Source organism: Rhizobium sp. A22-96, from assembly GCF_053521805.1.
The window spans coordinates 499,980-612,361 of record NZ_JBNWDQ010000005.1 but is presented as its reverse complement, the minus strand read 5'-3'; the positions used below and the strand labels follow the sequence as shown (position 1 = coordinate 612,361).

Genomic DNA, 112,382 nt, shown 5'->3' with positions numbered 1-112,382 from the left:
GCCATCCTTGACCGTCACGAGATTCTCGCGGGTCATCAATTCGTAGATTTTCTGCGAGGGGTCGGAAGCGAAACGGACATCGCGATTGGTGAGGATGCCGACGAGGCGATGGCTCTTTTCGACGACCGGAATGCCGGAGATGCCGTGCGCCTTCATCAAGGCGAGTGCTTCGGCAAGCGTAGCGTCCGGACCGATGGTCACCGGATTGACCACCATGCCGCTTTCGAACTTCTTGACCTGGCGAACCTCTTCGGCCTGCTGCACCGGCGTCAGATTGCGGTGGATAACGCCGATACCGCCGGCCTGGGCCATGGCGATCGCCAAACGGCTTTCGGTCACCGTATCCATTGCCGCTGAAATGATCGGCAGGTTAAGATCGATATCTTGGGCGATGCGAGTGGCGACATTCGTCTGGCCGGGCATGACCTCGGAGTGTCCCGGCTGCAGGAGCACGTCGTCGAATGTGAGAGCATCCAACCCGGTCGGCGTTTCAATAATGCGTGCCATGGCCAATTCCTTCGTCTGTGAAAAACAGGAAAGCCCGGAACGAATCGTCTACCGGGCGATCTTGCAAGTGTTGCTTGGAAGTTGGCGAGGGCTGGTAACACGTCTATGACAGGAAGTGAATAGCTAAAAGCGAAGGGCAGATATGCTGACCCTCAGCCTCAATGATGAATCTGATCTTCGCGTTGAAATATTTTCATGCACATTGCTCTGAAGCACGATCGCCTGGAAAGGCTTGTTTCGCGATGGTCCAAAAGCAAACACCGAATGCCCAACTTGCCGCGGCAATCGCGGCGCAAGCCCTTGGCTGCACCCCGGTTGCCGTCCGGCGGTTCAAGACCGGGACACAGCACTATGTTTTCGACCTTCAGTTTGCCGACCGTCCACCAGCCGTCGTGCGCATCGGTGATCCGGTCGCCCGGGCGGAGATGGCTGGAGCAATTTATCTTTCCGGACTCCTGCGACCCCAAGGTGTGCCACTTCCCTCCATTCTAGCCGTAGATATTGACGCGGAGTTTCCTTGGCTTCTGCTAGAGCGTTTTCGCGGAACGGACCTGGGTTCAGTCATCTCGGGTCTGACGGAGGAAACGCTGAACGATATAGCTTCGAGAGTGGCGCATGCTCAGGTCACACCGCAAAAACGGTTTCCGCAGGGCGCTACGGCTATGCCGCGCGCCCGGAGCAAGCGCCACACGACAGATGGTCGCAGGTGATATTTGCCAACCTTGCCCGTTCTCGCGCGCGAATTCAGTCTACTGGACTGTTTGACGTTGAGTTGGTTGATGTGGTGCAAAATGAAGTCACTGCCAGACTGGGAGAAATCGACAGGATTAAAGCAACGCCTTTCCTGCATGACACCACGACAAAGAATGTGATTGTGACGCCGGAAGGTGTGTTTAGCGGCATTGTCGATGTAGATGATCTTTGCTTTGGCGATCCACGTTATCCCGCCGCTTTGACGCTGGCCGCTTTGATGGCTTATGGCGGCCCTGTGAGTTATGTCTCTGCATGGCTTCGGCACGCCGGGCATGCCGACGACCAGCTTTTTCGCCTTTACACAAGCGTCCTTCTGTTGGACCTGATGGCCGGACATGGTCACGCCCTCAACGGTAACGAAACTCCGTCCACACTAAGGTTACGGGCAACGATGCAGAGTGCGCTCGAATGCACTCTCAAGCTTGTGCGGTCGTGATCGTTGCGCAATTGAAGAATTTGCGACATCGCGATTCCGGCACGTGATCGCCAACCGTTAGAGACATAGACGAGGTGACATCTATGACGTTCTGGATAGCGAGCATGATTGGATTGGCGGTCGCCTATCTCTTCGGCTCCCTGCCAACAGGCTATCTGGCGGGAAAACTGCTTAAAGGCATCGATCTTCGCGAGCATGGCTCCAAATCCACCGGCGCAACAAATGTGTTGCGAATCCTCGGGAAATGGCCCGCATTGGTGGTGCTCTTGATCGACATATTGAAGGGCGCCGGAGCGATCATCTTTGCCCGTTGGTTCTATCCTTGGCTCGACACGTTTTCATTCGTCTCGTTGCCGACTGCGCTTGATCCTCAAAATTTACAAGCCTGGGTGCCCTGGGCGGTTTGCTTGGCCGGGCTCGCCGTATTGCTGGGGCATAGCCGGCCGATCTGGTTGAATTTTAGAGGCGGCAAGTCCGTCGCGACCGGATTGGGCCTGTTGCTGGCGATCGCTTGGCCGGTCGGCTTGGGCGCCCTCGCGGTTTTTGGGATTATGCTCGCCATATTTCGGATCGTTTCTCTAGGGTCGATCCTGGCTGCATTGACTGCCATCGCCCTCATCAGCAGCTTGGAGCAACCGTTGCCTTACCGGTTGCTGGTCATTGCGGGCGGCCTCTATGTCATAATACGCCATCGCGCCAACATTCAGCGGCTGTTGGCGGGAACAGAACCTCGCCTTGGGCAAAGTGCGGTGGCTCGGAATTAAAACGAGGCCGCACTCTTAGCATGTGCGACCCCTGCTGCCTCGACTAGCTCACAGATCGAACTGATAGCTTTTCGGAATGTAGCGGAAGCCTTCCTGTTGCTTTTCGACGAAGCCCACGGCCGGGAAAGGCATGTGGAAGCCGAGGAAGGGAATGCGGTCGGCGGCAATCATGTCGAAGATCCGCCGGCGGGTTTTGGCGCCCTGTGCCTTGTCCACATCGAAACGAACTTCCCAATCCGGACGACCGATCGACAGGATATAATGATTGGCGGTATCGCCGGTCATGACCAGCTGCTTGCCATCCGATTCGAGGTGGAAGACGAGATGACCAGGCGTATGGCCCGGAGCCAGCATGGCGGTCATGCCGCTGACGATCTGATCACCGTCCTTGAGGAAGGTCATCTTCTCGGCGAAAGGCACGACATTGGCGAGCACGGCCTTGTGGCCACCTTCTGCCGGCGTGCCTTCGCGCGCCTTGTCCGTCCAGAAGCCATATTCGATCTCGCCCGTCACATAGCGGGCATTCGGAAAGGCGGGAGCGCCGTCTTCCAGCATACCGCCGATATGATCTCCATGCAGATGCGTCAAGGCGACGATCGTCACCTGCTCTGGCGCATAGCCAACGGCCTTCAAGCCGTCACGAAGGCGGCCCATGCCGCGCGCACGACCCGCAGCGCCGAAACCGGTATCGACGACGATCAGGTCGGAGCCGGTTTCGATGATGGCCGGTGCATAGCTGTTCACAAACTTTTCTGTCGGCAGGAAATTCTGCTCAAGCAGCTTGCGGACCGTATCGGGCGACTGGTTCGTGCCGAAGGTTTCCCAGGGGTTGTCCATGACATTGGCGCCGTCCTTGACGACGGTGACAGTGCAGGATCCCAATTTGAACTGATGCGTGTCCGGGGGCAGAACAGCGGTCATAGTCTCACTCCTTGTATTGGGGCAGCGTAAGCTGCGCCTATCATCGCAGCCGGCAGCAACGGCAGGGAATATGATCCTGCCCGACCGATAATTTGATCATGACAATGCTATCCAATTCCGCTAATACACCGGCAACGTTTTATGCGTTTAGCATTTCCATGCTCTTAGCATATGTCAAATCCTGCTTTCCACTGCGTGCGTCGACAGGTATCACGAAGACGTGATCTTCAGGCGCGCACGGAGCAGAATCCGGGATTGGCAGCGGCCTCGCATAGGACTACAGAGCGGCTAACCGCCCGAAGGACGGAAGCCTTCCCGAAGATAAAGCCATCAGGGCAAGCGCCTATGAACCGCATCGTTCCTTTGATCCTCGCCGTAGCCCTCTTCATGGAACAGATGGATTCCACGGTCATTGCGACGGCGCTGCCGGCAATTGCCAACGATCTCCATGTCGGCCCGATCACCCTGAAACTGGCTCTCACCTCCTACATGGTGTCGCTGGCGGTGTTCATCCCGATCAGCGGCTGGATGGCAGATCGCTTTGGCGCGAAGAACATTTTCCGCATCGCTATCTGCGTCTTCGTCATCGGTTCCATTATGTGCGCCTTCTCCGGCGGCCTGCTGGAATTCGTCTTTGCCCGCTTCCTGCAGGGCGTCGGCGGCTCGATGATGACGCCGGTCGGACGACTTGTGCTGGTGCGCACCACGCAAAAGAGTGATCTGGTCTCGGCGATGGCACTGCTGTCCATTCCGGCGCTTGTCGGCCCGCTTGCCGGCCCACCGCTTGGCGGCTTCATCACCACCTATGCCTCCTGGCACTGGATCTTCCTGATCAACGTGCCGGTCGGCATTCTTGGCGTCATCCTGTCCTCGATATTTCTGCCGGAAGTCGAGGCAACCAGGCCGCCGAAGCTCGATGTCGTCGGCTTTCTGCTGACTTCCTTCGCGGCGGCGGGCGTCGTCTTCGGCATGTCCGTCATCAGCCTGCCAGCGCTGCCGCCCTATATCGGTATCTCGGCCGTCGTCACCGGCTTCATCTGCGGCTTCCTTTATATCGGCCATGCGCGCCGCCACCCGGCGCCGATCCTCGATCTGTCGCTTCTGAAAAACGCAACCTTCCGCGCCTCGGTGACGGGCGGTACGCTCTTCCGCATCTGCATCGGCGCCATGCCGTTCCTGACGCCGCTGATGCTACAGCTCGGCTTCGGCCTCAACCCGTTCCAGTCGGGGCTGATCACCTTTGCCGGCGCGATCGGCGCGATCAGCACCAAATTCATCGCACGCCGGGTCTTTACCGCCGTCGGCTTCAAGACCGCGCTGCTTTCGGCCGCGGCCGTCACGACAATTACCACGATCTCGACCGGGCTCTTCCAGCCGTGGACGCCGCATCTCATCATCATTGCCGTGCTGTTGGTCGGCGGCTTCTCGCGGTCCTTCTTCTTCACCGGCGTCAATGCGCTCGCCTTTGCCGATATCAGTGACAAGCAGGCCAGCCAGGCGACGTCGATGAGTTCCGTCATGCAGCAGATCAGCCTGGCGCTCGGCGTGGCGGTTGCCGCCATGATCCTGGAAACCTCCACCTTCTTCCGCGGCGCGGAATTGCAGGTCATCGATTTCCACATTGCATTCTTCTGCATCTCGGCGCTGACGGTGATCGCCACCATTCCCTTCATCCGGATGGATCGCAACGCCGGCGCCATGGTCTCGGGTCACAAGGCTGGCCTGAAGCGCGTCGCCACACCGCAGGTGCAGCAACCCGTCGTCAAATGATGATGCCGTAGAGCAACCGGACCTATTCCGGTCTCTCGCAGACGGCGCTCAGCTTGTTGCCATCGGGATCGCGGATGTAAGCCGCATAGAAATTGGCGTGGAACGAGCGCAGGCCGGGCTTGCCCTCATCCGTGCCGCCGTGGGCCAAGGCCGCAGCATGGAAGGCGTCGACATCGGCGCGGCTTTCCGCATGCAAGGCAACCATCGAGCCATTGCCGATCGTTGCCGCCCGGTGATTGTAGGGCACGACCACCCAGAACCGGCAACGGGTATCGCCATCAGCGGCATAGCCGATTTCCTCATCCGATTCGCGCTGGCGTCGGTAGCCGAGCACGGGCAGAACAGCGTCATAAAACGCTTGCGCGCGTGGAATGTCGTTAGAACCGAGCGTTACGTAGAGGAGCATGATTGAGTCTTTTTCGTCTGCGATGCCTTGGGAGCGGGCATCATCCGACGAAAAAGACAGCCAGATCAAGCCTCGGTTACTTCCTCTTCGGCCTTGCGTCCCTTGAAGCCCTTTGCCAGCAGGAACATTTCGACCGATTCGGCTCGGGATGCGCCCGGCTTCATGTGAACGACCTGGCGGAAATTCTGCTTCAGGAATGTCAAAAGATCGCGCTCGGTGCCCCCCTGGAAGGTCTTGGCAAGGAAATGCCCGCCTTCCGCCAGCACTTCGACGGCGAAATGCGCGGCAACTTCGCAGAGATGCATCGTGCGCAGATGGTCCGTGCGGTGATGACCCGTCGTCGGCGCGGCCATATCCGAGAGGACAACATCAGGCGCACCGCCGACGGCATCGATCAGCCGCTGCGGCGCATCCGGCTCCAGGAAGTCGAGCTGGAGAACGGTAACGCCGGGCAGAGGCGTCATTTCCAGAAAGTCGATGGCCGCAACACGAATGTCATCCTCGGTCGATCCGGTCACCTTGGCGGCGATCTGCGACCAGCTGCCGGGTGCAGCGCCAAGATCGATGATGCGGCGGGCGCCCTTCAGAATATCGTGCTTCTCGTCGATCTCCAGCAGCTTGAAGGCGGCGCGGGCGCGATAACCTTCGAGCTGGGCGCGCTGCACATAGGGATCGTTGATGTGCCGATGCAGCCACTGCCGCGAGGAGGCCTTGAGCTTCTTTTTCTTGACGCGCTGGCCGAGCTTGCGGCCTGTGCGGTTGCCCGCGATGGTTGGCTTGGTCATGCCTGCGGTCCCTTTATGTCTCTCGGTCGATGACCGCGACGCGAGCGGCCCCGCCGCCAAACGCCATCATCCGCCATCATGTCAGTCAGCAGCCCCTCACGCAGGCCACGATCGGCAACGCGCATACGCGGGCTCGGCCACCGGCGGCGAATTGCCTCCAGAATGGCACAGCCGGCCAGCACGAGATCGGCACGATCAGGCCCGATGCAGGGATTGGCGGCACGGCCGGCAAAATCCCACGACAGCAGCTTGGCCTGCATTGCGCTCACCTCGTCATCCGACAGCCAGACGCCGTCGACCCGGCGCCGGTCATAGCGCGGCAGGTCGAGATGGACACCGGCGAGCGTCGTCACGGTGCCTGACGTGCCGATCAAATGGAAATCGGCACTGTCGCGCGCAGCGCCCTGTACAGGCGGGCAATCGAAATGCTCGAGCATTCGCTGAACTTCGCAGACCATGGTTTCGAACAGCTCCGGCGTCACGTCACGTCCGCCGTGGCGTTCGGAAAGCGTCACCACACCGACCGGCAGCGAGGTCCAATGCGTGATATGGTTGGCAAGCCGGCTGGAGCGATTTTCGCCGATGCGGATGACGGCAATCTCGGAGGATCCGCCGCCAATATCGAACAGCACGACCGAACGCGCTTCCGGCCCGACAAGCGACGAGCAGCCGGAGACGGCAAGCCGTGCTTCGGTCTCGCGATCGATGATCTCAAGCTGCAATCCCGTTTCGGCAATCACGCGTTCGAGGAAGGCCTCGCCATTGTCAGCCGCGCGGCAGGCTTCAGTCGCGATCAGCCGCATGCGGCGGATCTCGCGTGTCTTCAGCTTGGCGGCGCAGATGCGCAGCGCCTCGACAGCCCGGTCCATGGCATCGCCCGACAGCCGTCCGCTGGCGCCAAGGCCCTCGCCCAGCCGCACGATGCGCGAAAACGCATCGATCACCCGAAACTGGCCCGGACGTGTCGGTTGCGCAATTAACAGACGGCAGTTGTTTGTGCCCAGATCAAGCGCCGCATAGAGGTCGGCAGGCCGGAACTCGGCTTCACCGCGCTGCTGGTGCGCATGTCCCTCACGTTGCGGCGGCATTTGACGATCGTGGCGATGATCGCCGTGGATTTGCGGCTGACCAGCCTCGGCGGCATTGGCGGGAGCGGCAATATGGGGCGTCTTCTCATGCGCCAGCGGCCGGCCCTGCAGACCGCGCTTGCTGCGGTGCTTGCGCCGGTTCTTGCCGCTCTTGTGCGATGAGGCATGACCATGATCTGCCGCAACGCGAAGTTCCGGCGCGGACTGGGTCTGCTGTTGTGTTGTGGAAGGATGCTGCCCACCGCTCTGGGCTCCGCCACGCGCACGGCGTCGGCGCTTACGTTTCTTCGCCGGAGAACCGGCCTCATCCTCTGCTGGGCGCGTCGCCGCCGGGTCGGGCTTGTTTGCCTGACCGGCCTCTGCAGAATGAGCGTTCGGGCGGCCATGGCTGCGCTTACGCTTCGCGCGCCGGGAGGATTTAGCCTTCCTGCGCTCTGCTTCCGACGCCCCGTCTGCCTGCGGCGCTTTGCCGCTGTCGGGGTCACTCACGTATCTTTTCCACCGCACCGCGCGACGCCGATCGGCATGCTGCAGGCGCTCATTTGATTTTCGTTGGGTGGAGAATACCAGCAGGATGGGTTTTCGCCAAATTCTTTTTGAAAAGCGCCATTTTAGGCTATCCGGCTGCGCCGCTGCCGACGCTCTTCTCACTGCAAATGACCATCGTCAGGCCCGAAACAAATTCTCCGCCATGAACTTCACAAAGGCCTGTATTTTGGGAGACAATTGACGGCTTGAGGGCCAAAGTATGCGAAATTCACCGACGTCCTCGACATGATCTCCCAGAATGGAGATCAGATTCCCATCCGCGATTTGGCGATCGATGGTGAAGAGCGGCAGACAGGCAATGCCAAGCCCGGCTTCGGCCATACTGATCAGCGGCTCGAGCGTGCTTGCCATCGACGCTACAGGCAATTCCAATTTTCCCACCCCGCTATCATAGCGCAATGGCCAACGCTCCAGCCTGCCAGTTGACGGGTATTTGTGATGAAGACATCTGTGCGCGGAAAGATCCTCCGGCTTCTGGGGAATCCCGAAGCGGTCGAAATACTCCTTTGACCCGACGACACGGTGGGAAAATCGTCCCAGGGTTCGCACCATCAAGCGACTATCGGCAATGTCGCCCGTTCGCACCACGGCGTCGAATCCCTCTTCGATGACATCGACCAACCGATCCGTAAAATCGAGATCGATCATGATCTCCGGAAAGGCGCACATGAATTTGGTAATCGTCGGCATGAAAAGCATGCCGGCGAGAGGCAGGCTCACGCGGAGCCAGCCACGAGGCGCGGCGATGGTTTGCGATAACTCCTGTTCCGCTGCCTCGATCTCGGAGAAAATGCGCCGGCAACGCTCGAGGAACATGATGCCCTCGGCCGTGATCGCGATGTTGCGGGTATTTCGATGAAACAGACGTACGCCGAGCCTTTTCTCCAAGCGAGCCATGGTCTTGCCGACGGCCGATGAGGAAACCCCGAGCATCTCTCCAGTCCGCACGAAACTACGGGTTTCTGCGGCAATCACGAACACATTCAACGCAGCGATATTGTCCATGGCAGGATCCAATTGCGGACGCCTATGTCCGTTATCTGCGGAGTACTAGCCCATTTTTTCGGCCTTTGTCGCCAGCTATCTCCCGCAGCGGCGGCAAATTCCGCCTGACATTTGAACGGAGATCGCATGACCCAGTCCCATAAAGCCGAATTCCAATTTGCTCCCGAGCCCACCGTGTTCGTCGTGAACGTCATTCACGCACATCCGGGCAAGCAGGAGGAAGCATTCAAAATCATTCAGGATGTCGTGCACTATGTTGCTGAACGGAAAGAAGGATTCCTATGGAGCAACCTGTCGAAGAGCACTGATGGCAAGACCGTCGTAAATATCGAGGCGATCCGCGACGAGAACAATGTCGACGAATTCTTCTCCGATCCGGCCTTTCTCGAAAAATTCAAGAAGCTCGATACCGTCTCGGACAGCGAATTCCACATCTATAAGGTTTCCGACCTCGTGCTTCCGGGTCAGATTACAGGATAGGTATTCTCGCCTTTTCGATTAAGCACTGACGATCGTAAGGGTCGAAGCCATCAGCGCAACGGTGACGATTGCGCCGATGGCAGCTCAGGCCACCAACCTATTCCGCACATCGGCTGCAAGTTGCTGCATACGGTCGATCGGCGCGTGGCCGATCAGCATGAAGGCATGGGTGGCGCTCGACCAGTAGACGACATTCATGCCGCGGCGACTTTCCATGTCCGGCGCGGCCGCGCCCTTTGCGGATTGGACGATGCAAAGCGCCATGGGACCGCTCTCGGGATCGAGATAAGCGATCTGTGCAAGCGGCTTGCTGTCATAGTTCAGGATCTGGGCGCGCTTGAATTCGACACCGGGTATGGCGACCGTTTCCGGCGCCAGCGACAGGCCAAGCTTGGAACCGACCTGGTTCAACTGTGCTACCTGCTGCGTGCGGTCACCGGCCGGCGCGCTCAGGGTATCCGTCGTATAGAGCGAGAGATATTCGGCAACCACGGCACGCCATTCGCTATCCTCATCCGGCTTGGCCAGGCGATGGCCGATGGCCGTGACGGCGCGGTCGATGGCAATGGCGGCCACGAAGCTCGCGGCAACAGCCGCAAGGAAACCGCGACGGCCGATACCGGCGGCGCCAACCTTCTGTTCGCCCGCGGCGGGAATAGCTGCGAGCATGGCATCCAGTTTCGCAGCAGGCGCCTCGGCAAGCATCGGCGCGAATGCCTCGCTGAAGGCCAAGGAACTGCGTGACAGGAAATCAAAACGCTCCGCCACGCGCTCGTCGTCGGCGATCAGTCGTTCGATCCTTTCGCGGTCGACCGCGCTCAACTCGCCATCAATGAAGGCGGTGAGCAGTTCGTCCGCGGGCATCTGTCCTTTGTCCAATTCAGTCATTTCCGTTCCCCAGTCGTCCGCTTCCGGCAGACCGTCCGTCCGCCGCCACCCCCATGCCTTCGGCAAGCTTTGCCCGCGCCGCCGCCAGCCGGCTCATGACTGTGCCAATCGGCACATCCAGGACATCCGCCACCTCGCGATAGGAAAGCCCTTCGACGTAGGCGAGGAACACCGCGGTGCGCTGCGCTTCCGGCAGCGCCTGCACCTGCTGCAACACCTGGCCGGCGAGAATATGCGTCTCGGTCTCGCGCGCACCGTCGAAGACCAGCGTCTCGTCGGCATCGACGAAGCCTTGCCCCATGCGCACCTTGCGCGAGCGGACCTCGTTCAGCCAGATCGAATGCAGGATCGCAAACAGCCAGCGATCCAGACGCGTGCCCGCTGTAAACTGCGCTGCTCGCTCCAGCGCTCTGACACAAGTCGCCTGAACGAGGTCATCAGCCACATCGCGCTGGCGCGACAGCACGACGCCATAGCGCCACAGCCGCGTCAGATGTTGGGACAGGCCTGCCCTGATATCCTCTTCGCTCGCTATGGCATCCTCCGCGACTTCAGCGTTTCGGGAAGCCGCCGACCTTTTCGGCGGCTCCGATGCTATCGGACTATAAGCAGAAATCGCGCCACGAGCGACCGGCATCACTCCCATATCCCTCGCAAAGCTCCCTGCTTGTCGTCAGCGGTGAACCGAACCGGGCCTCAAAGGCTCGACGGGTTCAGGATCGCGGCGTGGAGGTCACGGTATTCCTCGCACGTCGTGTTGCCGCAGAGCGCCTTGATCGTGTTCAGCTGATCCTTGGCAAGGTCCATCTGGCCCTTGATGACATAGGCTTCGCCGAGATATTCGCGCACCAGCGAGTATTTCGGGTCCATGGCGACGGACTTGGTGTAGTAGGAAATACCCTCATCCGTGCGGCCAAGCTTGCGGGTGGCATAACCGCGATAGTTCAGCGCTTCAGCCGTGTTCGGGTTCTTCATGGTATCGAGAACCGCCAACGCTTCCTGGTAGCGATGATCCTTCTTGGCCAGCGAATAGGCATAATCGGCGCGGTTTTCGTCGGTGATATTGGCGCCCTGCTGCTTCACGCATTTCTTGGACTTCTGGTCGTAGATCTCGCCTTTCTTGCAGGTCGGCGTCGTGCTCGAATCGTCGCCGGCTGCAAAGACCGGAACGGCGAACGCGCTGAAGGCAAGGCCTGCGCCGAGGGCGATGGAAGCCAGGCGGAATGCATTGGTGGTCATGGAATGTCTCCTTGGCAAAATGGACGTTGCGAGGAGAGAACACACCGCCTGCCGCTTTTATTCGAATTGCCGGAGAATATTTTCTGCGCGCCGATCCCCGGCGACCGTCACTCTTTCGTGACCGCCCGTGCATCGAATAGATATCGATCGTTGCGTGTTTCACTCCGCATGCCCTCCAAGGGCCGCAGGAGAAACCCGTGATCGATACCGTCAAACTTCTAAGCCTTGCCGTCGCCACCCCCGACCACATCATCCTCCAATCGGACGCCGCGGAGACGGCCGGCCGATTGTTTTCCGAGCGCTTTCGCGACTTCAAATATCTGGCCCGTGTGTTCGACAGCGCCGGCATCCGCAAGCGTCACGCGGCACGGCCGCTTTCCTGGTTCGAACAACCGCATGGCTGGCAGGACCGCATGAGCGCCTATACCGAAGTCGCATCCGATCTCTTCCGGCAGACCGCGACAAGGGCGCTCAAACGCGCCGGCCTGGAAGCCCATCAGGTGGATTGCATCGTCACCGCGTCTTCGACCGGCGTTGCGACACCCAGCCTTGAAGCGAGGCTCGCCGGCGAGATGGGCTTTCGCTGCGATATCGAGCGGGTGCCGATCTTCGGGCTCGGCTGCGCGGCTGGCGTCTCAGGTCTTGCCATTGCCTCGAAGATGGCAAGGAGTCGGCCGGGCGCCGTGGTTCTCTTCGTCGCGATTGAGCTTTGCTCGCTGGCCTTCCGTCTGGATGAGCTGACGAGGCCCAACATCATCGCCACGGCCCTGTTCGGCGATGGGGCGGCGGCATGCATCCTGAGAGCGGGAGACGGCGGCATCGCCGAAATCGAATCGACGGGCGAACATCTCTTCCCCGACAGCCTCGGCATCATGGGCTGGAAGATCGATGATACGGGCTTCGGCATTATCCTCGAACAATCCCTGCCCGTCTTTGCCGAGACGCATCTGAGAGCCGCCATCACGGGCATTCTCGATCGCTCCGGGCTCTCGCTTTCCGACGTCGATCGCTTCATCTGCCATCCCGGCGGCGCCAAGGTGCTTGCGGCGCTGGAGAGTGCGCTTGGTCTTGAGCCCGGCTTGCTCGATATCGAACGCGAGGTGATCGGCGACTACGGCAACATGTCGTCGCCGACGGTGCTGTTCGTGCTGGAGCGGGCGATCGCCGCCGGATTGCCGCCGCGCTCGGCATTGCTTGCCATGGGGCCGGGGTTCACGGCGAGCTGCATTACCCTGAGGAGGGTCGCATGATGCTCTGGCCATCGATCGCGCTTCTAAGTTTCGTCACGCTACAGCGGCTCGCCGAACTGGTCTATGCCAGACGCAACACCGCCGCGCTCCTTGCCCGCGGCGCTCGGGAATATGCGGGCGCGCACTATCCTTTCATGGTGGCGATGCATGCCGCCTGGCTGATCGGCCTGTGGTTGCTCGCCATTGGCAAGCCGGTCGATCCGCTCTGGTTCGTCCTGTTCATGTTGCTGCAGGGATTGCGGCTTTGGGTGCTGGCGACGCTTGGGGAGCGTTGGACGACGCGCATCATCATATTGCCCGGCGCGCCTCTCGTGACGAAAGGACCCTATCGTTTCCTCAGCCATCCCAATTATGCAATCGTCGTCGGCGAGATCGCCGCGCTGCCGCTTGCCTTCGGCATGCCGCTCTACGCTGCGATCTTTTCCGTGCTCAACGGCATCATTCTTATCGTCCGCATCCGCGCCGAAAACGCTTGCCTGAAACAGAGTGTAACCTGACCGCATTTTTCATTTGCGCCGCTGAAATTTGGCAGGCATTTTCGATGCTTAGTTCACGGCCCCGGCAAGAAAAGAGGGCCGTGCGGCAAGGCAATGAGCATGCAGGTAGCAGGGTAAAATGACAAAGGACGCAATCGTTCTCGGCGCCGGCATCGTCGGCGTTTCGACGGCAATCCATCTGCAGCGGCGGGGGCGCCAGGTCTTCCTCGTCGACAAGAAGGAGCCGGGCCGGGAAACGTCCTTCGGCAATGCTGGCCTCATCCAGCGCGAGGGCGTGGTTCCCTATGGCTTTCCACAGCAATTCGGCCTGCTGCTGCGCTATGCCTTCAACAACCGCGTCGACGCGCATTATCACCTGCGCGCCCTGCCTTCGCAGATTGCTTTCCTCGCCCGCTATTGGTGGAATTCCAACACCAAGCGTCATGAGATGATCTCGCGTGCCTATGCGCCCTTGATCGAACATTCGGTCAGCGAGCATCACGACCTCATCGAGGCCTCGCATGCCGAAGAGCTGATCCGCAAGAACGGCTGGGTGGAGGTGTTCCGCACAAACGAAAAGCGCGACGCGGAGTTTGCCGAAGCCGAGCGCCTCAACCACGAATTCGGCATTGGCTACGATGCGCTGACAAGCGCGGAGCTGGCGGCGGCGGAGCCGCATCTCAGGGGTGGCTTTGCCGGTGCGCTGCGCTGGCGCGACCCATGGTCGGTGCTCGATCCCCATGGGCTGACATCAGCCTATCGCCGCTACTTCGAGAGCATCGGCGGCCGTGTGACGACCGGTGACGCCGTCTCGCTCGGACGGGCCGGATCTGCCTGGAGAATGGTGACGGCGGACGGCTCGATCGAAGCGGAAGATGTCGTCGTGGCGCTCGGTCCCTGGGCCGATCTGGTGACGAAGCGCTTCGGCTATGCCTTTCCGCTCGGTGTCAAGCGCGGCTATCACATGCACTATGGCGCCGAGGGCAATGCCGTCCTCAACAACTGGACGCTGGATGCCGAACGCGGCTATCTGCTGGCGCCGATGAGCCGCGGCATACGACTGACGACCGGAGCCGAATTCGCGCGGCGCGACGCGCCGAAGACGCCGGTGCAGCTCGACCGGGCCGAGGCTGTCGCTCGTAGTGTTTTCCCGCTTGGTGAACGGCTCGATCCGGAGCCCTGGATGGGCGCCCGTCCCTGCACGCCCGACATGATGCCGATCATCGGCAAGGCGCCACGTCATGACGGACTATGGTTCGCCTTCGGCCATGCGCATCACGGTCTGACACTCGGTCCCGTGACCGGCCGCGTACTCGCCGAGCTCATAACCGGCGAGAAGCCCTTCATCGATATTTCGGCCTATGCGCCTGGCCGGTTCGCGCCCTGAACGCGAGCCTAGCGAATTGCCGCGAGAGCCTTGATGGAGGCGTCGACAATGCCGTCGATCGTATCGTCGATATCGATGGTGACGACGCCAGGCTCGCCGGTCGGCACTTCCAGCGTCTGCAATTGGCTTTCCAATAGCGAGGCCGGCATGAAATGGCCCTTGCGCTCGCCCATGCGCTTGGTCAGCAGTTCCTTGGAGCCATCGAGATAGACGAAATAGAGATGGCCGCCGGCAGCCGCCCGCAGGCGCTCGCGATAAATGCGCTTTAGCGCCGAACAGGAGACGGCGATCCCCTCACCCTTGGAAAGGCTCGCGGCGATCTCCTGGCCGATCTTTTCGAGCCACGGCCAGCGATCCTCGTCGGTTAGCGGAATGCCCTTGCTCATCTTCTCGACATTGGCAGCAGGATGCAGCGCGTCACCTTCGATGAAGTGCACGCCGAGCCGGGCCGCCACGCCCTCACCGATCGAGGTTTTACCGCTGCCGCTCACGCCCATGACGATGAGGGCAAGTGGAGTGTCTTGATTGTTGCGCATGGAGACCGTCCGGAACGAATGGATTCAATCGGGCGCGGCCGGCCTGGCCAGACACGCCCGATTCGCAACTTGGATCAATCCAGCGGAAAGAAACAGGAAAATTTATGCGTTCCCTCGCCCGTCAATTCCGGCTCGACCTGCCGACATTGCTCCTGAGCGCGCCAGCAGCGCGGGTTGAAGTGGCATCCTTTCGGCGGGTTGAGCGGCGATGGCAGCTCGCCCTGCAGACGGATGCGGTTCTTCTCGCGTTCCGGATCGGCGATGGGCGTCGCAGACAGGAGAGCGGCGGTATAGGGATGGCGCGGGCGGTTGAACACCTCTTCGGCCGTGCCTGTTTCGACCGGGCGCCCGAGATACATCACCATGACATCGTCAGCGATGTGGCGGACCACCGACAGGCCGTGCGAGATGAAGAGATAGGCAAGGCCCATCTCTTTCTGCAGGTCCATCAACAGGTTCAGCACCTGCGCCTGGATCGACAGGTCGAGCGCGGAAACCGGCTCGTCGAGAACGAGCACCTTCGGCCGCAGCATGAGGGCGCGGGCAATGGCGATGCGCTGGCGCTGGCCACCGGAGAACATATGCGGGTAGCGGTCGTAATGTTCCGGACGCAGGCCGACGCGCGCCATCATCGCCTCAGCCTTGCTGCGGCGGGTGGCGGCATCGTCATCAGTGTTGATCTTCAATGGCTCCTCAAGGATGGAGCCTACCTTCTGGCGCGGATTGAGCGAGCCATAGGGGTTCTGGAAGACGATCTGCACGGCGCTGCGCAGGCTGCGGTCGCCGAGCTTTGCCGGCTTGCCATCAATCAGCAGTTCGCCAGCCGTCGGATGTTCGATCATCGTCACCAGGCGGGCAAGCGTCGACTTGCCGCAACCGGACTCGCCAACGACGGCGAGCGTGCGGCCCGACTGAAGGCTGAAGCTGACGCCGTTCAGCGCCTTGACGGTCGCCTCCGGTTTGAAGCTGCCGCGCTTGACGGTGTAGAAACGGGCGAGATCGCGCCCTTCGAGAACAGCGCCGGTCATGCGGCACCTCCTGCTGCTTGCGTGGCGGCAATACCGGGATGGCCGAGCGGCTTGCCGTGTTCCAGCGGATAGTTGCAAAGGGTTCTGCCCAGAGCGACATCCTGGCGCGTAACGCCCTTGTCGCATTCCGGCGTGGCAAAGGAACAACGCGGCGCGAAGAGACAGCCCGTCGGACGATCATGCTGACCGGGGACGACGCCGGCGATGGATGGCAGGCGTTCACCGACCACGGCACGCTCCGGCAATGCCGAAAGAAGCGCCGCCGTATAGGGGTGATGCGGATCGCGGAACAGGGCCTTAACCGGCTGCTCCTCGACCTTCTGGCCGGCATATTGCACCTGCACGCGCTCGGCCGTTTCGGCAACGACGCCCATGTCATGGGTGATGAGCACCAGCGCCATGCCCTGCTCCTGCTGCAGGCGCACGAGCAGATCGAGGATCTGCGCCTGGATCGTGACGTCGAGCGCGGTGGTCGGCTCGTCGGCAATCAAGAGCTTCGGATTGCAGGCAAGCGCCATGGCGATCATGACGCGCTGGCTCATGCCGCCCGACATCTGGTGCGGGAAGTTCGACAGGCGATCTTCCGGCGCAGGGATGCCGACGAGGTTCAAGAGCTCGATCGAGCGTTCGCGCCGTGCCTTGCGGTCGAGGCCCATGTGGATGCGCAGGGTTTCGCCGAGTTGGAAGCCGACCGTGAAGCACGGATTGAGGCTCGACATCGGCTCCTGGAAGATCATCGCCATGTCCTTGCCGATGATCTTGCGGCGCTGACGCGAGGAGATGCCACGCAGATCCGTGCCATCGAAGGTCATCCGGTCAGCGGTGATCTTCGCCGTCCACGGCAGAAGCCCCATCATGGCGAGCATGGAGACCGACTTTCCGGACCCGGATTCGCCGACGATCGACAGGATTTCGCCCTTGTCGCACTGGAGCGAGACACCGTCGACTGCCCGGAACAGACCGGACGAAGTCTGGAATTCAACGGTGAGATTTTCAATATCGAGAAGTGCCATTACGACCTCTTCAGCTTCGGGTCGAAGGCATCGCGCAGGCCATCGCCCATCAGATTGATGGCGAGAACCGTGATGAGGATGCAGAGACCGGGAAAAGTGACAAGCCAAGGGTTGCTTAGGAAGAATTCGCGCGAATCCGCGAGCATCGTGCCCCATTCCGCCGTCGGCGGTTGGGCACCCTGACCGAGGAAGCCGAGCGCTGCCGCATCGAGAATGGCGGACGAGAAGGCGAGCGTCACCTGCACGATCAGCGGCCCAAGACAGTTGGGCAGGATCGTCTTGAACATCAGCCGAAACGACCCAGCTCCGGCGACGCGCGAGGCGATGACATATTCCTTGTCGCGCTCCGCCATGACCGAGGCGCGGGTCAAGCGAACGAAATGCGGCTGGTAGGTAATGGCGATGGCTATCATCGCATTCGTGAGCCCGGCTCCGAGAATCGCCACCAACACGAGGGCGAGCAGCAGCGAGGGGACGGCGAGGATGATGTCCATGACGCGCATGATGATGGTGTCCGTGTAGCCACGGACATAGCCGGCGACAAGGCCAATCAGGACGCCGACGATCGCGGAAACCGAAGCGACGACGAGGCCGATAAACAGCGAATACCGCGTGCCATAGATGAGGCGCGACAGCAAATCGCGGCCAATGGCATCCGTACCGAGCAGGAAGCTGCTGTTGCCGCCTTCCGCCCAGACCGGCGGCAAGCGCTGCAGGTTACTGCCGTAAGCGGCGTCAGGATTATGAGGTGCGACGACGCCGGCGAAGATCGCCAGCAAGAGAACGAAGACGAAGATCGCAAGACCGATGACAGCGCCTTTGTTACGAGAGAAATAGTACCAGAACTCCGCAAGAGCGGAGGGGCGGTCGGATTTGACACTAACCGTGCTCATGGGCCGCTCCTAATGACGAATGCGTGGATTGATGAAGCCGTAGAGCAGGTCGACAGCGAGATTGACGGACATGACAATGCCGGCAATCAGCAACAGACCACCCTGCACCACCGGATAATCGCGCTTGGTGACGGCATCGATCATCCATTTGCCGATGCCCGGCCAGGAGAAGATGCTTTCCGTCAGGATGGCGCCGCCAAGCAGCACACCGGTCTGCAGGCCGATCGTGGTGATGACGGGGATCATGGCGTTGCGCAGCGCATGCACGGAAACGACGCGCAGCGGCGACAGGCCCTTCGAGCGGGCGGTGCGGACATAGTCTTCACCGAGCACTTCCAGCATCGCCGAGCGCGTCTGACGGGCGATGACGGCAAGCGGGATGGTGCCGAGAACGATGGTCGGCAGGATGAGCGAATTGAGAGCGGACCAGAAGGCACCCTTCTGGCCGGAGAGCAGGCTGTCGATCAGCATGAAACCAGTGATCGGCTTGAAGAAATAGATGAGGCCGATGCGGCCGGAAACCGGCGTCCAGTGCAAATAGCCGCTGAAGAAGATGATCAGCAACAAGCCCCACCAGAAGATCGGCATGGAAAAGCCGACAAGAGCCACGCCCATGACGCTCTGGTCAAACCATGTACCTCGCTTGACGGCGGCGAAGACACCGGCCGGAATACCAAGACAGGCTGCCAGGATCATGGCGCAGAGCGATAGCTCCAGCGTTGCCGGGAAGAAGGTGAAGAAGTCGGTCAATACGTCACGCTTGGTGGTGATCGAGGCGCCGAAGTCGCCGTGCACGACGTTCCAGAGATATCTGCCGTACTGGACGATCATCGGCTGGTCGTAGCCGAGATCATGCGAAATCTGCGCATGGCGTTCCGGCGACATGACGCGTTCGCCCGACAGCAGCATGACAGGATCACCCGGAAGCAGGCGAATGAGCGAAAAGGCGACAATTGAGACGCCGAGGAATGTCGGAATCAAGACCGCAAGGCGGCTGAAAAGAAATCGCAACATGACAGTTGTCCAAATTTTTCCGGCGGCCAGACAATGTGCCTGACCGCCGGGTCGCCCGGCCTAGCCGGGCATTCTCACAGATTTTTCGTTATTCGGCGATATCGACGCCGTCGAAGCGGTGAACACCAACCGGATCCTGATGGTAGCCGGAGACATTCTTCGTCATCGGGATGAACTCTTCCGAATGGTCGATGGTCATCCACGGTGCTTCGCGCTTGAAGACAACCTGGGCCTGTTCGTAGAGCTTGGTGCGCTCCTTGATGTCAGCCGTCTGCTTGGCCTTCTTCACCAGATCGTCGAATTCCTTGTTGCACCACTGTGCGCGGTTGTTGCCGCCGACGGCATCGCAGCCGAGCAGCGTATCAAGGAAGTTGTCCGGGTCGCCGTTGTCGCCGGTCCAGCCGAGGATCGCCGCGCCATCGCGGTCCTTCGCGGCGGAAAGCTTCAGGTACTGAGCCCAGTCATAGGTAACGATCTCGACCTTGACGCCGATCTTGGCAAGGTCTGCCTGCATCAGCTCGGCAGCGCGACGAGCGTTCAGCATGTAGGGACGCGACACCGGCATCGCCCAGATCTTCATGCTGAGATCCTTGACGCCAGCCTTTTCAAGCAGCTTCTTGGCTTCTTCCGGCTTGTAGGCGTCGTCCTTCACTTCCTTGTTGTAGGACCACATGGTCGGCGGGATCGGGTTGGTTGCAACCGTGGCCGAACCCTGGAAGACGGCGTCGACGATGGCCTGCTTGTTGACAGCCATGTTGATCGCCTTGCGGACTTCAACCTTGTCGAAAGGAGCAACCATCGTGTTGTAGGCGAGGTAGGACACGTTCAGACCGGCCTGCTCGAGAACCTTGAGGTTCTTGTCGGCCTTGAGGTCCTTGATGTCAGCTGCGTTCGGGTACGGCATGATGTTGCATTCGCCGGACTTCAGCTTCTGCGCGCGGACGGATGCATCCGGCGTGATCGCAAAGACGAGATCGTCGATCTTTTCCTTGCCCTTGAAGTAGGTTTCGTTGGCCTTGTAGCGGATGACGGCATCCGGCTGATAGGCGACGAAAGCGAACGGACCGGTGCCGAGCGGCTGCTGGTTCATCTGCTCCATCTTGCCATCGGCCTGCAGCTTGTCTGCATATTCCTTCGACAGGATCGAGGCGAAGTCCATTGCGAGGTCGGCGAGGAACGGAGCTTCCGGACGGTTCAGGACGAACTTGACCGTGAGGTCGTCAACCTTGTCGATCGACTTGATGAGCTTCGGGAAGCCCATGCCATCGGCATATTCATAGGAGCCGCCGGCGACATACTTCGCCCATGGATTGTCGGTGCCCAGCTGACGGCTGATGGAGAAAATGACGTCATCGGCGTTGAGGTCACGCGTGGGCGTGAAGGAATCGCTCGACTGGAACTTCACGCCCTTGCGGAGCTTGAAGGTGTATTCCTTGCCGTCGGGGGAAACGGTCCAGCTTTCAGCGAGGCCAGGCTCGATCTCGGTGCTGCCGTGCTTGAATTCGACGAGGCGGCTGTAAACGGTACGCGAAGAGGCATCGAAAGTATTGCCTCCGGTGTACAGGCCCGGGTCAAAGCCTTCCGGCGAGCTTTCCGAGCAATAAACAAGTGTTTTCGACCAGGCGGACGTTGCCATGACCGAAGCCAGGGCTGTCACTGCCAGCAGGGCAGAAATCTTTTTCATGATATCGTTTCCCAGATTTGTTATTCTTTTGAAACCGTGGACACCCCATAGGTTCCCATTCGGATCGCGCCGATGGAACTTTATTTTAAGTTTGAAAGCAACAAGCGCCGCCTAAATTTTTTCCAAATTGTAGAGTTTGGAAATTTTCGGACGAAAAAACCTCTGGATTGGTAATATTCTGCCGAAATTTTGCGTGATTTTATCAGATTCAGGATGATTTGACGCTTTCCCATCGCGATCCGTTCATCATCCACTGCCCGGATACGAGGCAATAAAAACAAAAATCCGCGGCTGCCGACAGCAACCACGGATGGAAAGCATCAAACGATTGAACGCGGACGATCAGGCCGCGGGTGCAGTGATCGACGGCTTCTTGGCGATCACCCGGTGATCCACATCCGTCAGGCCGAGCAGGAAGTTGATCTGCGGGCGCGCCTTGACGAGATCATCGATGGAATATTCGGTCAGAACATCGAAGAACGCATTCAAGGCCTTGCGCAGCGCCGAATTGAGACCGCAGCTATCGACCAGCGGGCATTCTACGACGCCGTCCTCGAAGCATTCCGCCATGGCGAAGCTATCTTCCGTTACGCGAACAACGTCGAAGAGGCTGATCGCGGTTGCCGCTCTGCCGAGGCGAACGCCGCCGTTGCGGCCGCGAACGGTTTCAACGAGGCCGGCCTTTGTCAGCGGCTGCAGGATCTTGAACAGGAAGAGCTCGGAGACGCCATATGCCTTCGCGATCTCCGGGATGCGACTCAGATGGCCGTCATTGGCAGCGCAATACATCAACATGCGCACTGCGTAATTGGTCTGTTTCGTCAAGCGCATGCCGATCTCCTGGAATCGAGGCTGCTTAGGGGGTCGGATGGTATATAGTGGCTTTCTTAGTTTTGAACAATTCCAAAATATGAAATTAATATTCACGTATTTCGAGAGCCCGGGTAACGCACTCATTTCGCACAGCAGGCCTATACCGCTCACAATGGAGGCGCAGCGGCGCCTGAGCTGAAGCGCTTAAGGCACGGCAATCCAGACCGCCATTTCACAACCACCCGGTTCGCGGAAATGAAAGCGCCGGCCGCCGGGGAAATCAAATGCGGGGCGGGTTATGACACCGCCGGCAAACTCGACCGCGCGCTGGGCGGCTTCCAGATCGGTGGTGCGGACCACGGGCAAGGGTGCGCCCGCCGCCTCCCCGGCATTCCCGTCAATACCGGCATCTATGCCGGCTGCTTCGATCACGTGGTAGGTCGGCCCATAGCTGATGAAGCTCCAGTCAAAGGCTTCCTCGAAGAAGCGCCGGGTCTTGAGGCCATCTTTCGACGGAAATTCGAGATAGTCGATCTGATAGGTCGCGGACATCAACGGCCCTCCCATTGTTCTCGTTTTGTTCTAATCCAAAACGACGATACAGACAAGATCACTCTATCGAAAACCAATGCAATAAAAACCGCCGCCCGCAAATCTGTCGGGCGACGGTCGATGCCAGTCTAAAATCGCGACGCTTATTTCATCGTCGGCATGACGAATTCAGCACCGTCCTTGATGCCGGACGGCCAGCGGGCGGTAATCGTCTTGGTGCGCGTCCAGAACTTGATCGAATCCGTACCGTGCTGGTTGAGATCACCGAAGCTGGAAGCCTTCCAGCCGCCGAATGAGTGATAGGCGAGCGGAACCGGGATCGGAACGTTGACACCGATCATGCCGATGTTGATGCGCGAGGCGAAGTCGCGGGCGGCATCGCCGTCGCGGGTGTAGATGGCAACGCCGTTGCCATATTCGTGCTTCATCGGCAGCTCGAGCGCGTCTTCATAGTTCTTGGCACGCACGACCGACAGAACCGGTCCGAAGATCTCGGTCTTGTAGATATCCATGCTCGGCGTGACGTGGTCGAACAGCGTGCCACCGACAAAGTAGCCGTCTTCATAGCCCTGCAGCTTGAAGCCACGGCCGTCGACGACGAGCTTGGCGCCTTCCTCGACGCCACGGTCGATCAGGCCGGTAACGCGGTTGTAGGCATCCTTGGTGACGAGCGGGCCGAGATCGGCCTTGTCGTCGGTATAGGGGCCGATGCGCAGGGATTCGATCTTCGGCACCAGCTTCTCGACGAGACGGTTGGCGGTATCCTCGCCAACAGGCACTGCGACGGAGACCGCCATGCAGCGCTCGCCAGCCGAGCCGTAGCCGGCACCCATCAGGGCGTTGACGGCCTGATCCATGTCGGCATCCGGCATGATGATCATGTGGTTCTTGGCGCCGCCGAAGCACTGGGCGCGCTTGCCGTTCATGGCAGCCGTGCCATAGACGTAGCGGGCGATCGGGGTGGAGCCGACGAAGGAAACGGCAGCAATATCCGGATCGGTCAGGATGGCATCGACGGCGGTCTTGTCGCCGTTGACGACGTTGAGGATGCCGGCCGGAAGGCCTGCTTCGATCATCAGCTCGGCAAGGCGGAGCGGCACGGAGGGGTCACGCTCGGACGGCTTCAGGATGAAAGCGTTGCCGCAGGCGATCGCAGGCGCAAACATCCACATCGGGATCATGGCCGGGAAATTGAACGGCGTGATGCCGGCGCCAACGCCGACTGCCTGGCGGATGGAGTACATGTCGATCGCCGGGCCGGCGCCTTCGGTGAACTCACCCTTGGCGAGATGCGGAATGCCGCAGACGAATTCGCAGACTTCCAGGCCGCGAATGAGGTCGCCCTTGGAATCCTCAACCGTCTTGCCATGCTCCTTGGAAAGCAGGGTCGCCAGCTCGTCCATATGCTGGTTCAGGAGCTCGACGAACTTGAAGAAGACGCGAGCGCGGCGCTGCGGATTGGTGGCGGCCCATTTGGGCTGCGCTGCCTTGGCATTTTCGACGGCGGCGCGGAGTTCCTCGACGCTGGCGAGCGAGACGGTCGCCTGCACTTCGCCGGTTGCCGGATTATAGACGTTGCTGGTGCGTCCGCTCGTGCCGGCGACGTGCTTGCCGCCGATGAAATGACCGATCTGTTGCATGGGTGTGCCTCCTCGTTTTCTTGGATGGGTGCAGGATCGCACTTCAATTTGCACAAATCAATGAGCTGTTATAAGCAACCGTTGTGCAAAAATTAAAGCCCTGGATGTGCAAATGGATTGGGACGACGTCCGCATGTTTCTCGCCGTGGCTCGCACGGGGCAGATTCTGGCCGCATCCAAGCGGCTCGGCGTCAACCATGCCACGCTTTCCCGCCGCGTGACGACGCTCGAGGAGCGGCTGAAGACGCGGCTGCTCGTGCGCCGCACCAATGGCTGCGACCTGACAGCGGAGGGCGAAATTTTCCTGCATGCTGCCGAGCGCATGGAAACCGAGATGCTGCGCGCCCAGGCAAGCATTGGCCATCTTGATACCGCCATTACCGGCACGGTGCGCATCGGCGCGCCGGATGGCTTCGGTGTCTCGTTCCTGGCACCCAGGCTCGGGCGGCTGATCGCCCGCTATCCGGAGCTGCGCATCCAGCTCGTGCCCGTTCCCCGGTCCTTCTCGCTGTCGCAGCGCGAAGCGGATATCGCCATCACGCTGGAGCGCCCCGAGCAAGGCCGGCTCGTCTCTTCCAAGCTGACGGACTACACGCTCGGCCTCTATGCCTCGAAAGCCTACCTGGAACAGGCCGGATTGCCGGATAGCATCGAGGCGCTGAAGCTGCATCCCCGCGTCGGCTATGTCGAAGACCTGATCTTTACCGCCTCGCTGAATTTCTCCGGCGAGATCATGCGCAGCTGGGATGCATCCTTCGAAATTTCCACCGCCATCGGCCAGACGGAAGCCGTTCGCTCCGGCGCCGGCATCGGCATCCTGCACGATTATGTCGCCAGGCAATTTGCGGAGCTGACCCGCATCCTGCCGGATGTATCGATCAAGCGCGCCTACTGGACGACCTATCATGAAAGCGCGCGCGATCTGGTGCGGGTGCGTACCGTCGCCGACTTCCTGCAGGAGCTGGTCAGCGAAGAGCGGCGGATGTTTTTGTGAGGGTATAGTGCCTCGCCACCACAAACCTCACGGCATCAAGGCGCACCACCATGAAGGCGGATGCGGCAGCGCCGAAGCGGCTGCATGCTTCGGCGGCTCGTCATTTTCATCCGGATTGGGAACGGGGACCTCGTCCGGCAACCTGTCCGGCTGCGGCTCTTCAATCGGCGGCTTTGGCGTCCAGCCGGGTTCCGGCATCGGAGGCGACTCTGGAATAGGCTCGTTGGGTACAGACATGGCCTGATCCTTTCGTCTCGTTGCTTGATACCGAGAGAACGACGGGGAGCACGCACAGTTCCAATATAAATGCCGTCAGCACCGCCAAGAGCGAAAGGCCACGCACCCTCGCCCGCGACAATCCGCCAACGACGAAGCTGGACAAAGGACAGCCGGAGCCTAGTATTTCAGGCAGGGATCAGGGAGTCAGGATCATGAGCGATAAGAAGCAGCCGAAACTCGACGAAAAGCAGCGCAAGGAACAGGACGACTATCTCGAAGAAGCTCTGGAAGAGACTTTTCCGGCAAGCGATCCGATATCGCCCGGACGCGTGGCCAAGAAGCCGGAAGACAAGAAATAGCCGACGCTCGCCGGTGGGGCGCATGCTGTTTTCAATAGGCTTCGGGAAGAAATGGTACGGTTGGGGGGTCTCGAACCTCCGACCTCAGGTGCCACAAACCTGCGCTCTAACCAACTGAGCTACAACCGCACATGCTCGCGTCGCCGCGAACGGGGGTGACATACGAGGACTTTAAAACTATTTCAAGTCCTATCTCCCCGCAATGTGAAAAAGCTTCAAAGATATCCAGACAATGATGTGCTTCGACATTCATCGGGCAAAGCGCGTCTGGCCTGCCAAAAGAAAAGTCCCGCCTCCGGGTCTTTCACCTGGGAGCGGGACATATAAGCCTTGGGAGGCTGACCGTAAAAATTAGGCCTTGAAGGAGGACATTGCCTTTTCAGCGGCGTCCTTGGCCGGCTTTGCCAGCTTTTCAGCAACCTTCTTGGTGGTTTCCTGAATGGATTTGGCCTGCTCTACGGTGACTTCTGCCTGCTTGCGAATGAAAGCGGTCTGAAGTTCGAAGAGTTCGGCGACGGACTTGACGCGAAGCAGCGCTTCCATGTGCGCCAGCGAGCTTTCGGCATTGGTGCGCAGAACGTCGATGGCCTTGAGGCCGATCTCGACGGAACCAGCCTGGGCGGTCTGCACGGTTGCTTCAACCGTCTTGCCGGCTTCTTCAGTGGCGGTCTTCAGCTTGGCGAAGGCTTCCTTGGACTGGACAGCGCCCTTTTCCGCGAAGTCGCGGAAGGATTCGGAGAGCTTGGACGGATCGAATGCAGCCGTTGAAAAAACGTCGTCTTTCTTTACAGTAGCCATGATTACGCTCCTATATGGGCCCTCTTCGAGGCGCCCTTCGTGAACCTGTGTGAGGCTTATATAATATAAAAGATTGTGCAGTGCAACATAATTTTGCAGCGCACAACGCGTTAACCTTTCCGGCCGAAAGATGGGCCCTTCGCTGGACCCGAAAGCAGGGCACGGTTATTAATAAACCGTTAAAACACGAGAGGCGGTCACGCCCGCAAAACAGGTTGGAATATGCCCGCAGTTCAATATCCGTTCATTGACATTGCCGTGCATCCGCGGGTGCGGGAGCGCTTCGCTCGTGGCGAAGCCATGGTCATGTTCTCGACCGGGATGGATCGCGTGCTGTGGGCCAATGGCGCCGGCGCCAACCTCTTCGGCTTTGATGTCATTTACGATTTCCTCGACCAGGGGCCGAAGCATGGCGACGTCTCGTTCCGCCAGATCGAGGCGACGGCACGCGGACTTGGCGCCGTCAGCGACCAGCGCACCTTCCTCATCCGCATGGCCTCCGGCTTCCAGCGCGCGGTGGTGAATGCGGCGGTCGAGCTCATCCGCATCCAGGCGGGCGAAGAGGCCATCCTGTTCTCATCGCCGGTCTCGGCCAAGCCGATGGCACCGGCCGAATGCGCCCGGCGCATGATCGACGGCTTCGATGATCCCGATACCCACATGGCCGTCATCGGCCGCGACGGCGAAGTCATCTCCGCCTCCACCCGCTTTGCGACACTCGGCATAACGCCACAGACGGCGCGGATGCTGACCACCATGGCCGGCGCGCAGCCGGATCGCCTGATCAAGCGGCCGATCCCGACCGGCCGCGGCTATCTGCCGGCCGCCATCGGCAAGCTGGCGGAAATTCCCGCATTGCATCTGCTGTTCGTGGTCGAGACCGTGCTCGGCCACCTTGATCCGACGGAGAACCCGGCAAGCGCAGCCGCAGTTGAACCACAGGCTGAAGAGGCCCGCGCCGAACTCGAGGCAGCGGCAGTCGACGAAACGGCAAAACCCGTACTGGCAGCGCCCTTCGGCGACGTCATCGACGCGGTTGCCGGCATCGAGGAATTGGACGAGACACCGGAATATCAGCCAGACGAGCAGCCCGAAGCCATTCCGGCCACCGAGGAGACTGCCGAAGATACCCACGCGCTTGCCCTGCTGGATGGAGCAAGCCAAGCCGATATCGAGGCTGCGGCTCAAGCCGACGAACAGCACCTGGAAGCGCCTGACCATCGCGAAGATCACGTCGCAGACAGCCAGACCGCCGACAACCCCGAGCCGGCTCTGCCCGAGGCAACCAGCACCGAAGACCATTCTGCGGAGGGCTTTGCCTTCAAGCGCAATGGCCGTGCTACCCGTTTCGTCTGGAAGATCGATGCTGCCGGTCGTTTCAGCGAGGTTTCGCGCGAATTCGCCGATGCCGTGGGGCCGCATGCGGCAAAAATAGCCGGCAGCGCCTTTGCCGATATCGCCGCGCGCTTCAATCTCGATCCGGATGGCAAGATCGCCGAACTTCTGGCAAGGCGCGACACCTGGTCGGGTCGCACGATCTATTGGCCGGTTGAAGGCACCAGCCTGATGGTGCCGGTCGATCTGGCGGCTCTGCCGACCTATACACGCAGTCGCGAATTCGACGGTTTCAGGGGCTTCGGCGTCGTTCGCTTGGCGGATGTCATCGAAGATCCGGCGAAGCGCGGCATGTCGCTGGATCTCGAAGGCAACCAGCAGGCCGCTGCGCCAGAAGCTGCCGATCAACCCGCAGAGACGGAAGCAACCTCAAACGAACCGCCAGCCGCCGAGCTGGAAGGCCCCACCGCGATCGAAGAGGCCGAAAACACAGCGCGCGAAGCAGCGGAAGATGTTGGCACACCCCATTACGAACCGCCCGCCCTTCATATTGCCGAGACGCCAAACCGCCGGGAAACGGACAAGATTATCCGCCTGCACGAACACCGGACGTTGACGCAGGCAGGCCTTTCGCTGAGCGAGCAAGCCGCCTTCCGCGAAATTGCCCGGCAGCTGGAACCCTTCGGCAAGCGTACCGAACCGCCTGTCGAACAGGCCCCGATCGAGCCCGCTGCAGAGAATGTCGATATCGCCCCGCAGGCAAATGCAGCCGATGAGCTCCTTTCCGAGACGCCTGAAACGGCGATCGGAAACGACAACGACAATGTCGAGTCCAGCCATGAAAGCACGGCGCCGCGGGCCGAGGCTTCCTTAACGGAAGATACGGTCGAGCCTATCGAGACGGCAGTGACGGTCGACCACACTCCTCAGCCTGAGACATCGGTCACATCCAGCGAGCCGGAAGAGGATTTCGATCCGCTCGATGCCCTGAGCACAGCCATCCCGCCGCGCGTCAAGATGCGCACCGGTCTGTCAGTCGATATCGTCGACCAGCTGCCGCTCGCCGTCCTCGTTCATGCCGGCGACCGGTTGATCCACGGCAACCCGGAATTCCTGCGGCTGACCGGCTATGAGAATCTGGAGGGTCTCGAACAGGTCGGTGGGCTGGATGCCCTCCTGCAGCGCAACGATCTTGAAGGCAAGACCGAACAGCCGGGCACGATGATGGTCGTGCGCGCCGATGATGCGCTGGTGCCGGTGACCGCGCGGCTGCAATCGATCCGCTGGGAAGACGGCACCGCCTTGATGCTGGCATTGATGCCCGTGGAAAAGACGGCAACCCCGCCGCCGGAACCCGTACCGGAGGAAGCCCGCCCCGAACGTATTCTCGAGAAGGTCGCCAAGCTGCAGGTGGAGATCGAGGAACTGCGCTCGACGCTTGAGACCGCGACCGATGGCGTCATCATCGTTGGCCAGGACGGCGAGATCCGCTCCATGAACCGCTCGGCAAGCGCACTCTTCAACTACGATGACCAGGAAATCCGCGGCAAGCCCTTCGTCATGCTGTTTGCCCATGAGAGCCAGAAGGCTGTACTCGACTATCTCGGCGGCCTTTCCGGCCATGGCGTTGCCAGTGTGCTCAACGACGGTCGCGAAGTAATCGGGCGTGAGGCATCCGGCGGCTTCCTGCCGCTGTTCATGACCATGGGCCAGCTCAACTCCTCCAACGGTTATTGCGCCGTCATCCGCGACATCACGCAGTGGAAGCGCACCGAGGAAGAGCTGCGCAACGCCAAGCGCGCCGCCGAAACCGCCAATGCCCACAAGACCGATTTCCTTGCCCGCGTCAGCCACGAGATCCGCACGCCGCTCAACGCCATCATCGGCTTTTCCGACATGATGGCCGGAGAGCGTTTCGGCCCCATCGGCCATTCGCGCTACATCGAATATGCGACCGATATCGGCCGCTCGGGCCGGCATGTGCTCGATATCGTCAACGACCTGCTGGACATCTCCAAGATCGAAGCCGGCGAGATGGATCTGGAATTCGCGTCGGTCGGCCTCAACGAGGCGATCACCGAGGCCGTGTCGCTGGTGCAGCCGCAGGCCAACAGCCAGCGCGTGATCATCCGCACCGCGCTTTCGCAGGCTGTGCCGAATGTCGTGGCCGATCTGCGTTCGATCAAGCAGATCGCCCTGAACATCCTCTCGAATGCCATCCGCTTCACGCCGTCTGGCGGCCAGATCGTCGTGTCGACGTCCTATGAAGGCAATGGCAGCGTAGTCTTACGCATCCGAGACACCGGCGTCGGCATGACCCGCTCGGAACTCGAACAGGCGATGAAGCCCTTCCGGCAGGTGGCGACCAATGCGCGCAAACGCGGCGACGGCACCGGCCTTGGTCTGCCGCTGACCAAAGCCATGGTTGACGCCAACCGCGCCACCTTCTCGATCAACTCCTCGCCCAACGAGGGGACGCTGGTGGAAGTCACCTTCCCGTCACCGAGAGTGCTGGCGAACTGAGTGAGATCGCCGGCCCGCCATCAAAACCAGAGATCGCGCACGCACCGTCCCTTGGACGGGAGGTCTTCGAATGTGTCCAGCCCGTCGAAATGATCGATCGGCAGGTCATCAACGAGATCCGGGGGTGCCAGCCGAAGATTGACCGCCATACGGCGGCGGCCATCTTTCTGGAGCCGCAAGCCGCGCCAGCTCAATACATTGGCGCACGACGGGCAAAACAATATTTCGAGCGACGGCTGCTTTTCCTCGGCCCGAGTATAGGACGCCGTCTGCCCGGTGACGGAGATCCGTTCTCCTTCGTAATCATAGGCCCACAGCGCGCCATAGCGCCGGCAGAGCGTACAGTTGCAGGCCGTGATCGAGCCAGGATCGCCTTCAAGCGTCCAGCCTGTCTTGCCGCAATGACATGAGCCGATCAGCATGAGTTATGCGCTCCCCTCACCGCATGGTAGCAGGTGGCATTCTGCCTCAATCGGATAGTGGCTGCAAATAGCGATCTCTTGCAAGAGATCGAGCCCTTTCCGGCCTGACATCCATCGGCTCAGCTCGCCAGAGCCAGACCGCCGTAACGGCTGATTTCGCTCTCTATCTCGGCAATGAGCGTATCCAGCGCGGGGTTTCTCACCTTGCGGCCGCGGCGCACCACATAGGCCAAGGCGGGCGGCGTTGGCAGCCCATGGCTGATGACCTCCATGTCGGGCAGCAGGTGACGACCGTTCAAAAGAGCCACGCCCAGGCCAGCGCTGACCGCCGCGATGATTCCGGCCGAGCTGGTGCATTCGAACACGGTTTCGAGGACAACGCCGCCATCCTGCCCGATATCGAGCGCCCAGCGGCGATAGAAGCATTCATCGTCGAAGGACAGGAACGGTATCGGGCCGTCCGGAGCTAAGGTCAGCTCAGGGTGCTTGACCCAGTGAAGCTGCTCCCGAAAGAGAACGGCATCCGTCGGACGGACCTCATGGACGAAAACCTGGATGATGGCGGCGTCGAGTTCTCCTCGGTCGAGCATGCCCCGCAGAACCAGGCTCATGCGAACCTTGGTGCGCACGGACACATTCGGATGCAGGCGGCGGAAACGCCCCAATATGCGGGCAAGATCAGTGCAGGTCGTATCCTCGGTCAGGCCGAGGGCAACGCGGCCGGCAAGCGAGGTCTTGGACAGGCTCAGCAGCGCCTCGTCATGCAGGCCGAGAATGCGCCCGGCATAATCGAGCAGATCCTCGCCCGCAGCGGTGAACATCGACGCGCCAGGCTTGCGGCTCAAGAGATCGCAATCGAGGCTCGTCTCAAGCCGCTTGATCTTGTGGCTGACGGCCGATTGCGACAGGCCCAGGGCTTCAGCGGCGCGGGTGATACCGCCATGATGACGGATCGCCCAGAGGGCACGCAAAGCGTCGATTTCCAAACGGCGGCTCGTCAATTCGGTCATGGCACACTCAACCTCGATGATGGCTTGCCAAGCAGAATGCCATGTTGCGGCTGTATCTGGCAAATGTTCATGAGCTATAGGACTAAGATGTCATGTCATGATCGATATTTGTCATATGCCATCGAGCCAGCGCTCCCCTATTGCTTAATGGTGCAGCATATTCGATCGGGAGCACAATGACAGACCAATACCTATCCCGGCCAGCGCCAGGTGAACGCCGTTTCCTTTGGCCCTTGCTGGCCGGGCTTCTGATTATCAGCTGGAGCTCCGGCTTCATTGGCATTCGCTATGCCAGCCAAGAGGCAAGCGTCATGCTGGTCCTGTTCTGGCGCACGCTTCTATCGGGTTTGATCCTGCTGCCTTTCGCCTTGGCGATAGGGCCACGGATGCGAATGCGGGCGATAGGGCAGCAGATGCTGTTCGGCGTGATGTCGGTCTTCCTCTATCTCGGCGGCTTCGCACTGGCGATCGAGCAGCGCGTGCCGACAGGACTGGTGGCGCTGATCTCCGATCTGCTTCCGCTCGCGATCGCTGCCCTTTCCCAACCTGTTCTCGGAGAACGGTTGAGCCGACGCCAATGGCTGGGAACGGCAATTGCTGTGGCGGGCGTGCTGATCGTCTCGGTGGATAGTCTCAGTTTTGGCGCGGCTCCCGTCTGGGCCTATGGCGTGACGGTCGGCTCCATGCTCGTCTTTGCTTTTGCCTCGGTCCTGCACAAGCGACAGCGCACCGGGCACATGCCCGTTCATCAGAGCCTGTGCATCCATACCCTTACGGCTTCGGTGCTGTTCGGCGCCTGCGCCATGATGCAGGGCAGTCTTGCCCCGCCGCTAACGCCCGGCTTCGCCATCGGCATTGTCTGGCTGGTTCTGATCGCAACCTTTGTCGCCTATTCGGTCTATTATGCCAGCCTTCGTCTTTTCCCGGTGGCACAGGTGAGCGCCGCCATCTATCTGAGCCCACCGGTGACCATGCTCTGGGCCTGGGCCCTGTTTTCAGAACCGCTGACGATGGCGATGTTCGCGGGGCTGGCGGTGACGCTGGTCGGGGTATGGCTGACTTCGCGCAGCTAGAGCATTTCCAGGAAAAGTGCGCAGCGGTTTTCCGTCCGGAATGCGTAACAACAAAGAGATAGAGCGTTTTCGCGATTCGAAGAAAAGCGAAAATGCTCTAAGGCGAAGTTCCCTGCGGCTTCCTTCGCGAACGGCCTAAAGCGGACGCAATCGTGTGGCATTGGCCGGCCGAAACATCGACGCAGGAGACACACGTGATGAACGAGAGCTGCCCCGTTCTCTCTCCCAACGAGAGACAATATGCCGACATCCAGGAGCGAGCCGAACAGGCGATGTTGGCGACGATCTATGCAGCGATTGAGAAGGCACGCCAACGGGCGGCTGACGAATTGAGCTCTGTTGGATCCGAGTTGACGCCGCCGGCATACGAATATTTTGCCGCCGTCGCCCACCAGAAGCTTTTCCTTCTGTTGTGCGGCGCCGATCCGGAAACGTTCATGGGTGGAAACCCCGATATCGCTGCCCGCATCATCGAAAATGGCCGGAACATATCCGACCATTATTGGGTCGGCAGGGCTGCAAAATCAGACCCTGACGACCCTTCGAACTGATCGCGGAAGCGACCCGGTTATTCGCCGCGCACCTTTGCAGCCTTGCGTGCGGCTCTGGAATTCGGCTTGCCGCTCTTGGGAGGACCGTCACCCCTGGGAACACCTTCGCCCCGGGGAGCGCCGTCGTTCTTGGCGAAATTCGGCTTGCCGGCCTTCTTCACCCAAGGCTTCTTGTCGGAACGCTCGGAAACGCCACCTTCGCCGGCTTGCGCCCGTTCCGGCTTGCGATCGGACTTCCACTTCGGCTTGCCGCCCTCCTGCGGGCGGGGACCTCGGTCGGCGAAAGGCTTCTTTTTCTCGAAAGCCCCTTCCCGCCTGCTCTGCGAAAAATCCGGTACGCCGTCGAGCGGCTTCACGCGGATGCCGCGTTCCAGCGTCTTGTCGGGGCCAATGGCGACCAGGAAGCGCTCGGCGCCTTCCTGCGAGAACTCGACGAAGGTTTCTTCCGGCTGCATCTTGATGGCGCCGATGTCACGCTTGGTCAGGTTGCCGTTGCGGCAGAGCATCGGGATCAGCCAGCGCGGCTCGGCATTCTGCTTGCGCCCCACTGAGAGCGACACCCACACACCGTCGGTGAAATCATTGCGTCCCGCACCCGGGCCGTCGTCGCGGGGAGTAACCGGGAAATCGTCACGGCGAGGCTTCTTGCGCTCGCCTTCGGCCGGCACGTCCTGCAGCTCTTCCGGCGCGGAGTGACGCGCCCGATAGTGACGCAGGAATGCGGCCGCGATCTGCTCGGCGCCGTGGCTTTCCAGCAGCTGCTTTACCAGCGACTGCTCTTCTTCCCGCAGAGGTTCGGCGAAAATTGGATCGGCGAGCAGACGCTCGTCGTCGCGCTCATTGACCTCATCGGCAGACGGCGGCTTTGCCCAGGTGGCGCGCAGGCGAGCGGCCTCCAGCAGGCGTTCGGTGCGGCGGCGTGCGCTGAGCGGCACGATCAGGGCGCTGACGCCCTTGCGGCCGGCACGGCCGGTGCGGCCGCTGCGATGCAGCAGGGTTTCCGGATTGGTCGGTATGTCGGCATGAACCACCAGATCGAGGCCCGGCAGGTCGATGCCGCGGGCGGCGACATCGGTGGCGATGCAGACGCGGGCGCGGCCATCGCGCATGGCCTGCAGCGCATGCGTGCGCTCGCTCTGGCTAAGCTCGCCCGAGAGAGCTACGACGGAGAAGCCGCGATTGTTGAAGCGTGCCGTCAGATGATTGACCGCCGCACGGGTCGAGCAGAAGACGATGGCATTCTGCGCTTCGTAGTAGCGCAGGACGTTGATGATGGCGTTCTCCCTGTCGCTCGGCGTGACGGTCAGGGCGCGATAATCGATATCGACGTGCTGCTTTGTTTCCGAAGCCGTGGCGATACGGACCGCATCGCGCTGGTAATTTTCGGCAAGCTTGGCAATGGTGCGCGGCACGGTCGCTGAGAACATCAGCGTCCGCCGGTCGGCCGGCGAAGTCTCGAGGATGTATTCGAGATCCTCGCGGAAGCCGAGATCGAGCATTTCGTCGGCCTCATCGAGCACGACGGCCTTCAGCTCGGAAATATCCAGCGAGTTGCGGCGAATATGGTCGCAGAGGCGGCCCGGCGTGCCGACGACAATGTGCGCGCCACGCTCCAGCGCCCGCTTCTCGGTGCGCATGTCCATGCCACCGACGCAGGAGACGATTGTCGCGCCCGTCAGTTCATAGAGCCATTCCAGCTCGCGCTGAACCTGTAGCGCCAGTTCGCGGGTGGGGGCGATCGCCAAAGCCAATGGCGTGCCGGCGCGGCCAAAGCGTTCCGCACCTTCAAGCAGGGTCGGCGCCAGCGCCAGACCGAAGGCAACCGTCTTGCCCGAGCCTGTCTGAGCTGAAACGAGAGCATCCTTGCCGGCCAGGCCGGGATCGAGCATGGCCTTTTGCACCGGCGTCAGCGTTTCATAACCACGCTTTGCCAAAGCCTGGGCAATCGCAGGAACGATGCCTTCGAATTCGGTCATAATTTGTCTTTCGGAATTCTTCGTGCCAAACGGCACGGATCATCGTGGCCCGCACGTCGCAGGCCTCTTCTTCAGGCCTGCACATACTTGCTCGGCAAGCTAATGTACAGAGCACATGCGTATTTGTGCGCGACAGAACGAAAAAAAGGCAGCGAACGACGCTGCCTTTGAGAATGATGCTGCCTAAAGAAAGCTCGAGTCGGTGAACTTCATGTCTCCGGAGCCAGAAGCCGGCTCCAATCCGCTCTAGCTCATGCGAACGGTCTCAAGTTGGCTTTTACCTTTGACCAATCTTTCTTAACGCGCCGTTACCAAACGGGGGTCATCGTTTGCCCATCAGTTTTTGGGGAGGCCTCAGCTCCTGAGCTCTTCCAGCCCGACGAAGAGATCGAGCGCCTCGGGGTTGGCGAGCGCTTCCTTGTTCTTGACCTGGCGACCATGCACCACATCGCGCACTGCAAGCTCGACGATCTTGCCGGATTTGGTCCGCGGAATATCGGCAACCGCAATGATCTTGGCCGGCACATGGCGCGGCGAGGCTCCCGTTCGAATGCGGGTCTTCATCTGCTTGACCAGATCTTCCGTCAGCGAGGCGCCAGCCGCCAGGCGGACGAAGAGCACAACGCGGACGTCGTCGTCCCAATCCTGACCGATGCAGAGCGCTTCCAGGACTTCGGGGATCTGCTCGACCTGATTGTAGATTTCGGCGGTACCGATACGCACGCCACCGGGGTTTAGCGTCGCGTCCGAGCGACCGTGGATGATAAGGCCGCCATGCTCGGTCCAAGCGGCGAAGTCACCGTGACACCAGACATTGTCGAAACGCTCGAAATAGGCAGCGTGATATTTGGCGCGCTCCGGATCGTTCCAGAACATGACAGGCATCGAGGGGAAGGCCTTGGTACAGACCAGTTCACCCTTCTCACCGCGCACCGGCTTTCCTTCATCGTTCCAGACATCGACGGCAAGGCCGAGGCCAGGCCCCTGGATTTCACCACGCCAGACAGGCTGCAGCGGATTGCCGAGCACGAAGCAGGAAACGATATCGGTGCCGCCGGAGATGGAGGCCAGCTGGATATCATCCTTGATGCCTTCATAGACGAAAGTGAAGCCTTCCGGCGACAGCGGCGAACCGGTCGAGGTCATCAGCCGCAAGCTTGAAAGGTCATGCGAGGTCTTCGGCGTCAGGCCGCTCTTGTGCACGGCGTCGATATATTTGGCCGAAGTGCCGAACAGCGCGAATTTCTCTTCCTGGGCGTAGTCGAACAGGATGTTGCCGTCGGGAGCGAAGGGCGAGCCATCGTAGAGGCAGAGCGTCGCGCCGGCGGCAAGGCCAGTCACCAGCCAGTTCCACATCATCCAGCCGCAAGTGGTGAAATAGAAGACCTTTTCGCCGGGAACGACGCCGCAATGCAGGCGATGCTCCTTGATGAGCTGCAATAGCGCGCCGCCTGTCGAATGCACGATGCATTTCGGCACCCCGGTCGTGCCGGAAGAAAACAGGATGAACAGCGGATGTGAGAAGGATACGGGGACAAACTCGACCGGTTTTGCCTCAAAGGGTGCGACAAAAGCATCCAGCGTCCGTGCGCCGGGCGTTGCCGCGACCACCGCATCGGCACTGCCTGCATAGGGTACGACCAAGGTCGGTACGTTCAGGCGCTGCGCGATGGCGCTGACCTTGGTCGTGACGTCCTGAAGCTTGCCGCCATACCGATAGCCGCTGCAGGCGATGAAAAGCTTCGGTTCGATCTGGCCAAACCGATCCATGACGCCCTGTTCGCCGAAATCCGGGGAGCAGGAGGACCAGATCGCTCCGATCGACGTGGCTGCCAGCATGCAGGCAATGGTTTCGGGCATGTTCGGCATCATTGCCGCGACCCGATCTCCCTTGCCGATGCCGAGCGCGCGGTAGGCCTGCTGCAGGCGTGATACGGTCTCAGCCAGCCGATCCCAGGTCCAGCGATCGCGCACCTTATCCTCGCCCCAGAACACCAGCGCATCGCCCTTGCCGCTTCTCGACAACAGGTTCTCGGCGAAATTCAGTTCTGCATCGGGAAAGAAACGAGCTTCCAGCATGAGGTCGCCATTAACAAGCGCTCGCTCGCCGCGATGTCCCTTGATGCCACAGAAATCCCAAACGGCGGTCCAGAAATTCTCGCGATCGGCGATGGACCAGGCATGCAGGCCGGTGAAATCGGAGATTGACAGGCCGAAACGCCGGTTGCATTCCTGCATGAAGGAAAACATTGGGCTTTGACGACGAAATTCTTCCGATGGCGTCCAGAGCAGGTCTTGATCGTGCATGTTTCTCTCCCCCACTTTTCGATCTATATAGCAATGCTGCAGCGCATTATAAAGTCACGGAGTCGTGGGCATTTCCAGTGTGCAATGTTTGCATCCGCCAAACATTTCCTATATCCGGCAACACAGGCAGATCGTCCCTATCAGTTTGAGAGTTTCCACGGGATATGAGAGCGTCGAGAAACAACAAGTGGCGGTTGACGATCCGATCGGCCTCGCGCTGGCTACCTGCCGTCGCCCGTACAACCGGCATCATTCTTCTAACAGTCCTCATTCTCTTTGCTGTCTTCAGAGCGACAGCACCTTTCCTGATCTCCAGCGGCCTGGTTCGCTCCGGCATCGAAAAGGCGCTTTCTGAATGGACGGGATACAGGGCGCAGATCGAGGGCGACCCGACACTCGAATTCTGGCCGACACCTCGCGTGACGCTCAATCAGGTCACCATTCGCGAACCGGCAAGAAACGGCAAGGTTCTTGGACATGTCGACAGTCTCTCGGCGGATTTCTCGCTGCTATCGGCCATCCGCGGACACGCGCATTTTCATGAATTTCATTTCCTGCGCCCTACCCTCTACATCCGTCGCGACGAGAACGGCCTGATCGACTGGACGAACGAGGGTCGCCTTTCCAAGGCGATCGAGCAGGTGGACGCCTCCTCCACCCAGGGCGTGTCCATACCCAAGGAACAGGATGCCGCCATCGGCACGCTGACCATCGAGGATGGCAGCGTCGAGATGACCGACGAGCGCAGCGGCAACCTCTACAAGATGAATGGTGTCAACGCGGACATATCATGGCCGCGGCTGTCCCAACCGATGACGGCTGTCATCCTTGCCCGCTTCAACGATCAAGACATCAAGCTCAACTTCGACTCGACGCAGCCACTGCTGTTCTTTGCCGGCAAGAGCGTGGATGCCAAGACCAGCTTCTCCTCGCCGTTGATCAGCTGGGCCTACACGGGCACCACAAGCATATCGGACTTTTCGACACTATCGGGCAATCTCCAACTCAGCGTGCCGAACGTTCCGTCCTTCCTGGCGTGGAGCGGCCAACGCCTGCCCGCCGCAGATGCGCTCAAGAACGTGTCGCTCAATGCCGATGTCGCCGCGATCCAGAACGGCCTGCGCTTCGACAATCTCAATTTCAAGGTCAATGATTCCGCGGCTTCCGGCGTCATGGACCTGAACTACACGCCCGCCGGAAAGCCGAAAATTTCCGGCACGCTCGCCTTCGACCAGATGAACCTCAATCCGTTCCTGGCCGCCTTCTCCATGCGTCTCGCCGCCGAGACTGCCATCAATGCCATTCTGAACGGCAATCCCCTGCAACGCCTCGATCTCGACTTGCGCCTCTCGTCCAACAAGGCGGGGCTTGGCCCATTCCAGTTCGACAATATCGGCGCCAGCCTGCTGGTTGCAGGCGGCAAGGCAAAATTCGATATCGCCGACAGCGGCTTTGAAGGTGGCTCGTTGACCGCGCATCTCGAGGTCGCTCCGGGCGACTTCGACGGCGGTGGCAAGCTGCAGATATCGATCCGCAATGCGGATTTCGGCGGGCTCTTCACCCGACTCAAGCTGGAAGGCCCGCTGCCGCTGACAACATCGGGATCTCTTGATCTAGCCTTGAGCACGACCCGGCCGATCTGGGTTGCCACGCTGAGCGACGTTGCAGGCCAGATGCATTTCAAGTCGTCCGCGGGGTCTTTCCGTCAATTCGACATCTCGTCCTTCCGGTCCCTGGCTACCGAGAAGGCCTTCTTCCGGATGAGCGACATCGCCGATGCGACTTTCGATTTCGACAGCATCAATATCGATGCGAGCTTTGCCAAGGGTTCGGCAGAGGTGCAGAACGCAGCAATCACCGGCCGCAACGAGACGATCACACTGAACGGCGTGGTTCCCTTCCGCACCAATGGTCTGGCGTTGTCGGGAGCGATCGAGGCGACCTCGCCTTCCGATGCCGACGAACTGCCGATGCTGCCGTTCTTCCTTGGCGGCAGCTGGCCGAATCCGGTCGTCTCGCCGGTGACGACATTGCTGCAGAAGCCTGTGCAGCCGCAGGAGCCTTAGGCTTCTCCCGACACAAGTGACGGCCGCGCCTCAGCCTGCGGCTGCAGCCTGCTCGTCCCTTTGGCGCTGTACCTCGCGGCGCTTGGTCACAATGGAGGCGCAAATGACGCCGATGGCGACGACCCCGATCAGGATGGTGCAGATGGCGTTGATCTCCGGCGTCACGCCGAGCTTGACCTGACTGTAGATCAGCATCGGCAGCGTCTTGGCGCCGGCGCCGGACGCGAAGGTTGCAATCACCAGATCGTCGAGCGACAGGGTCAGAGCCAGCACCCAGCCGGAGAATACCGCCGGCGCGATGATCGGCAGAGTAATCTCGAAGAAGGTGCGCACCGGCGGAGCGCCCAGATCCAGCGCCGCTTCCTCGATCGAGCGGTCGAAGGTCAAGAGGCGAGACTGCACGACGACGGCGACAAAGCACATGGTCAGCGTCGTGTGCGCCATGACGATCGTCCAGAAGCCGCGATCGACGCCGGAGGTCACGAAGAGCAGCAGCAGCGACAGGCCCGTAATGACGTCGGGCATGACCAGGGGCGCATAGATCATGCCCGAAAACAGGATACGCCCGCGGAAGCGCGTGTAGCGCACCAGGGTCAGCGCCGCCATAGTGCCGAGCACTGTGGCGATGGTTGCCGACAGCAGCGCGATGCGCACCGTCAGCCAGGCAGCGCTCAGCATGGTGTCGTTGCTCAACAGGTGCACGTACCATTGCGTCGAGAAGCCGCCCCAGACGGTGACGAGCCGGGACCGGTTGAAGGAATAAAGGACCAGCAGCAGGATCGGCAGATAGAGGAAGGCCAGACCGAGCGTGACCGAGACGATGTTGAAGCGAGACCAGCGGATCATCTGTTATCTCCCTTTCTCGTCGGCCTTGGCCTGGAAATGCTGGAAGAAGACGATGGGCACCACCAGCACCAGAAGGAGGATGGTCGCCACCGCCGAAGCCAGCGGCCAGTCGGTGTTGCTGTAGAATTCGGTCCAGAGCACCTTGCCGATCATCAGGGTTTCCGAGCCGCCGAGCAGATCGGGAATGACGAATTCGCCGACGGCCGGAATGAAGACCAGCATGCAGCCGGCGATAACGCCTGGAAGCGACAGCGGAAAGGTGACGCGCCAGAAGGCGCCGATCGGCGTGCAGCCGAGATCCTGCGCCGCCTCGATCAGCGTGCCGTCCATCTTCTCCAGCGCGGCATAGAGCGGCAGGATCATGAAAGGCAGATAGGAATAGACCATGCCGATATAGACGGCCGTATTGGTGTTGAGGATGACCAGCGGTTCATGGATGATGCCGAGCGTCATCAGCAGCTGGTTCAAGAGGCCCGTGGTGCTGAGGATCGACATCCAGGAATAGACGCGGATCAGGAAGCTCGTCCAGAACGGCAGGATGACGAGCATGAGCAGCGTGGGACGGATCGTTCGCGGCGCCTGCGCCATGCCGTAGGCGATGGGATAGGCGATGATGAGCGTCAACAAGGTCGAGATACCGGCAATCTGCAGGCTCTGTATATAGGCGTTCATATAGAGCGGATCGCCCGTCAACCACACGTAGTTGTCGAACGACATGGTCTGCAGCTTGTCCCACCAGTCGCCGAAGCTGTCCGTCCAGGTGAATGAGGGATCGTAGGGCGGGACGGAAAGCACCTTCGTCGATAGCGAGATGCGGAAGACGATGAGGAAGGGTGCGAGGAAGAAGATCAGCAGCCAAGCATAGGGAATGACGATGACAAGGCGCTGATAGATGGAGGAACCAAGCGCTCTCATGATCAGTCCTTCAACAATATGCCGGCATTTTCATCGAAGGACACCCAGACGTTCTGGTCATAGGCGAAGGGTTCTTCCACGGCGCGGACCGCGTTCAGCGACGAGGCCTTGAGCACCTGCCCATTCTTCAGCTTAACGTGGAAGACGGTCATGTCGCCGAGATAGGCGATATCCCAGATTTCACCCTCGGTAGCATTGACTGAAGCGTTGGCTGGTGGGCGTGGCGTTACCCTCAGCTTCTCCGGCCGGATGGCGAGGCTGGCGCGACTTCCCGTGGCCGGCGTGTCGCTGGAGGCAGTGCGTAACGTCAGGGCGGAATCGACGGCGATTTCGACAATGCCGGATTGCGTTGAAGTGACGTTGCCATCGAGTATGTTCACATCGCCGATGAAGTCGGCGACGAAGCGGCAATTGGGCGCCTCATAGATCTCCGCGGGGGTCGCCACCTGCACCACCTTGCCGTGGCTCATGACCGCGATGCGGTCGGCCATGGTCATCGCCTCTTCCTGGTCATGGGTAACGACGACGAAGGTCAGGCCAAGGCTCTGCTGCAGGTCCATGAGCTCGAACTGGGTTTCCTCGCGCAATTTCTTGTCGAGCGCGCCCAGTGGCTCATCGAGCAGCAGCACCTTCGGCCGTTTGGCGAGAGAGCGGGCGAGCGCCACGCGCTGGCGCTGGCCGCCGGACAGCTGATTGGGCTTGCGCTTGGCGAACTGCTCGAGCTTGACGAGCTTCAGCATCTGCGCGACGCGATCGTCGATCTCGGCCTTCGGCATGCCATCCTGGCGCAATCCGAAAGCGATATTCTTTTCCACCGACATATGCGGAAAGAGCGCGTAGGACTGGAACATCATGTTGACCGGGCGGCGATAGGGCGGCGTACCGGCCATGTTCTGGCCATCGAGCACGATTTCGCCGGTCGTCGGCTGTTCGAAGCCCGCCAGCATGCGCAGCAGCGTGGACTTGCCGCAGCCCGAGGCGCCCAGAAGGGCGAAGAATTCGCGGTTATAGATATCCAGGGAGAGATTGTCGACGGCGGTGAAATCACCGAACTTCTTCGTCACGTTCTTGAAGGAAATGTAAGGCTTGGCCGAAGGATCGGTCCAAGGAGCAAAGGAACGCCGGATATTACCGAGTGACTTCATTATCTATCCCCAAATGGATGCCCTTACGGGCCTTTATCGCGCCGGCTCTTCCCCTTCCCGGCACGCTTTTCGTTCTTACGCTGTCCTCTTAAGGAAAGGCCCGGACGTTGCCGTCCGGGCCTCTTTGAATTATTGGCCGGTGGTGACCTTTGTCCACAAGCGCGTTGCCACGCGCTGCGTTTTCGCATCCCAAGGGGTCAGCGTGTACAGCTTCTCGCGGACCGCATCGGTCGGATAGACAGCCGGATCGTTGAGCACGTCCTTGCTCACGAACTGCTGCGACGCTTTGTTGCCGTTGGCATAGGCAACGAAATCGCTCGCCTTGGCGATGACTTCGGGCCTCATGATGTAGTTGAGGAAGATATGCGCCTCTTCGACATGCGGCGCATCGGCGGGGATCGCCATGACGTCGAACCACATCTGTGCGCCCTTCGTCGGGATCGAATAGCTGATGTTGACGCCGTTCTTGGCTTCGGCCGCACGATTGCGGGCCTGCAGCACATCGCCTGAATAGCCGAAAGCGATGCAGATATCGCCGTTGGCGAGTGCATTGATATATTCAGAGGAGTGAAACTTGCGCACGAAGGGGCGCATCGCCGTCAGGAGCTCCTCGGCCTTCTTGAAATCTTCCGCCTTGGTCGAGTTCGGATCGAGGCCGAGATAGCGCAGCGCGGCCGGAATGACGTCGGTCGGCGAATCCAGCACGTAGATGCCGCAATCCTTGAACTTGGCGGCGAGTTTCGGATCAAAGATCACGTTGATATCAGGTGCCTCGTCAGTACCGAGGATCTGCTTCACCTTATCGACATTATAGCCGACGCCGCTGGTGCCCCACATATAGTCGATGGCGTATTGGTTGCCGGGATCATAGGTGGCGATGCGCTGCTGCACCGTATCCCACATGTTGGAGATGTTCGGCAGCTTGGATTTGTCGAGCTTCTGGAAGACGCCAGCCTTGATCTGGCGTTGCAGGAAATAGGCCGTCGGGACGACAACGTCATAGCCGGTCTTGCCCGCGAGCAGCTTGGTTTCCAGCGTCTCGTTCTGGTCGAACGTGTCGTAGACGACCTTGATGCCGGTTTCCTTGGTGAAATCCGTCAGGATCGAATTATCGATGTAATCCGACCAGTTATAGATATTGACGACCTTGTCTTCTGCCTGAGCGACCGTCGCCAGCGAAACGACCGCAAAAGCCGTTGCTGCAAGCCGTGCGAACATGGACTTCATAGTCTCTCCTGTTTTGTTCAAGGGTATCCAGGCGACACCCAACCCTCTGTTTTTCCCGTTAGACTAGAAAGGAAATCGGAAGGCGACAAGGGAAAAAGCGCGACTTCGAGCGCTTTCAAGGATTTGCTCAGAAACGATGGAGGACAGTGCAAAGGGTGGCGACAGCTGCCTGCACGCGATTGTGAACTCAATCGCCGCTTCCCGCGTGAATGCGCAAACCGGCTTTGCTAACATCGCTGCGTCTCACTCCTGGAATAGTCTCACGTCCGTTTCGCAGCCCTGCCCAGCGGGCAAACCCAACCCATAATTCAAGGGTGCATCATGCAATACCAAAAATTCGGCAATACCGGCCTCAGCGTCTCGCGCCTCTGCCTGGGCACGATGACCTTCGGCCTGCAGATCGAGCAGGAAGACACGGCCCATGCCATCCTCGACAAGGCGGCCGATGCCGGCGTCAACTTCATCGATACGGCTGATGTCTATCCGCTTGGCGGCGGCGAGCAGCTTGCCGGCCGCACCGAAGAGATTGTCGGCCGCTGGCTGAAGGGCAAGCGCGACCGTTTCATCGTGGCAACCAAAGCCGTCGGCAAGGTCGGCCCATCTCCCTGGGACCAGGGCGCATCGCGCAAGCATCTTCTCGACGCCATCGACGCCTCGCTACGCCGCCTCGGCACCGATTACGTCGACCTATACCAATTGCATTCGGACGACCGCGAAACGCCGATCGACGAAACACTGGAAGCACTCGACATCATCGTGCGCTCGGGCAAGGCCCGCTATGTCGGCGTATCGAATTTTCTCGCTTATCGGTTGGCTTTGGCGCTTGGACGCGCTGACTTTCTGCGCACAGCCCGTTTCGTCTCGGTGCAGCCGCGCTACAATCTCCTTTTCCGCCAGATCGAGCGTGAGCTGCTGCCGCTTGCCGAAGAACAACGCATCGCCGTCATCCCCTACAACCCGATCGCCGGCGGTCTTCTTACCGGCAAACACAAGCATGATGTTGCACCGACCGAAGGCCGCTTCAGCTCGCAGCTGCGGGCCGCCGGCAGCAACTACCTGCAGCGCTACTGGCACGAACGCGAGTTCGCGACGATCGAGAAGCTGCGCGGCATTGCCGAAGAGGCCGGCCAGCCACTCGTCAAGCTTGCCGTCGCTTGGGTGGCGGCCAATCCGGTCATCACCTCTGCCATCATCGGCGCCAGCCGGCCGGATCAGTTGACGGATACGCTTGCCGCCATCGATCTCAAGCTCGACCCGGCGCTGAAGGCGAAGCTGGATGATGCCACAGTCGAATATCGCTGGGGCGACGCGGCTCGTTGAAGACAAGAAACCGGCGGTCAATCACCGCCGGCTTTACGCATAGGTCGGGCGCTTGCCGGCAAATAGCTCCGAATGGCTTTTCAGCAAGCGGGTCATGCGGTCGACCACGGTGCGGATCTCCCGGCGATGACGATCGGCATTGTTCATGACGATCCATTGCCGGTGGCGCAGCGAGGCGATCTCCTCGCCGACACGCTCCAACCTCGGCTCCTGATCGCCGACGAAGCAGGGCAGAACCGCAATTCCCGATCCGGCCAGCGCCAGATCGTGAAGCGACCGCGGACGACTGACCGTAAAGACGATCTCCTCATGCTTGTTCTGATGCGGCCAGCGCAGATAGGCGGATATAGCCTCCTCCTCCGCCACCGCGATCCAGCGCTGCGGCCCGGCAAAACGCATGTTGCGGGCCTGATAGGCGGCGTAGGCAACATCACTGGTCTTGATGGCCGCGAGATTGCTCTCCTCCGGCTCGAAGGCCCGGATGCCGATATCGCTTTCACGATGAGCAAGGCTGGCGCGGCGCTCGCCGAGGTAAAGGTCAATGCGAAAGCCGTCACGTTCCGAGCAGATCGACGGCATGTTCTGGCTGAGCAACCAGCCGACCCAGGTGCCAGCGGCAATCCGGACGATCGAGCTTCCCTGCGCATCGCGCTGCCAGCTATCGACCTTGCGGGCGGCGGCCTCCATCTCCAGCAGCTGATCAAACAGCGCCTGGCCATCGCCGGTCAGTGTGTAACCAGCCTGGCTGCGCTCAAAAAGCGGCCGGCCGATCTGTCCTTCCAGCTCCAGCATGCGTCGGCCGATCGTCGCCGGGCTCAGGCCGCTCGAAGCGACCGCGCCCGTTAACCCGCCGCCGCGGGCGACATCGAGGAAAAGCTGATAGGAATCCCATGTGGTGTTTTTCATGATTGAAAAACATAGGGCGAAAACGGCTGTTTATAAAGCAAATTCCCATGGGTAATTGAAGGGATGCCTCACAACAAGGAGACATCCCATGATGGAAAGTTTTGCTTTGGCCAAGGCCCTCGAGATAGAAAGCCGAGCGCGCGAAGAGCAATGGCGCCGAAACGAAGACCTGTTCTACCGCGACAATGCGCGAGACGCTTCGCCATTTGCTCAGTGGCTCGGACGAATACTTGCCGCCTTGATCCCGCGCCGCACGACAACAAAAAAGGCGGACCGGCTGCAAATGAGCCGATCCGCCTGTGTTGACGATCGTTGCAGCGATCAGGCTGCTTCCTGCCGCACATAGCCCGCATTGTATCCGGCTTCGATCTTGAACTGCTGGATAAGGCTGAGCAAGGCATCGGCTTCGGTGGCGAGTTCGCGGCTTGCCGCCGTGGTCTCCTCGACCATGCCGGCATTCTGCTGGGTCATCTGATCCATGTGGTTGACCGAAGCGTTCACTTCCTGCAGCGCGCTTGCCTGGTCGTGGCTGGCGCGGGCAATCATTTCCACATGCTGGCTGATCGTGACGATCTGGCTGCTGATCTGTGCGAGCACCGAACCGGCCTCCTGCACGAACTGCGAGCCGGAATTGACCTCCTGCGTCGACTTGTTGATCAGCCCCTTGATTTCCTTGGCGGCAGCGGCGGAGCGCTGTGCGAGTTCGCGCACTTCCATGGCGACGACGGCGAAGCCCTTGCCGGCATCGCCGGCGCGGGCGGCTTCGATACCGGCATTGAGCGCCAGCAGGTTCGTCTGGAAGGCGATCTCGTCGATGACACCGATGATCTGCTCGATCTTGCGTGACGCATCTTCGATACGTGCCATGGCGTCGATGGCATTGCCGACGACGACGGAACTGTCATCGGCGCTGCGCTTGGCTTCGCGCACGATGGCATCCGCATCCTTGGCGCGCTCGGCCGAGGAGCGGACGGTGACCGTGATCTCGTCAACGGCCGCGGCCGTCTGTTCGAGCGAGGCGGCCTGCTGCTCGGTGCGCTTGGAGAGGTTCTCGGCGGAGGCGGCCATCTGACTGCCATTGCTCTGGATCATCTCGACATTGCCGCGGACCTGGCTCAGCGTTTCCTGCAGGCGTGACAACGAGCTGTTGAAATCCTGGCGGAGCTGTTCGAGACGGCCGATGAAAGGCGTCTCGATGGTCGCGGAGATATCACCCTGCGCAAGGCGTTCGAGGCCGGCCGCAAGTTCGCTCACTGCAAAGTCGATCTGGCGGTCGAGCTCGCGCTTTTCGGTATCGTTGCGCTGGCGTTCGTGTTCGGCGGCAGCGCGCTCCTCGTCACTCTGCTCCTCGATGCGGATCTTCGAGATGGCATTTTCCTTGAAGATGCCGAGCGCCCGCGCCATGTCGCCGATTTCGTCATGACGCTGCTCGCCGGAGATCGAGGTCTCCAGCATGCCATCGGCAATCCGGCGCATGGCGGCGGTGATCTGACCGATCGGGCGCTGCAGGGTCAGCACCAGCGCGATGCCACCGGCGACCGAGAGGATGATGCCCAGAGCCGTCGCGAGGATTGATATGTAGTTTGCCTGCTCGCGTTCGGTGCCGGCGCTCTGCTTCTGTGTTTCGGCAAAGGCGGTGAGCTGGCCCCAGACCTGATCGAGCTGCTGGCGGGCGGTTGCATATTCGGCGATGCGCTGCGTGATGGTATCGACCAGCTTGCCGCCGGCGTCATCCATCGATTTGATCGCCGGGCGGATGGCCGCATCGATATCACCGGCAAAATCCATGCTCTTGGCGCTCTGGTTCAGCGTATCGATATCGCCGCCGAGCTTGGAAATTTCCTGACGCAGGCGGACGAGATTGTCCTTGTTGGTATTGGCGTTGAACTCGGCAAGGACGAGCTGCAGTGAATAGACCGAGTCTTCCAGCCGGCGCGTATCCTGCAGAACGGAATTGGTCTGTGCAACGCGGGCATCCAGCGATACGAAGCTGGTGGTCGCCTGGCGCATCATCTGCGTTGCCGTCAGCTGCGTGTAGGTCGACGTCTGGCGGAAGCGCGAAAGAAGACGGCTGATATTGGCGACGGTATCGTCGGTCGGCACATCCGTGCTTTCGGTGAAGGCGGTCAGATCCTTGATCGTGCCGACCAGCGACTGGACGACGCTTTTCTGGTTCTGCGGCAAGGCGAGATCGATGGAGCGCTGCGCCTTGTTCAGATCCGGCAACCGGTCCTTGAGGAGCTTGACCTTGTCAGCCGGTGTTGCGGCCTTGTTGAAGTCTTCCGCCACGGAACCCAACATGTCGCCGCCCTTGAGCAGGCGGTCGGCGGAGCGCAGCGTCGAAGTCGCATCGGCCTGATCCTGCCGCATCTGATCTTCAAGCTGCTGGCTGTTGAAATCGACGTTGAAGCGGGCGCTGATCAGCGCTCTCTGCGCATCGTCGATCGTCTTGCGAAATGCGAGTTCCTGCTCATGGAGCGTCCACAGCCTGCCGACGAGATTGGCGGTGTCGGCGGTCTTGGCGGTCGCTTCGGTCAGATTGTCGCGGCCATCCGCATCCGCGCCGAGCTGGCCGAGCGTCGCGTTGAGCACGCCCTGCTGGGACTTGATGTCCTCATAGAGCTTGTCGCGCTGCTGCGCATTGGTAATGCGCAGGAAGTCATCCATGGAGGCATAGAGGTTCTTGAAGCCGGTCAGCGATTGCAGCACGCTGTTGGAGATTTCCATGCGCCCCTGCAGAAGGCCCGAGGCATAGAGCCCGGTAAGGCCGACGGCGGAAATGCTGATGACGAAGGGCAGGACGAATATGAGAACCTTCGTCTTGATCTTGAAACGCGATAATATTTTATCAATGAACATAGTGGCCCAGACCTCTCACACACCGCTCCCCCGTCGACGCCGCCTCGGCGCTGACCGGATGTATAACCATCATCCTTGAAAATATTCGCAGGCGGGGTTCCCGAGTAATAACGGGAAGCAATCATTGCTTCGGCTCTAGCGTGTAGTAGAGCGCCCCATGAAATCAGCGGGGATTGTGGGTCTGATTAATTAATTTTCGGATAAGGGGCCAAACGCGGGCCGCCGCATGCAATCAGCTGCGGCGATGGAGGCCTCGGACATACACCGGCGCGTGGAAAAAGGCCGTCGCCAGGCGGCGGCCACGAGCGGCAAGAGCTGCAGATCAGTAACCGCGCACCGCGAGATATGCGATGCAGGCCGCGGTTACGCCTGTCGCCAACATCAGAAGCCTTGCGGCCAGGAGCTTGGCATTGTCCCGGGTCTGGGCGATTGCAATGGCGCGAGCGCGACGCTGTGTTCTGTTCATGAGTATATTCCCATTTTCGCACTGACACGATAACCGGCAAATGGCCATCTCGGCAACTGCCAATATATTCAACAATGATGTAGGAAAGGAAAACGCGAGAACCAGAGCCAGGTTCCATTTTCCCGGGCAGCACACAAACTATTGAACAAATTATCGAAATGAGAGATCAGGCTGCCTCGCCGGCAACATGGCCGGATGCCCATGCCCATTGGAAATTATAGCCGCCGAGCCAGCCTGTGACATCGACGCATTCGCCGATGAAGAACAGGCCGGGGATGGTTTTTACCTGCATGGTTTTTGAATCGAGGCAGGCGGTGTCGATACCACCCAACGTCACTTCCGCCGTGCGATAGCCTTCCGAGCCGGACGGTTTGACCGGCCAGGACTGGATGGCGGCTGCGAGATGCTGCAAGCGCTTGTCGGACTGATCGGCCAGATTGCCCGACATGCCGTCGCTCTCGACGAAATGCTGCGCGAGCCGTTTCGGCAGGATCTCGGCAAGGGCTGTCTGCGCCGACTGCCGGCCATTGACCTGCTTCGCCTTCTTCAAAAGCGCCAGGAGATCGACATCGGGCTCTATCGCGATGGTGATCTCCTCGCCTTCCCGCCAATAGGAGGAAATCTGCAGGATGGCAGGACCGCTGAAGCCGCGATGGGTGAAGAGCAGCGCCTCGCGGAACGCCGTCTTGCCGTGACGGATTTCTGCCGGTGCGGCGATACCGGACAATGGCGCCAGACGCTGGAGGAGTTGCGGATCAAGGGTCAGCGGCACCAAACCGGGCCGCGTCTCGACCATAGGCAATCCGAACTGCTCGGCGATGCGATAGGCAAAGCCGGTGGCCCCCATTTTCGGGATCGACTTGCCGCCGGTCGCGACAACGAGTGAGTATGCCTCGAAGACGCCTTCGCACGTGCTGACCCGATAGCCGCCGGCTACCTGTTCGACGCCGCTTATTTCCGTGCGCAACCATAGCTCAGCACCCGCCGCGCGCATCTCATCTGTCAGCATGCGGATGATGTCCTTAGCGCTGTCGTCGCAAAAGAGTTGGCCGAGCGTCTTTTCATGCCAGGCGATGCCATGGCGCTCCACCATGGCGAGAAAATCTTTCGGCGTGAAACGCGCCAGCGCCGACTTGGCAAAATGCGGATTGGCGGACAGGAAGTTCTTCGGGCCGGCATGGATATTGGTGAAATTGCAGCGTCCTCCGCCGGAAATGCGGATTTTGTCTCCCGGTGCCGAAGCGTGGTCCAACACCGCGACAGAGCGCCCGCGCTGGCCGGCGCGGATGGCACACATCATGCCCGCCGCACCCGCTCCGAGAACGATCACATCATATTTGCCGACCACGCTTGAACCCCTAATCATTCGCCGTGCGCTCTCACCACTTTTCCATCATACGGCGAAAGTCCGAGCGGTTTTCCCCCTCGCCAATTGGCAAACTGCGGTTATGATGCAATCACCGATCAACCCAAATACGGTGTTTTATGCCTGCGAGAAAGACCCCGCTGAAAGCTTCAGTGCCTGCCTCGAAAATCCCGACGGTGCCTCCCAGCCTGCGATCGGCACGCGGCGTGGCAAACTGGAAGGAAGCGGCCCAATGGCTGCGGGCGCGCGGGATCGAAGACATCGAATGCATCACGCCAGACCTTGCCGGCGTTCCCCGCGGCAAGATGATGCCGACCTCGAAATTCACCTCAAATACGTCGCTGGCGTTGCCCTCGGCGATCTATCGCCACACGATTTCGGGCGAATATCCGGAGGAGACCGAGAGCTTCCGTTACGAGCCGCGCGACAGCGATCTGAAGCTGGTGCCGGACCTTTCGACGCTTTCCGTCGTGCCCTGGGAAACCGACCCGACGGCGCAGGTGATCTGCGATATCGTCAATTCCGAGGGACACGCCGTGTCCTATACGCCACGCAACCTTTTGAAGAAGATCATGGGGCTCTATCGCGATCGCGGCTGGAAGCCTGTGGTTGCGCCCGAGATCGAATTCTATCTGGTCGCCAAGAATGACGACCCAGACTACCCGCTGCATCCGCCGAAAGGCCGCTCCGGCCGCTCGATCCTCGGCGGTCAGGGCTATTCGATCGCCGGCATCAACGAGTTCGACGAATTGATCGACGATATCTACCACTTCTCCGAGAAGCAGGGTCTGGAAATCGATACGCTGATCCATGAAGAAGGCCCGGCGCAGCTCGAAATCAACCTGCGCCACGGCGACCCGATCGAGCTTGCCGACCAGGTGTTCATGTTCAAGCGCACCATTCGCGAGGCGGCGCTAAAGCATGGGATCTACGCGACCTTCATGGCCAAGCCGATGCAGAGCCAAGCGGGCTCGGCGATGCATATCCACCAGTCCGTCGTGAATATCGAGACCGGCAAGAACGTCTTCACCAATCCGGACGGCAGCCCATCGCAGGAGTTTTTCTACTTCATCGGCGGCATGCAGCGTTACGTGCCGAATGCGCTCGCCATGCTGGCGCCTTACGTGAACTCCTACCGGCGGCTGGCGCCGAACATGTCGTGCCCGGTCAACAATGCCTGGGGTTATGACAACCGCACCACCGCCTTCCGCGTGCCGGTTTCCGACCCGCAGGCGCGTCGCGTCGAGAACCGGCTGCCGAGTTCCGATGCCAACCCCTATCTGGCGCTTGCCGCATCGCTCGCCTCCGGCCTGCTCGGCATCATGAAGCAGGTGGACCCGACAGCACCGACCGAGGATTCGGCCAACGAAGGCTCGATCGATCTGCCGCGCGGTCTTCTGGAAGCCATCGCACTGCTGGAAGATGAACCGGCCTTCGAGGAGGTCCTCGGCAAGGAGTTCATCGACCTCTATGCCGGCGTCAAACGCGGCGAGTTCGAAACCTTCATGCAGGTGATCAGCCCGTGGGAGCGGGAATTCCTTCTGCTCAACGTGTGAAGGAGATCGCCCATGACATTGCAGGAAACATGGCAGAGCCCCATCGCGCCCGGACTTTCCTTCTATCAGGCAACCGTCGGCCCGCGCCCGAGCTATCCTAAGCTGGATGGCTCGCGCCGTGCCGATGTTGCCATTATCGGCGGCGGCTATACCGGGCTGCAGGCCGCCTACAATCTCGCCAAGGGCGGTGTCGACGTCGTGCTGATCGACGGCAACCGCTTCGGAGACGGCGCCTCCGGCCGCAATGGCGGCCAGCTCGGCACCGGCCAACGCTCCTGGCCTGAGGAGATCGAAGAGAAGATCGGCTACGAACGCTCTAAGGCGCTTTTCGATCTTGCCGAGGATGCGAAGCGTCATCTTCTTGATTTCGCAACCGAACACGGTATCGACATCGACTTTCTGCCCGGCCAGATGAATGTCACGCACAAGCAGAGCTACAAGCAGGCCTATATCGACAATGCCGAGATCGCCGCGGCGCGCTACGGCTATCCGCATGTCAAATTCATGGATCGGGCCGAGACCCAGGAGCGGCTAGGCTCGGAATTCTATCTCTATGGCGTCAGGGATATGGGTACGGGCCATATCCATCCGATGAAGTTGCTGATCGGCCTGGCGCGGGTCGCCACCGAAGCCGGCGCCTCCCTTTATGAGATGACCAAGGCGAAAGCCTTCCGGCAATCGGAGGGCAAGACGAGCATCGAGACGGACGGCGGGGAAATCACCGCCGATCGGGTGCTGATCGCCTGCAACGGCTATATCGACAATCTGGAACCGGTGACGGCAAGCCACGTCATGCCGATCCGCTCCTTCATCGGCGCGACAGAACCGCTCGATCGCTTTCCGACCGTTCTTCCCGGCAACGAAGCAGTGGCCGATTCGCGGTTCGTGGTGCGCTACTTCCGTAAATCGAAGGACGGGCGGCTGCTGTTCGGCGGGCGCGAGGCCTATACCGCAGATAACCCGCGCGACATAACGCAGCACATCCGCCGGCAGATCGCCGAGATTTACCCGGCTCTGGCTGATATCAACATCGACTATGCCTGGGGTGGATCGGTCGGCATCACAATGCCGCGCCAGCCCTTCGTGCGCGAGGTCATGCCGGGCGTCACCTCGATCGGCGGTTATTCCGGCCATGGGGTCATGCTGTCAAACTACTGCGGTAAACTCTATGCGAAAACAGTTCTCGGGAATGCGGACGAGCTTCACCTTTTCAAGGAGCTGAACGTCCCGCCTTTCCCCGGCGGCGCGCGCATGCGGGCGCCTCTGCTGTTCCTGGCGCTCTCGTGGTTTGCGCTGCGCGACAGGTTTTGAAACTGGAAGACGATTTCTTCCACCGGCGATCCGCTCTAAAAGCCGAGTCTGAATTTTGCGATGCACACTGGCCTTTTTAAATCGATTAGATTAAAAGGGGCCTCAACCAAGACCGATTGAGAGATACCTCATGAGCAGCCAAATCATTCCCGTTGAACCATTTGATTATGTCGTTTTCGGCGGCAGCGGCGACCTTGCCGAACGCAAGCTCCTGCCCGCTCTTTATCATCGCCAGATCGAAGGCCAGTTCTCCGAGCCGACCCGCATTATCGGCGCATCGCGCAGCGCGCTTTCGAACGAGGAATACCGCAAATTCGCCGACGCCGCCCTCAAGGAACACTTGAAGAAGGGCGAATATGACGAGCCGGAAGTCAAGAAATTCCTCGCCCGCCTGTTCTACGTTCCGGTCGATGCCCGCAGCGATGCCGGCTGGGACCAACTCAAGAAAATCCTCGATGAGGGCAAGGATCGCGTTCGCGCCTTCTACCTCGCCGTCGCTCCCGGCATCTTCGGCGACATCTCGCAGAAGATCCATGATCACAAGCTGATCACCAAGCAGACCCGCATCGTCGTCGAAAAGCCGATCGGCCGCGACCTCGCCTCGGCGCTGCAGCTTAACGACACCATTGGCAAGGTCTTCAAGGAAGAGCAAATCTTCCGCATCGACCATTATCTCGGCAAGGAGACGGTGCAGAACCTGATGGCGCTGCGCTTCGCCAACGCCCTCTACGAGCCGCTGTGGAACGCCAACCATATCGACCACGTGCAGATCACGGTGGCGGAATCGGTCGGTCTCGAAGGCCGCGCCGGCTACTACGACACCGCTGGCGCCCTGCGCGACATGGTGCAGAACCATATCCTGCAGCTGCTTTGCCTGACCGCGATGGAAATCCCCTCGTCGATGGATTCCGAAGCCGTGCGCGACGAGAAGTTGAAGGTGCTGCGCGCACTGAAGCCGATCAACGCTTCCAATGTCGAGCAGGCGACGGTTCGCGGCCAGTACCGCGCCGGCGCTTCCTCGGGCGGCCCGGTCAAGGGCTACCTCGATGAACTCGAAGGCGGCGTTTCCAACACGGAAACCTTCGTCGCCATCAAGGCCGAGATCGGCAACTGGCGCTGGGCCGGCGTTCCCTTCTACATCCGCACCGGCAAGCGTCTTGCCGGCCGCATGTCGGAGATCGTCATCACCTTCAAGCCGATCCCGCACAATATTTTCGATCAGGCAGCCGGCCGCACCGTCGCCAACCAGCTGATCATCCGCCTGCAGCCCGACGAAGGCGTCAAGCAGTCGCTAATGATCAAGGACCCGGGTCCGGGCGGCATGCGCCTGCGCAACGTCTCGCTCGACATGAGCTTCGCATCGGCCTTCAACGTCCGCAATCCGGACGCCTACGAACGCCTGCTGATGGACGTCATCCGCTCCAACCAGACGCTCTTCATGCGCCGCGACGAAGTCGAGGCGGCGTGGGAGTGGGTCGATCCGATCCTCAAGGGTTGGGAAGAAGCAGGCCAGCAGGTGCAGGGCTATACCGCCGGCACCTGGGGTCCGAGCCAGGCCATCGCTCTCATCGAGCGCGACGGCCGCACTTGGCATGACGATATCTAATCCAGGACGATAACGATGACAGCAAATATGCATGCTTTCGCCAATGGCGCCGAACTCGCCGGCAAGCTCGCGGACAAGGTGGCCGAGACCCTCTCGGCTGCCATCGAAGCGCGCGGCTCCGCAAGCATAGCGGTCTCCGGCGGCTCGACGCCGAAGGCCTTTTTCCAGGCGCTGTCGTCGCGTTCGATCGACTGGGACAAGGTGACGATCACCCTCGTCGACGAACGGTTCGTGCCGGCGGATAATCCGCGCTCGAACCACCTGCTCGTCCAGGAAAACCTGCTGAAGGACAAGGCCGCTACGGCCAAGTTTCTTCCGCTCTATCAGGCTGTGGCTTCCGTCGAGGAGGCCGCCGCCATCGCCACGGAAAAGACCAGGGCTGTCGGCCATCCCTTCGATGTCGCCATCCTCGGCATGGGCAATGACGGCCACACGGCCTCGTTCTTTCCCGGCGGCAACAATCTTCTGACCGCTCTCGATCCGAACACCCCGCGCGGCATCATCACGATGGAAGCGCAGGATGCGGGCGAGCCACGGCTGACGTTCACCTTCTCCAGCCTTCAGGATGCCCGATTGCTCGTGCTCCATATCGAGGGAGCGGGCAAGAAGGACGTTCTTGCCAAGGCGGAAGCGCCAGGCGAAGAAACCGAGATGCCGATCCGCGCCATGCTGCGCCGGGCGGCCTCCCCGGTCGAGATTTATTGGGCTCCCTGACACAGCCGACAGGCCTCGTCATCGAACCCTGAAAGACACAGCAACATGTGCTGCGCCATGCGCCCGCAAGGGCGTATCGGAAAAGCATTGACTTTTGACCCCGCGCCATGCCCTCAACCGAGACAGATCCGAGGCGATCTTCCGGGGCACAGCGCAAACAGACGGAGGCAGATCGACCATGGCCGCTGACGCCCGCATTTCCAAGATTACCGCACGCATCGTCGAGCGCTCGAAGCCGACACGCGAGCGCTACCTGGACCGCCTGCGCAACGCTGCAACGAAGGGCGCGCAGCGCTCCGTGCTCGGCTGCGCCAACCTCGCGCATGGCTTCGCAGTCTGTTCCCCCTCCGAGAAGGATGCACTGGCCGGCGACCGCGTGCCCAATCTCGGAATCATCACGTCCTACAACGACATGCTCTCGGCGCATCAGCCCTTCGAGACCTATCCCGCGATCATTCGCGAGGCAGCGGCGCAAGCCGGCGGCATCGCCCAGGTGGCAAGCGGCGTGCCCGCCATGTGCGACGGCGTCACGCAGGGACAGCCGGGTATGGAGCTTTCGCTGTTCTCGCGTGACCTGATTGCCATGTCGGCAGCGGTCGGCCTCTCGCACAACATGTTCGATGCGGCCGTTTTCCTCGGCGTCTGCGACAAGATCGTGCCCGGCCTCGTCATCGCCGCCCTCTCCTTCGGACACCTGCCAGCCGTCTTCATTCCGGCCGGGCCGATGACCTCGGGCCTGCCGAACGACGAGAAGTCGCGCGTGCGCCAGCTCTATGCCGAAGGCAAGGTCGGACGCGCCGAACTGCTGGAAGCGGAATCGAAGTCCTATCACGGTCCCGGCACCTGCACCTTCTACGGCACCGCCAATTCGAACCAGATGCTGATGGAGATCATGGGCTTCCACATGCCCGGCGCTTCCTTCGTCAACCCCGGCACGCCGCTGCGCGAAGCACTGACCCGCGAGGCAACCAAGCGTGCGCTTGCCATCACCGCCATGGGCAATGAATTCACACCCGCCGGCGAGATGATCGACGAGCGCTCGATCGTCAACGGCGTCGTCGGCCTGCATGCGACCGGCGGCTCGACCAACCACACGATGCATATCGTCGCCATGGCGCGCGCCGCCGGTATCGTGCTGACCTGGCAGGATATTTCCGAGCTTTCCGACATCATCCCGCTGCTGGCCCGCGTCTATCCGAACGGGCTTGCCGACGTGAACCATTTCCATGCGGCTGGCGGCATGGGCTTTCTCATCAAGGAGCTCTTGAAGAAGGGATTGCTGCACGACGACGTGCGCACCGTCTACGGCCATGGCCTCGGCAATTACTCCATCGACGTCAAGCTTGGCGCCGACGGCAATGTCGCCCGCGAGCCGGCGCCGGAAAAGAGCCATGACCCGAAGGTGCTGGCGAGCATCGAGACACCTTTCCAGGGCAGCGGTGGCCTGAAGATGCTGCGCGGCAATATCGGCAAGGCGGTCATCAAGATTTCGGCGGTGAAGCTGGAACGCCATATCATCGAGGCACCGGCCGTGATCTTCCACGACCAGCTGGAGATGCAGCAGGCCTTCAAGGACGGCAAGCTCAACCGCGACTTCGTCGCCGTCGTTCGCTTTCAGGGCCCGAAGGCCAACGGCATGCCCGAACTGCATAAGCTGACGCCGGCGCTCGGCGTGCTGCAGGATCGCGGGTTCCGCGTGGCACTTCTGACCGACGGGCGCATGTCCGGTGCATCGGGCAAGGTGCCCGCAGCGATCCATGTCACGCCCGAAGCTGTTGACGGCGGTCCGATCGCCCGCATCCGCGAAGGCGACATGATCCGCATCGACGCGGTCGCCGGCACGCTGGAAGTGCTTGTTGACGCCGCCGACATGGCCGAACGCGAACCGGTGACCGCGGACCTCTCCGAAAACGAATTCGGTATGGGCCGCGAACTCTTCGCTCCGTTCCGTCATGCTGCCGGACCGGCCGATCAGGGCGCAAGCGTGCTCTTTCACTGAAACATATCTCACGCCTCAGAGCATGAGATACTGACGGCAGGTCTGCAAATACATCCGCTCAGGATGGGTTCGGAGCGGCTTTATCGGTCCATTTGGGTGGAAGACCCATTTGTCCGCCGATAAAGCCCGCAACGCCCGGTGATTTTCCGAAGGCCTTGCATGCCTCGTATTTCGGAGCGCGTCCGACGAGAGCTGCTAATTTCGCTTTGGAAAGCATGGAAGGCATCGTTCCGAACGGCGTCTTGCCATTGACCAACAGCTTGCTGAAATCGTCGCCGAATTTCGCGGCAAGGCTATAGGCATCCCCTTCCTTGGCCATCGTTCCCGAATCGAGAAACGCGTTGGCGCCACGTCCCCAGATCATGACCGCCTTTTGCACGCCTTGGCGATCGAGCGCCTCGGCCTCAAGCGAAAGGCTGCCCATGCCGATGGGAATGCGGGGAACCGGAACGGGGACATTCGGCAGCAGCACGCTCGTGCCGATTGACGCGACTTTCGAAACGCCGACCGCCGTAGCGTTTGTAGCCTTCACCTGGGTCACGACAGCGCGAACGGTCAGATCAGCCGGTTCCGACAGGCCGACAACGACGAAGCGTTCGCTCAAGCTGGAGCAAAGCGTCCTGTCGACCGCATTGGTGACGAGGTTTCGCTGAGCGGGTGTGAAAGCGGCGCTTTCGGCCTGCATCGAAAAGGCAGTCGGAATGATCTTCACGGTCTTTGCTGCCAGAACATCGTCCTTGCTCACCCTCAGAAGCGAGCGGGCGACCAGCCCATTCGACTTCGTCAGACCGTCGTAGGATCGCAGGGATCCCGAGCGATCCAATGGCGCGGCAGCGCAGCCTGCCAACAGGCTCATCGAAAGAGCGATCATCACTATATTGGACCGACCCGATCTGACGCCTGCGGCGGCGAGTGAACCGGGTATCGCAGCAGTTTCATGATTCGTGATTACGTTGATTGACATTGACGTATCGCTCTCCCGCACCGTTCAGGGTTCTCGTGCCAACATTAAATATTACACTTGGTGTAAAAATTAATGTTGGCTACTTTGCGGCAGTTGGCGAACAGGGATGCAGAATTATTTCGCCGGAAATAGCGGTGGCAAAAACGAGGCGTGCATGGCGAAGCAAGGCACCATGGTTTGTACGCAGCGATGATTTATGGCAGAATTGAGCCATGCAAGACCCCGCCTCAAAACCGGAAGGCCTGCGCGAACAAAAGCGGCGGCTGACATTTCAACGCATTGTGGATGCTGGACTGAAATCCTTTCTTTCGAAGGGCTATCAGGAAACGACTCTCGACGACATTGCGGCGGCAGCCGGGATTTCCCGCCGGACCTTCTTCTATTACTTCAAGAGCAAGGACGAGATTCTACTCGCGCATCAACGCGGACATATGGAAAGGATCAGGACCTGCATTCTGGAGAGCGACTCGACCGAACAACCGATCGATGTCGTCCACCAGGCGATACGGAAGCTCATAACACGTCTCCAGGGCCCGGAGCTTCTGGCGACCGCCCGCCTTATGCGGCAAAGCGAGGCATTGCGCGCCCGCAGACACGGCAACTACCTGCAGCTCGAACAGGCTGTCTATGAGAGCCTGTGCGAGTTGTTTCCAGCCCGGGACCGCGACGGATTGCGGCTGATTTCGATGATATCGGTAAGTCCAACGCGCATGGCGGTCGACAAATGGATCGAGCAAGACGGCCATCGGCCGCTGATCGAATACGTCGAAGATGCGCTCACAAAATTCCGCGCAGAAATCCGATCCGCCGTCCGCTCGTAACTTTATTTCCGGATCCCGGTCATGCTCGGATATCGAGCACGCGGTTCTTGTGCGCCGGGTGGGTGCTGTAGACGAAGATTTTGTTCATTTCCTTCTCCGTCAGGAGACGCAGGAAACGGACTTCAACCGTATTGTTGGGGAAGACCTTCATCAGCACGCAGCCAACCTTGCTGATGCGCGCATCGGGGATATCCAGATAGAATTGTTTCGGCAGATTATACTGGGTGAGGATCGCCAGAACGGCGCTGCTCTGCGAAATGCGGATGATATCGCAGCGGCGGGATGCGAGGTTCATCACACCTTTTTCGGTGTATTCCAGCCGCGCCGCGTTCATCGTGTCTTCCATGCGGAACCGCACTTCACGGTCATACATGAAGGATTCTTCTTTATTAAGGAAATGCTGACCTGAATTAGCTCTGCCGAAAGCAGCCATCTGAGTAAATCCCTGGAGTATATTTCAGGGACGAGACTATCAGCGGGTCTTTAACAGAAGGTTTGAGTGCGCCGGCCCAAATTAAATTTTGTCGTTGGTCTTTGCTTGAGCCGGCGTCGTCTCGTAAATGCGATCAACTATTGCTTGCGATAGCTATGACCATCGGCATCGAAGAGATGCAGTTTCTGCCGGTCGGCGGCAAAACGCATCTTGTGGCCGCGCTGGATATCGGTGATGCCCGGGATCTTGACGATGATCGGCTCGCCATCCACCAGACCTTCGATATAGAGCTGCGTCACCTCGCCGAGCGCTTCGACGATGGAGACCTCGCCTTCGAAAAGATAGTTTTCGTCGGTCGCAATGCGCAGGTCCTCCGGGCGAACGCCGAAGCTCGCCGACTTGCCCTTCTGAGAGGTATCGGTGGGTATGTCGAGCGTCACAGACTTGCCGCCCGTGAGTGTCACGGTCGTCGTCGCGCCGGTTTCGGTCACGGTCGCCGGAATGATGTTCATCGCCGGAGAGCCGATGAACTTGGCGACGAAGAGGTTGGCCGGGCGTTCGTAGAGTTCGAGCGGCGCGCCCACCTGCTCCACGCGGCCGGCCGACAGCACGACGATGCGATCGGCAAGCGTCATCGCCTCCACCTGGTCGTGGGTGACGTAGATCATCGTCGTCTCAGGCATGGAATCGCTGAGCTTGGCGATCTCGATGCGGGTCGCGACGCGCAGCGCGGCGTCGAGGTTGGAGAGCGGCTCATCGAACAGAAAGACCTTCGGGTTGCGGCAGATGGCGCGGCCGATGGCGACGCGCTGACGCTGACCACCCGAGAGAGCTTTCGGCAGGCGTTCGAGATATTGGGTGAGCTGCAGGCTGGCAGCTGCCGCGCGAACGCGACGGTCGATCTCCTGCTTGCTTTCGCCGGCGATCCGCATGCCGAAGGCCATGTTGTCATAGACCGTCATGTGCGGATAGAGCGCGTAGGACTGGAAGACCATGGCGATGCCGCGCCTGGAAGGCGGAACCTCGTTCACCTTCTGCCCGGCAATGAGCATGTCGCCCGCCGTGATGCTCTCAAGCCCGGCGATCATGCGCAGCAAGGTGGACTTGCCGCAACCGGAAGGACCGACGAAGACGATGAATTCGCCCTCGTTGATCTCCAGATCGATGCCGTGCAGAACATGCACGTTGCCATAGGATTTTCTTATATCCTTCAGAACAAGTCCCGTCATGTGTTCTTCCTCCTCCCAAGGGCTCAGGCAAGACGCGCGAAGTAAGCGCCCCATGCCGGAATATCGATCTTGTTGCCGTAGTTGTTGCTGGTAAAGCCATGCCCGGTCAACGCTTGCCAGTTCCCCTCGGGCAGCGCTGCCATCGCCTCGACAGGACTCATATTGAAGGCGCAGAGAATGGTCTCGTTGCCGTAGGTGCGGGTAAAGATGAGTATGTCGCCCTGCGGATCCACAAAGGCGATCTCGCCCTTGGCGAAGGCCGGATATTGCTTGCGGAAGGCGAGGAAGCGACGATACTGCTCCAGCACCGAGTTCTCGTCGCCCTGCTGCACGCTGACGGCGCGCAGGATATGTTCGACAGGCACGGGCAGCCAGGGCTTGACCGTGGAAAAGCCGCCCTGTGCGACCTGGCTGTCCCAGACCATCGGCGTGCGGCAGCCGTCGCGGCCCTTGAATTCCGGCCAGAACTGGATGCCGTAGGGGTCCTGCAGATCCTGATAGGCAAGATCGGCTTCGGTGAGCGCCAGCTCTTCACCCTGATAAAGGCAGACGGAGCCGCGCAGCGTCAGCAGCAGCGCTGCGTAGAGCTTGGCGAAGGCATCGCGGTCGGCAACCAGGCTGCCCCAGCGGCTGACATGGCGCACGACGTCATGGTTTGAGAATGCCCAGCAGGCCCAGCCTTCGGGAGCGGCGGCATCGAAATCTTTCATGACCTCTTCGACACGCTCCGGCGACAGGGCGTCGGGTGCCAGAAACTCGAAGGCGTAGCACATATGCATCTTGTCGCCGCCGGAGGTGTATTCCCCGACGATTTCGAGACCGCGCTGGCTGTCACCCACTTCGCCGACGGCGGCAATCGCCGGATATTCGTCGAGGACGGCGCGGAAACGCTTGAGGAACTTCAGGTTCTCCGGACGGTTCTTGTCGTAGAGATGCTCCTGGAAATTATAGGGATTGACCGCCGGCGCCGTCGAGGCGTTGCGGCGGGAAGGCTCCAGCGCCGGGTTGTCGCGCAGTTCCTTGTCATGGAAGTAGAAATTGATGGTGTCGAGCCGGAAGCCGTCGACGCCGCGGTCGAGCCAGAAACGCACCACATCCAGCAGCCTGTCCTGCACTTCCGGATTATGCAGGTTCATGTCCGGCTGCGAGGTCAGGAAGTTGTGCATGTAATATTGCATGCGGGTCGGATCCCACGCCCAGGCCGAGCCGCCGAAGATCGACAGCCAGTTGTTGGGCGGGGTGCCGTCCGGCTTGGCATCGGCCCAGACGTACCAGTCGGCCTTGGGATTGTCCCTGCTCGAGCGGCTTTCTACAAACCAGGGATGACGATCCGAGCTATGCGACAGCACCAGATCGATCATCACCTTGATGCCGAGGCGGTGGGCTTCCGCGACCATCGCATCGAAATCGGCGAGCGAGCCGAAGATCGGGTCGACATCTTCATAGTTGGAGACGTCATAGCCGAAATCACGCATCGGCGAGGTGAAGAAAGGCGAGACCCAGATCGCGTCGACACCGAGGGCCGCGACATGCGGCAGGCGCACGGCGATCCCCTTGAGGTCGCCGATGCCATCGCCATTCGAGTCCTGGTAGGAGCGCGGATAGATCTGATAGATCACCGCGCCGCGCCACCAGTCCTTGTCAACGGCCGAAATCGATTGAGGGGCAATGCTCATGCTAGTAGGTCCTGTTGGATTGGGATGGTCTTGGATCAGCCCCCCTTCACCGACCCGGCGAGCAGACCGCGGACAAGGTAGCGCTGCAGACCGAAGAAGACGAGGAGCGGAATAAGGATGGTAACGAAAGCCGAGGCCGTCAGGATTTCCCAGTTGCCGCCGCGCGAACCGAGCAGCGCGTTCAGGGCCGCCGTCAGGACCAGATGATCCTTGTCGGTACCGAGAAACACCATGGCGATCAGCAGGTCGTTCCACACCCAGAGGAACTGGAAAATCGCAAAGGAGGCGAGCGCCGGGAAGGACAGCGGCAGGATGATCTTGACGAAGATGTCGAAATCGCTGGCGCCGTCGACGCGGGCGGATTCGATGATCTCCTTCGGCAGGCCGGCAATGTAGTTGCGCAGCAGATAGATGGCGAGCGGCAGACCGAAGGCCGTATGCGCCAGCCAGATGCCTGGATAGGTCTTCGACGGCACACCGAAGATCTGACCGATCTCGTTATAGATGCGCAGAAGCGGGATCAACGACATCTGCAGCGGCACGACGATCAGGCCGACCACGAGCGCGATCAGCAAGGCGCGACCCGGAAACTCCATCCAGGCAAGCGCATAGGCAGCAAAAGCGGCGATCAGGATCGGGATGACGGTCGCCGGGATCGTCACCGTCAGCGAGTTGATGAAGGACTGGCCGATGCCCTCGCCGCGCAGAACGGAACGGTAGTTGTCGAGGGTGAATTGCGGTGGCGTGGCGATGGTCAGATAAATGCGCTTGCTGCGGGCGTCGGCTTCGAAAGGACCGGTTTTCTGATAGCGATAGCTGCCATCAGCATTGACCGTGAGTGTTTCACCATTGCCGAGATCGGCGGCTGAGCCGACCTTGTAGGCAGCCGGCTCCTGCACGCGCAGGCCGAAGGACTGGATCTTGCCGTTGCCGCTGTTGCCTTCGCCGGCAACCGTACCGGCGATAACGTAATTGGCGCCGTCCTGTTTTGCCTTGTCCGGGCCATCGAGACGGACCGCCGCCGTCTGCGACGAGCCGGAGAAAGCCGTCCACCAGCCGGAGACGACGATCTGGTCCTTGTCGCGGATAGCGGTGACGAAGATGCCGAGCGTCGGCAGCAGCCAGAGGAGAACGATGAGCAGCACCGCGGCATGAACGAAGATGCGGGCGGGGCCGATGCGACCGAGAGTTCCAATCATGTCAGCGCCCCTTCGTTTCTGCGTTTGCACGACGAATGTTCCAGATCATGATCGGCGTCACAGCCGCCATGATGACGAGGGCGATAACGGCGCTTCGGCCGCTGTCGCCGCCGCCACGGAACATCCAGTTGAACATCAGGTTGGCGAGCACCATCGTGTTCCATTGACCATTGGTCATGGTGAGCACGATGTCGAAGACCTTGAGGACGAGAATGGTGATGGTGGTCCAGACGGTGGCGATCGTGCCCCAGACCTGCGGAACCATGATCTTCCAGAAGATCTGCCAGCCATTGGCGCCGTCGATGACGGCGGCCTCGATGGTTTCCTCGGGAATGCCGCGCAATGCGGCCGACAGGATGACCATGGCAAAGCCGGTCTGGATCCAGATCAGCATGACCATGAGGAAGAAATTGTTCCAGAACGGAATGGTTATCCAGACTTCCGGCGTGCCGCCGAAAAGCTGAACAACGGCATTCAGCAGGCCGATCTGCGCGTCTGTACCGCCGCGATATTCGTAGATGAATTTCCAGATGACCGAGGCGCCGACAAAGGAGATCGCCATCGGCATGAAGATGACGGCCTTGGCGATGTTGCCCCACCAGATGCGGTCGGTCATGACGGCAATGACGAGACCGAAGAAGGTGCAGGCGGCCGGCACGACGGCGAGCCAGAGGATGTTGTTGAAGATCGACTGGCGGAATTCGGTGTCGTAGAAGGCCCAAACATAATTGGCGCCGCCGACGAACTGGCTGCCGTCAGGCCCGTAGAAGGACAGGATGAGGGTCGCGATTACCGGATAGACGAGGTAGACGACCAGCAGGAAAATCGCCGGTCCCAGGAAGAGCCAGGGGCGGATCAGGCCACGGCGGCGCAGGTTGACGGCGGCCGTATGGACCTCGGTCCCTTCCTTTGCCGGGAAAATTACGTCCAGAAGCTTGTTGGAACACCAGAAATAGGCGGCACAAAAGGCAACGCCGAATATCATGGCTCCAATCGCCGACACGATCTGCGAAAACATCCTTCCCTCCCCGAATTGACCTTCTTGAGACCACCCGTCCGACATCGGCCGCGCACGAAATGCGCGCCGCGACATGGTGCATGGCGTCGCCGGAACCTGCCGGCGACGCTTGGCTCGTTAAGTCTTACTTGATGGCGTCCCAGGACTTCTGGATGCCGTCGGCAACATCCTGCGCGGACTTGCCGCCGACGAAGTCCACCATGCCGGTCCAGAACGAACCGGCGCCGATCTTGCCCGGCATCAGGTCGGACCCGTCGAAGCGGAAGGTGGTTGCCGAGGTCAGAAGTGCACCTTCCTTGCGCAGCGTATCGTTGGCATAGGCAGCCGTGTTGACACCCTTGTAAGGCGTCAGGAAGCCGGACTGCGCCATCCAGACTTCTTGGGCGATCGGCGTCTGCAGGAACTGGATGAAGGCGCGAGCGGCCTTCGAGTCCTTGGTGATGGTCGCAAGCGTACCAGCACCTTCGACCGGCTTGCCGAGTTCAGGATGCGCGGCATAGGGCGGGAAGTAGAAGAAGTCCGCGTCCTGGCCAAGCTTGGTGCCATCCGGGAAGAAGGACGGGATGAAGGATGCCTGCTTGTGCAGGTAGCACTTCGGCGGCACCGAGAAGAGACCCTTCGGGCTGTCGCGGAAGTCCGTGGAAGCAACCGCTGCGACGCCACCGGCGACGAATTTCGGGTTCTTGGCAAACTTGCCGAATTCCTCGATGGCGGCAACGACCTTCGGATCGTTGAACTTCAGCGTGTTGTCGACCCAGTGATCATAATCCTGCGGCGTGTTGAGGCGCAGCATCAGGTCCTCGACCCAGTCGGTTGCCGGCCAGCCGGTCGCGCCACCGGAACCGAGACCGATGCACCAGGGGGTGCCGCCATCCTTGACGATCTGGTCGGAGAGCTTGAGCAGGTCCTCCATGGTGGTGGGAACCTTGTAGCCGGCTTCCTCGAAATTCTCCGGCACATACCAGACCAGCGACTTCAGGTCGGCCTTATAGGGGAAGGCATAGAAGGCATCCTTGCCGTCCTTGCCCTTGTAGGTGCCGTAACCGACCCAGCTGTCGCCGGCGCCATAATTGGTCTTGACCCAGGAAGCCAGGTCATCGCCGAGCGGCGTCAGATAGCCCTTGCTGGCGAGATTGGCGAGAAGACCCGGCTGCGGCAGGATGGCGACATTCGGCGGCGAACCGGCCTGCGTGTCGATAACGATCTGCTGCTCGTAGTTTTCCGAGGACGAATATTTGGCGTTTACGCCCGTCGCTTCGGTGAAATAGTTGAGGACGCTGGTAAAGAGCGCTTCGTCTTCGCCGCGCCAGGGGCCGAAGATGGTGAGCGTCTCACCCTTCAGGTCGGCATGGCCGGCTTTGAAGTCGTCATAGCTCTTCCAGTTGAACTTGGCATCCTGGCCGGGCTGGAACTTCAGATCGGCAGCAATCGCCGTGCCTGCCATCAAAGCGGCGGCGGCAACGGTCATCAAAAACAACTTCTTCATGTGGTTGTCCTCCCAAACATAAAACCCACGAGCCGAAACACGATATCGTGCTGCGCGCTCCATTCCTCAAAGCGCTTTGGCTACCTTCTCTCATCCATTGAGGACAGGAGAAAGTCAAGCGATTTTCAAATTTCGGCCCGTATACACGAAAAATCTCGCATTGCAGCATGAAATAACCGCCAATATTTTCGCTAATCGTCTTGTCTCACGCGCTCCGCCTGCTACATATTTGAAAGCGCTTTGGAAGCCATGGACGTTTCGGGAGGTTGCGTTGGCATCTTAGCGGCAGGAGTTGGAGGAGCCGAAATTCGTGAATCTGAAACAGCTATCGCAAATGCTGGGGCTGTCGCAGACGACAGTCAGCCGGGCATTGAACGGATATCCGGAGGTCAATCGCGAGACGCGCGAGCGCGTCCTCAAAGCGGTTCGGGAAACCGGCTATCGGCCCAATAAGGCGGCGCAGAGGCTCGCGACCGGCAAGGCGGGCTCGATCGGACTTGTCATGCCGACCTCACCCGGCAATTCTTCCGACGTGCATTTCAGCGAATTCCTGACCGGGCTTGGCGAGGAGGCCTTGCGGCATGATTTCCATTTCGTGCTGACGCCGGCAGATCCGAACGACGAGGTCGGCGCCTTGAGACGGCTGGCGGCCAGCGGCAATGTCGATGCCCTGTTTGTCAACTATTTGCGCGGCCACGATCCGCGTCTGGAGATGCTGAAGACGCTCTCCATCCCCTTCCTCGTGCATGGGCGCTCCATCGGCTCGGAGCCGGACTACCCCTATCTCGACATCGACAACGAGGCCGCCTTCTACGATGCCACGAAGCTGTTGCTGCAGCTTGGGCACAAGCGCTTCGCGCTGCTGAACGGCCTGGTCTATCTCGATTTCGCCATCCGCCGGAAGAACGGTGTCGAGGCGGCACTTGCCGAACGGGGCCTGACGCTCGATGAGGCTTGCGTCAGCCACACGGCCATGACGGACGAACAAGGCCTTCTCGTCATGGAGCGCCTCCTGCAGATGGAGCAGCGTCCAACCGCTATCCTCTGTTCCAGTACCGTGCTGGCGCTCGGCGCCGTGCGTGCCATCAACCAGGCAAAGCTCAAGCTGGGCGAAGACATCTCGCTGATCGCCCATGACGACGTGCTGACTTTGCTGAAACCGGAAAATTTCACCGTGCCGCTGACGACGACGCGCTCATCGTTGCGCGCCGCCGGCAACCGCATTGCCGAACGGCTGATCGGCGAGATCAAGCATAGCGACGAGTTTCCATCGCAGGAGCTTTGGAAGACGGAGCTGATCGTTCGCGCCTCGACCGGCGTCGCGCCGGACGATTGAGGCCGGTTTAGAGCGGTCAAGCGCCTCACGGAAACGCCCAACCGCTCTAAGCTATTGCTTTTACGCAATTCCAGACGGAAAACCGCTGCACACTTTTCCTGCAATTGCTCTAGAACTTCGGTGGCTGTTTTCCCGCGGTGCGATGAGCGGCAATGACGGTATTGGCCATCAGCATGGCAATCGTCATCGGTCCGACACCGCCCGGAACCGGCGTGATGGCAGCGGCGACATCGGACGCTTCGGCATAGGCGACATCGCCCACCAGCCGGCTCTTGCCCTCGCCCCGCTCCGGCGCCGCAATCCGGTTGATGCCGACATCGATGACCGTTGCGCCTGGCTTGATCCAGTCGGCCTTGACCATCTCCGGGCGGCCGACGGCGGCAACCAGAATATCGGCGCCGCGCGAGACCGAGGCCAGATCCTTCGTCCTCGAATGCGCCGTCGTCACAGTCGCATTGGCATTGAGCAGCAATTGCGCCATCGGCTTGCCGAACAGGTTGGAACGGCCGATGACGACGGCATTCAGCCCCGACAGGTCGTCGCCGTGAATACGCCGCACCAGAAGCATAGCGCCGGCCGGCGTGCAGGAGATCAGCCCGGTCTCGAGATCGCCGGTCGCAAGCTTGCCGGCATTCACGACATGCAATCCATCGACATCCTTGTCCGGCCGGATCGACTGGATGATCGGATCGGAATCCAGATGCTTCGGCAACGGCAGCTGCACCAGAATGCCGTGGATGGACGGATCTTCGTTCAGCGATGCCACGAGGCTTGCGAGCGCTTCCTGCGTCGTCTCGGCCGGCAGCGTGTGCTGGACCGACTTGAAGCCGCATTCCTTGGCCATCTTGCTCTTGGAGTTCACATAGGCGTGGCTGGCCGGATCGTCACCGACGATCACGACCGCAAGCCCGGTCTTCACGCCGGTCTCCGTCTCAAGCCCTGCCGCCGCCGCCTTCACAGCCTCGATCACCGAAGCCGCTGCAACCTTGCCGTCGATCACTGTCGTCACGCTGGTCTCTCCGATATGAACTCGGCGCCAATCTACAAATCATCGGCGCGCTGGAATTGCCTGCCAACGCCCTATGGTGTCTGAAAGCGGTAATTGCAAGGAGAAACGGCGGCCGGATCAATCGATGCCGGCATGCCTGTGCGCGGCATATGTCTGGACTTTGGCACGCAGCAGCGCCAGCTCTTCCTGGATGCCGGCCCATTGATCGAGACTGACCGGTCGGGTTTCGAGATCCGGATCAGCGACCGCGGTCGGCTGATGAGAGGGATCGGGGAGCACCGTAGATGCCGGCTCGATACCATCAGGGAAAGCGGGATCATGTATGCCGGTTTCCTCGACCTCATGGTCCTCTGCTGAGGTGACGTCATCCCGCGATTTTCGCAGGAAGATCACGCAGAGCGACAGGCCGAGACCGGCCAGGAAACCGATCGCCTGATTGCCGGCGAGATTGTCGTCAAGCGGCGCGCCGGCGGCGACGGCCTGCGAAATCACCGTCATCGGCGGCTTGGCTTCCGGCGGAGCGAAAGCGGCGCTTTGCTGGTCGGCCTCATAGCGAGTTTGCGCGGCGGCGACGGCCTCCTGCAATTGCGTGAGATGGGCGATGTCGACATCGACGCCCTTCTGACTGAGCGCGGTCATGCGCGCGGAAAGCGCGTCCTGCTGCTCAAGAGCGGCTTTCAACGCCGCATCGCTGCTGACGACAAGCCGCTGCAGCTGGCTACGGATACCAGCGGCAAGATCATTCACTGTCGCCTGCTGTGCGAGGAGGCGCGGGTGGCGTGGGCCGAGCTGGATCGCAAGCTGGGCGAGCTGCGCCTTGGCGGCGCTGTAGCGGCTGCGAATATCATCGAGGCCAGCTGCGGCCAGATCCGGTGGCAACGCACCGCTCATCAGGGAAGCGGGTGTCGCGGCTTTCGCCGCCGAGACATTGGCTCTGGCGTTACGCACCGCCAGTTCTGCCGCCTTGATGTCATTATCCAGCTGCGGACGCTGCTGTTGAAGAGCCACGGCCGCTGTTATCTTGTCTTCGCCATACTGAGCCTTGAAATTGGCAAGTGCGGCCGAGGCGCGATCAAGCTCCTTGCGGCTGCGATCGACCGCTGTGCCGCCTGCGCCGGATGCTCCGGCGGCCTGCACGACGGCCGCATCATAGATGGCGGCGACGGCCAGACGATTGGCAATTTCAGCGGATAGAAGCGGGTCACCTGACGTGACGGACAGCCGCAGGAGGCCGGTCGCATCGTCAATACCGACGGCTACGCCCTTGCGCAGGGCTGCCTGCGCCCGCGAAGGCGCGTCCGAAGCATTGCCGCTGCCGGATAGAAGCTCGATGGCAACACCAAGGGCGCCGGCGCGGCTCCCGCTGAATTCAGGGTTTCGATCCAGCTTCAACCTTGCGACGACATCCGAGAGTGCGGCCGGGGCGACCACACGCTTTGCCGCGACATCCAGCACCACCTGACGCGCCCTGCCCTCACCTTCGGCATGAAGAAAAGCTTGCGACATGTAAAGTGGCGGCGAGGCAAGCATTGTCGGGATGGCGGCTCCCACCAGTGCCGTCGCAATGACAAAGCCGAGGGAGCGAAGACTCAAAGACCAATTACGGGATCGGGATGACGGCTTGGGCAAGGCCGGTTCGGCGGTGTGCTCGAAAGGCTCGGCTCCACCATCGAGCAGATCGGGCACAAACTCCAGCAGATCGGAGAGGGGCTCCAAGGGCTGCTTGCCTGCCGGCTCACGCTCGGCGTAGCGGCGGCTGAGGATGCTGCCGATATGGTCAGCCAGCGGCTGGGCCGGCGGCGCTTCTTCCTGCGCCGGCGCCCTTCCACCCGACACCGGATAGGGATCGCCGGCCAGCCTCCTGCGCAGTAGCGCCCGCAACTGTGCATCGCGCGGATCGTCGGAATTGGCAGCGCGCAGATCGGCGCGGCTGCGAAAGCCATCGTCCTCGAGATAACGGGAATTAGGTCGGCCTGGCCCGTGCGAAGCCTGAAGGGCTTCTGCATCGTCAGGGTACAATCCGGTCCTGGCTTTGCTTTCGTGCATGGCGGGTCATCTCGGACGCATGGTCGCAAGACCAGTGCAAATGGTTAACCCACTCTAAACTTTCATGCCAAAGAAAGAGTTAACGCCAAGCCTGCAATTATCAACTTGCTAATTTATCCGGCGGCATGAGACGAGGCCGCGTGTGCTGCGTCTCCACCCGACCGATCCGCTGCTTGCGGCCGAACTGATGCCTGATGACCTGGTAGAGGAAAAGCGGCACGCCCAACATGTAACGCCGCCACAACCTGCCCGGCTCCAAGACCAAGCGGAACAGCCACTCGCTGCGCATTGCACGCACCAATGCCGGAGCGCGTGGTACAGTGCCCGAGATGAAATCGAACAGGGCACCCACCGTCAGGACCAACCGTGCATGCTGGGGTCCGACATGTTCGGCGACCCACTTTTCCTGCAGTGGCGTGCCCATGCCGACGATCAGCACATCTATCTTCTGCCGGCTTATCTCAGCGGTGATCGCATTGCTTCGAGCCGGATTGAAGAAGCCGTCGGAGACGACGACGAATTCATGCCACGGCGCATGCTGCCGGAGTTTTTCCGCCGCTTTCTCGACAACGGAACGGCGGCCGCCCAGAAGACCGATGCGTTTGGGGCGCTCCATGAAGGTGAGCAGCGCCGGAACGAAATCCGTGCCATTCAAGTTGGCGGGAAAGGCTTCTCCATGAGCGACGCGAGAAGCGATATCGAGACCGACCCCATCGGGCAGGACAAGATTTCGCTCGAGAACCTCACGATAGTTCTCGTCGCGCAGCATCACGAGCATGTTGTGGGCATTGACGAAGGAAATGGATGTCTGTCCGACGGGCAAGGATGCAAGCTCGTTGACGAAGGTCAACGCATCCTCCCAATCGAGATCGCAGACCGGCAGATCGAAGATCATACGGCGTGACGCTACGACAGCAAAATCAGCAACCTGGTTCAATCCAACAACCTCCTGCCGGCTTCGCCAAGATGACTGAGGCCGACGTTCTAGGCTTTGCCTATTCATCGCTCGTGCTGCGGCAATGATAAAAGCATCGCTAGGAGGTGTTTATAGCAAAGCAATCCCAACCTTCCGTTAGGATAAATGGCCGCAATTGCGTGAGTTCATCAAGGATTTGTTAAACATGCCGCCGGCGGAAAATCTACTCCGCGGGAACCTTGTCCGCCGCCGCATCCTGCACGATCTTGACCGGCTTGACCGTCTTCTTTCCAACGGTTTCTCCGCCGTGCGTCTCTTCCTTGGAGAGATAGTCGAGCTGCTGGATCAGCACGTCGGCAACATAGTCGCCGCCGAGCCGTTCGTTCATCCGCTTTTTCAGATCGCTGCGAAAAGCGGCAACGTCGAAACTTTGCGTATGGGCGATATCGATTGCCTTGTTGCCGATGAGCAGCGAAAAGAGCTCGTCGGTCGTCAGCTCGGGCAAAGGGATCTGAAGCGCATTGGCTTTGCCCTTCTCCATCATGAAGGAGATGCGCGTCAGGAAATAGCCGGTCACCTGGCCGTTGGCGATCACGGGAACATTGATCGATTCGCCCTTGACCAGTTCCTGCTGCGCCTTCTTGGCGTCGTCAGGACTGACCGCGGGCGCCGTCGCCGTCTGCACCGAAAAATAGACCGAAGCCAATGTTACGGCGCAGACCCACAGGCCGGTGAGGACGAGCTTGATCATCCGGCCTCACGGACGCGGAATTGCTCCTGCGAATAGGTGCCGTCCGCATCGGCATTCTGCACGGCATTCTTCAGAATGTCCGCGACGGCGCGAACCGCCTCGAGATGCGCTTCGACGCGACGGGCATTGAGCACCAGTTTCTTCTTCAGCCCATGAAGCTGCTCGATATGGGCAACGGCGAGATCCGCGGGATCGGTATCGCGAAACAGCATCGACAATTCGTAGAGGCAGCGGCTCTTGTGCGCGTTCGAGACCTTCAGATCGAATTCGGGGTCGCTGCCGATCCGATTGTTCTCGTTGTCGATAATCATCTCCAGACGGCCAAGGACAGACTTGATCCGATAGTCCTGTGACATCACTTCCATGGTGCTACCTCGCTTATGCTTTCTGGGACGTCAGCGTATTCTGATTGGTAATGCTCGTGTCGCCGTCGCTGGCGTCAGTTGCGGCAAGCGTCTTGCGCTGAAAATCCGTGACGGCGCTCAACGCCATCTTCTTGTCGTTCTCATTGGTCGCCGAGTTGATGGCGCCGGTATTGCGCATCTTGGTGACCTGTTCCTGATACATCTTCTCAGCGATGCCGACGCCGCCATTCTTGGCGATCGTGTTGCCGAGCTGCTCGGCCATCATGCCTTTCCAGATCTCGCCTGAAGCACCCTTGCCGTAGAGCGTTTCGCTGCTCGGCAGCATGTTCTTCACGAAGTTCTGCATCATCATGGCTTCGAACTTGCGATAGACCTGCGGCACCTTCGTCGGACCGGTATGGGTGTTCGCATTGGCAAGGCCGGCCTGGGTCGCGGCGCTGTTCAGCGCGCTGAAGGCGGCCCCGAAGCCGCTGCCGTTTTCGGCAAGGCTGGTGGCGGCGAAAGCAGCCTTGTTGGCGGCAAGCTTGGCCTGAGCAACCTCGACATCAGCCGGGTTGGCGGCCTTGACCACATCAAGAACCAAATCACTCGGAGGCGAAATAGCCACGTCACGTCTCCTTCTGCTATCGCATTCCCCCGAACATACGCGATGCAACGCTCGCGCCGGGGCATGTCGAATCAAACGGTCGGAGCGGGCAGGCAACCCAACGACGCACCTGCTGCTCCATGATCGTGACGATTATGATTTTTGAACCTTGCTGGAGGCTGGCGTTGCGCCGGCAAAGCGCTGATCGATGATATCGTAGACCGCATTATCGTCCGCTTCGCGCATTTCGAGCTCACGGGCGTCCTTCATGTGCTCTTCCAACCGCTCGGCTTTGGTGCGTTCCTGCTGGACCTTCATCTGAATCATCGTCTGGATGCCCTCCAGCTGCTGATCCCTGACCATCAGCCGGCCGTAACGTTCGGCGTAATGAATGGAGAACGCCATGTGCACGGGATCGACCGAGCCGATCGCATCCATGACCCTTTCCATCGATGCCGTAACATCGGAGCGCTGACGGGTCGTCTCGGCAAGTTCGTTCTCGGCGATGCGCTCCAGATGTCGCTGCATCGCGACCAAGCGCTTCAATTTCTCGGAACGGCTTCTTTCCACCATCGGCTAATGCCCGTTGAAGACGGTGAGGAACGCATTAGAGAATTGGCTGATCATCTCTGCGATACTCAGGTAAAGCATGAACAGTCCGCCCATCAGAAGATATGGCGTGGAAATGAAATAGATCGGAATTTGCGGCGCCAGCTTGTTGATGAAGCCGATCGAAATCTGGAACATCAGGCCATAGAGCAGAAACGGGCTCGACAGACGCAGCATGATGAAGAAGGTGGTTTCCAGCGTATCGGTGATGGATATGAGCGCGGCGCGCGGCTCGATCTGGCCGCCGAACGGAATGACGGAGTAGGAATCGACCAGCGCCTGCAGGACGTAATGGTGAAAATCCAGAATGAAAAGAATCATCAGCCCGCAAAAGCTGATAAGCCCGGTCAGCGACGTCTCGCTTGAATCTTCGATGATATCCGCCCCAGCCGGTGCGTTGAAGCCGATCAGCATCGATATGACGGTGCCCGCGAACTGCAGGCCCAGCGTATAGATCCGGGCCATCATGCCGTAGATGACGCCGATAATCGTTTCGCTGAAGATCAGGCGGATATAGCTTGCACCACTATTTGCCACCGCCGGATAGATCGTGTTCCAGAGCAGCGGCAAGATCGCCATGGACAGGGCCACGGAGAGAAGCAGCCGGATCTGCATCGGTATGCGACCGGACGAAAACCCAGGGAGCACCATTATGCAGCCGCCGATGCGGCAGAAGGCGACGAACACCGCCAGAATGGTCCCCTGAGGGTCAGGTATCATGAAATCGAACCCAGAATCTTGATCTCGATCCCCTTGGCCAATTCGACATGCGACAGAACCGGAAGGGTCGCGAACAGGCGTTCGATGATCATGCGCACATAGGAGCGTGTTTCCGGCGACGTGACAAGAACGAAGGGCATGCCCCGGTCCATGTATTCACGGATAACTTTGCCCGCCTGCTCGCTGAACTCTTCCAGGCTGCGCGGATCGATGTCGAATTCGACGATTTCGCCCTTCTGGTCGCGCTTCAGAGCCTGATGGAAGATGAGGTCCCATTTGCTGCCGAGGCGCAGGACGCGCAGAACGCCATTGTCCGCCAGGTCGCCGCAGAGCTGCTGCGCCATGCGGACGCGCACATGCTCGACGATCTGCTCGGTCTTGCGCACATGCGGCGCCAGCTCGGCAACCGCTTCGAGAATGAGATGCAGGTTGCGGATGGAGACGCGTTCGGCGAGCAGGAGCTTGAGCACTGCCTGCAGGCCGGAATAGGACATGTGCGACGAGCAGATTTCGTCGGCGAGCTTCTTGTATTCCGGGTCGAGGCGCTCGATGAGAATCTTGACGTCCTTGTAGGACAGCAACGCCGGCAGGTTGTTGCGGATGACTTCGCTCATGTGGGTGAGCACGACCGAGACATTGTCGATCGGCTGGAAGCCCTCACGCTTCAGGTCATCGACGAAGGCCTCGAGCACGGAGACCGCGGGCATGCCGAAGGCTGGTTCGCGAATCTCGTCGCCGGGAACGGTCGGCTTGCGGCCCGAACCGGTGACGACGAGCACTTCGCCGACACGCAGCATATTGGAAGCGATCGTCGTGCCGTGGATGCGGATCTGATACGACTTGTCGGCGATGCCCATGTCGTCGATCACCTTGATCTCCGGCACGACAAAGCCGTATTGGGTCGCAAACTTCTTGCGCATCTTGCCGACGCGGAAGGCCAGTTCCTGATGCGCGCCGAGCAAGCGCGTGGAGACGATCTTGCCGAGCGCCAGTTCGATCTCGGCGGTCTTCAGCACCGATTTGACCGAGTCCTTTTCCATCTCCTTCGTCTGCATGACCTTCTGCTCTTCGGCGTCGCGGCGAAGCTTGTTCTCGGCTTCGATCTGGCGCGGAATGAACCAGGCACCGGCCGCCAAGAGACCGCCGAGGAACACGAAAGGCAGGAACGGCATGCCGGGCATGACGGCCAGAATGCCCATCAGCACTGCCGACACGGCGAGCGCACGCGGATAGCCGCTCAGCTGGTTGAGAACCGCCTGATCGGTCGAACCGGCCGTACCGCCGCGCGAAACGAGAAGGCCGGCAGCCAAAGACACGATGAGTGCCGGCATCTGTGAAACAAGACCGTCGCCGACCGAAAGCTTGACGAAGACGTCCGCAGCCTGGCCAATCGGCATACCGTGACGGAAATAACCGATGATGATGCCGCCGAAGATATTGATGCAGGTGATCAGAAGACCGGCGACGGCATCGCCGCGCACGAACTTCGAGGCACCGTCCATGGCGCCGAAGAAGGAGCTCTCCTCCTCCAGCTCACGCCGCCGCCGCTGTGCTTCCTTCTCATCGATCAGGCCGGCCGAGAGATCGGCGTCGATGGCCATCTGCTTGCCGGGGATCGCATCAAGGGTGAAACGGGCGCCGACTTCGGCGATACGCGTCGCGCCCTTGGTGATGACGATGAAGTTGATCGTGATCAGGATCATGAAGACGATCAGACCGATGACGAAGTCACCCGACATGACCAGGCTGGCAAAGCCTGCAATGACACCGCCGGCGGCATCGTGTCCTTCATAGCCATGCGAGAGAATGACGCGTGTCGTCGCAATGTTCAGCGCCAGGCGCGTCATCGTCGCTATCAGAAGAATCGTCGGGAAGGACGAGAACTCCAGCGGCTTCTTGATCCACAAGGCCACCATGAGAATCAGCACTGAAAGCGCGATCGAAAAGGCGAGACCAAGGTCGATCAGAAACGGCGGAATCGGCAGAAACAGCACGCAAAGGATGACCATGATACCGAGGGCGAACCCGATATCACGAACGCTGGGATTGGCTTTGGGAAGTGCTAATGCGGGTGGTTGTGCCATCGACCGTTTCCATCTCTTCATGAGAGGGGGCAAACGGTTGACCCATTTGCCCATTCGGACCGATCTTTAGAAGGCGAAGCTTGCGCGAGAATGGCTTATAGCCAGCAAAGCACATGATCCGAAAGGCCGTTTCGGCTCTCGGATCCGATTCCTAGAAGCCGGACTGGATCCGGGAGAAGACGAGATTGGTGAAGATCGAAATCTGCGAGCCGACGAAAGGTGCGGTAATACCGATCGTCACCATCACGGCAACGATCTTCGGCACGAAGGTCAACGTCGCTTCCTGCACCTGCGTCAGAGCCTGAATCAAGGCGATCACGAGGCCGACGACCATGGCGGCGAGAACCGCTGGGCCGGAAGCCACAAGCACCGTCCAGATCGCCGCCTGGAAGATATCCAATGCATCGGCTTCATTCATGGCATCTTCATCCCTAATTCAGCAGCTACTCATTAGCTGCCGGACGAATCCGACGAATCATCGGTGCTAGTATCGCTCGACGACGACGGCGTATCAATGACCGTACCGGCCGGAGCGATCGTTACGCCGGCCTGGATGAGAATCTTGTCGCCAGCATTGGTCTGAGCAATGATACCGTCCGTATAGACGGTCACTTCCTTGATCGTGCCTGTGGTCTTGCCATCGGCGCTCATGATCTGCTTGCCGATATAATCGGAGGCCTGCGAGATCCATTGGTTCTGCAGCACCGTTTCCAGGTGCGAGTTCGTCTGGATCTGCTGTTCGACCTGAGAAAAGCTTGCCAGCTGGGAAATCTGCTGGGTCGCATCCATCGGCGCGGTCGGATCCTGGTTCTTCATCTGTGCGATGAGGAGCTGCAGGAAGTTGTTATAGTTCAGGGTAGCGCTCGCACCCGCCGTAGCGGCATTCTGCGCTGAATTGCTCGAAGAGCTGCTGTTGTTAACGGCGTCTACCGTTGCCATGGAGCAATCTCCCGGCGGATATGCTCGATCGTAGCCGCCGGCATTTCCTGATTGTTCAGAATGTTGTCTTCGACCGGATAGAGCCCGCGGATCGCCTTCAAGGCGTCGAAGGCGCGACCGGTGGCGACGAGGCCGTCGATACGCTTCAGCTCGGCCAGCACTTCCTCATTGTGGAAGCACGACAGCAGCATGACGATCGACTTGCGGAACATCGCCGTCGATTGCTCCTTGCCCTCGGGATTGATGAGGATCATCTGCGCGATGAAATAGAGTTGGCGCAGCGGCGTCTTGGCTTCCTCGGGCTGAAGCACGTGGTTTTCAAGCAGGAATGTCACATCATTCAGGAATTCCAGAGCAACCTTGCGATCGACGCGCAGGACGGCTCCGTTGATAAAAATCTTTTCCCCGGCTTTAAGCGATATACGAAGCGTACTTTTCATTTAAGTCCATCCCTGATGATGGTGGTGACATCGATGATGCCTTGATAGTTTTCCGACTGGCGCCGCCGGATTCGATCGCATTCCTTCAAAATCCAGATGGCGATCGAGATTAGGTTGGCCCGCAGTTCGACGTTGAGCTGGTTCTCCGGACTTTTGAGATCCTCGACAAAACTGACCCATACGCGCCGCGTATAGTAGAGGGCCTCAATCGCTTCGCGGCCGTATTTCCCCGCATCACGGGCCGCAGAGAGAAGAGCTACCGACCGGTCCAGAACTTGCCGTTCTCTTTCCTTGGCGTCGGCCACTGCATCCTGCAGGACTTCCGCATATGAGAACTGATACATTCATGCATCCTTCCTGGTCATTCCTTCCCTTTGATCATCAAAGGTAATTTACAAGACTTAGCTGCTGGATCTTCGAGACAATGGTGTAGGCGGTTTCAAGCTGGGTCTGGAGGCTATTGACCTTGGTCGAGGCCTCATAGGGATCCACGCCCGTCAGGTCGCCTATGTTCGTATTCAGAATGGTCTTCTGCGCGTTCAGCGTCGTGTTCGCATCCGTCAGGCGCGATTGCGAGAGGCCGAGCTGGCTTGCCTGGCTGTTCAACCCATCGATCGCCTGGCGCGCGTAGCTGATGGCCTGATCGGTAACGGCGTTCTGCGCATCCTGATTGAGCGCCGGCGTCGTGCCCGTCAATGCATTGGCGACCGTGCTTGCCAGCGCCATGTAGCGCATGCCCGCCGAGTTGGAATTCGTCGAGGTTTCGATGACTTCCGAATTGCTGATCCGGCTCGCCATGTTCTGATCCGAGGCGCTGGACCAGCTGGCCCAGCCGCTATCGGATGTGAACATGGGCTCGACCTTGGTCGTGATGAAATCTTTCATCTGGTCGCCTGTGAGCTTGTCTATCGTGGTACCATTGGCTGTCGCATAAGCGGACAGTGCCGTCTGGATCGCTGCATTCGTCGACGCGGATTTATCCGTCATCGGCTGCACATCCGTGTTGGTGCCGGCGAAAAGATATTCGCCGTTGACCATGGTATTGCCCGACGCGATGACGCTCGATAGCGCCGATGTCGCGACCTGCTGGGTCAGTGCTATGCTGGTACTGTCGGTGCTTCCGCGCAGAGCCACCAGCTGATCCATCAGCTTCTGCGCCTGCGTGCCCATGCCGGTCAGGGCAGTCTGCGACGACGTCATCCGCTGGCTTGCAATCGAATTGCTGCCGAGAATGGAATCGATGCGCGACACATCCCTCGTAAGGTTGACGCTGAGCGCGGTATTGCTACCCAACGCGACGCCGATGTCGGCATAGACGCCGGTGGTTGCCTCGGTTGACGCACTGGTCATTTCATTCTGCGCCTGACGGATCGTCTGGCGCATGGCGTTCTGAATGGCTTGGCTTGAAATGAAAGAGAGTTTCATGGCTTAGCTCGCAATATCCAGTACCGATTGAAGCATCTCGTTGACGGCGTTCAATATCTTGGTTCCAGCCTTGTAGGACTGCTCGATATCCATCATCAGCGTCAATTCTTCGTCGAGGTTGACGCCGGTCGCATTCGAATAGGCAGTCGAGGAACGCGATACGGCCGCAGAGGTATTTTCCGCCGCTGTCGTCGCCGAGCTACGTTGCCCCTCGAGCCAGCCGATAGAGCTGGATGCATAGTCCATAAGGCTGGCCTTGCTGTCGGAGCCAGCTTTCGGGTCGAAGTTCATCTTCGTATTCATGCCAGTGATGTAGGCATCAAGCTGTGTAGAATAGCCGCTGTCGCCGCTGGTATTCTTGGTGTAGCCAGTTTCCGTCGAGGTGTTGTTAATACCACCATCACGCAGCAATGACGGATTGCCACCTTGAGACGTGACTAATTTCGAATTAACGGTTATCGAGCCAGCGAGGCCCGCAACGGCGGTAGCGCCTGTTGGGACAGTGCCCCCGCTCCATGTGAAGAGACCGGGCAGCGTCGGCTTTGTCGGGTCGCTATTCGTCTCCGCGAAGGTCGTCACCAGACCGCGCGCAATTTCATCGAGCTGCTTCTGATAGGTCGGTGCGACATCGTCGCGAACCTGAAGCGCCGCCTGAAGCGTGCCCTGCGCGGTCGTGGTTGCGCCTTGGCCGGGGGTGAGCGCAACACCGTCGATATAGACGTTGTTGCCGGTGGTACCTGCCGTATAGGAATTCGTCGGCGTAAAGGTCACAGTGCGCGGAATGGTCTCGAACAGCGTCGTGCCGCTCGATGTGTACAGCGCCATATCGTTATTGCCGCGCGTCACCGGCGTAACGCCGACGATCTGCGAAATCTGTTTCAGGATCGAATCGCGCTGATCCATCGCGTCGGCAAGCGCATTCGATGTGGGACCGGCGGCCGTGCTCGCAGATTTCACTGCATCGTTCGCGTCCTGGAACTGCTTCAACAGGCCGTTCAGCGTATCGACGTCGGAGCTGATCTGCTTGTCGGCGTCGGACCGGGCGTTCTGTACAGCGGTCGTGGCATTGTTGAGCGACGTGGCAAGGCTCTGGGCCGCATTGATGGCGGACTGCGCTGCCGTCGTGCTGGATGGCGACCCCGAATAGGTCTGCATCGCGGTCTGGAAAGCCGAAAGATAGGTCGAGGGTGCGATCTCGTTGGCGTTGCCGCCGAGTGTCGTCGATTGAAGGTTGCTGTAGGCATTCAAAAGCAGCTGCTGCGCCGCGTCCGAAGAGGCGTTGGCAAGGTATGCCTTCTGCAATGCCGGCTCGTCGCTGCGGGCAATCTTGACGACCTGTGCGCCGGCGCCGTTTGTCGTCAGCACAGCCTGCCGACGCGAATAATCCGTGTTGCTCGCATTGGCGATATTGTTCGACACGACACTGCTCTGCGTGCCGGTATTGTTGAATATTGCCTGCGCGTTATTGAGAGCTGTTGTGAGCGACATGACTGACTCGATACCCTATTCGTTTTAGCGCCGCAGATTGGCCGATGGCGCGCCGGATGTGTCGGGATAGCCCATCAGAATGAGGCCGGCGGACTCCAGATTGTCGTTTGCATCCCGTGAGAAGGTCCCCGAAATGACCGAAAACGACCGTCTGCAAGCGTTCTGAGATACGACGAAGCCATTATGAGCCGACATCGCATTGGCGCCGATGCCGAAAGCGGTGCCCAGACGAACCGTCTGTGCATTCCGCTCCGCAATCGCGGCCCTCATGCTGTCGAAATTCCTCATCTGGAATCCTCGTTATCCTTGATGCGACCAAGAGTAGGTGGCGGGCCTTGCGTGAAGCTGTCTGAGAAGACGAAAAAACGATCATCGGAAAATGACGCTGCGAGAAGCGAAGCAATGCCCGCGTGCGGCGCGATACGGGAGAGAAATGTAAGAAACAACGCACCATAGGATCCGGGCAATGGCCAGGTGCGCCGACAAAGCAAAGGCCCGGGAATCACTGGATTCCCGGGCCTTTGGCCAAATTCTGGAGGTTAGTAACCGATTGAAGCCTCAGCTCCAGTCGATGCAATAGCCAAGGAAGCGCTTGGAATCGACAGGGTCAAAACCGAGCTTCTTGCGCAGCTTCTTGCGCAGCTTCGAAATATGGCTTTCGACGACGTTCTCTTCGACTTCCTCGTCGAAGATGCCGTAGATCGCGTTGAAGATCTGCGTCTTCGTCACCCGGCGACCGCGATTGGCGATCAAGTATTCCAGGATACGACGCTCGCGCCGCGGCAATGCGAAAACGTCGCCGTTGATTTCCGGATCGCGCCCATCCGCAAAGATGCGAACCGGTCCGACATCGGTATAGTTGCTGATGGCCTTGAGCCTCCGGCGGATCGCCGCGGCTCGTGCCAGAATCTCTCTGGGATGCACCGGCTTGCGTACGACATCGTCGACACCGCAATCGAAGAGTGCAAGCGTCGACTCCAGCGAAGGTTGATCGCTGACAGCGATCACCGGTGCAGTCGTACGGTCACGAATCGCTCTTGGGAGCTCATGAACGTGCTGCCCTTGTCCGATCAAAAACGCTTCAACAGCAGCAATATCGCCCTCTGCCGCCGTCGTGACCCATTCGCCAAATTCGCGAGGGTCAAATCCCGTGGACGGGATGCCCTCCCGCCCAAACAGTGATGTATATCCGTCCTTAACAAGCTCTCGCTCATCAACCACTACGATCATTCGTCCGCCTCCGAATCAGTGTGGTGTTTCGATGGACTATGGGTACGAATCGGGCGAATCACGAACAACTGTCGGAAATGAGTGACGGAAATTAATAATTGATTAACTTTAGAGGTGCGATTTGCACTAGATGTAGTGGGTACCTTGCGGTTTACACCGATAAAAAAGTTGTTAGTTAGCTTATCGTTAATATGCGCATTTCAGGCAAAGAGATGGCAGTCAACCTCGACATAAGGGTTAGCGTCAGCTAACCGGATAGGCAATACAACCTATGGGCGTTCTAATTTTGGCAGAAAGTTGCCGCGTTGGCCGTCCATTTGCCATAGCCCGTTGCCACCAGATTGGCGATGACGCGACAAACATAGACCTTCTGGGCGGGGTCGTTGTTTGGGCCTGCGTGGTATCTTGCTACCGCCATCGTCCAGGTTTCATGCCTGTCATGCAGATTGCGGAGAAACTTGGCGGCATACTCGACATTACTACGCGGGTCGAACATGGCAGTCACAGAGGTGAAATTTTCACCGTGAAAATACTGGTTGATCTGCATGCATCCGACGTCGATAAGCTTCGCTCCGTTCTGCCGCGCGGCAGCAAAAACCTGCAGGGCGGCATTCTCTGACGGCGGAAAAATCGGCTTGCCCTCGACGTTGAGCGCATAGGGATAAAGCGATCCCTTGCGCCCGGTTTCCGTCAAACCGACCGAGTAGAGAATCCCTTCCGGTATGCCGTATTTAGCAGCGGCTGACTGGATCTCACGTTCGCAGAGGCCGGCTGCACCATTGTCGGGTGGCGTTGCGTTTCCCGATGCGAGAGCATCAGAGGTAAACTGCCCCAGAGCGAGAACGCTGAGTGTTGCCAGCAGCGCCATCTTCCGCGCCACGTTCCGCCGAGCTGCGATTGCCATTGTTTCCATTTGCCTGCTGCCCCGAATAGTTCTGGCCTTTCGGACGTGCGTCACCGCCCTGCCCCTGGTTCAACAGGGATTGCTGCTGAGACTGATTCGATCCGGACTGCCGACCGCTATCCGACTGTTGATCCGCATTCGAGGCCATAGTGACGGTGATGCTGTCGACCTGATAGCCCTGAGCCCGCAGCGCATCGACCATATGGCTCTGATCCGCATGCAGCTGCCTGTAGGCTTCTCCGGTCTGCACCTTCAGATCGACGCTGAGTTGATCGCCCGAAAGCCGCATCGTCGCGGTAACATTGCCAAGGTTGTCGGGATTGAGCTGGATCTTCAGCGTGTTGACGACCTTGCCCGTGCTGGACAAATTCGCAGCATTGGAAAGCGCCGAGCCCGGCTGCATCGCTGCCGACCACTCGCGGTCACCAGCCAGCGAACCGGCGACCAGCGCGGAGTTGGCAGCAAGCCCGAGGTAACGTCGAGAATCAAGAACGGTAACGGCCGGCAGGTCGCCGCTCGCAGGAGCATCTACCTTGACCTCGGCGGCGTCGTCACCCTTCTTGGAGATGGACATATCCAGCGCGCCGCTTCGCCCGTCAGCACGCGTCAACCGGAAGGTCTGCGACGAATCCGTTGCTGTGCCATCTTCGGGCGGCATGGAATCCGCGGTGGTTCCCTTAAGCGTCGTATTGGAGAGCGGCACGCCCTGAATCTTGGTATCGCCCGTTGCCTGCCCGGTCGTCGTCATCGCGCTTTGAGCTGCAGCAGCGGCTTGCGGAACATTCAGGAGCGACAGCGCGTCAGAGATTGTGTTGGCCGCCTGGGCGCCTTGCGTCGACGTTGCCTTACCGTCATCAGTGGTGGCCGCATCCTTCGTATCTTTCACGGCGGGTGCCTTGCCATTGCCATCAGCGACAGCGGGTTGTCCGCCCGCAGCCACGGCCTCGGCCAATTGCTGCGCAATGTCGGCAAGCTGAGCCGATACATCAATCTGTGTCGGCATCTTGGTAGCGTCGGTGGTCGGCGCGGCCGGGTCCGTCGATATGGCGGCAGCATCGGTTTGTGTAGAAGCCGGATCGGCCTGGGCTGTCGCCGAAGCTGCCTTCTGCAGTTCGATCAGAGATTTCGTGAGCGAGAGAGCAGCTGCCCCTTGCGGAGACTTCGATCCCTTGGCCAGTCCGGCAGGATTGGCGAGATTGGCTGCAGATGTGTCGATCATCGCCGCTCCGGCATTGGCGCTTTCATCAATGGCAAGTGCGAGCGCCGCGGGATTGCCCGCCGCCGTCTTTGTCGCGCCTGCATCTTCGTCCGGATCGGTGCTGCTGGTGGTAGCTGCATTCGCTCCCGCACTGGTATTGCCCTTCGTGCCGGATGACTTGGATCCATTGCCAAGCGAGTTCGACAGGGCGTCGAGAAAGCCTTTGCCGCTGTCCTGCTTCCCGGAGCGGGCACCTTTCGCGGCAGCAAGAATATCCGCCCCGGATGAGGCGCCGGATACACCGATGTCGTTCATGATCAATGACTTTCTTGCTTCAACAGGCCGTCGATGGCATCCAGCTTCGAGCGGCTCGTCGTGACGAATGCGTTGAACGAAGAGTCGGCCTCCTGCCGCCCTCCCTCCGGGGCGGGAGCTGCTTTTGTAGCCGCCCCCTGCTCAACACCCGCCGTGCCGGGAGATTGGCCTCCCGCTTGATTCGTCACAGCAGCATCGTGTTCAGTACTCTGTTGATTGGGCAGGTTAGAAACATTGCCTTGCCCGAGGCTTGCAGGATCTGGCGTGCGCAGGATCTCCTGCGCCACTGCCTTTGCAGCGTCGCGCAAGGCCCGATCCTGTGCATTCAATTCCCCAGCGGGCATCTGATTGAGATTGCTGATTGCCGCTTCGAGGCCAGGCGTCGATACACCAGCCACCCCGCCATAAAAGCCCGCCAAGGCGCTGAAAGCATCGCTGCCATCATTCGTTATGGCCTGGGCACGGTCCGCCGCCAGGGCAGCAAGATCAGACTTGCCGGCAATCGCCGCGCGTCGCGCCATGCGCAGATAGATCTCCCTTTGCCGGGGAGGATCCATGAAGGAGAGAATGTCGATGATATCCTGCTGCTTGACGTCGGAATCGTGATCCACCACCAGCTGCACGAAGAGATCGGCGAACTGGCTGGCATAGGGGGAATGCAGGAAGCGTCTGGTATAGCGCTGCGCATATTCGAGCCCCAACGGCACCAGCCCGGAATCGGCACACAAGGCGAGCGAACGGCGCAGTGCCGATTCCTCGACGATCGTCCCGGGTGCCATCACCCGCGCCCAGTCGTAGAGCTTCAACGCAGCCGGAGCATTCTTGCCCGACATGACGTTGCCGGCAACGAGGGAAAGATAGGGGCCGATAGGCTTGTCGCGATATTCCCTGGCAATGTCTGCGAGCGTGTTGACGACCAGCAGCCCCTTGCCGTTCAGATATTTCCTGAGCACATCGGCAACGCGATTGTCGAAATTGCCATTAATGTCGCGCGACATGAGATATTCGAGCGTTTCCGGATTGCCGCCGCTCATCGCGTAGATCAGCGCCGCATCGGCATTGCGGCTGTCTTCAAAGACGGATTTATCAGCATTGCGCAGGCGCTCGTCGATGGTAGCCAGCAGAAAGCGTTGCATCTCGCCGGCTGAACTATCGCCCGCAACCACGGAATCCTGGACGAATTCGAGCGAGCGCAGCATCTTGTAGAGCGGCAAGCTGTCCTGCCCCTCGGCACGAGCGCCCGCTGGCGCGAGCATGCCGAAGGTCAGCGCAAGTGCGAGGCGACGACGATGCTGTTTGCGCGCCATGACCTATCCCTGCTTGCCTTGTCCTGGCTTGCCTTTGCCCGAGGCAGGCTTCGCAGGGTTCTGGGTGTCCGGTGTGGCGGGGTCCTGCGCAGCCTGGCTCGCCGGGGCGGCAATCAGGATCTCGATGCGACGATTGGCATCGTTGAAGGGATCGTCGGGCAGCTTCAGCCGGCGGTCAGCGAAACCTGAAACCTGCACGATCCGCTTCTCATCCAGGCCACCGCTTGTCAGCATGTAATAGGCGCTCTGGGCGCGATCGAGCGACAGGCGCCAGTTGTCGTTGCGGCCGCCGACCATATAGGGGCGTCCGTCTGTGTGACCACGGACCAGGATCGAACCCTTACGTTCGGACAGGACCTTGCCGATCTTTTCCATCGCCAGCACCATTTCCCGGCGCGGCACGGCAGAACCGATATTGAACATCGGATCGTTGCTCTGGTCGGAGATCGTCACGAGCACACCGCCTTCAGCCGCAGTGACTTCCAGACCCTCCGCCAGTTGGCCGGCGACCCCACCGATCTGCGACTGAATTTCCTGCTGCAGTTGCTTGGCTTCCTGCTGCTGGGCTTTCGTCGGCGTGACATCCTTATTCTGGGCGACGGCGGCATTATCCTCGAACGTCGAGGCGTCGCTTTGCACCGTCTTGCTGGCGAGCTGTTGCTGTCCTGGCTTGTCCTGTTGCTTGGCGGATGCCTGCTGTTCGCTCTGTGTCGGCTGTTGCTCAGGAGTTTCCGTCTGGCTGGCCGGTTGACCGCTGTCGGCAGCCGTCGCCTTGGACAAGGCCACGACCTCTCCCTTCGGCGATTGATCCGATTTGGCGGACTGTTCCTCGTTCGCCTTTTTCGATGCGCTGGAAACCTGAACCTGCTTGGTCCAGAAATCCGGATCGAATGGATCGCGATAGGCCTGACCGCCATCGGCGCCCGTGGCCGGGCCGGACTGCGCAGCACCGCCCTCGCCCTTGGCGCTGACATTGGCCTGCTGACCGACCTCCTGGGCGATTTCGGCCAGAACCGAATAGGGGTTCTCGAAGAAATCGGCTTCGGAATAGTTCGTCTGGTCGCCAGAGGTGGATGTCAGGTCTTCGCCCGTTTTGGCGGATTTGCCGTCGTTCGGATTGTCCTGCGGCTTGTTCGATTTTTGCTGATTCTTCTCGCCGTCAGCCTGGTCGACAGGCTTCTTGAGGCCCTTTTCCGTCGGCTTTTCGTCGGCAAGCTTGATGGGATTGAAATAAGAGGCGACCGAAGCCTTCGTCTCCTCGTTGGCGGCATTCACCAGCCACATCACCAGGAAGAAGGCCATCATCGCCGTCATGAAGTCGGCATAGGCGATCTTCCACGCACCACCATGACCGCCTTCGTGATCGCCACCACCATGACGCTTGACGATGATGATCTCATGCTTGCCGTGATTTTGATCGCCGTCACTCATTTCAGAATCTCTTTCAGGCTGGCGGCCCAGGCAGTCATGCGTGTCACGAGAACGCTCTCGCCGATGGTGACGGTGAGATCGACGTCCTGCGCCTCGATATGGCGCAGCAGAGCAGACTCTTCACCGAGTTTGGCCTGGAGTGCCTCGAAGAGATGACTGGGACCGCTCACAGAGATCGGGCCTGCGTCACCTTCAAGAATTGCCGACCTGACCAAATCCGCGAGATCGGCGACGGCCTTGTTCGTCAGCGTTTCCGTCATGATCGGCGCAAGGACTGCGGCGGCTTCCGCACTGATTGCCTGCCCGAGCATGGTGGCGATGCGGGTCATGTCCGCAGCTATTCTTTCCGCCGCCTGCTCTTCGTACCGTGCCCGCAAGGCATCGGCCTCGGCGCGAAAGGTTTCGCTCATCGCATCGAGCTCGGCCCGATGCTTTTGAGAGAGATCCTGTGTCGCCGCCTCATGGCCCTCCGCATAGGCGGCGCGGCGTTCAGCCTCGACATCGACCGGCGGCTCCACTGCGCTTTCCGGAAACTCCATCGGCTCCGCGAAAACCATATCGGCAATGCCTGCGGGCGGAGCCTGTTCGACGCTGAAATCCTTGAGATATCGGGACAGTGTCAAACTCACGCGCGCATCTCCCCATTCGCGTCGGCAAGACGCTGCAAGTCGATGCCACAAGAGGGCCGATCATTTCCCATTCTCAAAACGTTGATCATCACGCTTCCGGTTTCCGTCCTCTGGTGGCGCGCGCCGGAGATGACTGATATCTCCGGCAAGCTTCGCAACCGTGCCACTGCGCCGAACCGTAGGCAGTCAAACTTGTGCGAGGATGAATGCGGGGCAGCTTTGGCACTCTTGCCGCGCCGCCTGATGCATCATTTCGCCTGAAGGAGAATCAACACCTTGCTCGCCATGCTGTTGGCGATCGACAAGGACTGGATGCCCATCTGCTGCGCCGTCTGCAATGCGCTCTGACGCACCGCCGCTTCTTCCATCTTCGTATCGACGAGATCTCCGACACTGACCTTGATGGCGTCGCTGAGCTTGGAAATATAGTCCGACTGATCGTCGATATTCGACTTCATCAGGCCGAGCGTCGAATCGGCCGAGGTTGCCGACTTCAGAAGTGAATTCGTGACATTGATCATATCGGTCAGCTCGTCATCCGTCGTGCTGCTCGAAATGGCAATTTCGGTGCCGCCGGCCGGCGTTGTGCCTGAATCGGCAGCCAGAAGATAGTAGTTGCGAGCCGGCGTGCTGCCGCCGCTCGATGTGCCGAGCGTGCTCGCATCGATGTTCTTGGTCAGCAACCCCTTGCTGGCATCGGTGGTATCGATCATCAGGGTTTGAGAGCTGTCGTAACCGATCGTGGTGAGGCTTACCTGGCCGCCTGCACCACGGGTGAAATTACTGATCACCGACTGCTGCGTGCTGGGATTGGCGCTGTTGTTGTAAAGCCAGTTCTCGCCGGAGAAGGATGCCGACTGCGTGACTGATTGCAGCTGATTCTTGAGCTGCTGGATATCGGAGTTGATGGCGTTCTTGTCCGTACCCGCCTCTTTTGCCGAAACCAGCTTGGTCTGGATCTGTGTCAGGAGGCTGACGACCGTGTCCATGGCAGTCGATGCCGTATCGACCTTTGAAGCGCCGAGGCCGAGCGCATCCGTGATCGTGGACAGGCTGCTCTGGTCGGAGCGCATGGTGTTTGCCATCGACCAATAGGTAGGATTGTCGCTTGCATTCTGGATGGCATAGCCGGAGGAGACCTGCTCCTGCACGACACCGAGATCCTTGTTGATTCCGCGCAACACAGTCAGTGCCGCGGACGTGGCTCCATTTGCCGTCACATTGCTCATCTGAAAATCCGTAAATCATTGGGACTGGCAAACCGGGCCGATCCGGCAGCAACGATTGGCCTCATGCCCACCAGCGGGAAAGATCCCAGCGCGGCCCGTCGCTAAAACAAGATGCTTCAATTGCTTTGAAGACGGCCGTGGCCAGCTCTTGAGCAAAGACTGCAAATCAATTGGCGGCAACGTTAACAAAAGCTTATACGCGGCGACAAGAGAGAAATGCCGCCGCGCGATCTCGGCGCAAGCTCCACTCAAGGCTCACTTGAAGAGAGCAAGAACGTTCTGGGCGCTGGTGTTGGCGATCTGCAGCGACTGGATCGCCAGCTGCTGCTGGGTCTGCAGGGCCGACAGCCTGCTCGACTCTTCTTCCATGTCCGCATCGACGAGCTTGCCGACGCCGGAGTCGATGGTGTCGCGCAGCGTGGAGACGAAACTGGTCTGCAGATCGATGCGGGTCGAGAGCGAGCCAAGCTGCGAGGACGCGCTCGTCAGGGCGTTAAGGGCTCCCTGCACGAGATTCATCGCCTTGCCGATGCCGCCGCTCGTCATATTGGTGATATCGAGGCTGAAGACGGAATAGGAGGTGCCGTTGATATTCTGCTTGGTCCCGAGGATGCCCGAGCTGGTGTCGATCGCGCCGCTGGCCTTGGCGCCGAACAGCACGTTGCCTTGCGAACTGGTATTGAAGCTGTAGCTCGTGCTGTTGACGGCGACCGTGCCGTTGTTGTTGCGCACGAAGGAGGAGACCACGGAAGCCGAAGCGCCGTTGGCCGCAAACATCCAGTTCTGGCCGGAGAAGGATGCGGATTGGGCGATGCTCTCCAGCTGCTGCTGAAGCTGTGTCACTTCTTCCTGCACGTCCGATTTGGAGACGCTGTTTTCGGTCGCCGCGACAAGCTTGTCCTTGATCTGCTGCACAACGGTAATGGCATTGTCCATCGCCGTATAGGCCGTGTCGACCTTGGCGGCGCCCAGGCCCAGCGCGTCGGATACTGCGGAAAGAGCGCTATTGTCGGAGCGCATGGTCGTCGCGATCGACCAATAGGCGGCATTGTCGGCCGCCTTGGCGACGCGATAACCGGACGAAACGCGGCTCTGCGTATCCTGCAGGTTGGTATTGATCCCGCGCAGGGTCTGAAGTGCGGACATAGCCGCGTCGTTGGTGAGGATGCTGGTCATCGAGGTGCCCCTTGTGGCTGAAATAGAAAGGGACATCCGGTCTGCGGCCGGGAACGGCAATCAGCCTCATGCTTGTTAACCGGCTCTTAGGAGAGGTTAACCAACCGTTGCGTTAGCTGCAACTGACAGGAATAGGGTTAATAAAAGGTTAACGCCGGCGGCAAAAGTTAACGGAATCATTCGGCCCGCCCTTCGACCGATTCCGGCCGGCGATGCCATTTCCACCACCTTTCATTGAACCAGACCGATTGACTTCCGTGAGGCGTGTGGGAAGCCCGCGTATTTCCTTGAAACACAGCCTCCTGACACCTCCTCGAGCACGCAAGTCAGCTTCGCGCCATCTTCGCAGGCGTAGCATAGTCAGGATACGCCCAATGTCGGTGAGATGCGGCCAGGCGCCCTCCGCTGCACTCCGACGTTAACGTCGGCCCTTCCGGCCATATAAGAGGTTATGATGTTCAGCTTGCAGGACGCCGGTCGAGCGGCGGTCGATCGCCATCAACGAACAAGCCTCGACCCCGACGACTGGCAGAAGATGCGTGAGCAGGGTCATCAGATGCTCGACGACATGTTCGACCATCTGCAAACGCTCGGCACGAAGCCGGTTTGGCAACTGCCTCCTTCCTCCGCGCGCGCCTCTTTCGATGCGCCATTGCCGGTCGAGCCCAGCGACCTGACCGACGTTCATGCCATCTTCCGCGATGACATCCTGCCCTATGGCAGCGGCAACATTCATCCGGGTTTCATGGGCTGGGTCCAGGGCGGCGGTACGGTTGCCGGCATGTTGGCCGAAATGCTGGCCGGCGGCCTGAACGCCAATCTTGGTGGGCGGGATCACATGCCCATCGAGGTCGAACGCCAGATTATCCGCTGGACGCGTCAGATATTTTCGTTTCCAGATACGGCTGGCGGCATATTCCTGACCGGCGCGTCCCAAGCCAACTTCGTGGCGGTGCAGATAGCGAGATGCCGCAAACTCGGCGTTGGCGTTCGAGAAACCGGCTCACGCGAGGACACCCGACTGGTCGCTTACGCCTCGAGCGAAGTGCATGGCTGCGTTCCCCGGGCCTTCGAAATGTCCGGCATCGGCAGCAACCAACTGCGGCGCATCCCGGTCGATAGTGCTGGGCAGATCGATGTCGAGGCGCTGGAGCAGGCCATTCTGCACGACAGGCAGGAGGGCCACACGCCCTTCCTGATTGTTGGAAGCGCCGGGACGGTGAACACCGGCGCGGTCGACGATCTCCTTGCCCTGCGTCGGGTCGCAGACACTTACGATCTTCATTTTCATGTCGATGGTGCGCTGGGCGCGCTCGGCATTCTGAGCCAGGATCTCGCGCCTCTGTTTGCGGGTATCGAGACCTGCGATTCGCTGGCCTTCGACTTTCACAAATGGGGCCAGGTGCCTTACGATGCCGGCTTCCTGCTGGTTCGCGACAGCGCCTGGCAACGGCAGACCTTTGCCTCGGACGCCGCCTATCTCAGCCGCGCCAGCAGCGGCCTTGCCGGAGGAGACTGGTGGCCTTGCGACTACGGGCCGGATCTTTCACGCGGCTTCCGGGCCTTGAAGACGTGGTTCACCCTGAAAACCTATGGCATCAAGGCACTGGGAGATGCCATGAGCGCCAATTGCCGGCTGGCCCGCGGCCTCGCGCAAAGGATCGAGCGGGAACCTGCCTTGAGGCTGCTTGCGCCGGTCAAACTCAACATCGTCTGCTTTGCCTATGCCGGTATCGACGGCAAGGCAGCGCCGGCCATCAATTCTCGCATAGTCGAACATCTTCACGCTGAAGGCCGTGTTGCTCCGTCCGTGACCATTCTCAACGGACAGCCGGCGATCCGTGCCGCGATCGTCAATCATCGCACGCAACAGGCAGATATGGACGCCCTCGTGCATGGCGTTTTGACACTTGGCTCACGACAGGAACTTACCCAATGCTGATGACCAAAGCCCATCCTGCTCTCCCGGCTTCTTCGGAAATACCGGATCGTGCCCGAATCCTTGGCATGCAGAGCATTGTCTCTCTCATCTATGCCGGCCATGACGTCACCCCGCTTTGGAACGACCTCATGCAGCGGGCAACGGCAGACCAGACCGACGCGGCCACGCTTCTCGACATGGCGACGATCTTGCACACGCTTGGCCGCGCCGACGAAGCTCGGCAGCTGCTGACATCTGCCGTCGCGCTCCGCCGCGACTTCTGCGTGATTCATGGCGATGGGAGCGGGCCACGTCTCCTCGCCTTCGTCACTGTGGGCGACTTCATGGCTAATACGCCGCTGGACTTCCTGCTGGCGGGCAGCAATTGCGTGCTGTGGCTGCACTATGTCGGTCTTGAAACGACCGCGCTCGCCGATCTGCCGGAATATGACGTGGCCTTCATGGCGATAGGAGAATCAACCGAGAACGCTCCCCTTCTCGCCCACATGCAAAAGCTGCTTGCGGGCTTCGATGGTCCGGTCATGAACCGGAATCCTGAACTGATCAGCAGACTGACGCGGGACGGCGTCAGTGGAATGCTCGCCGACGAGCCATCCATTCTGTCGCCGCGCACCTACCGGGTGTCGCGCGCGGATCTCGTCGCGGTGAGCGCCGGGACAAAACGCCTGGAAGATTGCATTTCGGGCCTCGCCTTTCCTCTTGTCGTCAGACCGATCAGCACGCATGCCGGCAATGGGATGGAGCGCATCACGGATCTTTCGGGGCTGTCGGATTGGCTGGGAATCCAACCGGCTCAGGAACTATACGTCGCGCCCTTCATCGATTTCCGGGGTGCCGATGGCTTCTATAACAAGCAGCGTGTCGTCTTCATCAACGGCAAGGCGTTCGCAAGCCATATGGCGCTCTCCGATCATTGGATCGTGCATTATCTGAGCGCCGGCATGGGACAGAGCCCGGAAAAGCGCGCGGTCGAGCAGGCCTGGATGGAGAATTTTGACACCGATTTCGCGGTTCGGCACGAGGATAGCTTTGCAGCGCTCTACCGCCATATCGGGCTCGACTATTTCGGCATAGATTGCGCCGAACTACCTGATGGCCGGCTTCTGGTGTTCGAACTCGATGTGGCGATGGTCGTCCACAACATGGATGATCCCGTCGTCTATCCCTACAAGCAGATCGCCATGCGCAAGCTGTTCGACGGCTTCATTGACGCTGTTCGCCGGAAGCCTGGCGCCATATCGCCGACAGCCCCCTGAAGGCCGGAGCGGCGCGGCCACCTCAAATGAAAACCGCGCCTTCGTGAGAAGGCGCGGTTAAGTCCCTGTCCTGAATGCTCTGCCGACGCCTGGGCGCCAGCGCTTCCTGTTAACGGAAGAGCGTCAGGATCTGCTGGTTCGAAGAGTTGGCGATCGAGAGCGACTGGACTGCCAGCTGCTGCTGCGTCTGCAGAGCAGACAGCTTGCTCGATTCCTGTTCCATGTCAGCGTCTACAAGCTTGCCAACGCCCGACTGGATCGAGTCGGAGAGCGAGGAAGCAAAGCTCGTCTGCAGGTCGATACGGCTGGAGATCGAGCCGAGCTTCGAACCCATGCTGGTCATGGCGTTCAGAGCGGTCTGAACCATGTTGAGCGCGCTGGAGATCTGGCCGCTGGTCATCTTGCTGATGTCAAGGCTGAAGACCGAGTAAGTGCCGGTCTTGGTGCCGAGAATACCAGAGCTCGTCTGGATCGTGCCGGCTGCCGTCGTGCCGAACAGAACGTTGCCGGTTGCGCCGGAGTCGAACTTGTAGGAGGTCGAGCTGACCGAAACGGTGCCGTTGGTGCCGCGGATGAACGAGGAAACAACCGAAGCGGAGTCGCCGCCCTTGGCCATGACCCAGTTTTCGCCGTTGAACGAAGCCGACTGGGCAACGCTCTGCAGCTGCTGCTGCAGCTGGCTGATTTCTTCCTGAACGGACTTCTTGTCGACCGAAGGCTCCATGGCGGTCGCAAGCTTGTTCTTGATCTGGCCGACGATGTCGATGGCGCTGGTGACGGCGGTCGTTGCGGTGTCAACCTTGGCGGCACCGAGGCCGAGAGCGTCAGATACAGCGCCGATGGCGCCGTTGTCGGACTTCATGCTCGTGGCGATCGACCAGTAAGCAGCGTTGTCGGAAGCCTTGGAGATGCGCAGGCCGGAAGAAACGGCAGCCTGGGTGTCCTGCAGGTTGCTGCCGATGGTGCGCAGCGTCTGGAGAGCAGCCATTGCGGCGTTGTTGGTAAGAATGCTCGTCATAATATTTGCCCCTTTGGCATTGGTTAAATAAGGGACATTCCGGACCTAAAACCGGTAACGGCATTCAGCATCATGCCTGTTAACCCAATTCGTTAAGGTTAACTCGCCGTTTCGATGGTCCTAAGAAACAGCAATATAGTTAAGAAAACCTGAACCGCTCCTACCCAGAAAACATAAAAAAAACCGCGCCTTAGATAGGCGCGGTTAACTTCTTGTTTAGGAATTCGATCAGCGCTATGCGCCGGCCTATCCGCTTAACGGAAGAGCGACAGGATCTGCTGGTTCGAAGAGTTGGCGATCGAGAGCGACTGGATAGCCAGCTGCTGCTGCGTCTGCAGAGCAGACAGCTTGCTCGATTCCTGTTCCATGTCAGCGTCTACAAGCTTGCCAACGCCCGACTGGATCGAGTCGGAGAGCGAGGAAGCAAAGCTCGTCTGCAGGTCGATACGGCTGGAGATCGAGCCAAGCTTCGAACCCATGCTGGTCATGGCGTTCAGAGCGGTCTGAACCATGTTCAGCGCGCTGGAGATCTGGCCGCTCGTCATCTTGCTGATGTCAAGGCTGAAGACCGAGTAGCTGCCGGTCTTGGTGCCGAGAATACCAGAACTCGTCTGGATCGTGCCGGCTGCCGAAGCACCGAACAGAACGTTGCCGGTTGCGCCGGAGTCGAACTTGTAGGAGGTGGTGCTGACCGAAACGGTGCCGTTGGTGCCGCGGATGAACGAGGAAACAACCGAAGCGGAGTCGCCGCCCTTGGCCATGACCCAGTTTTCGCCGTTGAACGAAGCCGACTGGGCAACGCTCTGCAGCTGCTGCTGCAGCTGGCCGATTTCTTCCTGAACAGAACCCTTGTCGACGGAGCCTTCCATGGCAGTCGCAAGCTTGTTCTTGATCTGGCCGACGATGTCGATGGCGCTGGAGACAGCCGTCGATGCGGTGTCAACCTTGGCGGCGCCGAGGCCGAGAGCGTCAGATACAGCGCCGATGGCGCCGTTGTCGGACTTCATGCTCGTGGCGATCGACCAGTAAGCAGCGTTGTCGGAAGCCTTGGAGATGCGCAGGCCGGAAGAAACGGCAGCCTGGGTGTCCTGCAGGTTGCTGCTGATGCCACGCAGCGTCTGGAGAGCAGCCATTGCGGAATTGTTAGTGAGAATGCTGGTCATAGGAGTGTCCCCTGGAAACTGGATACAAAAGGAGGACATACCGGACTGTAAATACCGGCGATGACGGAGCAGCTTCATGCCCCTCGATCCGTTTTCCTAGAGGACCAAACCCGTCATGTCGCAGTGAAAGTCGCATCCATTGCTTGCGAATTCCTTAAACGCGGGCGGCCGGAAAAAGCTTGTCCGGAACGTGGCTAAGAATGCGTAAAGGCCTTTTCGGCCGTTGCTTCGGTTTCAGGCAAGCTACGTGCGCGATGATTAGGCGAATCCATGATGCCGGCACTCGGCCTTCGACGAGAGCCAGTTCAACATTCCGTCCGGAGTTCTCGCTCGTGAATACCAAAAACGCCTTTGTGACTGCGTCCGGCTTCTATCAGAAGGGACAATATACGCGCGCGCTCGAAACGCTGAACGAGCTGTTGAACGTCGACACGTCTCCCAAGACCTATGCGCTTCTCGCAAAAACCCTGCTGAAACTCGGCTTCAAGTCCGATGCAGCCAGCGCCTATGAACTGGCCGGCAGACAGCCGCCCCGTCGCGACGACTATCTTCGCGAGGCGCTGCTGCTCCATGGCGAATGCGGCAATGACGATCAGGCGCTTGCGGTGGGAAGCCTGATCCTGCCCCTGGCGTTCAAGGACCCCGAACTTGCCTTCATTCTCACCCGCATCTTCCTCAGCCGTCAGCAAAGAGAACTCCTCTCCGGCTTCAAGACCGTGCTGGTCGAAGGGCCTGAACTCAGGCATCGGCTGCTGGCGGCCAAGCTCCTCACGGATGATCTCTATGACGAGGGCAACCGGCACATCGTCGCGACGCTGTTCAAGAACCATCCGGACAACATCATCTTCCGCACGCTCTATCTGATCTTCGCCCGAGAACTGTCCGATCTCGCCGCTGTTGAAAAGCACATGGCCCCGATCACGGCAGCGATGGCCCAGGGCAATCTCGACTATGTGATCCCGGACAACCCCTTCTTCCATTTGCACTGGTGCGGCGACGAAGCAATCAACAAGTACGCGATCCATGACACCTCGGCGCTGCCTGTCGGCCACGCCGAGGCCCGCCGCAGGATTCCACACACTTGGGGCAGCAAGATCCGCATCGGCTATCTCTCGTCCGATTTCTGGCCGGAGCATGCAACGATGAAGCTGTTGCAACGGACACTGGAACTGCATGACCGGGATCGATTTGAGATCTTTCTCTTCGACCATACCGATCTCGTCTCCCAGAACGAGCAGCCATTCGACCATCAGAAATGGGGAACGATGGTCGACGTCCGCAGCCTGTCCGATCAGGCTGCGGCAGAGGCGATCCGCGCCCGGGGCATCGACATCCTCGTCGATCTCAAGGGGCACACGAAGGAAAGCCGCGCTCGCATCCTCAACCATATGGCCGCTCCGATCCAGGTTGCCTGGCTCGGCTTTCCCGGCACGACCGTCAATATCGACCTCGACTACATCATCGGCGATCACTACGTGCTGCCGGAGCATTCAAAGCCGCATTTTCACGAGAAATTCTGCCGTCTGCCGGAATGCTATCAACCGAACGATCCTCTGCATCGTCCGAAGCCGCGGCCAGTCACGCGCGCGCAGCATGGGCTGCCCGAAGACGCCTTTGTCTTTGCCTCGTTCAACGGCAATCGCAAAGTCACTCCGCAGATGATCGACGTGTGGTGCAATATTCTCAAGCGCAGCAAGAACAGCGTGCTCTGGCTGCTGTGCAATCATCCCCGGTCCGAGGCCAGTCTCTGGTCACGCATGGAAGCGCGCGGCATCAACCGCAAGCGCGTCATCTTCACCACGCGTATTCGCTACGAAGACCACATCGATCGTCAGCAGCTTGCCGATCTCGGCCTCGACACCTTCCCGGTCAACGGCCATACCACCACTTCGGAACAGTTGTGGGGCGGCCTGCCGGTCCTTACCATCAAGGGCACCAATTTCGCCTCCCGCGTCAGCGAAAGCCTGCTGAACGCGATCGGCGTACCGGAGCTGATTGCCGAAGACGTCCAGGCCTATGAGGACATGGCCGTGGAGCTCTCCAACGAACCGGCGCGCGTCGCCCAGTTCAAGGAGGCGCTTTTCGCCAATCGTTACATCAAGCCGCTCTTCGATGCCGAGCGCATTACCCAGCATCTGGAGACGGCCTTCGAGATGATGGTGGAACGCGCAAAACAGGGTCTCGCACCCGATCACATGGATGTCCCGGCACTGCCCACCCGCACGGAACCTTTCCTGACGGAAGACGGACGCTCGGCGGCTATCGCTGCCGAATAAGGCTGGAGATCGCCGGGATGAAAATTCCGGCGATCGGCCTTCCGGTACCGATCACGCAATTATTGGTCAGTGGAAAGAGCGCACGAGGCTGCCGACCAGAAGGTTCCAGCCGTCGATCAGCACGAAGAAGAGAATCTTGAACGGCAGTGAGATCGATGTCGGCGGCAGCATCATCATGCCCATAGCCATGACGATGGTCGATACGATCAGGTCGATGACGAGAAACGGTAACACGACAAGGAAGCCGATCTCGAAGCCGCGGCGAATCTCCGAAATCATGAAAGCGGGGATCAGCACACGGTAGTCGATCTTGTTGTCGACCACGGTCGTCTGACCGCGCTCTTTCGCCAGATCGACGAACAGCTTCAGATCCTTGTCGCGGGTATTGTTGGACATGAAGGTCCGGAAGGGTTCGGCGATGCGCTGCACGGCGTCGGCTTCCGAAATCTGATTGGCGAGCAGCGGCTGCACGCCGTCTTTCCAGGCTTGATCGAAAGTGGGCGACATGACGTAGAAGGTCATGAACAGTGCCAGGCTCAGCAGGATCATGTTCGACGGCGTCGTCGCGAGCCCCATGCCGGTGCGCAGGATCGAGAAGGCTATGATGAAGCGCGGAAAGCTCGTCACCATGATCAGAATGCCCGGAGCGATCGACAGGATCGTCAAGAGTCCGAAGGTGCGGATGATCCAGGCGGCAACGGAACCGTTCACCGGGGCGTTCAGAAGATCGGTGGGAAGTTGCGACGGCAATTGCTGCGCCATCGCCAGTTCAGGCGACAAAACAGCAATAGCTAATATTGACAAAATAAGTATTGGTCGAATCATTCGATCACGAAAGTTCTGAACATAACTTTCGATACTCGTCCTTCCGAGCGCAGGTCAACACGCTCTTGAATGTCATCCCGAAGATATTGCAGGCCCCGTGCGCCTTCGATCTGCTGCAGGGACACCGTTCGCACATAGCTCAGTATATCCTGATGGATTGCCTGGGCGAGCTGGGCGTCCGGCGGCCCCTTGAAAACCAGTGCAAGCTCCAGCCTTACCCAGCTCTGCGAGGGATAGGCGAGATTGGTGGTGATCGGGTCAAGTGCAATGATACCGTTTGCCTGTGCGGCTGCAGCGGCCTGCTTGCTGTCGCCGGCGGCTGCCGCCGTTGCCTGTATAGCGGCAGTGGCCGCCTTGATCCTCGGCGCGACCACGGTGCCGAGCAACCAGCCGCCACCGCCGCCGAGCACGGTCAGCACCAATAGTCCGACGATCGTCAGGATCAGCGGCGATCCCTTGCCTTTTGCCGGTTCGTCTGCGGCTGCTGCCATGTCCCTATCCGTTCGTTGTCAAACTGGCCGATGCCATCAGATCAGAGCGGCGACAGCAGGTCGACGGCCTGCTGTCCCCTCGGCGGCTGCTGTATTTCCGTCAGACGGCCACGCCCACCGTAGGAGATGCGGGCTTCGGCGATCTTGTCGTAGGAAATGGTGTTGTCGGAGGTGACGTCCTGCGGCCTGACGATGCCGGCGACGTTGAGAATGCGGATTTCCTGGTTCATGCGGACCTCCTGCGAGCCGCTGATCATCAGGTTGCCGTTTTCGAGAATGCCGGTAACGACCGCGGCAACCAGCAGGTTGATCTGCTCGGAGCGCTGCATCTTACCCTTCGCATCGGTGCTGGTATCGGAGCCCGAGGTGGCAGTCGCGTTGGTCGCGGGCTGCCAGCCGAAAATCTTCGCAGCAATATTCCAGTTCATATCGCTCTTGTTCGTGCGATTGCGATTGGTCTCGTTGTCCCAGTTCGCCTTGTCGTTGATCTGGATCGTCACCGTCAGGATGTCGCCGACATTAAGGGCGCGCGAATCCTTGAACAGGGCTGCCTGCGAATCGTTCCAGAGCGAATATCCCTGCGCGACCTGGTGCGGCCGCTTCGGATATTGCGACATCTGTGGCGTCTGAGCATATTGCAGGCCACTGCCGATCGGACTCATGGCAGGCGCCCTGCCGATTTCCTTGAGGGCCTGCGACTGGCAGCCGGCAAGTAAGACGACAATTGCGCAGGTGGCCGTAAGACGCATGTTCATGAGGGGTCCTTCGACTTCGATGTATTCGGATCAGATGCGCTGGCCATAATGTTGGTAATGGCTGCCGCCTTTTTCGCATCCATCTCCGCGAGAATGAGGCTCGACTGGCGAGCCGAGAGCTTCATGATGATCGCCGCAGCCACGGTGATCCTGACATCATTGAGGCTTGCCGCCGCGGCGTCCGGCTTCATGTTCTTGTAGATATCGACCAGGCCGAGATCCGCTGTCTTGAGGAAGTCATCGCGCCGCTTCAGCCAGTCCTCGTATTCGGCCTTGCGCTTGTCCATCGTGGCGATGCGCTGATCGACATCCGCCTGGAGCTTTTCAAGTTCCTGCTTCTGCAGCAGATAACGCTGGTCGCGGGCCGGATCGGCGATATTGGTGCAGAACTGCCGGATCTCATCCTGGCTGGAGGCCGGATCGACGACGGGCTTCGGCGCTTGCTGCGCGGCTGCAACGCCAAGCGACAGCAGCATTGCTGCCGCTGTCGAACCTGCCGAAAGGCCGCAAGAGACCAGCATTCTTCTGGCGATGACGATCGATATCATTGCAATACGAGCTCCGCTTGCAGGGCGCCGGCCGATTTGATGCCTTGGAGAATGGCGATAATGCCGTCCGGCTTGACGCCGATATTGTTGAGACCCGCGACCAATGTCTTCAGATCAGGCCCTTCCAGCACCGCAACCCGGCCACCGCTTTTGGTGGCGGTAATGTCGGTCTGATCCTGTATGGCCGTCTGGCCATTCGAGAAGGGCTCGGGCTGGATCACCTGCGGGTTCTCGCTCACCTGCACCGTCAGCGTTCCATAGCTGACCGCAACCGGGGAAACGCGAACGTCGGCGCCAATGACGATGGTTCCGGTGCGCTCGTTGATGACGACCTTGGCCGGCGTATCAGTCTGGACATTGAGATTTTCAATGTCGGCCATCAGTCGGGTCAGGTCGGCCATTTTCGGCTTGTTGAGCGTGACTTCCTGCGAATCCTTCGCCTCGGCGATCGGCCCGCCGAAACGCGAGCTTGCCCAGGCATTGACGGTGTCGGCAATGCGGATCGAGGTGGAGAAGTCCGGATTGCGCAGCTGCAGAACCAGATTGACGGAATCCTTGAAGCGTGAGGGCAACTCACGTTCGATGATCGCGCCGCCGGGCACGCGGCCGGCGGTGGTAACGCCTTCGGTGACGGTTGCCGCAGTGCCCTGGGCCTGGAAGCCCGAAACGATGACCGAACCCTGGGCCACGGCGTAGATCTGCCCGTCGGCGCCGCTGAGCGACGTCATGATGAGCGTGCCGCCGCGAAGCGACGTGGCATCGCCCAGCGAGCTGACCGTCACGTCGATGCGGCTACCGGGGCTGGCGAAGGGCGGCAGGTTCGCCGTCACCATGACGGCGGCGGTGTTCTTGGCGGCGGATTGGCCGCCCTGCGTCGAGATGCCGAGGTTTTGCAGCATCGCGCGCATGGATTGTTCGGTGAACGGCGAGGAACGCAGGCCGTCGCCCGTCCCCTGGAGACCGACGATCAGGCCGTAGCCGATGAGCTGGTTGTCGCGGCCGGATTGCAGCGACGCGATGTCCTTGATGCGCGATTGCATCGCTGCAGCCGGATCGGCAATGATCAGGCTGGGCAATGCGAAGAGAACTGCGAGAAATTGACGAAGCCGTTTCATTTTGCGACCACGCGGATCGTACCGTTTTCGAGAACCGTGCCGTTGACGATGATGCCCGAGTCCATGTTGCGGGCCCGCACGCTATCGCCGACAGCGCCATCATCCAGTGGCGTCCCCGCCGCCGTGATCGTCATGCTGCCCATGCTCATGACCAGGCGGACATTGGAGCCACGCGTCACGGCATAGGGCTGGCGCAGCGAGGAGATGGAGATGGTTCGGCCGGGCAGAAGCGTCCGCTTGGATACGAGGCCGGTGACCTGCCGGATCCGCTTGGCATAATCGCCCGTCAGATTGGGGTTGGTGACTTCAACCTCTTCGAGCTGACCGCCGCTGATGATGTCGCCGGGGTAGATCGTCTCCGTCGGGACCACGGCGGTCCCCATGCTGCCCTCATCGGCTCTCGCTGCACCTGCGGGCGCGGCCGATGCGAACACGACGGAAAGGCTCGCCGCGGCGAACCAGGCCATTGCTAAGCTTTTCATCCGGCGAAACCTCATGTTCGGCCCGTCCTTTTCGCTACTTCAGGTTCTTGCTGACGATCTGCGCCATGTCATCGGCAGTGGTGATGACCTTTGAATTCATTTCATAAGCGCGCTGCGCCGTGATCAGATCGGTAATTTCCTTGACCGGATCGACGTTCGACGATTCCAGGTAGTACTGCTTCATGTAGGCGAAGCCGTTCTGGTTCGGATCGGAGATGACCGGATCGCCGGAAGCCGGCGTCTGCGTGAAGAGGTTGCTGCCCATCGGTTGCAGGCCGGCTTCGTTGACGAAGTTGGCGATCTGCACCTGGCCGAGCACGGTCGGCGTTGTCGCCGTGCCGATGATCGCCGAAACCTGGCCGGACTGGTTGATGGCGAGGCTGGTAGCATTGTTCGGGATCGTGATACCCGGCTGCAGCACATTGCCATCCGGCGTCACGATCTGGCCGGTATCGCTCTTGTTGAAAGAGCCGGCGCGCGTGTAGGCGGTCGTGCCGTCGGGCATCTGGATCTGGAACCATCCACGGCCGACAAGCGCAACGTCGAGCTCGTTCTGGGTCTGCGACAACTCACCCTGGATCTGGATGTTGCGCACGGCTACGGTCTGCACGCCGAGGCCGATATTGGCGCCTTCCGGAACCACCGCCTGGTTCGGCCGGTTGGAGATGCCCTTGGCGCGCTCGGTCTGGTAGAGAAGGTCGGAGAATTCTGCGCGCGAACGCTTGTAACCCGTCGTGTTGATGTTCGCGATGTTGTTCGCGATGACTTCAAGATTGGTCTGCTGGGCGTCCATGCCCGTTGCGGCAATTGCGAGCGCTCTCATGCTTTCGTCCTTCGAGCTGGGGCGTGATCTTCGAAACCGAAAGCGGCCCCCGAATTATTCACGCCAAATCAAGTAATTAGAGCGAGAAATCCCGCTCTAGATCTGCATCTTGGTAATATCGAGAAACGCGGAGACGACCTTGTCGCGCAGCGCGACCGCGGTTTGCAGCGTCTGATCGGCCTGCATGACCTTGTCGACGACTTCGCGGGTGCTCATCGTGCCCTTGATGCCGGCGAAGGAGGCATTTTCAGCTTCCTTCAGCGTGTTGATGGAGTCCTTCGCCACGTTCGACATGACGGAAGCAAAGCTCATTCCGGCGTCCGCTCCCATGGCAACGGCCGGAGAGGCGTTGAGCGCGCTGGAAGCAGCGGATGTCAGATCCGTGGTGATGCTGCCGAGGCCGCGGGTCGCCGAGAGGGAGGCTACATTCTTGATGGAATCGATCATTATGAGTTCTTCAGCAGGTCAATGGTGGAAGAGATGAGATCGCGAGCCTGCCTGACCGTCTGCAGGTTGGCCTCGTAGGAACGATTGGCTTCACGCATGTCGGCCATTTCGACGAGGATGTTTACGTTGGGCATCTTGACGTAGCCCTTCGGGTCGGCGGCGGGGTTATCCGGATCATACTCTTCGACGAACTTGCCCGTGTCCTCGCCCAATTTCTTCACACCGACCGTCGTCAGGCCGTTGGCGCGATCCATTTCTGCGCCGAATGTCACGGTCTTGCGCCGATAGGGATCGGCACCAGGGGTGTCACCCGTCGAGCGGGCGTTGGCGATATTTTCGGAGACGATACGCAGACGAGTCGATTGAGCCTCCAGGCCGGAGCCTGCAATTTTCAATGCGGCTGATAAGGGGTCCATGACATCTTCACTTCATCTATTGTTTTACGGTCATCAACATCATGCGATGAAAGGAACTCACGAGTGCGGTGTTCAAGCTGTACTGGCGCTTGATCTCACCGGATTTGGCGAGTTCATCCTCCAGGCCGACGGTGTTACCCGACTCCTGGACACCTATTTCCTGGCTGAGCGGCGCCTCTTCGACATTAATGTTGCCGCTCGAGCTGAATTCGTTGCCCGAGATATGCGCGGGATTGGTTTTCGCCATGCTGATGTTCTGGTTATCCAGAACAGCCTGAAATGGCGTCACGTCCTTGGCACGGTACTTCGGGGTATTGGCATTGGCGATATTGCCGGCAACGACCTCCTGGCGCGCCTGAAGCCACTCGGCTTGCCGCGAGGCCAGGTCAAAGAGCTGAATCGGTTGCATGGGCTTCTCTCCGTTCTTACACTAGGAATCTAGCGGGATAATCTTGCGTGGGACTTGCGAGAAATGCGTTCCTGTAAACTCTTCAAAATGCCTGAAACTCAGGCATCTCCGCGTTTTTTCAGTTGTTGCCGTAGACATCGCCCGCAGACGTGACGATGACCCATTTTCCCTCACGCTGTTCGATCGATGCGAGGCGGCTGTTGTCGGGTAGAACCGAGCCGACGCGCACGACATACATGCCCGTGTCGTCCTCGATCAGCGCGCGGCCATTGACGACGTGCAGGAGGTGGAATGGGAGCTTGCCGGGAAGTGGCTGCTGTTCGGCCGGCGGCCCCTTGTCATCCTCGCGGCCGGTATTGCTGATCGTCGCGGTCGTCAAAGGATCGGGAATGAGATCTCGAGGCTCGCTGGGATTCTTATTGACCATAGCCAGCGGCGATACGCTCACGACTTCGCGGCCGGGCCAATTCGGCAGATCGCGCGTGCGATCGCCTTCAGCCACATGGATGCCGAACTTGTCCGGGTTGAGGAAAACGTACCAGGGAAAGAAGGCCGAGGCGCCGGCAAGCACCAGTCCCGTGCAGACGAGTGCCCTGTCGGTAATGGTCCGCCTCTTTGCCGCCTTTGGCGGATTGACCGATTCGTCTGTGTCGGTTTCTGTCACGTCTGGCCCCTCTTTCGGCACTAAATTCGGAAATGTCGGCTAGCTGCGAACAATGGATAATCGAGGTGATGTCTCATGCGATCCTCACCGTCCCCTGACCGGTACCGCCGCCGCAGAGCCATTCTTCAGGGCCGTCGCAAGGTCGGTGAAGGCGTCTTCGGATGGCAGTTCGCCCGGGGTCTGCTTGAGGATGTCGTAGATGATCGGCACCTGGCGGACGGCGATATCGAGATCCGGGTCGCTGCCCTGGCGATAGCCGCCGATCAGGCGCAGATCGCGTGTTTCCTCGTAGCGATGCACCAGCGCTTTCAGCCGCGATGCCAGCTTCTCCTGATCGGGCGTCCATGCCTTGCGAGCCAGACGCGAGACCGAGGCCAGCGGGTCGATCGGCGGATAACGGCCTTCCTCGGCAAGACTGCGCTGCAAGACGATGTGTCCGTCGAGAATGCCGCGCGTGGAATCGGCGATCGGATCGTTATGGTTGTCGCCATCGACCAGAATGGAGATGATGGCGGTAATCGTACCCGTGCCTTCCGGTCCCGGTCCGGCGCGCTCGAGCAGGCGCGGCAGTTCGGTGAAGACCGAGGCTGGATACCCACGGGCGATCGGTGGCTCACCGGAGGCGGTGGCGACTTCGCGAATGGCATGGGCAAAGCGGGTAACGCTGTCGACAATCAGCAGCACATTGTCGCCCTGATCGCGAAAATGTTCGGCAATGGTGATCGCGGAGAGAGGCGCCATCTTGCGCAGCATCGGGCTTTCATCGCTGGTTGCGACAACGGCTACCGACTTCTGCAGATGGCTGCCGAGCGTATCCTCGATGAATTCGCGCACTTCGCGGCCGCGTTCGCCGACGAGCGCGATGACGACCTTGTCGAAGGCATCGGCTCTGGCCAGCATCGACAGGAGCGTCGACTTGCCGACGCCAGAGCCCGCAAAGATGCCGAGGCGCTGACCGAGGCAGAGCGGCGAAAATATATCGATGGCGCGAACGCCAGTTTTAAAGCCGGTTTCGACGCGCTTGCGCGTCATCGAAGGCGGAGCGGTATTGGAGATCGAGCGCGCATCGAGTCCCTTAGTCAGGGGCCCCAGCCCGTCGATCGGCTCGCCGAGCGAGTTGATCGTGCGGCCGCACCAGCTGTTATCGGGAGAAATGCGAAACGCTCCCTTGCGGATGACGGTATCCTGGATACCGATCGGCTCACCCGGCTCGATCGGACAGACATAGGTCAGATCGGGCTCAACCCGGACGACCTCGCCGAGATGCACGCCGGTCGAGGAGCGATGCGCCACGAAATCGCCGAGACGGACCTGCCTGGAAAGGCCGGCGACCGTATAGTGCCCAGCCGCAATGGTGCGCACATGGCCGCCATGGGCAACGGAATTTTCCGCCGTCGCATATTGCGCCGCAAGGACGGCCATATGTGAAAGCTTCGGCGACAATGCAGCCTCCGGCAACTGATCCTCGATCATGATCCGCCCTCGTTACTGGCTGCCGCCGAGGGTCTTGATCGCGTCGGTGAGGGTGCCCTCGCTGCTGCTGGTGAGCGTGCTGATATTGTCGAAGGCGCGGCTGACCTCGATCAGATTGGTCATTTCCCGCATGCCGTTGACATTGGAGTTTTCGAGGTAGCCTTGAGCGACGCCGATATTCGAGCGATCGATGACCGGCTGCGGCGTATCCGTCGGCAGGATGCTGCTGTTTTCGTAGCGCAGGAAGCCCTTGCTGACGTCTGAACTGTAAAGGCCGATCTGGCCCATGCGCTTGCCACCTTGCGAGATGGTGCCGTCCGAGGAAACGGTCGGTGCGCCGCCGCGCGGGTCAAGCTGGATCGGTGCGCCGCCGGGATCAAGCACCGGGAAGCCGCGGACAGAGACCAGCGCACCATTGTCTGTCATGGTGAAACGGCCGTCGCGTGTTACCACCAGGCCAGCCGGCGTGTTGAGGCCGAACCAGGCGTCGCCCTTGACGGCGAAATCGAAGAGATTGCCGGTGTTCTGCAATTCGCCATTGTCGGTCGACAGATAGTCGTTGCCCTGCGAGACGAAGGCCACCTTGGCGTTGAGCTTGTTTTCGGTATTGCTGAGGACTTGGTCGAACTTGACCTCGGTGCCACGGAAGCCCGTAGTGTTCACGTTGGCCAAATTGTCGGCGATTGTCGTCAGACGCCGCTCGAGCGCCATCTGGGACGATAGCGCCACATAGATACCAGACTGCATTTTCAACGCCCTCCGGACATTGGAGAATAACGGGAAAGGAAACGCCGGAGCGCTCCTACATTTCGTTAGCGGGGCATGGATGCCCTTACCCGCTATCCTGCCGGCATTGGCTTGTGCGAAGCTGACAAGGCAAAAGGCGGCCGAACAACCACATCGAACAGCCTCACGCAAGGCAGCTCCCCTAGTTCATCATAGGAAGCAACGTTCAGGTGTGGACCGACGATGAACATTATTATCGGATTTGTAGTGACCTGCGGCTGCATCATAGGCAGCTTCATGGCCATGGGCGGAGACGTAAGCGCTCTGTTCCAGCCCTTCGAATTTGTCATTATCGCAGGCGCCGGTCTCGGCGGCTTCATCATGGCCAATCCGATGAAGATCGTGAAGGACTCAGGCAAGGCACTCCTCGAGGCCTTCCGTCACGCGGTTCCGAAGGAGCGCGAATATCTCGACACGCTCGGCGTGCTCTACGCCCTGATGCGCGATCTGCGCACCAAGTCGCGCAACGAAATCGAAGCCCATATCGACAATCCCGATGAATCGGTGATCTTCAAGGCCGCTCCGACCGTGCTGAAGAACAAGGATCTGACGGCCTTCATCTGCGACTACGTGCGCCTCATCATCATCGGCAATGCCCGCTCGCACGAGATCGAGGCGCTAATGGATGAAGAACTCAACACCATGCAGCACGACAAGATGAAGCCCTATCATGCGATCACGATCATGGGCGATTCCTTCCCGGCCATCGGTATCGTCGCCGCCGTTCTCGGCGTCATCAAGGCCATGAGCCACATCAACGAATCACCCGAAGTGCTCGGTCACCTCATCGGATCGGCACTGGTCGGAACCTTCCTCGGCATCATCCTGTCCTATTCCGTCTGTGCACCGCTGGTGTCGCAGATCAAGATCGTGCGCAACAAGCAACATCGTCTCTACGTCATCGTGAAGCAGACGCTGCTGGCCTACATGAACGGCTCCGTGCCGCAGGTGGCGCTCGAATACGGTCGCAAGACCATCTCCTCCTACGAGCGTCCGTCCATTGACGCCGTCGAGCAGGAAATGATGAACCCCGGCGGTGAAAGCAAGGCAGCCTGAAAACCATGAGCCAGCAATCCGCATCCAAGGCACAGACGATGGACCGCACCCTCTTCGCCAAGCTCACAGGCAATCTTGGCGATCAGGCGCTGCTTGCCAAGATCGGCACGGCGTTCTCCCAGGTCTATGCCGAATTCCTGCCGGATATGATCAAGAACGAGACCGGTCTCGACAGCGGTATCGCCTATGGCGGCTGTCAGTCCGGCCTCATGAAAGACCTGATCGCCGGTCTTGGCGGCAACCACGCCCTGGTCAACGCCTCGCTGCGCAATTGGTCGTCCAAATTCGTGCTCGGCTGCGGCTCCGGTTTCATCATGACGCTGATGGAGCATATGCTGGGGGGACGTGCCGAAGACATGGAAGCTGCCATCGCCCGGCCGCTTTCGGTGATCGAACTCGATCTTTCCGTCATGGTGTTCGAAAAGATCGCCAATGTGCTCCGCTCGGCGGTCAATGCCCAGGGCGGCTTCGAGCCCTATCTCGATCCGCCCTACAATGTCGAAGAGGCAATGGCGCAGATCACCGACGAGAATGACGATTTCGCCGCTGCGATCACGATGACGGTTTCGCTCGGCAAGTCCATTTCCCAGATCGTCATCATCGTGCCGCAACGCGATCTGCTGCGCACCGTCGTCAGCGCACCGCGAGCGAAGAACCCGACAGCCGCCTCGCAGGCATGGTCGGACCAACTCAACGAGCAGGTTCGCCGCTCGCAAGTGACGCTCGAGGCACGCATCCGCCTGCAATCCCTGACGCTCGACACGATTTCCAAGCTTGCGGTCGGCGATACCATTCCCTTCATGGACAATAGCGGCGACGTGCGGGTCGAGGTCAGCGCCAACAGCAAGGACCTCTATATCTGCGAGTTCGGCCGCTCTGGCGAAAATTACACGGTGCGCGTCAAGGACAACGTGAATTCCGACGACGAGCTTCTGCGGCACCTGATGAATTGATCGGTCGGCGGGTGGCTCCCACCCACGGCAGCTTGAGGCAAGTTTCAACTGGAATAGTGATTTCATGGCTACGAAGACGACACAGCAAAGCAACGAGGAATCGCTGGAATTTCCAAACAGCGACGCCGCATTGGACGACGCCATCGATGGTCTGCGCGGCGTCCTGAAGAAGGATAGCGACGGCGGCATGCCGGATTTCGCAGCTGACCAGTTTGGCGCGGAGCCCAGCACCGACCTCTCCACCTTCGGCGATTTCGGCGACGAGGATTCCGGCCCAGCCTTCGCGGACAGCGATTTCGGCGAAGCCTCTCCGGCGCCCGCCGCTCTTGGCAGCGCGCTGGCCGCCAATCTCGACATGATCATGGATATCCCGATCGACGTCCAGATTGTGCTCGGCACCAGCCGCATGCAGGTCTCCGGCCTGATGAACCTGACCGAAGGCGCAATCATAGCGCTCGACAAAAAGATCGGCGAACCGGTCGAAATCACAGTAAACGGCCGCAAGATCGGTCGGGGCGAAATTACCGTTCTGGAACATGACGACACCAGGTTCGGTATCAAGCTCACAGAAATATACAACACGAAGAAAAGCTGAACCCGGCTCATGATGAGCCCAATCCCGGTGAGGGATGGAGACGAAGACCATGATGGACTTTGACGATTTCAGCGGCGCACTCGCCGAGAAACCGTTATCGCAGACTGAAAAAGCGGCCGCCGTCCTTCTCGCCATGGGAAAGCAGGTAGCAGGACGGCTGCTCAAATATTTTACCCAGAATGAATTGCAGATGATCATCGCCTCGGCACAGTCGCTGAGGCTCATTCCGCCGGACGAACTGGCGCAGCTCGTCGCGGAATTCGAGGATCTGTTCACCGAAGGCGCAGGCCTGATGGACAATGCGAAGGCCATCGAGAGCATTCTCGAGGAAGGCCTGACACCGGACGAAGTAGACAGCCTGCTCGGCCGCCGCACCGCCTTCCAGGCTTACGAAACCTCCATCTGGGATCGCCTGGGCGAGGCCGATCCGGTCTTCGTGGCCAAGTTCCTCCTGCGCGAGCATCCGCAGACCATCGCTTATGTGCTGTCGATGATGCCTTCCGCTTTCGGCGCGAAAGTTTTGCTGCAGCTTCCCGAAGCGCAGCGTCCCGACATCATGAACCGCACGGTCAACCTGAAGGACGTCAGCCCGAAGGCAGCGCAGATCATCGAGAACCGCGTTCTCGGCCTGATGGCGGAAATCGATGCGGAGCGCAACGCTTCCGGCTCGACCAAGGTCGCCGACCTGATGAACGAACTCGACAAGCCGGTGGTCGACACCCTGCTCAGCTCGCTCGAAACGATCAACAAGGAATCGGTCGAGAAGGTCCGTCCGAAGATCTTCCTCTTCGACGATCTGATCCGCATGCCGCAGCCAAGCCGCGTCCTGTTGCTCAACGACATCGCCTCGGACATCCTGACCATGGCGCTACGTGGCTCAAGCAACGAGATTCGCGAGATCGTCCTCTCCTCGATCAGCCCGCGTCAGCGCCGCATGATCGAATCGGATCTGCAGATGGGCAATGCCGGCGTCAACCCGCGCGAAATCGCCATCGCGCGGCGGGCCATCGCACAGGAAGCCATCCGTCTTGCCAACTCCGGCCAGATCGAGCTCAAGCCCAAGGAAAATACGCCTGTGGAAGAAGCAGCTTGATCTCACCGCGACTCACTTGAATCGTCTTAGAGTGCTTAGCTTAGGGCCGCGTATGATGCGCGGCCCCTTTCCGTTTGCGAAGGACGACTGCTTTGGCTGGCGAAGACAAAGACAGTAGAACAGAAAGGCCGACGGAGAAAAAACTCCGCGACACCATGGAGAAGGGCAATGTGCCTCACTCCAGGGAGGCAACCATCTTTGCCTCCATGCTCGCGACCGTCATCTATGTCACCTTCTTCCTGCCGGAGCGCATCGGCCGCATGGGAGAAGTGCTGCGCGATCTCTTCGAAAAGCCGGATCAATGGCAGATCGAAACCGGGCCTGACGCGATTTCGCTTTTCACCCGCATAGGCTGGGAAGCCGGTAACCTCGTGATGCCCGCCGTTGTGCTCTTCTTCACCTTCGGCATCGGCGCCTCGATTTTCCAAAACCTGCCGACACCAGTTCTGGAACGAATCAGGCCGCAGTTCTCGCGGATCTCACCCGCATCCGGCTGGAAACGTCTTTTCAGCATGACCGGCCTGGTGGAATTCGGCAAATCGCTTGCGAAGATCGTTCTCGTCAGCATCGTCATGTTCTTCGTGCTGCGTAGCCAGTTCTTTCATTCGATCGATTCGATGGCTTCGGACCCACAAACCATCTTCGTGCGCCTGTCGACGATCGTTCAGCGAATCCTGATCATCGTGCTGCTGGCAACCGCCGTCGTCGGCATCGCCGACATTTTGTGGAGCCGGTATCACTGGTTCGACGAGCTGAAGATGACCAAGCAGGAGGTCAAGGACGAGCTCAAGCAGTCGCAGGGCGACCCGATCGTCAAGTCACGCCAGCGCTCGATCGCACGCGACCGCGCCCGCCGGCGCATGATGAAACAGGTTCCGCGCGCCACCCTCGTCATCGCCAATCCGACACACTTTGCCGTGGCGCTGCGCTACGTGCGGGAGGAAGGCGACGCGCCCGTCGTCGTCGCCAAGGGCCAGGACCTGATTGCGTTGAAGATCAGAGAGATAGCCGAGGCCAACAATATTCCGGTTTTCGAGGATCCGCCCCTCGCGCGCTCCATGTTTGCGCAAGTCTCGGTTGATAGCGTCATA

General features: G+C 60.0%; 108 protein-coding genes and 1 tRNA gene (2 of these 109 cut by a window edge). 30 read left to right on the top strand and 79 right to left on the bottom strand.

The features are described 5' to 3' along the window. On the bottom strand, positions 1-507 hold the 5' end (the start) of the coding sequence (guaB, locus tag ACQZ6F_RS24510; RefSeq protein WP_077471375.1) for an IMP dehydrogenase. It extends 978 nt beyond the left edge of the window; the window shows 507 of its 1,485 coding nt (coding positions 1-507); the start codon lies at positions 505-507; its stop codon lies beyond the left edge, outside the window. 161 nt (positions 508-668) lie between these two features. Between guaB and ACQZ6F_RS24505 the strand changes: the two genes are divergently transcribed. The 3 genes from ACQZ6F_RS24505 (at position 669) to plsY (ending at position 2,460) form a co-directional block, all read left to right on the top strand. Then, entirely contained in the window at positions 669-1,217 is a 549-nt protein-coding gene (locus tag ACQZ6F_RS24505; protein WP_449094378.1) for a hypothetical protein, read from the top strand. Next, positions 1,214-1,696, top strand: coding sequence for a hypothetical protein (locus ACQZ6F_RS24500; RefSeq protein WP_449094377.1), 483 nt, complete (start codon positions 1,214-1,216; stop codon positions 1,694-1,696). Before ACQZ6F_RS24505 ends, ACQZ6F_RS24500 begins: the two co-directional genes overlap by 4 nt. A gap of 83 nt (positions 1,697-1,779) precedes the next feature. Continuing rightward, a complete protein-coding gene (gene plsY, locus ACQZ6F_RS24495) occupies positions 1,780-2,460 on the top strand; it encodes a glycerol-3-phosphate 1-O-acyltransferase PlsY (RefSeq protein WP_077471373.1) in 681 nt (226 codons plus the stop codon). 48 nt (positions 2,461-2,508) lie between these two features. Here plsY and ACQZ6F_RS24490 read toward each other — a convergent pair whose 3' ends face one another. After that, on the bottom strand, positions 2,509-3,381 hold the full coding sequence (locus ACQZ6F_RS24490) for an MBL fold metallo-hydrolase (protein ID WP_136686769.1): 873 nt from the start codon (positions 3,379-3,381) through the stop codon (positions 2,509-2,511). Positions 3,382-3,726: 345 nt separating this feature from the next. Here ACQZ6F_RS24490 and ACQZ6F_RS24485 point away from each other — a divergent pair, with 345 nt between their 5' ends. Continuing rightward, a complete protein-coding gene (locus ACQZ6F_RS24485; protein WP_068396945.1) occupies positions 3,727-5,151 on the top strand; it encodes an MFS transporter in 1,425 nt (474 codons plus the stop codon). A gap of 22 nt (positions 5,152-5,173) precedes the next feature. Here ACQZ6F_RS24485 and ACQZ6F_RS24480 read toward each other — a convergent pair whose 3' ends face one another. From ACQZ6F_RS24480 to ACQZ6F_RS24465, 4 genes are all read right to left on the bottom strand, one after another. Continuing rightward, entirely contained in the window at positions 5,174-5,557 is a 384-nt protein-coding gene (locus ACQZ6F_RS24480; protein WP_077471448.1) for a VOC family protein, read from the bottom strand. A gap of 65 nt (positions 5,558-5,622) precedes the next feature. Continuing rightward, positions 5,623-6,342 carry an RlmE family RNA methyltransferase gene (locus tag ACQZ6F_RS24475; RefSeq protein WP_077471370.1) on the bottom strand — a complete coding sequence of 240 codons (720 nt, stop codon included), beginning with the start codon at positions 6,340-6,342 and terminating at the stop codon, positions 5,623-5,625. Further along, positions 6,339-7,919: a Ppx/GppA phosphatase family protein gene (locus ACQZ6F_RS24470; protein WP_449094376.1), complete on the bottom strand. Its 1,581-nt coding sequence runs from the start codon at positions 7,917-7,919 to the stop codon at positions 6,339-6,341. The genes ACQZ6F_RS24475 and ACQZ6F_RS24470 overlap by 4 nt, the downstream gene beginning before the upstream one ends. Before the next feature lie 177 nt (positions 7,920-8,096). Continuing rightward, positions 8,097-8,984 (bottom strand): LysR family transcriptional regulator, encoded by an 888-nt coding sequence (locus ACQZ6F_RS24465; protein ID WP_449094375.1) that lies wholly within the window; start codon positions 8,982-8,984, stop codon positions 8,097-8,099. Positions 8,985-9,110: 126 nt separating this feature from the next. Between ACQZ6F_RS24465 and ACQZ6F_RS24460 the strand changes: the two genes are divergently transcribed. Next, positions 9,111-9,464: an antibiotic biosynthesis monooxygenase gene (locus tag ACQZ6F_RS24460; protein ID WP_077471368.1), complete on the top strand. Its 354-nt coding sequence runs from the start codon at positions 9,111-9,113 to the stop codon at positions 9,462-9,464. 84 nt (positions 9,465-9,548) lie between these two features. On the opposite strand, the gene ACQZ6F_RS24455 is transcribed toward ACQZ6F_RS24460, so the two are convergent. Genes ACQZ6F_RS24455 through ACQZ6F_RS24445 form a run of 3 tightly spaced genes read right to left on the bottom strand, consistent with a single transcriptional unit; the run spans position 9,549 to position 11,591 of the window. Then, the gene (locus ACQZ6F_RS24455; RefSeq protein WP_449094374.1) at positions 9,549-10,352 is read right to left on the bottom strand and encodes an anti-sigma factor family protein; all 804 of its coding nucleotides are present in this window, start codon (positions 10,350-10,352) and stop codon (positions 9,549-9,551) included. Beyond that, positions 10,345-10,989 (bottom strand): RNA polymerase sigma factor, encoded by a 645-nt coding sequence (locus tag ACQZ6F_RS24450; RefSeq protein WP_449094373.1) that lies wholly within the window; start codon positions 10,987-10,989, stop codon positions 10,345-10,347. Before ACQZ6F_RS24450 ends, ACQZ6F_RS24455 begins: the two co-directional genes overlap by 8 nt. A gap of 59 nt (positions 10,990-11,048) precedes the next feature. Next, complete coding sequence (locus ACQZ6F_RS24445; protein WP_077471366.1) at positions 11,049-11,591, bottom strand: tetratricopeptide repeat protein; 543 nt, start codon at positions 11,589-11,591, stop codon at positions 11,049-11,051. Between the two features lie 197 nt (positions 11,592-11,788). Between ACQZ6F_RS24445 and ACQZ6F_RS24440 the strand changes: the two genes are divergently transcribed. The 3 genes from ACQZ6F_RS24440 (at position 11,789) to ACQZ6F_RS24430 (ending at position 14,704) form a co-directional block, all read left to right on the top strand. Next, positions 11,789-12,841 carry a type III polyketide synthase gene (locus ACQZ6F_RS24440; protein ID WP_449094372.1) on the top strand — a complete coding sequence of 351 codons (1,053 nt, stop codon included), beginning with the start codon at positions 11,789-11,791 and terminating at the stop codon, positions 12,839-12,841. Further along, entirely contained in the window at positions 12,841-13,338 is a 498-nt protein-coding gene (locus ACQZ6F_RS24435; RefSeq protein WP_449094417.1) for an isoprenylcysteine carboxyl methyltransferase family protein, read from the top strand. Before ACQZ6F_RS24440 ends, ACQZ6F_RS24435 begins: the two co-directional genes overlap by 1 nt. A gap of 118 nt (positions 13,339-13,456) precedes the next feature. Beyond that, positions 13,457-14,704, top strand: a complete 1,248-nt coding sequence (locus tag ACQZ6F_RS24430; RefSeq protein ID WP_449094371.1) for an NAD(P)/FAD-dependent oxidoreductase — start codon at positions 13,457-13,459, stop codon at positions 14,702-14,704. Between the two features lie 8 nt (positions 14,705-14,712). Here the strand turns inward: ACQZ6F_RS24430 and ACQZ6F_RS24425 are convergent, their stop codons facing one another. From ACQZ6F_RS24425 to ACQZ6F_RS24385, 9 genes are all read right to left on the bottom strand, one after another. Beyond that, positions 14,713-15,240, bottom strand: coding sequence for a gluconokinase (locus ACQZ6F_RS24425; RefSeq protein ID WP_077471363.1), 528 nt, complete (start codon positions 15,238-15,240; stop codon positions 14,713-14,715). A 74-nt stretch (positions 15,241-15,314) separates the two neighbouring features. Further along, the gene (locus ACQZ6F_RS24420) at positions 15,315-16,268 is read right to left on the bottom strand and encodes a peptide ABC transporter ATP-binding protein (RefSeq protein ID WP_077471362.1); all 954 of its coding nucleotides are present in this window, start codon (positions 16,266-16,268) and stop codon (positions 15,315-15,317) included. Beyond that, positions 16,265-17,281 (bottom strand): ABC transporter ATP-binding protein, encoded by a 1,017-nt coding sequence (locus ACQZ6F_RS24415; protein ID WP_077471361.1) that lies wholly within the window; start codon positions 17,279-17,281, stop codon positions 16,265-16,267. The genes ACQZ6F_RS24420 and ACQZ6F_RS24415 overlap by 4 nt, the downstream gene beginning before the upstream one ends. Next, a complete protein-coding gene (locus tag ACQZ6F_RS24410) occupies positions 17,281-18,174 on the bottom strand; it encodes an ABC transporter permease subunit (RefSeq protein WP_077471360.1) in 894 nt (297 codons plus the stop codon). The genes ACQZ6F_RS24415 and ACQZ6F_RS24410 overlap by 1 nt, the downstream gene beginning before the upstream one ends. Positions 18,175-18,183: 9 nt before the next feature. After that, positions 18,184-19,188: an ABC transporter permease subunit gene (locus ACQZ6F_RS24405; RefSeq protein ID WP_077471359.1), complete on the bottom strand. Its 1,005-nt coding sequence runs from the start codon at positions 19,186-19,188 to the stop codon at positions 18,184-18,186. Positions 19,189-19,276: 88 nt separating this feature from the next. Further along, positions 19,277-20,872, bottom strand: coding sequence for an ABC transporter substrate-binding protein (locus tag ACQZ6F_RS24400; RefSeq protein WP_077471358.1), 1,596 nt, complete (start codon positions 20,870-20,872; stop codon positions 19,277-19,279). A gap of 342 nt (positions 20,873-21,214) precedes the next feature. Then, positions 21,215-21,703 carry an iron-responsive transcriptional regulator RirA gene (gene rirA, locus ACQZ6F_RS24395; RefSeq protein WP_068396983.1) on the bottom strand — a complete coding sequence of 163 codons (489 nt, stop codon included), beginning with the start codon at positions 21,701-21,703 and terminating at the stop codon, positions 21,215-21,217. 186 nt (positions 21,704-21,889) lie between these two features. After that, entirely contained in the window at positions 21,890-22,237 is a 348-nt protein-coding gene (locus tag ACQZ6F_RS24390; protein WP_077471357.1) for a VOC family protein, read from the bottom strand. A 143-nt stretch (positions 22,238-22,380) separates the two neighbouring features. After that, complete coding sequence (locus ACQZ6F_RS24385) at positions 22,381-23,877, bottom strand: CoA-acylating methylmalonate-semialdehyde dehydrogenase (protein ID WP_077471356.1); 1,497 nt, start codon at positions 23,875-23,877, stop codon at positions 22,381-22,383. 112 nt (positions 23,878-23,989) lie between these two features. Here ACQZ6F_RS24385 and ACQZ6F_RS24380 point away from each other — a divergent pair, with 112 nt between their 5' ends. Then, on the top strand, positions 23,990-24,871 hold the full coding sequence (locus ACQZ6F_RS24380; RefSeq protein WP_449094370.1) for a LysR family transcriptional regulator: 882 nt from the start codon (positions 23,990-23,992) through the stop codon (positions 24,869-24,871). A gap of 27 nt (positions 24,872-24,898) precedes the next feature. Here the strand turns inward: ACQZ6F_RS24380 and ACQZ6F_RS24375 are convergent, their stop codons facing one another. Next, a complete protein-coding gene (locus ACQZ6F_RS24375) occupies positions 24,899-25,108 on the bottom strand; it encodes a hypothetical protein (protein ID WP_077471355.1) in 210 nt (69 codons plus the stop codon). Positions 25,109-25,302: 194 nt separating this feature from the next. On the opposite strand from ACQZ6F_RS24375, the gene ACQZ6F_RS24370 reads away from it, so the two are divergent. Further along, positions 25,303-25,449 (top strand): hypothetical protein, encoded by a 147-nt coding sequence (locus tag ACQZ6F_RS24370; protein WP_169055369.1) that lies wholly within the window; start codon positions 25,303-25,305, stop codon positions 25,447-25,449. A 52-nt stretch (positions 25,450-25,501) separates the two neighbouring features. On the opposite strand, the gene ACQZ6F_RS24365 is transcribed toward ACQZ6F_RS24370, so the two are convergent. Further along, positions 25,502-25,578, bottom strand: a tRNA-His gene (locus tag ACQZ6F_RS24365). Positions 25,579-25,800: 222 nt separating this feature from the next. Next, on the bottom strand, positions 25,801-26,247 hold the full coding sequence (locus tag ACQZ6F_RS24360; RefSeq protein ID WP_068396997.1) for a phasin: 447 nt from the start codon (positions 26,245-26,247) through the stop codon (positions 25,801-25,803). Between the two features lie 222 nt (positions 26,248-26,469). Between ACQZ6F_RS24360 and ACQZ6F_RS24355 the strand changes: the two genes are divergently transcribed. Continuing rightward, complete coding sequence (locus tag ACQZ6F_RS24355; protein WP_449094369.1) at positions 26,470-30,105, top strand: ATP-binding protein; 3,636 nt, start codon at positions 26,470-26,472, stop codon at positions 30,103-30,105. 20 nt (positions 30,106-30,125) lie between these two features. On the opposite strand, the gene ACQZ6F_RS24350 is transcribed toward ACQZ6F_RS24355, so the two are convergent. Together ACQZ6F_RS24350 and ACQZ6F_RS24345 are read right to left on the bottom strand one after the other, a co-directional pair. After that, on the bottom strand, positions 30,126-30,527 hold the full coding sequence (locus tag ACQZ6F_RS24350) for a GFA family protein (protein WP_034488469.1): 402 nt from the start codon (positions 30,525-30,527) through the stop codon (positions 30,126-30,128). 119 nt (positions 30,528-30,646) lie between these two features. Next, a complete protein-coding gene (locus ACQZ6F_RS24345; RefSeq protein WP_449094368.1) occupies positions 30,647-31,537 on the bottom strand; it encodes a LysR family transcriptional regulator in 891 nt (296 codons plus the stop codon). 176 nt (positions 31,538-31,713) lie between these two features. On the opposite strand from ACQZ6F_RS24345, the gene ACQZ6F_RS24340 reads away from it, so the two are divergent. After that, the gene (locus ACQZ6F_RS24340; RefSeq protein ID WP_449094367.1) at positions 31,714-32,610 is read left to right on the top strand and encodes a DMT family transporter; all 897 of its coding nucleotides are present in this window, start codon (positions 31,714-31,716) and stop codon (positions 32,608-32,610) included. Between the two features lie 197 nt (positions 32,611-32,807). Next, positions 32,808-33,161, top strand: a complete 354-nt coding sequence (locus ACQZ6F_RS24335) for a hypothetical protein (protein WP_449094366.1) — start codon at positions 32,808-32,810, stop codon at positions 33,159-33,161. A gap of 17 nt (positions 33,162-33,178) precedes the next feature. Here the strand turns inward: ACQZ6F_RS24335 and ACQZ6F_RS24330 are convergent, their stop codons facing one another. Together ACQZ6F_RS24330 and ACQZ6F_RS24325 are read right to left on the bottom strand one after the other, a co-directional pair. Further along, complete coding sequence (locus tag ACQZ6F_RS24330; RefSeq protein WP_449094365.1) at positions 33,179-35,137, bottom strand: DEAD/DEAH box helicase; 1,959 nt, start codon at positions 35,135-35,137, stop codon at positions 33,179-33,181. Positions 35,138-35,491: 354 nt separating this feature from the next. Continuing rightward, complete coding sequence (locus tag ACQZ6F_RS24325) at positions 35,492-37,444, bottom strand: acetoacetate--CoA ligase (RefSeq protein WP_449094364.1); 1,953 nt, start codon at positions 37,442-37,444, stop codon at positions 35,492-35,494. A 164-nt stretch (positions 37,445-37,608) separates the two neighbouring features. Between ACQZ6F_RS24325 and ACQZ6F_RS24320 the strand changes: the two genes are divergently transcribed. Beyond that, on the top strand, positions 37,609-39,510 hold the full coding sequence (locus ACQZ6F_RS24320; protein ID WP_449094363.1) for an AsmA family protein: 1,902 nt from the start codon (positions 37,609-37,611) through the stop codon (positions 39,508-39,510). 30 nt (positions 39,511-39,540) lie between these two features. On the opposite strand, the gene ACQZ6F_RS24315 is transcribed toward ACQZ6F_RS24320, so the two are convergent. From ACQZ6F_RS24315 to ACQZ6F_RS24300, 4 genes are all read right to left on the bottom strand, one after another. Further along, positions 39,541-40,356 (bottom strand): ABC transporter permease subunit, encoded by an 816-nt coding sequence (locus ACQZ6F_RS24315; RefSeq protein ID WP_068397023.1) that lies wholly within the window; start codon positions 40,354-40,356, stop codon positions 39,541-39,543. 3 nt (positions 40,357-40,359) lie between these two features. Next, a complete protein-coding gene (locus ACQZ6F_RS24310; RefSeq protein WP_068397026.1) occupies positions 40,360-41,271 on the bottom strand; it encodes an ABC transporter permease subunit in 912 nt (303 codons plus the stop codon). A gap of 2 nt (positions 41,272-41,273) precedes the next feature. Continuing rightward, positions 41,274-42,416, bottom strand: a complete 1,143-nt coding sequence (locus tag ACQZ6F_RS24305) for an ABC transporter ATP-binding protein (protein WP_068397029.1) — start codon at positions 42,414-42,416, stop codon at positions 41,274-41,276. A gap of 129 nt (positions 42,417-42,545) precedes the next feature. After that, a complete protein-coding gene (locus ACQZ6F_RS24300; RefSeq protein ID WP_234906161.1) occupies positions 42,546-43,634 on the bottom strand; it encodes a polyamine ABC transporter substrate-binding protein in 1,089 nt (362 codons plus the stop codon). 330 nt (positions 43,635-43,964) lie between these two features. On the opposite strand from ACQZ6F_RS24300, the gene ACQZ6F_RS24295 reads away from it, so the two are divergent. Next, the gene (locus ACQZ6F_RS24295) at positions 43,965-44,963 is read left to right on the top strand and encodes an aldo/keto reductase (protein ID WP_449094362.1); all 999 of its coding nucleotides are present in this window, start codon (positions 43,965-43,967) and stop codon (positions 44,961-44,963) included. A gap of 33 nt (positions 44,964-44,996) precedes the next feature. On the opposite strand, the gene ACQZ6F_RS24290 is transcribed toward ACQZ6F_RS24295, so the two are convergent. From ACQZ6F_RS24290 to ACQZ6F_RS24275, 4 genes are all read right to left on the bottom strand, one after another. Beyond that, positions 44,997-45,869 carry a LysR family transcriptional regulator gene (locus ACQZ6F_RS24290; RefSeq protein ID WP_449094361.1) on the bottom strand — a complete coding sequence of 291 codons (873 nt, stop codon included), beginning with the start codon at positions 45,867-45,869 and terminating at the stop codon, positions 44,997-44,999. Between the two features lie 321 nt (positions 45,870-46,190). Beyond that, positions 46,191-48,728, bottom strand: coding sequence for a methyl-accepting chemotaxis protein (locus ACQZ6F_RS24285; RefSeq protein WP_077471345.1), 2,538 nt, complete (start codon positions 48,726-48,728; stop codon positions 46,191-46,193). 322 nt (positions 48,729-49,050) lie between these two features. Next, positions 49,051-49,194, bottom strand: coding sequence for a hypothetical protein (locus ACQZ6F_RS24280; RefSeq protein WP_169055370.1), 144 nt, complete (start codon positions 49,192-49,194; stop codon positions 49,051-49,053). A 166-nt stretch (positions 49,195-49,360) separates the two neighbouring features. Then, positions 49,361-50,560, bottom strand: coding sequence for an NAD(P)/FAD-dependent oxidoreductase (locus ACQZ6F_RS24275; RefSeq protein ID WP_449094360.1), 1,200 nt, complete (start codon positions 50,558-50,560; stop codon positions 49,361-49,363). 119 nt (positions 50,561-50,679) lie between these two features. Between ACQZ6F_RS24275 and ACQZ6F_RS24270 the strand changes: the two genes are divergently transcribed. From ACQZ6F_RS24270 to edd, 5 genes are all read left to right on the top strand, one after another. After that, positions 50,680-52,116: a glutamine synthetase family protein gene (locus ACQZ6F_RS24270; protein ID WP_077471343.1), complete on the top strand. Its 1,437-nt coding sequence runs from the start codon at positions 50,680-50,682 to the stop codon at positions 52,114-52,116. Between the two features lie 12 nt (positions 52,117-52,128). After that, entirely contained in the window at positions 52,129-53,427 is a 1,299-nt protein-coding gene (locus ACQZ6F_RS24265; protein ID WP_449094359.1) for an FAD-dependent oxidoreductase, read from the top strand. A 130-nt stretch (positions 53,428-53,557) separates the two neighbouring features. Then, a complete protein-coding gene (zwf, locus tag ACQZ6F_RS24260) occupies positions 53,558-55,033 on the top strand; it encodes a glucose-6-phosphate dehydrogenase (RefSeq protein ID WP_163984662.1) in 1,476 nt (491 codons plus the stop codon). 15 nt (positions 55,034-55,048) lie between these two features. Then, entirely contained in the window at positions 55,049-55,747 is a 699-nt protein-coding gene (pgl, locus tag ACQZ6F_RS24255; protein ID WP_449094358.1) for a 6-phosphogluconolactonase, read from the top strand. 178 nt (positions 55,748-55,925) lie between these two features. Then, complete coding sequence (gene edd, locus ACQZ6F_RS24250; protein ID WP_449094357.1) at positions 55,926-57,746, top strand: phosphogluconate dehydratase; 1,821 nt, start codon at positions 55,926-55,928, stop codon at positions 57,744-57,746. 58 nt (positions 57,747-57,804) lie between these two features. Here edd and ACQZ6F_RS24245 read toward each other — a convergent pair whose 3' ends face one another. Further along, positions 57,805-58,602: a DUF3313 domain-containing protein gene (locus tag ACQZ6F_RS24245; protein WP_449094356.1), complete on the bottom strand. Its 798-nt coding sequence runs from the start codon at positions 58,600-58,602 to the stop codon at positions 57,805-57,807. A 320-nt stretch (positions 58,603-58,922) separates the two neighbouring features. Here ACQZ6F_RS24245 and ACQZ6F_RS24240 point away from each other — a divergent pair, with 320 nt between their 5' ends. Then, a complete protein-coding gene (locus ACQZ6F_RS24240; RefSeq protein WP_449094355.1) occupies positions 58,923-59,531 on the top strand; it encodes a TetR/AcrR family transcriptional regulator in 609 nt (202 codons plus the stop codon). 19 nt (positions 59,532-59,550) lie between these two features. On the opposite strand, the gene ACQZ6F_RS24235 is transcribed toward ACQZ6F_RS24240, so the two are convergent. The 6 genes from ACQZ6F_RS24235 to ACQZ6F_RS24210 all read right to left on the bottom strand — a co-directional run bounded on the left by ACQZ6F_RS24235 (position 59,551) and on the right by ACQZ6F_RS24210 (position 66,572). After that, positions 59,551-59,964 (bottom strand): hypothetical protein, encoded by a 414-nt coding sequence (locus ACQZ6F_RS24235; RefSeq protein ID WP_174070330.1) that lies wholly within the window; start codon positions 59,962-59,964, stop codon positions 59,551-59,553. 137 nt (positions 59,965-60,101) lie between these two features. Then, positions 60,102-61,193 (bottom strand): ABC transporter ATP-binding protein, encoded by a 1,092-nt coding sequence (locus ACQZ6F_RS24230; protein WP_077471339.1) that lies wholly within the window; start codon positions 61,191-61,193, stop codon positions 60,102-60,104. 23 nt (positions 61,194-61,216) lie between these two features. Then, a complete protein-coding gene (bglA, locus tag ACQZ6F_RS24225; protein ID WP_449094354.1) occupies positions 61,217-62,869 on the bottom strand; it encodes a beta-galactosidase BglA in 1,653 nt (550 codons plus the stop codon). A gap of 35 nt (positions 62,870-62,904) precedes the next feature. Continuing rightward, complete coding sequence (locus tag ACQZ6F_RS24220) at positions 62,905-64,068, bottom strand: carbohydrate ABC transporter permease (RefSeq protein WP_174070324.1); 1,164 nt, start codon at positions 64,066-64,068, stop codon at positions 62,905-62,907. A gap of 1 nt (position 64,069) precedes the next feature. Continuing rightward, on the bottom strand, positions 64,070-65,086 hold the full coding sequence (locus ACQZ6F_RS24215; RefSeq protein ID WP_267552810.1) for a carbohydrate ABC transporter permease: 1,017 nt from the start codon (positions 65,084-65,086) through the stop codon (positions 64,070-64,072). Between the two features lie 124 nt (positions 65,087-65,210). Then, complete coding sequence (locus tag ACQZ6F_RS24210) at positions 65,211-66,572, bottom strand: ABC transporter substrate-binding protein (protein ID WP_449094353.1); 1,362 nt, start codon at positions 66,570-66,572, stop codon at positions 65,211-65,213. Between the two features lie 310 nt (positions 66,573-66,882). Here ACQZ6F_RS24210 and ACQZ6F_RS24205 point away from each other — a divergent pair, with 310 nt between their 5' ends. Next, positions 66,883-67,908 (top strand): substrate-binding domain-containing protein, encoded by a 1,026-nt coding sequence (locus ACQZ6F_RS24205; RefSeq protein ID WP_077471445.1) that lies wholly within the window; start codon positions 66,883-66,885, stop codon positions 67,906-67,908. A gap of 109 nt (positions 67,909-68,017) precedes the next feature. Here the strand turns inward: ACQZ6F_RS24205 and folD are convergent, their stop codons facing one another. From folD to ACQZ6F_RS24085, 24 genes are all read right to left on the bottom strand, one after another. Continuing rightward, positions 68,018-68,917: a bifunctional methylenetetrahydrofolate dehydrogenase/methenyltetrahydrofolate cyclohydrolase FolD gene (folD, locus tag ACQZ6F_RS24200; protein ID WP_449094352.1), complete on the bottom strand. Its 900-nt coding sequence runs from the start codon at positions 68,915-68,917 to the stop codon at positions 68,018-68,020. Positions 68,918-69,034: 117 nt separating this feature from the next. Further along, the gene (locus ACQZ6F_RS24195; protein ID WP_449094351.1) at positions 69,035-70,963 is read right to left on the bottom strand and encodes a succinoglycan biosynthesis transport protein; all 1,929 of its coding nucleotides are present in this window, start codon (positions 70,961-70,963) and stop codon (positions 69,035-69,037) included. Between the two features lie 100 nt (positions 70,964-71,063). Continuing rightward, positions 71,064-71,900, bottom strand: a complete 837-nt coding sequence (locus ACQZ6F_RS24190) for a WecB/TagA/CpsF family glycosyltransferase (RefSeq protein WP_077468716.1) — start codon at positions 71,898-71,900, stop codon at positions 71,064-71,066. Between the two features lie 202 nt (positions 71,901-72,102). Then, positions 72,103-72,630 (bottom strand): hypothetical protein, encoded by a 528-nt coding sequence (locus ACQZ6F_RS24185; protein WP_077468715.1) that lies wholly within the window; start codon positions 72,628-72,630, stop codon positions 72,103-72,105. After that, positions 72,627-72,995: a hypothetical protein gene (locus tag ACQZ6F_RS24180; RefSeq protein WP_068397097.1), complete on the bottom strand. Its 369-nt coding sequence runs from the start codon at positions 72,993-72,995 to the stop codon at positions 72,627-72,629. The genes ACQZ6F_RS24185 and ACQZ6F_RS24180 overlap by 4 nt, the downstream gene beginning before the upstream one ends. A gap of 13 nt (positions 72,996-73,008) precedes the next feature. Further along, complete coding sequence (locus tag ACQZ6F_RS24175; RefSeq protein WP_449094350.1) at positions 73,009-73,602, bottom strand: rod-binding protein; 594 nt, start codon at positions 73,600-73,602, stop codon at positions 73,009-73,011. A 132-nt stretch (positions 73,603-73,734) separates the two neighbouring features. Next, positions 73,735-74,154, bottom strand: coding sequence for a hypothetical protein (locus ACQZ6F_RS24170; RefSeq protein WP_077468713.1), 420 nt, complete (start codon positions 74,152-74,154; stop codon positions 73,735-73,737). A 3-nt stretch (positions 74,155-74,157) separates the two neighbouring features. Next, positions 74,158-74,910, bottom strand: a complete 753-nt coding sequence (gene fliR, locus ACQZ6F_RS24165; protein ID WP_077468712.1) for a flagellar biosynthetic protein FliR — start codon at positions 74,908-74,910, stop codon at positions 74,158-74,160. Beyond that, positions 74,907-76,994 carry a flagellar biosynthesis protein FlhA gene (gene flhA / locus ACQZ6F_RS24160; RefSeq protein WP_068397108.1) on the bottom strand — a complete coding sequence of 696 codons (2,088 nt, stop codon included), beginning with the start codon at positions 76,992-76,994 and terminating at the stop codon, positions 74,907-74,909. The genes fliR and flhA overlap by 4 nt, the downstream gene beginning before the upstream one ends. A 151-nt stretch (positions 76,995-77,145) precedes the next feature. Then, on the bottom strand, positions 77,146-77,412 hold the full coding sequence (gene fliQ, locus ACQZ6F_RS24155) for a flagellar biosynthesis protein FliQ (RefSeq protein WP_068397112.1): 267 nt from the start codon (positions 77,410-77,412) through the stop codon (positions 77,146-77,148). A 32-nt stretch (positions 77,413-77,444) separates the two neighbouring features. Further along, entirely contained in the window at positions 77,445-77,933 is a 489-nt protein-coding gene (gene flgD, locus ACQZ6F_RS24150; protein ID WP_449094349.1) for a flagellar hook assembly protein FlgD, read from the bottom strand. After that, positions 77,921-78,373 carry a flagellar biosynthesis repressor FlbT gene (gene flbT / locus ACQZ6F_RS24145; protein ID WP_077468710.1) on the bottom strand — a complete coding sequence of 151 codons (453 nt, stop codon included), beginning with the start codon at positions 78,371-78,373 and terminating at the stop codon, positions 77,921-77,923. The genes flgD and flbT overlap by 13 nt, the downstream gene beginning before the upstream one ends. Further along, positions 78,370-78,717 (bottom strand): flagellar biosynthesis regulator FlaF, encoded by a 348-nt coding sequence (flaF, locus tag ACQZ6F_RS24140; RefSeq protein ID WP_068397121.1) that lies wholly within the window; start codon positions 78,715-78,717, stop codon positions 78,370-78,372. The genes flbT and flaF overlap by 4 nt, the downstream gene beginning before the upstream one ends. Before the next feature lie 37 nt (positions 78,718-78,754). Next, entirely contained in the window at positions 78,755-79,798 is a 1,044-nt protein-coding gene (locus ACQZ6F_RS24135) for a flagellar hook-associated family protein (protein ID WP_449094348.1), read from the bottom strand. A 3-nt stretch (positions 79,799-79,801) separates the two neighbouring features. Beyond that, a complete protein-coding gene (flgK, locus tag ACQZ6F_RS24130) occupies positions 79,802-81,286 on the bottom strand; it encodes a flagellar hook-associated protein FlgK (RefSeq protein WP_077468708.1) in 1,485 nt (494 codons plus the stop codon). A 24-nt stretch (positions 81,287-81,310) separates the two neighbouring features. Next, a complete protein-coding gene (locus ACQZ6F_RS24125; RefSeq protein WP_449094347.1) occupies positions 81,311-81,574 on the bottom strand; it encodes a hypothetical protein in 264 nt (87 codons plus the stop codon). A gap of 270 nt (positions 81,575-81,844) precedes the next feature. Continuing rightward, the gene (rem, locus tag ACQZ6F_RS24120) at positions 81,845-82,516 is read right to left on the bottom strand and encodes a transcriptional activator Rem (RefSeq protein ID WP_068397132.1); all 672 of its coding nucleotides are present in this window, start codon (positions 82,514-82,516) and stop codon (positions 81,845-81,847) included. Positions 82,517-82,796: 280 nt separating this feature from the next. Then, a complete protein-coding gene (locus ACQZ6F_RS24115) occupies positions 82,797-83,384 on the bottom strand; it encodes a lytic transglycosylase domain-containing protein (RefSeq protein ID WP_077468706.1) in 588 nt (195 codons plus the stop codon). Further along, positions 83,332-84,933 (bottom strand): flagellar hook-length control protein FliK, encoded by a 1,602-nt coding sequence (fliK, locus tag ACQZ6F_RS24110; RefSeq protein ID WP_449094346.1) that lies wholly within the window; start codon positions 84,931-84,933, stop codon positions 83,332-83,334. The genes ACQZ6F_RS24115 and fliK overlap by 53 nt, the downstream gene beginning before the upstream one ends. Positions 84,934-84,935: 2 nt before the next feature. After that, a complete protein-coding gene (gene motC, locus ACQZ6F_RS24105) occupies positions 84,936-86,240 on the bottom strand; it encodes a chemotaxis protein MotC (protein ID WP_077468704.1) in 1,305 nt (434 codons plus the stop codon). A 3-nt stretch (positions 86,241-86,243) separates the two neighbouring features. Continuing rightward, positions 86,244-87,671, bottom strand: coding sequence for a MotB family protein (locus ACQZ6F_RS24100; protein ID WP_077468703.1), 1,428 nt, complete (start codon positions 87,669-87,671; stop codon positions 86,244-86,246). Further along, on the bottom strand, positions 87,668-88,300 hold the full coding sequence (locus tag ACQZ6F_RS24095; RefSeq protein WP_449094345.1) for a hypothetical protein: 633 nt from the start codon (positions 88,298-88,300) through the stop codon (positions 87,668-87,670). The genes ACQZ6F_RS24100 and ACQZ6F_RS24095 overlap by 4 nt, the downstream gene beginning before the upstream one ends. Positions 88,301-88,548: 248 nt before the next feature. Continuing rightward, positions 88,549-89,529: a flagellin N-terminal helical domain-containing protein gene (locus ACQZ6F_RS24090; protein ID WP_077468700.1), complete on the bottom strand. Its 981-nt coding sequence runs from the start codon at positions 89,527-89,529 to the stop codon at positions 88,549-88,551. A gap of 255 nt (positions 89,530-89,784) precedes the next feature. After that, on the bottom strand, positions 89,785-90,705 hold the full coding sequence (locus ACQZ6F_RS24085) for a flagellin N-terminal helical domain-containing protein (RefSeq protein ID WP_077468699.1): 921 nt from the start codon (positions 90,703-90,705) through the stop codon (positions 89,785-89,787). 454 nt (positions 90,706-91,159) lie between these two features. On the opposite strand from ACQZ6F_RS24085, the gene ACQZ6F_RS24080 reads away from it, so the two are divergent. Continuing rightward, positions 91,160-92,647, top strand: a complete 1,488-nt coding sequence (locus ACQZ6F_RS24080) for a pyridoxal phosphate-dependent decarboxylase family protein (protein ID WP_449094344.1) — start codon at positions 91,160-91,162, stop codon at positions 92,645-92,647. Then, on the top strand, positions 92,641-93,903 hold the full coding sequence (locus tag ACQZ6F_RS24075) for an ATP-grasp domain-containing protein (protein ID WP_449094343.1): 1,263 nt from the start codon (positions 92,641-92,643) through the stop codon (positions 93,901-93,903). Before ACQZ6F_RS24080 ends, ACQZ6F_RS24075 begins: the two co-directional genes overlap by 7 nt. Positions 93,904-94,012: 109 nt before the next feature. Here ACQZ6F_RS24075 and ACQZ6F_RS24070 read toward each other — a convergent pair whose 3' ends face one another. Both ACQZ6F_RS24070 and ACQZ6F_RS24065 read right to left on the bottom strand, forming a co-directional pair. After that, the gene (locus tag ACQZ6F_RS24070) at positions 94,013-94,921 is read right to left on the bottom strand and encodes a flagellin N-terminal helical domain-containing protein (RefSeq protein ID WP_449094342.1); all 909 of its coding nucleotides are present in this window, start codon (positions 94,919-94,921) and stop codon (positions 94,013-94,015) included. A 254-nt stretch (positions 94,922-95,175) separates the two neighbouring features. Next, positions 95,176-96,084 (bottom strand): flagellin N-terminal helical domain-containing protein, encoded by a 909-nt coding sequence (locus ACQZ6F_RS24065; protein ID WP_077468695.1) that lies wholly within the window; start codon positions 96,082-96,084, stop codon positions 95,176-95,178. A gap of 332 nt (positions 96,085-96,416) precedes the next feature. Between ACQZ6F_RS24065 and ACQZ6F_RS24060 the strand changes: the two genes are divergently transcribed. Continuing rightward, positions 96,417-98,360 carry an O-linked N-acetylglucosamine transferase, SPINDLY family protein gene (locus ACQZ6F_RS24060; protein WP_449094341.1) on the top strand — a complete coding sequence of 648 codons (1,944 nt, stop codon included), beginning with the start codon at positions 96,417-96,419 and terminating at the stop codon, positions 98,358-98,360. A 66-nt stretch (positions 98,361-98,426) separates the two neighbouring features. Here ACQZ6F_RS24060 and fliP read toward each other — a convergent pair whose 3' ends face one another. From fliP to flgF, 13 genes are all read right to left on the bottom strand, one after another. Next, positions 98,427-99,185, bottom strand: coding sequence for a flagellar type III secretion system pore protein FliP (gene fliP, locus ACQZ6F_RS24055; protein ID WP_077468693.1), 759 nt, complete (start codon positions 99,183-99,185; stop codon positions 98,427-98,429). Next, complete coding sequence (locus ACQZ6F_RS24050) at positions 99,182-99,676, bottom strand: flagellar basal body-associated FliL family protein (protein ID WP_449094340.1); 495 nt, start codon at positions 99,674-99,676, stop codon at positions 99,182-99,184. Before ACQZ6F_RS24050 ends, fliP begins: the two co-directional genes overlap by 4 nt. A 41-nt stretch (positions 99,677-99,717) precedes the next feature. Then, positions 99,718-100,431: a flagellar basal body L-ring protein FlgH gene (flgH, locus tag ACQZ6F_RS24045; RefSeq protein ID WP_077468691.1), complete on the bottom strand. Its 714-nt coding sequence runs from the start codon at positions 100,429-100,431 to the stop codon at positions 99,718-99,720. Next, positions 100,428-100,952 (bottom strand): MotE family protein, encoded by a 525-nt coding sequence (locus tag ACQZ6F_RS24040; protein WP_449094416.1) that lies wholly within the window; start codon positions 100,950-100,952, stop codon positions 100,428-100,430. Before ACQZ6F_RS24040 ends, flgH begins: the two co-directional genes overlap by 4 nt. Before the next feature lie 23 nt (positions 100,953-100,975). After that, the gene (locus ACQZ6F_RS24035) at positions 100,976-102,094 is read right to left on the bottom strand and encodes a flagellar basal body P-ring protein FlgI (RefSeq protein ID WP_077468689.1); all 1,119 of its coding nucleotides are present in this window, start codon (positions 102,092-102,094) and stop codon (positions 100,976-100,978) included. Continuing rightward, on the bottom strand, positions 102,091-102,576 hold the full coding sequence (flgA, locus tag ACQZ6F_RS24030; RefSeq protein ID WP_404944564.1) for a flagellar basal body P-ring formation chaperone FlgA: 486 nt from the start codon (positions 102,574-102,576) through the stop codon (positions 102,091-102,093). Before flgA ends, ACQZ6F_RS24035 begins: the two co-directional genes overlap by 4 nt. Before the next feature lie 34 nt (positions 102,577-102,610). Further along, on the bottom strand, positions 102,611-103,399 hold the full coding sequence (gene flgG, locus ACQZ6F_RS24025; protein ID WP_077468687.1) for a flagellar basal-body rod protein FlgG: 789 nt from the start codon (positions 103,397-103,399) through the stop codon (positions 102,611-102,613). Between the two features lie 96 nt (positions 103,400-103,495). Then, the gene (locus ACQZ6F_RS24020; RefSeq protein WP_068397190.1) at positions 103,496-103,846 is read right to left on the bottom strand and encodes a flagellar hook-basal body complex protein FliE; all 351 of its coding nucleotides are present in this window, start codon (positions 103,844-103,846) and stop codon (positions 103,496-103,498) included. Beyond that, positions 103,846-104,262: a flagellar basal body rod protein FlgC gene (gene flgC, locus ACQZ6F_RS24015; RefSeq protein ID WP_068397193.1), complete on the bottom strand. Its 417-nt coding sequence runs from the start codon at positions 104,260-104,262 to the stop codon at positions 103,846-103,848. The genes ACQZ6F_RS24020 and flgC overlap by 1 nt, the downstream gene beginning before the upstream one ends. 16 nt (positions 104,263-104,278) lie before the next feature. Further along, complete coding sequence (gene flgB / locus ACQZ6F_RS24010; RefSeq protein ID WP_068397196.1) at positions 104,279-104,671, bottom strand: flagellar basal body rod protein FlgB; 393 nt, start codon at positions 104,669-104,671, stop codon at positions 104,279-104,281. Between the two features lie 118 nt (positions 104,672-104,789). Then, positions 104,790-105,335, bottom strand: a complete 546-nt coding sequence (locus tag ACQZ6F_RS24005; RefSeq protein ID WP_449094339.1) for a flagellar protein — start codon at positions 105,333-105,335, stop codon at positions 104,790-104,792. A gap of 84 nt (positions 105,336-105,419) precedes the next feature. Beyond that, the gene (gene fliI, locus ACQZ6F_RS24000) at positions 105,420-106,808 is read right to left on the bottom strand and encodes a flagellar protein export ATPase FliI (protein ID WP_449094338.1); all 1,389 of its coding nucleotides are present in this window, start codon (positions 106,806-106,808) and stop codon (positions 105,420-105,422) included. Positions 106,809-106,820: 12 nt separating this feature from the next. Further along, positions 106,821-107,555, bottom strand: coding sequence for a flagellar basal-body rod protein FlgF (gene flgF / locus ACQZ6F_RS23995; protein WP_068397204.1), 735 nt, complete (start codon positions 107,553-107,555; stop codon positions 106,821-106,823). Positions 107,556-107,777: 222 nt separating this feature from the next. Here flgF and motA point away from each other — a divergent pair, with 222 nt between their 5' ends. From motA to flhB, 5 genes are all read left to right on the top strand, one after another. Beyond that, on the top strand, positions 107,778-108,650 hold the full coding sequence (gene motA, locus ACQZ6F_RS23990; RefSeq protein ID WP_449094337.1) for a flagellar motor stator protein MotA: 873 nt from the start codon (positions 107,778-107,780) through the stop codon (positions 108,648-108,650). Positions 108,651-108,655: 5 nt separating this feature from the next. Next, on the top strand, positions 108,656-109,603 hold the full coding sequence (locus tag ACQZ6F_RS23985) for a FliM/FliN family flagellar motor switch protein (protein WP_068397209.1): 948 nt from the start codon (positions 108,656-108,658) through the stop codon (positions 109,601-109,603). 64 nt (positions 109,604-109,667) lie between these two features. Further along, the gene (gene fliN / locus ACQZ6F_RS23980) at positions 109,668-110,198 is read left to right on the top strand and encodes a flagellar motor switch protein FliN (protein WP_077468683.1); all 531 of its coding nucleotides are present in this window, start codon (positions 109,668-109,670) and stop codon (positions 110,196-110,198) included. 49 nt (positions 110,199-110,247) lie between these two features. Beyond that, positions 110,248-111,291 (top strand): flagellar motor switch protein FliG, encoded by a 1,044-nt coding sequence (gene fliG, locus ACQZ6F_RS23975; protein WP_077468682.1) that lies wholly within the window; start codon positions 110,248-110,250, stop codon positions 111,289-111,291. Between the two features lie 92 nt (positions 111,292-111,383). After that, positions 111,384-112,382 carry the 5' portion of a flagellar biosynthesis protein FlhB gene (flhB, locus tag ACQZ6F_RS23970; protein WP_068397215.1) on the top strand. It continues 81 nt past the right edge of the window, so only the first 999 of its 1,080 coding nucleotides appear in the window; it begins with the start codon at positions 111,384-111,386; its stop codon lies beyond the right edge, outside the window.

Excerpts from the sequence above, each read along its gene's own strand:
- ACQZ6F_RS24505 (WP_449094378.1), top strand. The coding sequence starts at position 669 with ATGATGAATCTGATCTTCGCGTTGAAATATTTTCATGCACATTGCTCT.
- plsY (WP_077471373.1), top strand. The coding sequence starts at position 1,780 with ATGACGTTCTGGATAGCGAGCATGATTGGATTGGCGGTCGCCTATCTC.
- ACQZ6F_RS24490 (WP_136686769.1), bottom strand. The coding sequence starts at position 3,381 with ATGACCGCTGTTCTGCCCCCGGACACGCATCAGTTCAAATTGGGATCC.
- ACQZ6F_RS24485 (WP_068396945.1), top strand. The coding sequence starts at position 3,727 with ATGAACCGCATCGTTCCTTTGATCCTCGCCGTAGCCCTCTTCATGGAA.
- ACQZ6F_RS24480 (WP_077471448.1), bottom strand. The coding sequence starts at position 5,557 with ATGCTCCTCTACGTAACGCTCGGTTCTAACGACATTCCACGCGCGCAA.
- ACQZ6F_RS24475 (WP_077471370.1), bottom strand. The coding sequence starts at position 6,342 with ATGACCAAGCCAACCATCGCGGGCAACCGCACAGGCCGCAAGCTCGGC.
- ACQZ6F_RS24465 (WP_449094375.1), bottom strand. The coding sequence starts at position 8,984 with ATGGACAATATCGCTGCGTTGAATGTGTTCGTGATTGCCGCAGAAACC.
- ACQZ6F_RS24460 (WP_077471368.1), top strand. The coding sequence starts at position 9,111 with ATGACCCAGTCCCATAAAGCCGAATTCCAATTTGCTCCCGAGCCCACC.
- ACQZ6F_RS24455 (WP_449094374.1), bottom strand. The coding sequence starts at position 10,352 with ATGACTGAATTGGACAAAGGACAGATGCCCGCGGACGAACTGCTCACC.
- ACQZ6F_RS24450 (WP_449094373.1), bottom strand. The coding sequence starts at position 10,989 with ATGCCGGTCGCTCGTGGCGCGATTTCTGCTTATAGTCCGATAGCATCG.
- ACQZ6F_RS24445 (WP_077471366.1), bottom strand. The coding sequence starts at position 11,591 with ATGACCACCAATGCATTCCGCCTGGCTTCCATCGCCCTCGGCGCAGGC.
- ACQZ6F_RS24435 (WP_449094417.1), top strand. The coding sequence starts at position 12,841 with ATGCTCTGGCCATCGATCGCGCTTCTAAGTTTCGTCACGCTACAGCGG.
- ACQZ6F_RS24430 (WP_449094371.1), top strand. The coding sequence starts at position 13,457 with ATGACAAAGGACGCAATCGTTCTCGGCGCCGGCATCGTCGGCGTTTCG.
- ACQZ6F_RS24425 (WP_077471363.1), bottom strand. The coding sequence starts at position 15,240 with ATGCGCAACAATCAAGACACTCCACTTGCCCTCATCGTCATGGGCGTG.
- ACQZ6F_RS24420 (WP_077471362.1), bottom strand. The coding sequence starts at position 16,268 with ATGACCGGCGCTGTTCTCGAAGGGCGCGATCTCGCCCGTTTCTACACC.
- ACQZ6F_RS24415 (WP_077471361.1), bottom strand. The coding sequence starts at position 17,281 with ATGGCACTTCTCGATATTGAAAATCTCACCGTTGAATTCCAGACTTCG.
- ACQZ6F_RS24410 (WP_077471360.1), bottom strand. The coding sequence starts at position 18,174 with ATGAGCACGGTTAGTGTCAAATCCGACCGCCCCTCCGCTCTTGCGGAG.
- ACQZ6F_RS24405 (WP_077471359.1), bottom strand. The coding sequence starts at position 19,188 with ATGTTGCGATTTCTTTTCAGCCGCCTTGCGGTCTTGATTCCGACATTC.
- ACQZ6F_RS24400 (WP_077471358.1), bottom strand. The coding sequence starts at position 20,872 with ATGAAAAAGATTTCTGCCCTGCTGGCAGTGACAGCCCTGGCTTCGGTC.
- rirA (WP_068396983.1), bottom strand. The coding sequence starts at position 21,703 with ATGCGCTTGACGAAACAGACCAATTACGCAGTGCGCATGTTGATGTAT.
- ACQZ6F_RS24390 (WP_077471357.1), bottom strand. The coding sequence starts at position 22,237 with ATGTCCGCGACCTATCAGATCGACTATCTCGAATTTCCGTCGAAAGAT.
- ACQZ6F_RS24385 (WP_077471356.1), bottom strand. The coding sequence starts at position 23,877 with ATGCAACAGATCGGTCATTTCATCGGCGGCAAGCACGTCGCCGGCACG.
- ACQZ6F_RS24380 (WP_449094370.1), top strand. The coding sequence starts at position 23,990 with ATGGATTGGGACGACGTCCGCATGTTTCTCGCCGTGGCTCGCACGGGG.
- ACQZ6F_RS24375 (WP_077471355.1), bottom strand. The coding sequence starts at position 25,108 with ATGTCTGTACCCAACGAGCCTATTCCAGAGTCGCCTCCGATGCCGGAA.
- ACQZ6F_RS24370 (WP_169055369.1), top strand. The coding sequence starts at position 25,303 with ATGAGCGATAAGAAGCAGCCGAAACTCGACGAAAAGCAGCGCAAGGAA.
- ACQZ6F_RS24360 (WP_068396997.1), bottom strand. The coding sequence starts at position 26,247 with ATGGCTACTGTAAAGAAAGACGACGTTTTTTCAACGGCTGCATTCGAT.
- ACQZ6F_RS24355 (WP_449094369.1), top strand. The coding sequence starts at position 26,470 with ATGCCCGCAGTTCAATATCCGTTCATTGACATTGCCGTGCATCCGCGG.
- ACQZ6F_RS24350 (WP_034488469.1), bottom strand. The coding sequence starts at position 30,527 with ATGCTGATCGGCTCATGTCATTGCGGCAAGACAGGCTGGACGCTTGAA.
- ACQZ6F_RS24345 (WP_449094368.1), bottom strand. The coding sequence starts at position 31,537 with ATGACCGAATTGACGAGCCGCCGTTTGGAAATCGACGCTTTGCGTGCC.
- ACQZ6F_RS24340 (WP_449094367.1), top strand. The coding sequence starts at position 31,714 with ATGACAGACCAATACCTATCCCGGCCAGCGCCAGGTGAACGCCGTTTC.
- ACQZ6F_RS24335 (WP_449094366.1), top strand. The coding sequence starts at position 32,808 with ATGAACGAGAGCTGCCCCGTTCTCTCTCCCAACGAGAGACAATATGCC.
- ACQZ6F_RS24330 (WP_449094365.1), bottom strand. The coding sequence starts at position 35,137 with ATGACCGAATTCGAAGGCATCGTTCCTGCGATTGCCCAGGCTTTGGCA.
- ACQZ6F_RS24325 (WP_449094364.1), bottom strand. The coding sequence starts at position 37,444 with ATGCACGATCAAGACCTGCTCTGGACGCCATCGGAAGAATTTCGTCGT.
- ACQZ6F_RS24320 (WP_449094363.1), top strand. The coding sequence starts at position 37,609 with ATGAGAGCGTCGAGAAACAACAAGTGGCGGTTGACGATCCGATCGGCC.
- ACQZ6F_RS24315 (WP_068397023.1), bottom strand. The coding sequence starts at position 40,356 with ATGATCCGCTGGTCTCGCTTCAACATCGTCTCGGTCACGCTCGGTCTG.
- ACQZ6F_RS24310 (WP_068397026.1), bottom strand. The coding sequence starts at position 41,271 with ATGAGAGCGCTTGGTTCCTCCATCTATCAGCGCCTTGTCATCGTCATT.
- ACQZ6F_RS24305 (WP_068397029.1), bottom strand. The coding sequence starts at position 42,416 with ATGAAGTCACTCGGTAATATCCGGCGTTCCTTTGCTCCTTGGACCGAT.
- ACQZ6F_RS24300 (WP_234906161.1), bottom strand. The coding sequence starts at position 43,634 with ATGTTCGCACGGCTTGCAGCAACGGCTTTTGCGGTCGTTTCGCTGGCG.
- ACQZ6F_RS24295 (WP_449094362.1), top strand. The coding sequence starts at position 43,965 with ATGCAATACCAAAAATTCGGCAATACCGGCCTCAGCGTCTCGCGCCTC.
- ACQZ6F_RS24290 (WP_449094361.1), bottom strand. The coding sequence starts at position 45,869 with ATGAAAAACACCACATGGGATTCCTATCAGCTTTTCCTCGATGTCGCC.
- ACQZ6F_RS24285 (WP_077471345.1), bottom strand. The coding sequence starts at position 48,728 with ATGTTCATTGATAAAATATTATCGCGTTTCAAGATCAAGACGAAGGTT.
- ACQZ6F_RS24280 (WP_169055370.1), bottom strand. The coding sequence starts at position 49,194 with ATGAACAGAACACAGCGTCGCGCTCGCGCCATTGCAATCGCCCAGACC.
- ACQZ6F_RS24275 (WP_449094360.1), bottom strand. The coding sequence starts at position 50,560 with ATGATTAGGGGTTCAAGCGTGGTCGGCAAATATGATGTGATCGTTCTC.
- ACQZ6F_RS24270 (WP_077471343.1), top strand. The coding sequence starts at position 50,680 with ATGCCTGCGAGAAAGACCCCGCTGAAAGCTTCAGTGCCTGCCTCGAAA.
- ACQZ6F_RS24265 (WP_449094359.1), top strand. The coding sequence starts at position 52,129 with ATGACATTGCAGGAAACATGGCAGAGCCCCATCGCGCCCGGACTTTCC.
- zwf (WP_163984662.1), top strand. The coding sequence starts at position 53,558 with ATGAGCAGCCAAATCATTCCCGTTGAACCATTTGATTATGTCGTTTTC.
- pgl (WP_449094358.1), top strand. The coding sequence starts at position 55,049 with ATGACAGCAAATATGCATGCTTTCGCCAATGGCGCCGAACTCGCCGGC.
- edd (WP_449094357.1), top strand. The coding sequence starts at position 55,926 with ATGGCCGCTGACGCCCGCATTTCCAAGATTACCGCACGCATCGTCGAG.
- ACQZ6F_RS24245 (WP_449094356.1), bottom strand. The coding sequence starts at position 58,602 with ATGAGCCTGTTGGCAGGCTGCGCTGCCGCGCCATTGGATCGCTCGGGA.
- ACQZ6F_RS24240 (WP_449094355.1), top strand. The coding sequence starts at position 58,923 with ATGCAAGACCCCGCCTCAAAACCGGAAGGCCTGCGCGAACAAAAGCGG.
- ACQZ6F_RS24235 (WP_174070330.1), bottom strand. The coding sequence starts at position 59,964 with ATGGCTGCTTTCGGCAGAGCTAATTCAGGTCAGCATTTCCTTAATAAA.
- ACQZ6F_RS24230 (WP_077471339.1), bottom strand. The coding sequence starts at position 61,193 with ATGACGGGACTTGTTCTGAAGGATATAAGAAAATCCTATGGCAACGTG.
- bglA (WP_449094354.1), bottom strand. The coding sequence starts at position 62,869 with ATGAGCATTGCCCCTCAATCGATTTCGGCCGTTGACAAGGACTGGTGG.
- ACQZ6F_RS24220 (WP_174070324.1), bottom strand. The coding sequence starts at position 64,068 with ATGATTGGAACTCTCGGTCGCATCGGCCCCGCCCGCATCTTCGTTCAT.
- ACQZ6F_RS24215 (WP_267552810.1), bottom strand. The coding sequence starts at position 65,086 with ATGTTTTCGCAGATCGTGTCGGCGATTGGAGCCATGATATTCGGCGTT.
- ACQZ6F_RS24210 (WP_449094353.1), bottom strand. The coding sequence starts at position 66,572 with ATGAAGAAGTTGTTTTTGATGACCGTTGCCGCCGCCGCTTTGATGGCA.
- ACQZ6F_RS24195 (WP_449094351.1), bottom strand. The coding sequence starts at position 70,963 with ATGCACGAAAGCAAAGCCAGGACCGGATTGTACCCTGACGATGCAGAA.
- ACQZ6F_RS24185 (WP_077468715.1), bottom strand. The coding sequence starts at position 72,630 with ATGATCAAGCTCGTCCTCACCGGCCTGTGGGTCTGCGCCGTAACATTG.
- ACQZ6F_RS24180 (WP_068397097.1), bottom strand. The coding sequence starts at position 72,995 with ATGGAAGTGATGTCACAGGACTATCGGATCAAGTCTGTCCTTGGCCGT.
- ACQZ6F_RS24170 (WP_077468713.1), bottom strand. The coding sequence starts at position 74,154 with ATGGTGGAAAGAAGCCGTTCCGAGAAATTGAAGCGCTTGGTCGCGATG.
- fliR (WP_077468712.1), bottom strand. The coding sequence starts at position 74,910 with ATGATACCTGACCCTCAGGGGACCATTCTGGCGGTGTTCGTCGCCTTC.
- flhA (WP_068397108.1), bottom strand. The coding sequence starts at position 76,994 with ATGGCACAACCACCCGCATTAGCACTTCCCAAAGCCAATCCCAGCGTT.
- fliQ (WP_068397112.1), bottom strand. The coding sequence starts at position 77,412 with ATGAATGAAGCCGATGCATTGGATATCTTCCAGGCGGCGATCTGGACG.
- flgD (WP_449094349.1), bottom strand. The coding sequence starts at position 77,933 with ATGGCAACGGTAGACGCCGTTAACAACAGCAGCTCTTCGAGCAATTCA.
- flbT (WP_077468710.1), bottom strand. The coding sequence starts at position 78,373 with ATGAAAAGTACGCTTCGTATATCGCTTAAAGCCGGGGAAAAGATTTTT.
- flaF (WP_068397121.1), bottom strand. The coding sequence starts at position 78,717 with ATGTATCAGTTCTCATATGCGGAAGTCCTGCAGGATGCAGTGGCCGAC.
- ACQZ6F_RS24135 (WP_449094348.1), bottom strand. The coding sequence starts at position 79,798 with ATGAAACTCTCTTTCATTTCAAGCCAAGCCATTCAGAACGCCATGCGC.
- flgK (WP_077468708.1), bottom strand. The coding sequence starts at position 81,286 with ATGTCGCTCACAACAGCTCTCAATAACGCGCAGGCAATATTCAACAAT.
- ACQZ6F_RS24125 (WP_449094347.1), bottom strand. The coding sequence starts at position 81,574 with ATGAGGAATTTCGACAGCATGAGGGCCGCGATTGCGGAGCGGAATGCA.
- rem (WP_068397132.1), bottom strand. The coding sequence starts at position 82,516 with ATGATCGTAGTGGTTGATGAGCGAGAGCTTGTTAAGGACGGATATACA.
- ACQZ6F_RS24115 (WP_077468706.1), bottom strand. The coding sequence starts at position 83,384 with ATGGCGCTGCTGGCAACACTCAGCGTTCTCGCTCTGGGGCAGTTTACC.
- fliK (WP_449094346.1), bottom strand. The coding sequence starts at position 84,933 with ATGAACGACATCGGTGTATCCGGCGCCTCATCCGGGGCGGATATTCTT.
- motC (WP_077468704.1), bottom strand. The coding sequence starts at position 86,240 with ATGGCGCGCAAACAGCATCGTCGTCGCCTCGCACTTGCGCTGACCTTC.
- ACQZ6F_RS24100 (WP_077468703.1), bottom strand. The coding sequence starts at position 87,671 with ATGAGTGACGGCGATCAAAATCACGGCAAGCATGAGATCATCATCGTC.
- ACQZ6F_RS24090 (WP_077468700.1), bottom strand. The coding sequence starts at position 89,529 with ATGAGCAATGTGACGGCAAATGGAGCCACGTCCGCGGCACTGACTGTG.
- ACQZ6F_RS24085 (WP_077468699.1), bottom strand. The coding sequence starts at position 90,705 with ATGACCAGCATCCTCACCAACGACGCGGCTATGTCCGCACTTCAGACC.
- ACQZ6F_RS24080 (WP_449094344.1), top strand. The coding sequence starts at position 91,160 with ATGTTCAGCTTGCAGGACGCCGGTCGAGCGGCGGTCGATCGCCATCAA.
- ACQZ6F_RS24075 (WP_449094343.1), top strand. The coding sequence starts at position 92,641 with ATGCTGATGACCAAAGCCCATCCTGCTCTCCCGGCTTCTTCGGAAATA.
- ACQZ6F_RS24070 (WP_449094342.1), bottom strand. The coding sequence starts at position 94,921 with ATGACGAGCATTCTTACCAACAACGCCGCAATGGCTGCTCTCCAGACG.
- ACQZ6F_RS24065 (WP_077468695.1), bottom strand. The coding sequence starts at position 96,084 with ATGACCAGCATTCTCACTAACAATTCCGCAATGGCTGCTCTCCAGACG.
- fliP (WP_077468693.1), bottom strand. The coding sequence starts at position 99,185 with ATGATTCGACCAATACTTATTTTGTCAATATTAGCTATTGCTGTTTTG.
- ACQZ6F_RS24050 (WP_449094340.1), bottom strand. The coding sequence starts at position 99,676 with ATGGCAGCAGCCGCAGACGAACCGGCAAAAGGCAAGGGATCGCCGCTG.
- flgH (WP_077468691.1), bottom strand. The coding sequence starts at position 100,431 with ATGAACATGCGTCTTACGGCCACCTGCGCAATTGTCGTCTTACTTGCC.
- ACQZ6F_RS24040 (WP_449094416.1), bottom strand. The coding sequence starts at position 100,952 with ATGCTGGTCTCTTGCGGCCTTTCGGCAGGTTCGACAGCGGCAGCAATG.
- ACQZ6F_RS24035 (WP_077468689.1), bottom strand. The coding sequence starts at position 102,094 with ATGAAACGGCTTCGTCAATTTCTCGCAGTTCTCTTCGCATTGCCCAGC.
- flgA (WP_404944564.1), bottom strand. The coding sequence starts at position 102,576 with ATGAAAAGCTTAGCAATGGCCTGGTTCGCCGCGGCGAGCCTTTCCGTC.
- flgG (WP_077468687.1), bottom strand. The coding sequence starts at position 103,399 with ATGAGAGCGCTCGCAATTGCCGCAACGGGCATGGACGCCCAGCAGACC.
- ACQZ6F_RS24020 (WP_068397190.1), bottom strand. The coding sequence starts at position 103,846 with ATGATCGATTCCATCAAGAATGTAGCCTCCCTCTCGGCGACCCGCGGC.
- flgC (WP_068397193.1), bottom strand. The coding sequence starts at position 104,262 with ATGGACCCCTTATCAGCCGCATTGAAAATTGCAGGCTCCGGCCTGGAG.
- flgB (WP_068397196.1), bottom strand. The coding sequence starts at position 104,671 with ATGCAACCGATTCAGCTCTTTGACCTGGCCTCGCGGCAAGCCGAGTGG.
- fliI (WP_449094338.1), bottom strand. The coding sequence starts at position 106,808 with ATGATCGAGGATCAGTTGCCGGAGGCTGCATTGTCGCCGAAGCTTTCA.
- flgF (WP_068397204.1), bottom strand. The coding sequence starts at position 107,555 with ATGCAGTCTGGTATCTATGTGGCGCTATCGTCCCAGATGGCGCTCGAG.
- motA (WP_449094337.1), top strand. The coding sequence starts at position 107,778 with ATGAACATTATTATCGGATTTGTAGTGACCTGCGGCTGCATCATAGGC.
- ACQZ6F_RS23985 (WP_068397209.1), top strand. The coding sequence starts at position 108,656 with ATGAGCCAGCAATCCGCATCCAAGGCACAGACGATGGACCGCACCCTC.
- fliN (WP_077468683.1), top strand. The coding sequence starts at position 109,668 with ATGGCTACGAAGACGACACAGCAAAGCAACGAGGAATCGCTGGAATTT.
- fliG (WP_077468682.1), top strand. The coding sequence starts at position 110,248 with ATGATGGACTTTGACGATTTCAGCGGCGCACTCGCCGAGAAACCGTTA.